Origin of the sequence: Pelosinus fermentans DSM 17108, assembly GCF_000271485.2 — a bacterium.
Classification (GTDB): Bacteria; Bacillota; Negativicutes; order DSM-13327; family DSM-13327; genus Pelosinus; species Pelosinus fermentans.
On record NZ_AKVN02000001.1, the window covers coordinates 2,661,201 to 2,776,543 of the forward strand.

Here is a 115,343-nt window from a genome sequence, read left to right on the forward strand (position 1 = left end):
TCATAAACACCAATCCCTGTAAAAAACGCTCCTAGAAAGACTAATACAGCTGTCGCACAGGCAGAAGCCTCTTTTTTTTGTAAACTTAGCCCCAAGAAATAATCTGTAATTAATTGTCCTAAAGTACAGATTAGTCCACCAACGACAAAGGCCCAGCAAATATTCTTAAGTAACGGGGGTTTGGGTGTAACATTATCTACCTTACTTTGATATTTTTGTTGCTGCATTTTTTCTTTAATCTCTTGTTGTTTCTTATTTATTTCATTAGACATATTGTCACACCCTTTGCAAAATTATAATTATTACTTGAACAATACATACCTTAGCCTTTTCTTATTTTGACCACTCAAATCTGAAATATGCATTTTTCAAAAAGAAAACTTTATTTATAAAAAAGAGCACCACAAAGGGTACTCTTTCTTTTCTGATCATACTTAATGATTCACTTTAAATGCAACTTTTACATCCGCTTTGTATTCTGCAATATGTCCATTGTCAATATTAGCAGTAAAGTTAGTTACTTCGACGCCTAGTATATCATCAATCGATCTAGAAGCTTCCATTACCGCGTTGTCTACTGCATCTGTCCAGTTATGGCTAGATGTGCCAACTAACTCAATTACTTTTACAACCATGCCATTACCTCCTTGATTAATTATAGGATTCTCCAATAGTTTGCACATAACGATTGGTATTATACATTGTGTAGCAGCTACTTGATCTTTTTAGATAGAATCTTTAGCAACATGTTAAAGATATTTATTCTACCTTATTTAAATAGAAAACCTGCTTTGCTCCCATTGGTGAGCGCTGGGGAAAATTACTATAAAGAAATAGCCAAGTAAATATGCTGCTACTTAAAGCGACAATCACAGCCCAAATAATATATTTTCTTTTGCCAGACATAAATTCCACCTCTTTATTCTTATTATGCCTATTTTATAAAAAAATAAGACCTCTGTTTATGAGGTCTGCATAAATTCTTTCATGAGTTTTAAAGCTTGTTTTTCAATTCTAGATATTTGTACTTGGGATAATCCTATTATTTGGGCTACTTCTGCTTGGGTTTTATCAGCAAAGAAACGTAAATGAATTACAAGGCGTTCTTTTTCTGGTAGACGTAATACAATTTCTTTTAATGCTAATTTTTCAAAGTAAGCGCTGTCTTCTTCCTCACAATACTTCATTTGATCCAACAACAGTATTGGATCACCATCATCATGAAAGACATTAGCATATAAGGATGTCGGTGTCTGAATTGCTTCTAGAGCAGCCACGACTTCTTGCGGTGCCAGGCTCAGCTCCTTTGCAATTTCCGTTATGGTTGGATCTCGTCCGAGTATTCCTTGCAATCTTTCTTGAGTACGGTGTACCTTATATGCCAATTCTTTTACTGGGCGGCTAACTTTCACTGGATTATCATCTCGGATAAATCGTCGGATTTCTCCAATAATCATTGGCACTGCATAAGTTGAAAACTTAACACTAAATTTTGTGTCAAAACGTTCAATTGCTTTGACCAAACCGATACAGCCTAATTGAAATAAATCATCCCATTCATAGCCGCGGTTTGTAAAGCGATGCACCACACTTCGTACCAAATTGATATTATTTTCTAAAATATATTCCTTAGCAATTTGATCACCAGCTTGTGCTTTATGTAGTAATTTTTTGATTTCTTCATCTTCAAGCATGGTATCCCACCTAATGCTCTGTCTTAAGCAAAGTTTTTTTCACCATTCTCACCAGTGTTCCCTTATTAACTTCCGACTCAATATAAAGTTCATCCATGAAAGACTCCATAAAAGCAAAGCCTAAGCCCATACGTTCTGGATCACTAGAATAGGACGGCTGACGTGCTAATGCAATATCAGCAATACCTTTGCCATGATCTACAATAATATATTCTAATTGATCCTCATATAAAGTCATCTTAATTTCAATTTCTCCATCTTGGTACTCATATCCATGTATGACAGCGTTGGAAACTGCTTCTGATACAGCAACCTTTATTTCCTCGATTTCATTTAAAGTAAAATCCACTTGAGCTGCAAAAGCAGCAGTACTCACCCTGGCAATACCAACGTTTTCGCTAAGACTTCGAATACTCATAGTAATCTGATTTTTTATTGCCATGATGCCCTCCTCATAAGCATTCTAGTGCTTCTTTTTCAGAATGGTATAGTTTAATAATCTTTAAGAGTCCAGATAATTCAAAAATCTGTAATACTTGTGGCTGAATCTGAGTGGCAGACATAATACCACCTAAACCACTAATTTTTTTGTAACGTCCTAATAAAACCCCTAAACCAGAACTATCAATAAACTTTACCGCTTCTAAATTAAACAACACGTGTTTTACCCCGCTTAATTCTAATGCATGATCTACGGTTTCTCTAAATTCATTAGCAACATGCATATCTAACTCTCCTTCGACTCGTACTAATAAAACACCTCGTTTCAGTGAAGTGACTATATTCAATATATTTTCCTCCTCTTTTTGACTCTGCTACTAATATTCTTCAATAGGAAAATTTTTCCTGCCTAAAAATAAAAAAAGCGGAATATTTTCCGCTTTTTTATTATAAATCTGTTACGTTGAATTATGTTATAGAAAATAAATTAGTAAACATATTTTGCAATGTCTTCATCAAACTTGCTTTTTCAATATTTTTTTCTGCCACTAAATCGACTTTGCCGATTTCTTTACCATCTCGCAATACTAACAATTCTCCACATTTTTGACCTTGCACAATTGGAGCTGTTATAGTTGAATCAGCAACTACTTGTTTTTGTAAATTCTTATTTTCTCCCTTACTTAATAATAATGTTAAATCTTCAGAAGCTACTAATTGAAGTTCCTTTTCCATTCCTTTACTTACTTTTACTCTTTCTACTACTGCACCTGAATTGATAATAGGCATTGCTGCAAAATTAGCAAATCCCCAGTCAAGCAGCTTCATACTCTCCCTTAAATGTGATCTTGGATCAGGTGTAGCAAAAACTACAGAAATCAATCGTAATCCATCACGTTTCGCTGTACCAGCAAAGCAATATTGAGCTTCTTGCGTCCAACCTGTCTTTAATCCGTCTGCACCTTTATACCACCATAATAATTTGTTCGTATTTACCAGCCAATTCTTCCCATCCCGTAACCAATATTCTTTAATGCTACATAGTTCCATATAGAAAGGATGTTTCACTGCCTCTTTAGCAATCAATGCTGTATCAAAGGCACTCATATAATGATCTGGAGTTGGCAAACCATTTACATTTGCAAAATGAGTATCGTTAAGTCCTAAAGCAGCACTGCGCTCATTCATAGCATCTACAGCAGCTGCTTGACTGCCATAGATGTGTTCCATAACAGCAACTGCAGCATCGTTTGCACTAACTACTGCCATGGCAATCATTAATTCATGCAAAGTCATCTGTTCGCCAGGTTCTAGCCATATCTGTGAGCCACCTTGATGCCAGGCATTCTCGGTAATTGTTACTCGGTCTGTTAAACTCACCCGTCCTTGCTCAACAGCTTCTACTGCTAATAGCAACGTCATTGATTTTGTTACACTTGCTGGAGGTAAACGTTTATGTGAATCTTTTTCGAATAAAACAGTCCCATTCCCATCCATTAAAACAGCCGACTGGGCAATTGTTTCTAATCCTGCGCCTGATACTTTCTTGTTTTCAGCTGCTTGTAAGATGGGATTACAAGTACTCAATAACACCAGTAGGCACGTAAGAATCATTACGATTTTAGGTTGGATGAATCGAAACATATTTAAAACACTCCTTTCATCTTTTTTTTAGCTTCTCCAAGATAAAAAACAATTACACTGGAAATTAACAATAAAAAAAAGACTAGTTAAACCAGTCTTTTTGAAATATTTATCAATTTACGTATTCTTAAAGCCATAATGATCAACTACGCCTAAAATTAGGTTTGTTTTGGGTACTTGCTTAGTATCAATTTTTATTGCATCTACCAGTAATGATTGTACTTCTTTTATTTTTGCTTCATTATTGGCATAAATTGTACAAAGAGTTTGACCTTTTTCAATATGATCGCCTACACGTTTCTCTAGTATGATACCAGCAGATAAATCAATTTCTTGTCCTTTATATTCACGACCTGCTCCTAGTCTCATAGCACAATAACCAAGTTTCGCAGCATCAATTTTTTGTATGTAGCCTTCCTCAGAGCAGATCACCTTAGTTTCAATTTTTGCTTGTGGCAATGCTTTTGGATTATCGACAACATCCACATTTCCACCTTGGGCATTTATGAATTCTTTGAATTTATGTAGTGCCGCTTTATTCTTTATTAGCGTATTTAAGTTTTCATAACCAACTTTCACATCTGATTCAAGGCCTGCCATATTCAGCATTTGAGCTCCTAGAAATAGACATACATGCCTTAACGCTTGCTCACCACGCCCATCTAATATTGCAATAGCCTCTTCAACTTCCAAACTATTACCAATGGCTTGTCCTAAAGGTTCATCCATACTACTTAGCACTGCTCTAGTTTCCCGACCCACCAATTGACCAATATGTACCATCGTTTCAGCTAACATTACGGCATCTTCCATACTTTTCATAAAAGCACCATTACCGACTTTTACATCCAGTAAAATTTTATCAGCACCAGCAGCAATTTTTTTACTCATGATTGAAGATGCAATAAGAGGTATGCTCTCAATTGTTGCAGTAACATCCCGCAGTGCATATATTTTACCATCAGCTGGTGCAATATCAGCACTTTGTCCAATTATAGCCACATTATGTCTTTGCAAATTATGAATAAATTCATCCGGCTTTAAGGCTGTTTTAAATCCAGCAATAGCATCTAATTTATCAATGGTTCCACCTGTAAAACCTAATCCCCGTCCAGACATTTTTGCAACAGGGACTCCAGCTGCAGCCACCAGAGGCGCTAAAACTAAGGTTGTAGTATCGGCAACACCGCCTGTACTATGCTTATCTACTTTAATGCCGGATACAGCACTCAAATCAATCATATTACCTGATGTAGCCATAGCCATAGTTAAGGATGCCGTTTCTTCCACAGTCATCCCTTTAAAAAAGACTGCCATTAGCCATGCCGCCATCTGATAGTCAGGTATTTCATCATTGGTATAGGCATGGATCAAATATTTAATTTCCAAATCTGTAAGCACAAGGCCATCACGCTTTTTTGTAATGACATCTAATACTCTCATTTAATTTCTCCTCTACTTTCATAAAAACAGCGTATAACAGCTACAATAATTTCTATGAAAATGTACAAATAGTAATTTTGGAGCATGTGTCCTGTGTAATACATAAAAGCTTTATTTCATCAGAATAAACAGGAAGAGGGATAGCTAGAATCCTTTCATTGTAAAAAAGCATTTATTTAAGAATAAATGGATCGATCCCTAATCCTATTTTTCCATACAGATGAAAGAACTTTTTTGCGTCCAGTAATTGTTACTGGTGTATCTATATCAAAATTCCTATAGTACGTTGCATTAGACAAGGCACCAACTCCTACTGTCAATTGCTATAGCAATCATGTATTGAACATGATCAAATCGTTTGGTTGCCAACTATTATGCTCGGGGATGCGTTTTATCATACACTTCTTTTAAACGGTTTTTAGTAACATGAGTATAAATCTGTGTAGTAGAAATATCGGCATGACCAAGCATTTCTTGTACCGATCGTAAATCAGCACCATTTTCTAATAAATGTGTTGCAAAAGAATGACGTAACGTATGAGGAGTGATTGCCTTATTAATATCAGCTTCTTGTGCATATTTCTTAATGATTTTCCAAAATCCTTGTCTCGTAAGCCTATTTCCATGATGATTGACAAAGAGAGCTGCCTCTTCATATGTACGTATTAATTTGGAACGTCCCTTACCGATATAATCTTGCACACATTTAGCGGCTATGGATCCTAAGGGTACGATTCGCTCTTTTGCGCCTTTACCATAACATTTTATATATCCCATATCTAAATTAACATCCGAAATATTTAAAGAAATTAACTCCGATACTCGAATTCCTGTTGCATATAAAAGTTCTAACATTGCTTTATCCCTTAGTCCTGTAGGTAAAAAACCACTCGGTTGCTTTAGAAGTTCTTCAACCTCTGTAATACTAAGGACTTTTGGCAACTTCTTCTCAAGTTTAGGTGACTCAAGATTAGCAGCAGGGTCCTTTTCTAAATAACGCTCACGTACCAAATATTGATAAAAAGATTTTATGGCAGCAAGGTTACGTGAGATCGTGGAGACTGCCCGACCTTTCGATTGAAGACTACTTAAATAACTGAGGATGGTAGTGCGATTTGAGTCCTTCAGAATTTCCATGTTGCCGTTTTGTAAATACATTTGGAATTGATGTAAATCACGTCCATATGATTCTAGCGTATTTTGCGCTAAACCTCGTTCAACTGCAAGATAGTTAATAAACTCATTAACATAACCTTCCATTTTTACCACCCTTTTTTTACTTTTGCGATACTACTCACGAAAATCTTTTTCTTTCTAATTGCTTTATTCCACATAATATTTACTTTTCCTGTCTAATATTAACAAAATCCATCTATTGGAATATATTTTTTTGTCAACTCCTGCTACATTGATTTTATAAAGTCCTCACTTACCCTCATTGGCTTCTCAATCAGATGCTCTTGGCGTATTTTCTCTTCTGGAGGACTTAGATACCATAAAATACTTAATAACTTAGGTAAAATATAGAAAACTATAATTAACAGAATTATGATTTTAGTATATAATTTACATTTTTTTATTATGTTGTGTCCTGAGAAGTTAATTACCATTTTCTTACCACCTCCTAATTAGCTTAACTTAATATTATGCTTATTCACTATCTATCTGGTTTATTCAACTATAAATAAAATGAGGACTGTAAATTTTACAATCCTCATCATTATTGAAACTAAAATGCTGATTTAATAACGAGTTTGCTTCTATGGCTCAGTTGTTATTGTTTTGTTAAGAAAGTTGCAGCTAATTTCATAAATACTGGTGAAATATATACTTCTAGTAAAGCTGCAACCAACATGACAGCCAATACAATTATGCACACCATAGAATATCGCACCGCTTCATACCATATATTAATTTTATCGTAGGTTTTGCGGCGCACTAACATGAGTGAGAATGTTGTGGCAGATACCCCTAATACCAGCATGGCTGGAACTGCGAGAAGATTATGGGGTAATATCGAAGCAAAAGCAAATAACAATCCTCTCATGACATATTCATTTACTAGAAATCCCACGGTAAATCCAATAATAAAACCTCGCGTAAATAAAATGAATAGTACAAAGGGGACACCAATGATAGTAAATCCTAATATCCACATTAAAACAACTGTTTTGACATTATTAAACATAACCATGCCTATCATATTATTGGAGGAAGCATCATTATTTCCTTGTGATAATCCGGTGAAGAACATATGAAGATAACTAATAAGCTCGCCCTTCTGGTCATCAGGAAGTATTTTTACAGCTAATGCGCCTATTACTATCCCAATAACCAATATAAGAATCATAAAGAAATACGCAACGATATTTGCTTTTAAATAAACACTAAAGTTTTGACGAAAATAAGCTAGCATACAACCGGCCTCCCTGTTTGTTCTGTTATGATATATGATAAGGCAGCAAACTTTATACCATATTTGTCCACATTCCCTCTTCTACAATATTGATGCGTCAAGTTTATTGAATAAGATTATATTCTTTCTTCCTTATCACAAAAAAGACTAAAATTCAGTTAAGTTTAAAAACCAACTGAATTTTAGTCTAAAAAAATGTAAAGCAAATTTTGATTATATTCCTGCTAATAATAATGCCAGCATACTTTTTGCATCATTGATTCTTCCATCGGCAATCATCTCTTTTATTTCTTCTTTGGTATAAAGTTCTACATCTAAGAACTCATCTTCATCTGGAGATGGCTTAGATAATATCAAATTTTCAGCACGATAAAGATGTATTATTTCGTCAGTAAAACCGGGAGTTGTATAAATGGATGCGATCTTCTTTATATTCTTAGCCACATAACCCGTTTCTTCTTCCAGCTCTCGCAATGCACATTCATCAGGTTGTTCACCCTTATCTAATTTCCCAGCAGGTACTTCCAATAGCAACTTCCCAATCGGATAGCGATATTGTCTAACTAATACAATCTTTCCTTCTTGTGTAATTGGCACAACTGCAACTGCTCCTGGGTGTTTAATATATTCTCGTGATGCTTTTTTACCATTTGGTAATTCTACTTGATCAGAGAATACATTAAGCAAATTACCTTTAAAAACTTCTTTTGAAACTAAGGATTTTTCTATTAAGTTACTCATAATCATTCCCCCATTAAATTGACATAGTTTAGTGCTGATTACATATATTGTACTAAGCAGAATAGTGTCGTATGCTCAAATGCAAACATCAGAGATCTTAACAATATTTATTTCAGTTTACTTTGCAAAAGTCCTGCATTTTTATAAACAACAGTTGCATTCCTTTACTAAAAAAGCTCTATAAAACTAGTTTAACCAGTTTTATAGAGCTTTACAGTTAAAAAAATGTAAAAATTAAATTTTCAGATATCTTGAAGAACTTATACTCGCATCTCCATTCTCAATTTATCAGCAATCATCGCCATAAATTCAGAATTTGTAGGTTTTCCTTTTTCAAGTTTTACAGTATAGCCAAACAAACGGTTAATCATGTCCATATTACCACGGCTCCACGCTACTTCAATGGCATGCCTAATAGCTCTTTCCACCCGGCTAGGTGTAGTAGCATATTTCTCTGCAATCATAGGATAGAGTACTTTGGTTACAGCTCCCAATAAATCAATTTCTGTTATTATCATCATGATTGCATCACGTAAATATTGATAGCCTTTAATATGGGCGGGTATACCAATCTCACGAATGATATTAGTGACCTCTACGTCTATCGGCCGAGCTTTTATAGCTTGAGCTACCACTGGACGCTGAGCCGTAATCGTAGTAGCTAATTGTCTAATTCTACTGGCCAGTACATCCATGTTAAATGGCTTTAATATATAATAATCAGCGCCCAGCTCTACTACACGCTGAGTGATACTTTCCTGACCAAATGCAGTAAGCATAATTATTTTAGGACGTTTAGCTGATAGTGTATTAAGACGTTCTAACACACCGATACCATCAAGATGCGGCATTATAATATCTAAAATTACCACATCAGGACTTTTCTCCTCAATTATTGATAAGATCTGTTCTCCATTATATGCTATGCCAACCAATTGAAAATCCACCTGTTGAGTAAGATATTCCTGAACAATTCCAACAAACTCTCGGTTGTCATCAGCAATAGCTACTTTAATTGTTTCTTTAATCACGTTATAATCCTCTCCCTGCTATTTTCTATAATAATAACTGTTCGACAAAGCTATATAAATCCCTTCCTCTTTTGGAAAAAAAATACATTTATATTTTATTATTTATTGATAGTAATTTACATTTTTTTATGAATTTTTACAGAAAAAATCATTAAATAACAAAATTCTGTTAAAAATCGAAAAAAATTCTTTTAATTCTATAAAAAAAGAAAGACATAGAAAGAAGTATTAGTCCTTTTACGCATCAAAATTCGTTCAGTTGCGATCAGAATTACGAACAAGCATATTTCAAAAGTGCGTCAGTAGTACTGGATCTGCTGCAGAAAGAAAGCCAGCAACGTATTCAGTGCGTTACTGACTTTTTTCTTTTACTTCTAAACCATTCTTAACCCAAATTTACTCTACATCTTCCTGTCTGCCTCAACGCCCTCAAGATGCGTTTCGGTATATTTAACGGGGTTTTCAACTTGTCCGGAACGTTTCAATTCTTGATACAATATTTGCTTTTTGTCATCGGGTATCTTGGTGACGATTTGGTTTGACCCTTCTTCGATACGTTTCTTAGTCATATAGCACCTCCTTCTTTAGTACTTATATTTATTATGTCCAAAAGATATATGAAAAAAGTCTTCAAAAACTTTTCTTCATATAATACTTAGCTCCATAACGATTTGAGCACAGGAGGTACTTCAACTCCTACAGAAAAAGAAAAACCAGAAAACGTAAAAAGTTTTCTGGCAGATTGCTTTCCTGCTTTAGGCACGATTCCACTTTCAATTAACATCCATTCAATAAAACATCCATATCCTCTAGTTGGATCATGGACGAATACATGAGTCACTGCACCTACTAACTTACCATTTTGTATAATTGGACTGCCACTCATTCCTTGTACGATTCCACCTGTTTTTTCTAATAATTCAGGATCCGTGACTTTAATAACGAGTCCTTTACCTTCTGGAGCTTCTTGTAAGTTTACTTTCTGGATGTCAATACTAAAACGTTTAATGGTTTGTCCATCTACCACGGTTAATATTTCTGCATAACCTGTTTGAATTTGATTCATAGAAGCCACTGGTATTGCTTCAGAATAAAGCTCATTTGGAACTTCGTCAACTAATTTTCCGTATATTCCAAATTTTGTGTTTTTATCAATATTACCTAACAAATGATCTTCATTTATAAAAATACCGATCTTTTCTCCTGGCTGACCACGTTTACTATGCTGTATTCCCGATACTGATGCAGATACGATTTTCCCTTGTTCACAGTCAATGGGCTGATTCGTATCACTATCTGTAATGATATGTCCTAAAGCACCATAAGCACGGGATTTAGGGTCATAAAATGATAATGTACCAACTCCAGCTGCACTATCACGTACAAATAAGCCAATTCTATATCTTTTGGTATCATTACATAATATTGGTGCTAAGTTAATATGAATTTGTTCTTCTCCACGTTTTAATAAAATATTGAGTTGTTCGTTTTGTTTACCACTACTATCAATAATTTCGGCTACTTGACTATCACTTTGAACAGAAATGCCATTAATACTCATAATAACATCACCAATATTAATACCTGCATCCTTAGCTGGAGTTACATATTCTTCATTACCAATTGGAACTGGAGAATGTCCAACAATAATGACTCCGCGAGAATGCAACACAACACCGATAGAATGCCCTCCAGGTACTAATTCAATGGGCGGCAGTACATCCACTTGTACCGTTCGTATGGGTATTATACCTAAAAGCTTAAACTCAACCGTAGATTTTCCTAGCTTTAAACTTTCTAAAAAGACTGACCTTGACAATGCATACTTTGAAGGAGATTCTTCTTTGATATTTTTTTCTAAATCTGGATGAATCGTGAGAGTTAAGGGAAAATTAACATTAAATAACGCGACTTCTCCTTCAATAATGCGCATATGAGGCGGTAAACCATAAACAGTACGAAATTGTGGTGAAAAACTAAATGCAATAATTAACGCTGCAATACATATTCCCATGAAGGAACGACACTTACTATTCCTCATGTTTTTGCATTCCCCCTTTTCATCTAGTGCTAAATTTATACATAAGAAATTCAGTCATCTTTCGGGTTACGCATTTTGAAAAGGTCTGGAATTTACAGCAAATTATCAAATTATCACTTATCACGTTCTCTTCTAACTTTAAACATTCCCGTTTTTTAAAGCGATTATTCTCAATTAACAGCGTATAATCTCTTGAAATTTGATTTTCAGCTAATTCAGCGAAAAATAAAGCCCAAGCTTATGCTTGCGCTTTATTTTTCCATTTTTCTTTTTTTATCAGTGCGGTTTTAAATATTTGTTTCGCATTCTCCAATGCAATTGGTGTAATCTCATTGCCCGAAATCATTCGCGTTAATTCTAATAATTGCTCCTCTTTTGTAAGTACCGTAATGATTGTATTTGTCCTCTCACCCTCAATTTGTTTCTTTATATAAATATGGCGATCAGCCATACAAGCAATCTGAGGCAAATGAGTAATGCACAAGACTTGTCTGGCACAAGCTACTTTAGCTACCTTTTCGGCTACCATATGCCCAGCCTGTCCGCCAATTCCTGCATCAATTTCATCAAAGACCATAATACCAACAGCATCACGATAGGCACAAACTGTTTTTATTGCTAGAGCAATACGGGAAAGTTCTCCACCAGACGCAATTTTATATAGCGGTTTAGTCTGCTCACCAAGGTTGGCGGAAAACAAGAAACTTACTTCATCAGCACCATGAAAAGTAAAATCTGGACGAGGTATAACTCGAATATCAAATGTCGCATTTGTCATTCCTAAATCCGCTAAATGTTTACTAATCTGCTCTGATAATATTTTAGATGATTGTTCTCTTAGAGCATGAAGCTTTTCGCAGTAAGAATGTAACATTTCTTCTAAAGTCTTTTGTTGTTGATTTAAGTTAGCGATTGTCTGATCATAATTATGTATATCTTCCAGCTCAGCAAGAGATTTTTCGTAATATTGCAATATTTCTATAATAGTTGTTCCATATTTTTTCTTTAATTTATAAATTACATCCATACGTTCTTGTAATGTAACTAATTTATGGGGATCAAAATCAATTTCATCACCATATACGCGTAAATCGGTGCAGCTTTCTTCTAATTGATATAACGCATCACTTACAGCAGTTAATTGTTCCTGTATGCGATTATCATAACGGGCAATCACTTCCAATTCATGCTTTACTTCAGCCAAAGCTGGTAAAATACCTTGTACTCCAGCAGTACCTTGTTCCAATAAAATATAGGATCGATTGACTGCAGTTGTAATTTTCTCAACATTCGCCAATACGGGAATTTGCCGCTCAATCTCCTCATCTTCACCGGGTTTTAATTGGGCTAACGCTATTTCTTTGGTTTGCCAACTTAACATATCAATGCGTTGAGCTCTTTCTCGAGAGTTTTGTGCAAGTTCTGCCTGCTGTTTGATTACTTCAAGCCACCTTTGATAGATTTGACGATACTGTTCCAATTCTACTTTAATTTTATCATCAAAAGCATCTAGTAGGAATAAATAAGATTCTGGACGTAATAAGGCTTGATTTTCATGTTGACCATGCATATCAACAAGTTTTTCACCAATTTGCCGCAATGTATTTACAGTAATATGACAGCCGTTAATTAAAATGCTATTTTTACCCTGTTTAGAGAAACGACGGCTAATAATTACTACTGCATCATCTTCAATAGTAATGCCTTGCTCATCGATTATTTTATAAATAGAAGTTAATTTAGAAATATCAAATACTGCCTCAACTCTAAAAAAATCGCAGCCTGTTCGAATCGAATCAACAGAAGCTCGATTTCCTAAAATGATACTTAAAGCATCAATTAGAATTGATTTCCCTGCACCTGTTTCTCCAGTTAGTATATTTAACCCTTCATCAAACTCTACCACGGCTTGTTCAATTAATGCAAAATTAGTAACAGTCAATGATTTTAACACATTAATTCGCTCCTAACACTACTGTGATAATGTCTGCAATTTTGCAATTACCTTAGGTACAGCATCAGTCGGTTTAACAACAACCAAAATATTATCATCACCGGCTACTGTACCAATAATATCAGGCCATTTTGTATTATCAATGGCCGCAGCAACTGCTTGAGCAGTTCCAGGCAAGGTTTTTATAACAATAATATTTTCACTATAGTCGATATCAACAACAGAGTCCTGAAAAATACGTTCCATACGAGGTTGCAAAAATGCAGCATTTTGTTCTACAGGAAAAGCATAGCGATAGCGTCCATCACCTGCAGGCACCTTAATAAGCATTAATTCTTTAATATCCCTCGACACCGTAGCCTGAGTGACTTCAATTTCTTGTTTACGTAATGCGACAGCTAATTCTTCTTGAGTTTCAATCACATTATCTTCAATAATCTCTTTAATCTTACTGTGGCGCCGCACTTTCATATGCTTCCCCCCTCATTTTTTCAACTATATATAATATTGGCGGGTTATTATTATGATTTATCATTGACCAACAGCCAACCGTAAAGATATTTGAAGGCAATGTTGTGAGTAATTCCTCTACTGCTTTGCTTTCCAGATATCCTTCCTGATGACCAGAGTAAGCTATAATAGAAATTACCCCTTCTATAGAGAGTAAGCCTAGTATCTTTTGTAAAGCTGTTATTGTAGATTGACATTGCGTTGTAATCTTGTGCTGGGCATTAGGTAAATACCCTAAATTAAACATAGCTACATCAATTTTTCCATTAATATGCTGATCTATATTTGCATGACTGTCTGTTATCAATTTTACTTTATCATCTAAACTATATTTCGACAATAATTCTTTTGTTTTTAAAATTGCTGTCTGTTGAATATCAAAACTCCAAACCATCGCATCTATAGGTGAGTTCTGTGCTAGGAATAAAGAATCTTTTCCATTACCAGCTGTAGTATCTACTAAAAATTTAGACATAATTACTTTATCAATTAATAATTGTTGTGCCAATTTTATAGCATTAAAGGTTTGCATTTTTTTCACTCCGCCACAATTTTATCCGTAAGGTCTCGTAATAACTTCTATTATTCAAACGTATAAATTGAGCACTAAAAGGAGATCGTGTTATTAGTACTGTATCATTTGCGATTAAACTATATACCGTTTGCCCATCAATAGTTAGAACGACATCTTCCTGGCTCCCTGTCATCTCAACTTTAATTTCTTCTTTTTCAGAAACAACTAATGGTCTAACATGCAATGTATGAGAACAAATAGGTGTTAACACCATAACTTTTAATAATGGATTAATGATCGGACCGCCAGCGGATAAAGAATATCCTGTAGAGCCAGTAGCTGTAGCAATAATTAAACCATCAGCAGCATAATTTGCTGTTAATACATTATCTAAAGATACGTTAAACTTAATCATGCGTGAGACACCACTTTTACTTATAACAACATCATTAAGAGCAGACGATACATGAATGAGTCTATTATGTCGAAGAATCATTGCATCTAACATTAAATGTTCTTCAATTTGATACTCTCCTTTAATAAGCTTATCTAAAGACGCATCCAAATCAGGAAGTTCTATCTCTGTTAAGAATCCAAGCCTGCCCATATTAACTCCACAAAGAGGTATACCCATAGCAGAAATTTCTCTTGCAGTATTTAATAATGTCCCATCTCCACCTATCGTTAAGCCTACAGTTATTTTATTTATCATGTCTTGCTGGCTGCAGCCTAGTTCTGGATAGCCGATTTTCTCCGCAACATCTTTTAGTAATACTATTTGCACATTATGTTTCTGCAAATACTGTATCACCTGGATCAGTACGGTGACAACACTTTGTTTATTAATATTAGGAAATAGACCTACTGTTAACACAAGCAATCCCCCATTAATTAAGTACACCACAGGCAGGTGATATAAAATCGCCTGCCCTAATGTATATCTATATAGAATTCACCTATAAATGGTCAATTCCTCTGTTACATTCTTTATTTTTATACTGCATTAGCATGAGCTTCTTTTACAACCTCTTCAATTGTCTCAATCGTAACGTTTATCTCTGCTGGAAAATTTGCTAAGTAAACAAGATATTCTATGTTTCCTTCAGGTCCTTTTACAGGTGAATAGGTAAGGCCAAGAGGTATAAAACCAATATTACATGCATGCTCAATAATATTAAAAATAACTTCCTTATGCACTAACGGGTCTTTAACGACTCCTTTTTTTCCAACTTTTTCACGTCCAGCTTCAAATTGTGGTTTAATCAAAGCAACGACGGCACCAGCTGAAGACAATAACGTTTTGATAATCGGCAGCACTTTATTTAAAGATATAAATGCTACATCAATGGAAACAAAGTCTAAGGTTTCTCCTAACTGCTCTAAAGTAACATTTCGAATATTAGTACGCTCCATGTTAATGACTCGACTATCCGTTCGGAGAGACCATGCTAATTGTCCATATCCAACATCAACAGCATACACTTTCTGAATCCCATTCTTCAATGCACAGTCTGTAAATCCGCCAGTTGAAGCACCAATATCAGCCATAATCTTGTCTTTAAGATTTATATTGAAATACTCCAAAGCTTTAGCAAGCTTCAAACCACCTCGGCTAACATAGCCAATATTATCTCCTGTGATCAGTATCTTACTTTCAACGGGTACTAAAGTGCCTGCTTTATCTACCTTTTGTCCATCAACAAAAACTAAGCCTGCCATGATACAGGATTTAGCTCTTTCCCGACTGGAAACTAAACCTTTATGTAGTAATAAAACGTCTAATCGTTCTTTATTGATTTTACTCATTAGCATCGCACCTTAATTTTTTGGATATATGATTTTGCAGCAGAAGCAATGCCAGCTGCATGTAATCCATATTTTTCTAAAATTTGTTTGCGCGCACCTTGTTCAATAAATTGATCCGGAAATCCTAACCGTAAAACATTTACACCATCAATGTTTTGATCATGTATATATTCCAATACACTAGAACCAAAACCACCAGCTAAAATATTTTCTTCAACTGTAATGATGATTCCAACATTTTTACATACCTTTCGTATCATCTGCTCATCTAGCGGCTTTATAAATCTAGCATTTATCACACTTGCCAATATACCTTCTGAAGCTAAAATTTCTCTTGCTTCTATACAGGTTTCAACCATAGAACCAACTGCTAAAAAAGCCATATTTGTACCATTCTTCACTTCATCTGCAACGCCAATCGTAAGTTGCTGCAATGATTGATCAATCGGCACGCCTAACCCATTTCCTCTAGGATAACGAATTGCTACGGGTCCATTCGTATTAAGGGCAGTGAATACCATATGCCGTAATTCATTTTCATCTTTAGGTGCCATAATTGTTAGATTAGGAATATGCCGTAGATAGCTATAATCAAATAGTCCATGATGCGTCGGCCCATCCTCACCTACGATTCCAGCACGATCTAAAGCAAATAATACAGGAAGTTTTTGCAAGCAAATATCATGTAAGATTTGATCATATGCCCTTTGAGCAAAGGTAGAATACAAAGCTACGACTGGTCTCATTCCTTTGGTAGCCATACCCGCTGCCATAGTAACAGCATTTTGTTCCGCAATACCTACATCAAAGAAACGTTTGGGAAACTCAGCTGCAAATTTTTTAAGTCCTGTTCCTTCTGGCATTGCAGCTGTTATTGCAACAATCCGCTTATCCTGTTTGGCTAAATGAAGTAGTGTATCGCCAAAGATAGCAGTGTAGGTTGGCGTATTCCCATTTTTTATAACTTCGCCAGATTCAATACAATAGGGACCAACACCATGAAATTTATCAGGATTACATTCGGCAGGTTTATATCCCTTTCCTTTGCAAGTAAGAACATGAATGAGTATTGGTCCCTGCATTTTTTTAGCTTTTTCTAGTACTTCGCTCAATAGTTGAAAATTATGTCCATCGATGGGCCCAATATAATTAAATCCCAATTCTTCAAAAAGAACACCAGGGACTAATAAATAGCGTAAACTATCTTTAACACGTTCTACTGTTTTTGCTACACTTTCACCAATTGCAGGGATGCGGCGCAATAAGAATTCGATGTCTTGCTTTATTTTTGTATATTTAGGTTCTGTTCGTATTTTGGACAAATATTCTGACATAGCACCCACATTTTTAGCAATTGACATTTCATTATCATTAAGTATAACAATCATATTAGTACCTGTGTGACCAGCATGGTTCAATGCCTCATATGCCTGTCCTCCAGTTAGCGAACCATCACCGATAACAGCCAGTATATGTTCTTTATCACCTGCGATATCTCTGGCAAGCGCCATTCCCAAAGCAGCAGATATAGAAGTACTTGAATGCCCTGTGCCAAAGAAATCATGTACACTCTCACTAATTTTCGGAAAGCCACTAATACCGCCAAATTGGCGTAACGTGGCGAATCCATCTCTTCTGCCTGTTAAAACTTTATGTACATAGGACTGATGCCCAACATCCCAGACGATTTTATCAATCGGACTATTAAATACTTTATGTATTGCAAGAGTTAATTCCACGACACCTAAATTTGGCGCTAAATGTCCTCCTGTTTTTGAAACAGAGCATATTAAAAAATGGCGTATTTCCTCTGCCAGCAGCTTGATCTGTTCATGTGATAATTTTTTTAAATCTTGGGGCTTGTCAATGCCCTCAAGTATTGTCTTCAAATGTAACAACTCCCGTTCCCCATAATCCACAATCTATGAATTTACAATATTATTTTTCTTACTATTGCAGTAATTACCCTACAAAATTCTTAAAACCGTAGGCTATTGAAATTCCTAGTATCGCACCTGCTAATACTTCTAGTGGAGTGTGTCCTAATAATTCTTTTAATCGAATATCACGAATCGTATGTTCTGCTCGTAGTTCACGTACTAATTTATTTATCACTTTCGCTTGTTTTCCTGCAGCTCTGCGTACTCCAGCGGCATCATACATTACAATGCTTGCTAATACAATGGTCACGGCAAATAAGGAAGAGGTAAAACCATCATGAAGTCCTACAGCCCAGGCCAAACTCATAACCAATGCTGTATGAGAGCTAGGCATTCCGCCAGCTCCAACTAAACGTTCAAAATTTAATGCACCATGTTTCCAATAAGATGTCAAAGTCTTGAGTATCTGAGCACAAAACCAAGCAGACAAAGCAGTGGCCAATATAATATTTTGTCCAAGGATAACAACGAAATCTGCCACAATAAACACCTCAATTATCGCGTGTTAATAAAGCCCTTACCAACTCTCTTAGAACATCTGCTTCCTGGCCGAACTGCTTTAATGCTTGTAGAGCATTAGTTACAGCTTGATTTGCCATATCTTGAGCCTTACCTAAAGAATATAAGGTTACATAGGTTGCTTTGTGATTTTTAACGTCACTTCCAACAGGTTTACCAATTTTCTCCTGGGTTCCTGTGACATCCAAAATATCATCTGTAATCTGAAAAGCCAGACCATACTGTTTAGCATATTCTGTTAATGATGCAATCTGCCACTCTGCTCCACCGGCTAATTGCGCTCCGGCTCTTACAGCCGCTTGAAATAAAGCTCCCGTTTTCGCTTGGTGCATATAACTGAGAGTATCAATGTCAATCTTTTCTCCCTCGGAAGATAAATCAATTACTTGTCCTCCAATCATTCCCAAAGCACCAGCTGCATTACTGATTTCTCCAATTACTTTTATTAACACATCTGCTTGAACTCCAGGTTGAGCAAGCATAACCGTAAAGGCTGCAGTTAATAATCCATCACCTGCTAAAATTGCCATGCCCTCACCAAAAACTTTATGACTGGTCAATTTTCCTCGTCGATAATCATCATCATCCATTGCTGGTAAATCATCGTGAATTAATGAATAAGTATGAATCATCTCTAAGCCACAAGCTACATTTAGATAATCACTACCTTTTCCACCTATGGAATCTGCAGCAGCCATAAGTAGAATAGGACGCAATCGTTTGCCACCAGCAAATAAACTATAGCGCATCGCTTCAAAAATCTTTGGTGGATATACATTTTCACTAGGAACAAATGCCGCCAATGCATGATCAACAATCTTACCTTTTTCTTGACAATATTGTTTTAACATGAACCGTCCTCCTGTAATTGTAGAGGCCTTTCTATTATTTTCCCCTTTTCCTCTGATAAAATTTTATCAATTTGCTGTTCTGCAAAATTTAATTTCTGTAAACAATTTTTTGATAAATTTATACCTTCGGCAAAATGTTCTAAAGACTCATTTAAAGGCAGTTCCCCTTTTTCTAATTGTTTAACAATAGCTTCTAGCTTTTCTAAAGCTTGTTCAAAGCTACTTTCATGCTGGTCTTCTTTTTTCTTAGCTCTTACCATGATGCTCCTCCTGTATATGAATTATCTCAGCTTCTATCTTTCCTCGATTTAACACAATTTCAATCTTTTGGCCGGATTGTAATGCAGCAGTGCTTTTAACCACCTGACCATCTAATGTATGTACAATACTATAACCTCGCGCCAATACAGCCAGAGGATTAAGCATCGCTAATTTTTCTGCAGTAATTGTAAACAGATGTTTTTTATCTCGAATAATTACCTTTATTGCCTGTTCTAAGCGTTGCATACAATTGTCTAAGGCTTGCTGACGATCTACCAATACTTCATAAGGATAAGTAAAGACTCTATTCAGAGTAATTTGTTCAAGTCGTCTGAAATGATGTTGTAATACATTACGTATATTACTTTCTAACATATTGTGCAATGTTGATATATATTTATACAATTCCCTAACATCTGGTACAACAAATTCTGCTGCCTGGGATGGAGTAGCTGCTCTACGGTCAGCAGCAAAATCTGCCAAAGTATAATCTGTTTGATGACCTACCGCTGATACAATAGGAATTTTTGATGCAACAATGGCCCGTACTACTCTTTCATCATTAAATGCCCATAATTCTTCAATAGAGCCACCACCACGCCCAACAATAATAACGTCTACATTATTCAGCTCATTAAAGACTTCAATTCCATGTACAATCTGCATAGGTGCCTCTGGTCCTTGTACCTGAACAGGATAAAGTTTCAATACAATTCCTGGATGGCGCCGCTTTGCTACGATCATAATATCTTTTATTACTGCACCTGTAGCTGAGGTAAGGATGCCTACAACTTTAGGCAATACAGGCAAGTCCTTTTTTAGCGCATCAGCAAATAAGCCTTCATTTTCTAGTTTTTCTTTAAGCTGAGCAAAAGCCAAGCTTAACTCTCCAATGCCGTCGGGTACTAATTGATTCGCATATAACTGGTATTGCCCATCTCGCTCAAATACTGTTATTTGTCCCCCAACAATTATTTTCATACCATCTTTAGGTTCGAATTTTAAAAATTGGGCACGACTTTTAAACATTACAGCTTTAATTGTAGCATTGCTATCTTTTAACGTAAAATAGCAATGACCAGAGTAATGTTTCTTAAAATTTGATATTTCTCCACGTATGAATACAGAACTAACTTTAGCATCATATTCAAAAAGTTGTTTTATATATTTTGTAATTTCACTTACACTAAAAATATTCATAAATCACCTTTGTCCGAAAATGTAATTTATTGTTTAAAAATATTTTGATGAAGATAGGAACTTAAGCTTTCTTTATCATATAACAAGAGTACAAAAAAAACCAGACAAAAGTCTGGGTAGTCTCCTTCAATATCGGCGCTGATCGATATATGGACGTGCTATATATCCACTAGCTGCACCTAATATAAACCAGAAAAAGCTCCCTGGAGGAATGAGATAGCCTATCGTTGCACCAATTGCTGCTCCTAATAATATATATCCCAAAATAAAAGCCTCCCTTCACATATGATTTTTTTATGTATCATATGCAAAGGAATATGGAATGGTACCAAGAAACCATACCTTAAGGGCAAATAGAAGTTTATATGTAAGCCACTTTTCTTACTTTTTCTTTACTAAAGACCCTAAGATGCCATTAACAAAGCGGCTGGATTCCTCTGTACCAAACAATTTGGCTAATTCAACAGCTTCATTAATAACTACATTAGGCGGTAATGCTTCATTGCCGAAACGCATTTCGTAAATAGCGATTCTAGCAATATTTCGGTCAATTCCAGGCATACGATCAATTTTCCATTCATTTGATATTTCACCAATAAGAGTATCAATTTCTGTTATATGTGCTTGCGTACCGCTAACGAGATTTTCTGCATATTCTTTGGTATTTTCAGCTATATTACTATATTCACTTAGCACAATTTCTAACGCTTCATCTTTACCCTTACTATTATAATCTAATTGAAATAAAGTCTGAAGTGCCATTTCCCGGGCTTTTCTACGACTCATAAATTACCTCTTTTCTAATGCTTCACTCTAAAGTATTGCTTATTATATGATTCGACATTTCTATCCATACACTCTATTGTCGATGATATCCAGGAGGCAATAACCTACCTAATATATCCATAATATCCTCTTTCTCATCAATTCGCTTACCGACAATATAACCTGCCATCATACATATCATTACAAACATAGTATTGAAAAAACCAAATACAAGAATAAATACACCAACCAATAGTCCTATAGACATTCCTGTGATCTTACCGCTGTGATGCTGCCATATTTCTGCTAGTAATTCGGTTTTCATATTCCTGCTCCTTTCTTTACTAGAACACGGTTATATTGTGTTATTCCACACGCTGTTTACTCTTAAAATCATTAGATATATTTTCAACTATTATTTGAACATCAACCAGTTGAACTCCAACTGTATTTTTTATATATTCATGTACTTTCTTTTGCAACTCTTCTGAAACATTTGGTACATTATTTTCTGGACTAATTACAGCTTTTAAGACAACCTTTAATCCTTGCCCATCATGGTGGTTAACACGAACTTTCACTCCACGTACACCACGCGTGTGTCTCGCAGTTTTCTCTACTAAATTTTTTATGGCCTCAAGAGATATATGTACATCACCCATATCTGTATGATGTACAATCGTATCTTTTATACGGCGAGTACGAATTCCTGCCAATAATAATCGAAGACTCACCAAGAAAAACACCATCCCTAGCAAACCGGCTTCCCATCGGCCGTTAATATGTAAAATGCCTGTCCAAACCCATTCCAAAGAAATAAGGCGTACAGATAGCAACACTACGCCCAATGATAAAAGTGCCAATAACAATGTGTAAATAGACAAGATGATACGATCAAAAATTCCCATACCCTACTCCTTTCTAGGCGGCTGCTACAACATATCTTTTAACGCACACGAAGATCTTCTTCTTTACCGTCTTGACCAAATCCAACACCTTGAACATGAACGTTTACTTCTACGACATCTAATCCTGTCATAGATTCAATACCACGTTTTACATTTTCCTGCACTCTTAATGCTATATCAGGTATACGTACACCATATTCTACAATTATGTATAAATCCACTGCGGCTTCACGCTCGCCAACCTCTACTTTAACACCTTTTGCTAAGTTTTTTTTACCAAGCATTTCTGCAATGCCGCCTACTAAACCAGCGCTCATTCCAGCTACACCGGAAACTTCAGTAGCTGCCATGCCAGCAATAATACCTACAACTTCATCAGCAATTCGAATTGACCCAACATCATTGTTTTCAAACTTTTCATTGCCTTCTCGTTTATCCACTAACAACCCCCCATTCCAAAAATTATAATACTATATGACAAGGTAATAACTTTTCTATAACTATATTATTATAACAAATATTTTCCTTCTTTACAATTTAGGACTAAATAAATTTCAAACTTATGTTAAGGTTTAGCACTAATTGATATATTTTCGGCTTTTACACCTGATATCCTTGTAATGACATCAGCTATTTGAATAACTTCTTCTTGAGAAAGTGAAGTGGTTTTTATAACTGCGCTTACAGAATTTTCTCTTACGAATACTAAAGCATCTGCAAAGCCACGGGATTTGATTAGACTCTCCATTTCCGCTTCCTTTTGTTTTTCTGCAATCATTTTCAAGACAGTATCTTGTGCTTGGTTTCTGCTATCATCCGTTTTGGCATTTTTAATACTTTCTCGTAATAAATCCGAGCGTTCACTACGAATTTTATCTCTTTCTAATCGATATTCGATAAAAAAATCGGGGCTGCTAGCTGGTATAAGAGGATCTGCAACGCTCATAGTCGCAACTTGCATAGCATTAGAATGATTGACCTTTGCTTGCAGCATTGATTCAATATTGGCTATGACCATCATTATAACTATACTAACCATTAATACGGCAGCAAATACAACATATCTATTTTTTTTGTGGAAGGTAAATATTTTCATAATATGTTCCTCACTTTTTTTGAGCTAATACGGTAATTTTGTAAGAAGGAATACCGAGGCCAGCTTCAACTGCCTTTGTTAAAATCGCCTTTATATTAGAATCATATGCACCATCAGCAATAACCAGCACTCCTTTTATCATTGGCTTAATTTCTCTAACAAGAACTGGACGATCCATATTATTTTCTTTACTGACTAGAATTTGTGTACTTTCTTTTGTTTCAGTCGTACTGCGCACTCCTCCAGTAGTATCTTTTTCTTGAATGATTTTGCTTTCCTTGGTTATATTTCTGGCATGTTCCTGAGTGGTACTATTTTCCCAAGTTATATTAACAACAACAGTTCCAGCCCCCTTTACTTGAGACAACGTATGTGTTAGCTTTCCCTCTACGGCTTCTTCATAACTAAGATTAACTGCTGCAGGTACTTTTAACGGTTCATTGCTAACCTTCGGATTAGGATTAACAGTTTGACGATCAATCACTCCTCCCATCACCAATAAGATCACACCTAGAAGCCCTAGCCAAATTAAACGCGTATTTATAACCCCATCTTTTAATAATTGTTTAGGCCATATTTTTTTAGTATAAGTGAGAAAGCTTTCCATACCACTCATATTCAACACTCCTTTATGAATACAACATTTTTATTTCTACCTTTTCTTTTGGAATCTGATAGAGTTCCATGATCATGTCTGTAATTCTTTGTTTTAAATCTGTGTATGTTTCTTCTGTTTTATTAAATTCTTTATCAATCTTAACCTTTGCTATACTTACTATTTTTTCGCTTTTAGCAGAGATACCAGGTTTAACATATACGATAATACTGCTAACCCCCATTGACAACGTACTCGCATTGCCCTTCTTAATCTCTATCACTACATTCGCATCAGCCACGCCATCCATCGCCATAACTAAAATTCTGATTTGTTGGCTTAATTCTTTTTTATATAGTTCAAGTGATAAAGCGTTACGATCATTAGTAACATGGTTTACTTCACTTGCTATGACATTTAAGTCTCCAGAATTTGCAGCAAAAGTAGGGATTTGATCTTTAGAGGTTAAGTGCTGCACTGCACCAATGATTGGATTCAATATTGCCAACATTATAAATAACCCCATAATTACTCTTACAAAGCGTTGCATGCTACTGCTTGGTAACAGTAATTCGAGAAATGAAGCAAATAATACAACAAAAATAATATTTTTAACCCAATCCGTTAACATTGTAAGCAATAAAACACACCTACCTTAGCATCATAGCTGCGCTACCTGCAGCAATAATCATAGTAATAGCTAAAAAGAACATTAGTGCGACTGTTAATACTGCACCAAAAACCAATAATAAATTATTTCCCATTGCATCAAGACATTTTGCCATTTTTTCGTCGCCTAAAGGTTGTACTAATGCACCAGAAATTTTTATAACTAAGATTAAAGATAATAATTTAATAATAGGGAAGACACAAATCATAAATACTACGATAACGCCAAAAATTCCGACAGCATTTTTTAATAATAAAGAGGCTCCCATAACGAGTTCCACAGTATCAGCAAACATCTTTCCCACAACCGGAATAAAGGTTGCCGTTGCAAATTTGGCAGTCCGAAGAGCAAGGCCATCAGCAATGCTTCCTGCTGCACCTTGAATGGTAATAATACCAATAAAGATTACCATTGAAAAGCCAAGAACAATCATGCTTAACTGCTTTAAAACGCCGGATAGATTACTAAGACGATATGTATCTGATAAATAATTTAGGCATTCAAGGGCAGCAGTTAGGAATAACAATGGTAAAACGATGTCTTTTACAATCACACTCATGCTGCTTATGACAAATAACATTAACGGTGTAAATAAACTCGCAGAAGTTAAAGCTCCTACGCCCGCCAATAGGGAAATAAGAAGAGGTAATAAAGATTCCATAAATCCAACCATATATTCTACTGTTTGGCTAGCTAATTTTAAAGCATTATAAAATGCAGTAAGTGCAATCGATGACATAAAAATAAAGCAAACACTATACGATAAGATAGATATACTTGATTGCTCAAATGAATTTTGTAAATTTCTCAAAACGGCACACAATACAGCCAAAAATAATAGTTTTCCCATTAAATGAGTGTTCAACGTAACTTCACGAAAGAAATTATGAACCAGTGCTTGCCACACATTTTGCCAACTGACATGTATGCCATTTGCAGCTATTGTATGAATAGTGTCACTTGTTAATAAAGGTATATCGCCATTGAGCTCCTGATTTACTTTACTAATAAATTGATTCACATGATCAGTGGAGATGGTTTCTAGTAATTGTTGCTCAATTTCAGAACTACTTAGTGGTACAGCCATAACAGTTATGGTATTGACCAGCAACAAGATTATAATTAATACAAAGATTTTCATTTATATACCACCTTATGGAATCAATCTCACAATAGTATCCATTACTAAAGCGATAATAGGAATGGCCATTACCATCACCATTACTTTACCAGCAAATTCAATCTTACCTGCTACGGCTCCTTCGCCCGCATCTCGACAAACCTGAGCACCGAATTCTGTAATATAAGCAATACCAATAATCTTTAAAATAGTATTTAAATACATTTGACTAATATTAGCCTTCTCCGCCATATCACGAAATAGATTTAACACTACTGTTATTTTAGTAAGTATTAGCAGAAAAATAATACTTGCTAAAGTTAAACTTAACTGCACAGCAATTTCAGGTTTCTCTCGCTTAATGATTAAAATAAGTAGAGTTACAATAAACCCCAACCCAACTATTTGAATAATTTCCACACCCTGCACCCCTTAAAATAGCTTAAAAACGTCCTGTACAGTGTTGAATAACTTGCCCAATAATTGTACAACCCAAAGTAAGACTACAGTAAATCCAGCCAAAGTACATAAATGTGCCATATCTTCTTTACCTGCCTGCTTTAGTGCTGTATGAAAAACAGAAACTAGAATTCCAACACCAGCAATTTTAAATAATATATCCAGGCCCATTTTTCTCCCCCTTCACACTCACTTATATGTAATTTTTTTAATGAAAATATTTATATCAAACCAGAATAATTATAATCGCTAATCCTCCACATATACCCAAATATCTATACATTTTTGTATTGAGGTCCCGTAATCGTGTTGCCTCATTTTCAAATCGTTCTAATTGCTCAATGACTAAGGAAAGATATTTTTCTTGTTCCTTACAGTTCATAACGCCTAAATTTCCCCCTAGCACATAGAGTACTTCAATTTCTGGCCTTTTTAAAATCAAACTTCCTTCCATCTCCCTTAACACTTTTTTGATAATTTCTTGAGGTGTAAGGGAAGCATTCTTTTCTAATAAATTAGCAACCTGTTGAAAAAATTCTGCTACTGGTCCGTATATACCATTCGTAGAATTTGCAATAGCTTCATGTAAAGGTAAACAAGAATAAATTATATGGGATCTTAATGATCCAACACAAGTTATGATCTGTCTGAGCTGGCGAGGCCTTTCTTGACAACGGGATGCCATTTTAAATCCAATATATGAACTTACGAGCAAAACTAAAAGGCTGCCTATCAATTTCAACATATTTTTGCTCCTTCCCATAAGATTTTATTATTGCTGCTATCTATAATTTTCTTGATTGTACCAACGCGAGGGTAATCACTTAGCAGAATATATCGATGAAAATACTTATTTTCTAGCAGCTCTCCGATGTAAGGCCTATGTAATAATTCGTTAAGGTCTTTACCGTGAACTGTTGTTACTACACTTACACCAGCATTCAGAGCTTCACGTACAGCATGTATGTCCTCGGCTCTTCCTAATTCATCAGTAGCTACAACCGCAGGTGACATGGAACGAATTAACATAAGCATGCCCATTGCTTTGGGACAATTGTCAAGTACATCTGTTCTGATGCCCAAATCAACTGTACTAATACCACTTTTGCAGGCTGCTATTTCTGAGCGCTCGTCAACAACCCCCACCGGTAAACCTTTATATATTTTAGATCCCATACTAATTTGCCGAATTAAATCTCGCAAAATAGTTGTTTTGCCGCAACGAGGCGGCGAAATAATTAAAGTATTTAAAACCTGTCCTTCTTTTGTAATAATATAGGGTATAATTTGATCAGCACAGCCTTTTACTTCTCTTGCTAAACGAATATTAAGACCATTGATATTTTTTAGTGTTTTAACCTCCCCAGCATCGATAATTGCTTGTCCTGTCAATCCAATTCTATGTCCACCATCAATTGTTAAGAAGCCCATTCTTAGTTGATGCTCAAAAGCATATAATGAATTCTTACTCATAAGCTGTAATGTTCGTTGAATATCATCTTGATTACATAAGTATGCTTCATTAGAATTCACAACAACTTCTCCCATGGGATTTACCGTAATATCCTGATTTCCTAAAACAAGTAATAAGGGTTGATTAATACGTAAACGGATTTCTGTCAAATCCTTCAGGTACTTTAGAGATACGGCACTAATCATGGCAATTAACTGTTCAGGTAAAACTGGATAAATTGATTGCTCTAAAATCTTTTTGATCAAAATATTTTTATTATCAGTCATATCTGCTACTTCCTTTCTTTACATAGATATGGTGCAAAAAGAAAATTATACCAACAATAAAAAAAATCTCAGATATTGAGATTTTTTATTGTTGGTATAATTAAAAATTAAAAAGCAAGAAGGTTTGTCCTTCTTGCTACATCGCCGAAAACTATGTGTACGTTTTAATATCAAATTCCTGGATGAATGCCATATCTAAAATCAGAATTGACTTGTCCATTATCCATATCGCTGACTTCAATTTCTAAAGTGCTATCATATACGATGTCACCACAATGGGGACATGAAACTTCCAGATCATCATCAGATTCTAATAAGCTAGATTCAAAGCTAACTGTTTCATGGCAGGAGGGACATTGAACTTCCACTAATTCTTGGTTATCAATGTCTTCATAAACTTCATCTTCTAAATCTGTTAAATCATCATCCATACTTTCTATATATGTTTCTAAATCCTCTTGTACCATTTGAATATTATTAAATTCTTCTGCCATATCATCAAGTACATCTATAATATTTATTAACAACTTCCCTTCAGCCGAACGCTCATTGACATTAAGCCCTTGTGTTAATCCTTGTAAATAAGCTACTCGTTCTTTAATATTTCCCATAGACATAAAGCCCCCTCTAAAGTATAGTTATTACGATATTGTCATTATACCCATTTTTTAAATAGTTCATTCTTGCTGTTTTAAACTATCATCTTGCTTCTTTAAATTATTTTTATACAACTATTTATTCTCTTGAATAAAAAAAGAAACTGCATTCTTCACTTAAGAAAGAGTACAGTTTCTTTTTTAATTCAATGAACGAAACCTTAATGGTTTTCCCGCTTTATGCTCTTTCTAGATACTCTCCTGTGCGAGTATCTACTCTCAAAACGTCACCAATGTTAATAAATAACGGTACACGCACTACACAGCCAGATTCCATTTTTGCTGGTTTAGTACCACCAGTAGCTGTATCTCCACGAATACCAGGATCTGTTTCAACAACTGTTAGCTCAACTGCAACAGGTAACTCAACACCAATTACCGTTCCTTGAAAAAACATGATGCTAATATTCATATTTTCTTTAAGATATTTTACTGCATCACCTAACTGATCAGATGTTAATTCACTCTGTTCATAATTTTCATTATCCATGAAATTATAATTTCCATCGCTCTCATACAAATATTGCATTTCACGACGATCCACATGAGCCTTGGGAAATTTTTCTCCCGGATTAAAGGTACGCTCAACCACTGCACCAGTACGTACGTTTTTCATTTTCGTACGTACAAAAGCAGCACCTTTACCTGGTTTTACATGCTGAAAATCCACTATTTGCCAAACATTATTATCAATTTCAATTGTTGCTCCTGTACGAAAATCACTACTTGATATCATTTTATTACCTCCACAATCCCATTTAATAAAAGTAAAGAATTTAATATAACTCTATTAACTGCTTATTACTAGCCGTCAATATTTGACACCCTTCATCACTAACTAAAACAGTGTCTTCAATGCGCACTCCGCCCCAATCAGGCAGGTAAATTCCTGGTTCAACTGTTACTACCATATTTCTCAATAAAACAGTATGTATATTAGCAGGAGAAAGCCTCGGATCTTCATGGATATTAAGACCTAGCCCATGCCCTAATCCATGTCCGAAGAATTCACCAAAACCAGCATCTATAATGATATTTCTGGATACGGTATCAACATCTTTGCCAATTCTTCCTGGGGCAACAGCCTGCACCCCAGCTAATTGGGCAGCCAAAACAATTTCATAAATTTCTTTTTGTTTAGCTGTAGCTTTTCCCATGCAAATAGTGCGAGTAATATCAGAATGGTATCCATGATATACCGCACCAAAATCCATCGTTACAAAATCACCAAGTTCAATTATTTTTTCAGAGGCTCTCCCATGAGGCAGTGCTCCACGCTTACCAGAGGCCATAATAGTATCAAAGGCTGGTTTTTCTGCTCCAAACTTTCGCATATAATACTCTAATTCTAAAGCTACTTCCTGTTCAGTCATACCCGGCTTTATAAAAGATACAATTCTAGAAAAAGCATTATCAGCAATTTTCACGGCTTTTTTTATCAATGCAATTTCACTTTCATCCTTTACCATACGCAAAGCATCCAATTGAACAGGAACTAGATTAACAGAATGCAAGTTGTTAATTAGTTCTTGATACCCATCATAGGTAACAAAGTCACTTTCAAAACCAATTTGAGAAACTCCTAGCTTGTTGATCATTTCCGTCAAAGTCTTACCAATAGTATGGTAACGTACAATTTCATATTGCGCAGCTTGCATAGTAGCTTGCTCAATATATCGAAAATCAGTTAATAAGAGATTAGAATGATTAGAAATTAACAATATACCTGCCGAACCGCTGAATCCACTGAAATAGTGTCTATTCTCTGGCTTCTGAATCAACATGCATTCTAATTTATGTTCGTTCATAAACTTATGAAGCTTTATTAATCTTTTTTCCATATTAACTCGCGCTGCTAATTGGATCAGCAACTGCCTCCAATGCCAAAAGATAACTATGTCTTGACCATAAGCAAAAACGATTCGGTTCATAAATAGCCAAAACACAAGGCCTTTTTACTCTCATCATATCACAGCCTTAGTATAAGAATTCATTATCTTTTATATTTTATCATAAATTTAATTTATTGCCTAGTTCTTTGTATGCCAATTAACGTTATGCTACGCTATCACAACTTGGTGATCTCTTTTATAATTTCATAAAACATGGGCGCAGCGATATCACTACCTGACATACCTTCTTCAACGAAAATAACTACCGCATATTGAGGATTCTTTATTGGGGCATAACCAGCAAACCATGCGTGGTTGATGCTCTGTCCATCTGCATTTTTTCTTCCAGTTTCGGCTGATCCCGTTTTACCCGCCGATCCAATTCCTTCAACATAAGCTGCCTGACCTGTACCATAACGAGTGACAGCCATCATCATATCTTGAATTTGTACGGCAGTTTTTGAAGATAAAATTCGAATCCCTGGAGGAGAATCGTATGTTTTTATAACTACACCATCAGCATTTGTCAGTTTACTAACAACATAAGGTGCCACTTTTATACCATCATTAGCAATGGTAGCTATCATGGAAGCAATCTGTAGAGGCGTTGCCTCTAATTTTCCCTGACCGATAGCTAAATTGGCAAGTTCACCTGAATAAAGATTATCAGATGGTGGTAAATAGCCTTCTGCCTCATCATTAAAATCTATACTCGTCTTATGACCAAAGCCAAATTTTTGTGCGTAAGAAATTAAGGATTCTGCGCCTATTTTTAAGCCCACTTCAATAAAAACAGGATTACTAGAATATGCCAATGCTTCTTTAAAAGTTATTTGACCACGCCCCCCCTTATCATAATCCCATCCATTAAAGCGTAGATGATCAACTTCAATATATCCTGGATCAAAAAATATATCCTCCGGCTGTATACTTTCTTGTTCTAACGCAGCAGCTGCTGTTACCAACTTAAATACAGATCCAGGCTGATAGGGTGATATAGCTCGATTTAATAAAGGTGCGCTGCTTTGATTTAAATACTCCTCAAGATGATTTGCATTGAAATTGGGTCTTGAAGCCATAGCCAATATTTCACCTGTAGTAGGACGCAATACTACTACTGCTCCCTTGATACCATGCTTGTCTACTATATTTTCTACCGCTTTTTGAATTTGTTTATCTAAGGTTAATACTACATTACTTGGGTCGGAATGGCTTGATAATCGTAATCTCTTATAGCCAAGTCCTGGAATAATCTGTTGCCCCGCATCCACTAGTGCAGCTGCATATTCTGGCTGATTGCCTCTTAATATATCATCATACATGCCTTCGATGCCGCTAACTCCTTGATTATCTGCAAGATTAATATAACCTTTAATATGTGCAGCCAAAGGAAGATATCCATATCTAACTTTCTCTGCTACTATCACAACTCCTGGAATGAGTGCCTTATTTATTTTTTCTCCCATGGCAGCATCAATTTTATTCTTTATTTTAAATGGTCGATGATTTTCTGTAATTTGCGAAAAAAGAATCGGTTCTGCGATTCCCGTTAATTCGGATAATTGTTTGGCAGCCATTGCTGCATTTAGAATTTGTCCAGGAAAAACAGCAATTTTATAATGCTGCTCTGTATTTGTTAATGGTAAGCCATTTCGATCTACAATTTCTCCTCGCGCAACCTCAATAGGTACTTCCTGAATACGCATACTCAAACTCTGCGTTACTAAGTTATCATTTTCAATAACTTGCAAATAGAATAAACGTATAATCAATAAGCTGCCAAAGAGCATAAAGAAAATTAACAACTTATAAATGCGTAAAATTTGCAATGCCATACGATCACCTCAATGATAGTATGGCATTGCTTGGCAAAATTATTATTTTTTTATCACTAATCTATACATAATCAAAATCAATCGGAAGATTTGCTAAAATATCCTGCACCTCTTTACACGTGTCAGGCGTAACACGAATACGCAATACCCCTATCGTATCTTTTACTGTTGTCACCACCCCAAAATATTCATAACCTTCCATAATGCGATTTAGATAATTAATATGTTTTACATCAAGACGAATCAAAATTTCCTCACGCATTCTTTTGTACCTCGCGTCGTAACATTGCGTATTCTACTACTTCTTGGCACATTCGCATCTTAAAAAGTTGTTGAGGGTGAGGTGCGGTACTGATGCTCTTATCTTCGATGTCGAACATTTCAGTAATTACCTGGTTAAAATTAGGTTTTCCCGGTTGCATAATTTCTATTTCCTGTCCGACTTTTAAATTGTTACGTTGCTCAATAGTAGCCATTTTAGTTGCTGGATCATAGCTTTTAACTAAACCTATAAAATCAAAAGTTTGTTCATAAGAGGAAGTTCCATAGATCTGATCTTCTTGGGTTGCTTTGTTGAAATAGAATCCACTGGTATAAGCACGATGAGAAATTTTCTGCAATTCTTCCAGCCATTCAGCCTTAACACTGTAATGCTCTGGGTCTTTGACATAAGCATCAATAGCTTCCCGATATACCTTAATGACAGTAGCTGCATAATGTACACTTTTCATACGTCCTTCTACCTTAAAACTATCTAAACCACTATCAATTAATTCTGGAATATGAGGGAGTAAGCATAAATCTTTTGAGTTGAAGATGTATGTTCCGCGCTCATCCTCCATAACAGGATAATATTCTCCTGGACGTTTTTCTTCCACTAAGTTAAATTTCCAACGACAGGGTTGGGCACATTGACCTCGATTTGCATCACGATCTGTAAAATAATTGCTCATCAAACAACGTCCCGAATAAGAAATACACATAGCTCCGTGAATAAAGGCTTCCAGTTCAATAGTAACTTTATCACGAATTACAGTAATATCTGCTAATGACAGCTCCCTAGCTAATACTACTCGATGAACCCCCAATTCCTGCCAAAACAGTACTGATGACCAATTGGTATTATTAGCTTGGGTACTGATATGGATGGGCAGATTAGGTGCAACTTTTCGGATCATGCGATATACACCTAAATCTGCAACAATAACTGCATCGACATGACAATCAGACAAATATCGAATATAATCTGGCAATGCGGGTAAATCTTCATTATGAGGAAATATATTTACCGTTACATATGCTTTTTTTTGCAAACTATGAGCAAATTCAACTCCTTTTTTAAGTTCATCTTCTGTAAAGTTGTCACTAAATGCTCGCAATCCAAAAGACTTTCCTGCCATAAAAACTGCATCTGCACCATATAAAAGAGCCATCTTGAGTTTCTCAAGATTGCCTGCTGGTGCTAAAAGTTCGGGTTTTTTCACTTTTTATTCGCTCCTTGATAATAAGAAATAGCTACGCCGTCACCCTCATAATGAATCGTAGTAGAAAATCTCGGATCTGTATTCACAAATTGTAAATATTCTTTTAAACGCTTAACAATTGTTTTATAGCGCCGCAAGGGAGGATCTTCACTCATGACCATCCCCCGAAACAATACATTATCCGCTATCACAACGGCACCACTAGAAAGTTTATCTATGATTTTGCATAAATAATCAAGATACTGCGCTTTAGCTGCATCGATAAATACCATATCAAATGTTTCTTCAAGCTGTGATAAAATAGTACCGGCATCTCCATCTAAAAGTTGAATTTGTTCGCTCTTACCAGCTCTAGCGATATAATTATAGGCAATATCAATACGAGCAGCATCTTGTTCAATTGTAATAATTTTACCATCTTCAGGCATATAATGAGCCATAAGCAAAGCTGAATAACCAATCGCAGTGCCTATTTCTAAAATTGATTTTGGTTTATTCTTTTTTACAACATCAATTAATCTGTTACTGCTTATCTTATTAATAATTGGTATATTGTATTCAGCAGCATATTCTTCTATTTCTTTAAACAAGTCCAATATATCACCCCTATTATTTACGAACCTCTTCGATTGCTGCAAGATGCTCTTCATATGTTGTGCTAAAATGATGTGCGCCCTGTTGATCAGCCACAAAGTATACAAATTGCGTTTCTTTAGGATATAAAACAGCATTAATTGCCGCTATTCCAGGATTTGCGATAGGTCCAGGAGGCAACCCCATATGCTGATAAGTATTATAAGGTGATGGAATTTCAGTATCTTGTACTGATAGCTCTGCTTTAGGATAACCTAGAATATACTGAATCGTAGCACAAGACTGCAACGGCATTCCTAAATTCAAACGATTGATAAATACTCCAGCGATAACTGGGCGATCAGCTTCTATCTGCGCTTCTTTCTCCACCAAAGAAGCCAAAATAATAACATCCTTAATCGAAAAACCCATTTGATTTGCTCTTGATCGCATACTCTCACTAAATTCTTTATCAAATTGAGATATCATCATACTCAGTAACTGTTCCTCAGTAGTTCCTTTAGTAATTTGATAAGTATCCGGAAAAAGATAACCTTCAGCCTTATATATTACATTAGGATTCTGATTTGCCATATAAGGAAAAGGAGTAGCTTCTTGCGCTAACTGCTGAAATCTTTCTGCACTACCTAATTGTTTTTCTTGTATTAGTTTAGCAATTTGTCCGACAGTATATCCCTCTGGTATGGTAATTTGTTGATATAATCTTTGCCCCTTTGCCAACATGGCAATAATTTGCTGCACAGTCATATCCCTAGTTAAAACATATTCACCAGCCTGTAAGGAATTTGCTAAGCCTTGAGTTTTTGCAATAACATGGAATATAAAAACACTTTTTATAGCACCTTGCTCTTGTAAAAGCTCTCCAATCTCATTGGCTGCCATTCCAGGTTTAACGGAAATAACAAATGTTTCTCCTGCAGGCGAAGTAACAGGTTGTGTTAACTTATATATGATACTTCCCAAACAAAGACAAATTAACACCAATACAATATGCCATTTAAACTGCCTCAACCTATACGTCATAGGATACCTCACCTCTGCTTGTATCTATTTTATAAAAAGGAATGGCTTTATCTGATAATGAAGCCGCTCTAAAAGTCTTCTTTATTATACACAAAAAGACAAAAAAAGACTAGGCTTCTGCCAAGTCTCAGACTTAGGCAAAAGCCTTCGCTAAAAAAAACTTCAATTACCATTATATCAACTGAAAAAAGATGAAGCCTATTCGGCTTCATCTTCTACCATTAGTTCTTCATAAGCTTTACGAACTTCTTCAAACTCTTCATCGGTAGGATCGACATATATTTCCTCGCCATTTTCATCAGTATCAATGCGCGCAATATATACATCAACTTCATCTTCAGAACAACCGCATCCAGTACTACATCCGCAATCTTCTTCCTCTTCGCCATCTTCAATGGGAATCAAAATAGCATACTGCTTGTCACCAACTGGAACAATCATTTCCTCACGATAATAATATTCATTACCCTCTTCATCAGTCATAACAACTACGAGCTCTTCATCCAATTCTTCGAGGTCATCTTTTTCAATATCAGCCATTCATTTCACCTCTTCCTTTTAATGTACATGTAATTTTATCTTAGAAAAGTTATCCTGTCAAGGAAGTTATTAACAAGATAAACTATCCAGATACCCTTGTAAAATAAATACTGCTGCCATTTTATCAATCACCTTTTTACGTTTCGCACGACTTACGTCAGCAGCAATAAGTGCTTTTTGCGCCCCAACAGTAGATAAACGCTCATCCCATAAAACTACTTTCATTGTAGGGAACGTTTCAGCTACCCGATTCGCAAAGGTTTGCATTAATTCACCTCTAGGGCCAATGGAACCATTCATATTTTTAGGTAAACCAATAAGGATTGTCCCAACTTCATACTCAGTAATAATTTCATTTAAACGATTAAGATCTCTTTCCAAAGAGGTACGACGAATCACCTCAATACCTTGTGCTGTTAATAATAACAAGTCACTTGCTGCCACACCAATCGTTTTATCACCAACATCAAGAGCTAGTATGCGCATTTATCCTCCCACTATACCTAAAGCTGTTATTTATCTTTGAGATATGCTCTTACCAACTCTTCTAGAAGTTCATCCCGTTCTAATTTGCGTATTAAACCACGAGCATTATTGTAGCTGGTAATGTATGTAGGATCTCCAGATAATAGATACCCGACTAATTGATTAATTGGATTATATCCTTTGGTCTTTAACGACTGATATACAGCATTAATTACCATAGCTGCATTATTTTCTTCATTATCCACACGAAACATCATAGTATCTTCCGATATATTAGGCATTGAGCATCCTCCTCTCTTATATTATCTCCGCCTCTAACCATTATATTCTACCTTGACTAGTTATTTCCTCTAGAAAAATAAAAATACTTATATCCTTCAACTTATTAAATGTTATACTTTGCAATCATTTTTACAAATGAAAAGTGTACTTAGAATATAAAACTCTCTCTAAGTACACTTTCGTGTTATTTAACTTGATTTTTAATAACTTCTAGAGCAAACTGCAATGCATCAAAAATCTTCTCTGGCTGCTTGCCACCTGCTTGCGCCATATCAGGGCGACCGCCGCCACCGCCGCCAGTAATTTTGGAAACTTCTTTTACAATATTACCGGCATGAATCCCTTTATGAATCGCTTCTTTCGTTGCCATCGCAACAAAATTAACTTTATCAGCATGAATAGATCCAAGGGTTACAACACCGCATTGTAAGCGGTCACGCACCATATCAGCAATCGTACGCAAACCCTCTATATCATTAATACTTACCTGGCCTACAACAACTTGCACGCCATTAACCTCTTGTACCTTGGACAATAAATCCATTACTTCACTATGCGCTAATTTACTAGTAAGAGCAGCTAGTTCATTTTCTAATTCTTTAACACGATTCATAACACTTTCTACTTTTACAGCAAGTTCTTCAGGGCGTGATTTTAATTTTATCGCCGTGCTTAATAACATCCGATCTCGCCCATTAATATATTCCATAGCTCCACTACCTGTTACGGCTTCAATCCTTCGAATGCCGGAACCAATACCCGCTTCACTAACGATCTTAAACACGCATATTTCAGACGTATTCATAACATGACTGCCACCACATAATTCCTTACTAACGCTGCCAACAGAAACAACTCTAACTGTTTCACCATATTTTTCACCAAATAATGCTACCGCACCCATTTCTTTGGCTTTATCCTGCTTAGTTTCTACGATAGTAACAGAAATATTTTCTAAAATTGCATGATTTACTAATTTTTCTATTTCTAGGAGTTGTTCTGAGGTAACTTGAGAAAAGTGTGAAAAGTCAAAACGTAATCTTTCGGAGCTTACCAGAGATCCAGATTGATTTACATGGGTACCCAATACTTGTTTTAAAGCCGCATGCAACAAATGGGTAGCGGTATGATTGCGGGCAATATCACGACGTCTATTATCATCAACTTTAAGTTTGACAAGATCTCCAACTCTGAATAAACCTTCAGTAACATTCCCAACATGATAAGTAGTACCATTTACTAGTTTTTTAGTAGCCGTAATTTTCATCTTTCCTAATGAACTTTCAAGAAAACCAGTATCACCAATTTGGCCACCGCCTTCTGCATGAAAAGAAGTCACATCCAGAATAAATGCTACATCTTCACCATCATGAACTTCATCAGCTAGGATACCATTCTTCCAAGCCAGTATAATGTTTCCATTTTCAGCGTGTTCATCAACAATGAGCTTTTCTGTTTCTAGATGAGATAAATCTGGGATAATCAGCTGATCCTCATGATCCTGACGAGCAGCTCGCGCGCGCTCACGTTGTTCTTTCATGGCAGAATCAAAATTCGGTTTATCTAGCTGCATGTCATGTTCTTCTAAGATTTCTAAAGTCAGCTCCCAAGGAAAACCAAAAGTATCGTACAATTTAAATGCAGTAGCACCATCCAGTTCAGAAATATTCAATTCTTTCAACTTTTGAATGTGTCCATTTAATAATTCCATACCTTGTACTAATGTTGTTTGAAAGCGTTCTTCTTCTAATTGAATCACTTTTTTAATATAGGATTGCTTTTCTACTAAATCGGGATACGCTTCAGCAAAAATGGTATTGACGATATCAACCATTGGAACCAAGAATATTTTTTCAATTCCCAGCAAACGGGCATGACGAACTGCTCTACGCAAAATACGACGCAGTACATATCCTCTGCCTTCATTTGAAGGCAATATGCCATCACCAATCATTACCGTCATACTACGAATATGATCGGCAATTACTTTTAATGAAATATCAGTTTTACTATTTGAGCCATATTCGACATTTGCTACTTTTGCTGCATGCTCAATGAGCGGAAATAATAAATCTGTTTCAAAATTTGATCTTTTATTCTGTAAGACAGAAGCAATACGTTCAAGTCCTGCTCCTGTATCAATATTTTTCTTAGCTAAAGGAGTATAATTACCAGCTTCGTCACGATCGTATTGTGTAAATACTAAATTCCAAATTTCTAGAAAACGGTCACAATCACAACCTACTGCACAATCGGATTTATTACAGCCTCGTTCCTCACCTAAATCAAAATAAATTTCTGAACATGGGCCACATGGTCCAGGACCGATTTCCCAAAAATTATCCGCCATTCTAATGATTCGATCGGCTGGTATATGTATATCATTATGCCATATTGCAAATGCTTCATCATCTTCTGTATGAATCGTTATCCACAATTTATCTTTAGGCATTTCTAAATGCTCAGTAATGAATTCCCAAGCCCAAGCGATCGCTTCTTTTTTAAAATAATCGCCAAAAGAAAAGTTGCCTAACATCTCAAAAAAAGTGTGATGACGAGCAGTACGACCCACATTCTCGATATCACCTGTACGCACACATTTCTGACTCGTGCTGATACGCGGATGGGGCGGATTCATTTTACCAGTAAAAAAAGGTTTAAATGGCGCCATACCTGCACCAACTAATAATAATGTAGGATCATTTTCAGGAATCAATGGATAACTTTGCAAAATCAAATGATCTTTACTTTTGAAAAAATCTAAAAATTTCTTACGTAGTTCATTTCCACTTATATAATTCAAGTTTCTCAACCTCCAGATAGTTAGGCATACTCTCGTTCGACATTATACATAAATTATCGTATGATGTCAATTAATGGCTGCCTTAAAGCAACACTTTAACAATATGACGGATTAATACTTTTCCGATTGCTGCGACTGGAACACCAAGCAACATTCCAATAATTCCAGCCACTTCACCGCCAACAAAAACAACAAAAATTACACTTAACGGATGAAGCCCAATATTTTCGCCAATGATTTTAGGATGAATAATATTTCCTTCTATTTGCTGAATAATAAAAAAGAGTAAAATAACTTTTATCGTCAGCCACGGTGATTCCAAAATGGCCAGCATGACTGCCGGTGAAGCCCCTATAATAGGACCAAAATAAGGAATTATGTCGAATAAGGCTGCTAATATGCCAATAATTAAAGCAAACTTTACCTGCAGCAAATACAAGCCGATTGTTACAAACACACCAATAATGGAAGCTACTAATAATTGACCTCGAATAATCCCCCCTAAGACTTTGTCAACATCCCGAAAAAATAAAATTAACTCTGCTCGCCATCCACTTGGCAATAATGCTAAAATTTCACTTTTAATTTTATACCAGTCATGAAGAAGATAAAAAGCTAATATTGGGCTAATGGCCAAACCAATAGAATGACTAATAATTTTAATAATAAAATTTACCACTTGCCCCATAAACTCCTGCATTTCATTTTCTAATAACAATAAATTATTGTCAATTGCAATGCGCAAATAATAAGGAAGTGTAGAATTTTGATACTGTGACTGCATTTGTGTTAGTAGCTTATTAATATTTTCTATCATAAATGGTAAATCCAGGGCAAAAGACTGTAACTCTTTAATAAATAGAGCAAGCAACTTACTTCCTCCAACAATAACAACACCAAACAAAATAATATATACAGCAATAATTGCCCACAATCTTCCTACATTTTTTCTCTCTAAATAACATACTGCAGGATTTAATAAATACGCCAAAAACAAGCCAATGATAAAAGGATATAGTGCATTATGCACCATCCAAAAGAAATATAAGAAACTGATAAGAATTACAATAATAAGAGTAATTCTAACCGCTGATTTAGTTACTAACATAAAAATCACTCCATCATCATATCGTCATACATCCTGGCGGATACAAATAAAAGGGAGACCCTCAGGCCTCCACTTTATCTAAAGTAATGTATCCCGATACATTACCATTTTACTGTGCAACTGTTTCCAATGGGTCTAAATAAAGTGTTAATGTTCCATCTGGCTGAACACTGAAAATTTTAATGTCATCTCCACGAATAATAAACTCTATGCAGCAATCCCAACAATAATATTGTGCTGCTCCCACTTTACCAATTGCCCGATTACTATTACATACAGGGCAAGCTGTCATACATATACACCTCTCATCATAGAATAATAGCTTTCATTATTCTTTACTCTTCTTTATGCAGTAATTTTGCCATTTCTCCTGGAACAATTACTGTATCTTTTCCAACGATTTGTATTTTAGGCAGTGGCATTATCCTACGGCCATATAGTAAATCGCTTACTAAACTATCCGATATTTGGTACCATTTCATCTCGCCAGTACTAGTATCAAAAAAAATATCCACCAATATACCTAATCGCAAACCATCTTCTGTAATAACTTCTTTTTTAAATAATTCTTTAACATAGTAATTGCTTGTTATTTCAAAGATAGAGGCACATTGATGCATTACAGAATGATTACGTACCATAACTGCATCACGACCTATACTTAAAAGGTCCACATAAGCAATCCCCATTTCAAAAGAATTTGGTTTTTCTTCATCAATTGTAATGCCATATACCCTTGCCTCTTCAATATGTAAAACTACATCTTTTATTGGGCCAATTTGCGTGCCTGTTTCAGTTTCCAATATTGGCAGTCCAAGTAAATCTTGCAATCTGTGCATAAAAAATGGCCTCCAAATGTAGATTGTAATCTTAGTATTACCAAAATGTCTTATTTTTATAAATATACGAAGGTTCTTATCATTCTCAAAAACACCAAAGGACTTGGCATAATGCCAAGTCCTTCCATAAAGCCTGTCCTCATTATTCTCAAACCGAATTTTTGATAATACCTCCACCAATGACCATGTCTCCATCATAAAAGACCACCGATTGCCCCGGTGTAATGGCGCGCTGCGGTTCAAAGAATTTCACATGCACACTGCCTTCTGTTAAAGGAGTTACTACAGCAACTCCTTCACGAGATCCATAACGAATTTTTGCCGAAACTGTAATTGGTTTTTCTAAACGATCAATTGTAATAAAATTTAAATCTTCAGCAATGAGTTCAGAAGAAAATACATCTTCATTAGAACCAACAATAACCTGATTATTGGCAAAATCTAATTTTACTACATACAGCGGCTTTCCTGCTGCAATACCTAATCCTTTACGTTGGCCAATCGTATATAACGGCAAACCTTGATGCTGCCCTACTATTTTTCCATGTACATCAATTATATTACCTGGACGTAAGGAATCAGGCGATTTCTCTGCCAAAAATCCCTTATAATCATCATCGGGCACAAAACAGATCTCTTGACTTTCAGGTTTATTAGCAACAGATAATCCAAACTCAGCTGCTAACTCTCTTGTATTTACTTTCGTATAATCACCTAAAGGCATCAAAAAATGTTTTAGTGTATTTTGATTCAGATGATATAGAGCGTAGGATTGATCTTTAGTATGATCAATTCCTTTACTTAACGTATGTCTGCCTAATGTATCATCGTACCCGATACGGGCATAATGACCAGTAGCAACATACTCAGCGCCTAAAGCTAATGCCTTTTGCAATAAACCTTCAAATTTAACATAACGATTGCAAGCAATACAAGGATTTGGAGTCTTTCCGGCTCCATATTCAGCTACAAAATAGTCAATAACAGTGTCTTCAAACATTTCACGAAAATTTAAGACATAATAAGGTATACCTATTTTATCAGCAACTCTGCGGGCATCATCAACTGCACTTAGCGAACAGCATCCGCGATTCTCAGTATCACTTTCAGGCACATCTTTATCCCATATCTGCATAGTGGCACCAATGACATCATATCCTTGCTGCACCAAAAGGGCGGCAGTTAAAGAACTGTCCACCCCTCCGCTCATCGCTACAAGAACTCTTGGTTTCGTACTCATGAATTAAATCACTTTCCTTTTTTGCTGATATAGTCTTTAATCGCTTCATGCAATGCATCAGCTGCCAAATTAGAACAGTGCATTTTAGCGGGTGGAAGACCATCTAGAGCTTCAGCTACTGCATCATTTGAAATTTTTAAGGCTTCATCAAGGGTTTTTCCCATTACTAACTCCGTTACCATACTACTAGTAGCAATGGCGGCACCACAGCCAAAAGTTTTAAATTTCACATCTTTAATAATATTATCTTGAACGTCTAAATAAATTCTCATTATGTCTCCGCATTTGGCATTGCCAACTTCTCCAACACCATTAGCATTTTCTATTTCACCCACATTACGAGGATTTGTAAAATGATCCATTACTTTTTCAGTATACATAAAAAGCATCCCCTTTCAAATAAATTAAATTAATGATGATCGCATTGACTACAAGGATTATTAGCTGCTAATTTGGAATTGGCATTTAATGGTGACATACTCCGCAATCTCTCAAGAATTTGCGGCAATACTTCTAAGCAATAATTTATGTCAGCTTCTGTGTTGCCACGTCCTAAGGAGAGCCGAAGTGAGCCGTGTGCGACTTCATGTGTAAGACCCATAGCCAATAAGACATGAGATGGATCGAGAGATCCTGAAGTGCATGCTGAACCACTTGATGCCGCAATACCTTTCAAATCAAGATTCAAAAGAAGAGACTCCCCTTCCACATATAAGAAACTAATATTTACGTTACCAGGTAAACGAATTTCTTTATGACCGTTTAGCTTAATATCAGAAATCTTTTCTTGGATTCCTTTAATCAGTTTATCCCTTAGATTTGTAAGATGTGAAATTCTTTGATCTAATTCAATACTAGCAAGTTCGGCAGCTTTTCCTAATCCTACAATACCAGGTACATTTTCAGTTCCCGGTCTTAGTTTGCGTTCTTGAGAGCCCCCATGCTGCGTAGATTCAATTTTTACACCCTTACGTATATAAATAGCTCCAATGCCTTTTGGACCATATATCTTATGTCCAGACAAACTAAGGACATCGATATTAAGTTCATTCACATCAATATGACAGTTCCCTACAGCTTGTACTGCATCTGTATGAAAATATATTTTCTTTTCTTTTGCCAGTTGTCCAATCTCTTTAATAGGTTGGATCGTACCTACTTCATTATTAGCAAACATTACACTGATGAGTATTGTCTTATCAGTAATGGCATTTTTCACATCTTCTACGCTAACCATAGCATTTTCATCAACTGGCAAATAAGTAACTGTAAAACCTTGTTTTTCTAAGTACTCACAGGCGTGTAATATCGCATGATGTTCAATAGCTGTAGTAATAATATGATTTCCTTTTTTTCGATTAGCAAAAGCAATGCCCTTTAATGCAAGATTATCAGACTCTGTGCCGCCACTAGTAAAAAAAATCTCATTTGCAGCAGCACCAAGTAAAGCTGCTACACTATGTCTTGCTTCTTCTACTGCCTTACGAGTTTCCCGGCCAAAAGAGTGAACACTAGAAGGATTACCAAATTTTTCTGTCATATATTCTAGCATTACCTTTGCTACTTCCTTATCCACCGGTGTAGTAGCTGAATGATCAAAATAAATTCTTTCCATTATCACATACATCTCCTTGTAATTGTTCTTCTTTGCACAAGTCAGCAAGAGAAATTGAATCTAAAACAGAACTTATACTGTCGCAAACTTTAGCCCAAACACCACGGGTTACACAAATTTCAGCTCGCTCACAATAATCGTTGTCCTCTGCATCTGTTAACAAACAATCAACTAAAACAATTGGACCTTCCATGGTTCTTATAATATCACCAACTGAGATTTTTTCAGGTTCTTTGCTTAAAGAATATCCACCTTGCGCGCCACGAATACTTTTAACATATCCAGCATTGCGTAAAGTACTCATGAGTTGTTCTAAGTAATTTTCAGAAATTTTTTGCCGCTGTGCGATACTTTTTAAAGATATCGGTCCCTCTCCATAGTGCATGGCTAAATCATACATGGCCGCCACACCATAACGTCCTTTTGTAGATATTTTCACATTAGCCTCTCCTCTTTGCTATATCCTAGTATTCCTAGTAGCATAGTAGGTTTTCTTATTTATTAATATACCAAAATAATTGCAGAATGTCAAAATGAAATTGTTTATTTTTTGATATTTTCTTCTTTACCATTTTTGCTAGGTCTGTAATAGACTGTACCAACCAAAGCATCTGGCAAATATTGTTGTTTGACAATATTCCCCTCATAATTATGGGGATATAAATAATTTGCTCCATGACCTAATTTTTCAGCACCTTGATAATGTGCATCTCGTAAATGAGGAGGAACTTGCCCGCAATTTTTTTGTTTAAGATCATTGATCGCCTGATCAATAGCCATATAACATGCATTACTTTTTGGTGCTGTAGCAATATAAATCACAGCCTGTGATAAAATAATCCGCGCTTCGGGCATACCAATGAACTGAACTGCTTGAGCAGCAGCCATTGCGACAACTAAAGCCTGAGGATCTGCATTACCAACGTCTTCAGCCGCACAGATTACGATACGCCTAGCAATAAACTTAACATCTTCCCCAGCAGCAACCATACGTGCCAAGTAATGTACTGCAGCATCAGCATCCGATCCACGCATACTCTTAATAAAAGCCGAAACAATGTCATAATGATGATCTCCGGATTTATCGTAAGGCTGTATTCTTTCGCCCACTACTTCTTTAAGAATGGAAATTGTTATTTTTTTTGTATCCATTGAACTCATCATAGTGGCTGATTGCTCTAGAATATTTAATGCTACTCGTGCATCACCACCTGATAGATCAGCAATGGTTGATAGTGTTTCTTGATCATAAACAAGATTAAACTTACCTAATCCACGCTCATGGTCGGCAATGGCCTGTTCCATAATTTCTACGAGCTCTGCCACTCCAAGGGATTTTAAACGAATCACTCGCATTCTAGATAGTAAGGCAGCATTTACTTCAAAATAAGGATTTTCAGTTGTTGCACCAATTAAAATGATCCTGCCATCTTCCACATAAGGTAACAATACATCTTGCTGCCCTTTATTGAATCGATGTATTTCATCAATGAAGACAATCGTACGCTGACGATAAAATCCAAGCCTTTCTTGTGCAGCCTCTACAATCTTACGGATATCAGCAATGCCTGCTGACACAGCGTTCAATTTTTCAAAATGACTACCAGTACTATTAGCAACAATTTGCGCTAAGGTTGTCTTCCCTGTACCCGGTGGTCCAAATAAAATCATCGAAGGAAGATTATCGCCATCAATCATCCTTCGTAAAAATTTATCTTCGCCGATAATATCATTCTGTCCAATAAACTCATCCAAAATTCTTGGACGCATACGTACAGCTAAAGGAGCCGCTTGCTTATTCTCTACTTGATTGGAATATGAAAATAAATCCATTATACCACCTTCTCTTCAAAAATATATTAAGGCATATCAACTTCCATTTTATTACAATATCTTTCAATTATTATTTTTCTTTGACTTTATATACAGCTTTTATTATACTTTATATAAGTGCTTGTAGTAACTTGTATTTTTTAAAATTAATTTGAAATTTATTGATTAAAGGACGGATAATATGGAAGACATCCTTCGCCAGCTCCTTGCAGGTCAAAAACAAATTACAGAACGTTTTGATCTTATCGATCAACAACTTGATACGTTAACAGAGGGACAAGCCTCTATCAATGAGAGGCTTGATAGCTTGCAAGATGACCTCCTCAGTCTAAGCAGCGATGTCTCCAATCTTAAAGGTGATGTTTTGGCCATTCGTAAGGATACCACAACCTTGAAAAAAGATACTAGCTCCATAAAAAAAGACTTACGTTATGCTTGGGAAGATATTCAAAAATTGGACAAGCGTGTACATATTCATGAAAGTTTAATCGCCAAATAGAACGATCTGGATAAGATGGTTAGTCAACTTATCAATCAAATTAAGCCGCTCTAATTCTCACCTATAGAAGATGAGAATTTAGAGCGGCTTTTTTAACATTAAAATAAAATGATACTCCACCATGCCGTAGTGCTAGTGTTTTGAACCTGCTTAAGCAGGTGGGTGCCCTCCTGCTCACATTAGGTTTCCCTAAAGGGTATACTGCAGTAAGCAGAGATAGGCTCCCTAATACAATGTGTTGGATCAAAACATCTAACGTTTACGTACACAGTAGAGTCATTTCTTTCTTAAATTTATAGTAACAAATCCATCACTAAATAGCAAGAATGAGAGCAAGGAACATTTTACCATTCCTCGCTCTTTTAATGTATCTCTTTTTAAACTTTAACTTTAGATGAAACCGTTGTCTTAATCGACAACTCTCTTAATTGCTTAGCATCAACCTCAGATGGTGCCTGCGTCATTACATCAGTAGCACTTTGGTTTTTCGGGAAAGCAATTACATCACGGATGGAAGAACGTTTTGCCATTAACATAATAAGCCTATCTAATCCAAAGGCAATTCCACCATGAGGTGGTGTGCCAAATTCAAATGCCTCTAGCATATAACCGAATTTAGCTACTGCTTCTTCTTGAGATAATCCAATTGCTGTAAATACTCGTTCTTGTAGTTCGCGATTATAAATTCTCATGCTGCCGCCACCGATTTCAGTACCATTAAGTACCATATCATAGGCTTTGGCTTTGATGCGACCAGGATCGCTTTCTAGATATTGTATATCTTCTTCTCTTGGTGAAGTAAACGGATGATGCATAGCAACCCAACGATTTTCTTCTTCGTCATACTCGAACATTGGAAAATCTACAACCCATAAGAAAGATAACTTATCCTCGTCAATTAAGTTAAGACGACGAGCCATTTCTAAGCGTAGCTGACCTAATGCATTAGCGACAACAGATGGTTTATCTGCAACAATGAGCAACAAATCGCCAGTTTCAATTTCAGCAGCTTTAGTAATAGCTCCCATAATATCATCAGATAAGAATTTAGTAATGGCAGACTTAATACCATCAGCAGTATAACTAATCCAAGCTAATCCTTTAGCACCATAAATTGAAACATACTCAATTAAACCATCAAGTTCGCGCCTTGGAGCATGGGCATATCCTTTAACATTTATTGCTTTTACTTGCCCCCCGTTTGCTAATACAGCTTCAAATACTTTAAAGTTTGATCCCTGAACAGCATTGGAAAGATCAATAAGCTCCATATCAAAACGCACATCAGGCTTGTCAGAACCAAAACGATTCATTGCATCATCATAACTCAAACGCAAGAATGGAGTTTGCAGTTCAGCACCAATCGCTTCTTTAAATAATTGAACTGTCATCTCTTCCATCATCGGCAAAAGATCTTCACGGTCAACAAAAGACATTTCAATATCAAGCTGTGTAAATTCAGGCTGCCGATCGGCTCGTAAATCTTCATCACGGAAACAGCGTGCAATCTGGAAATAACGCTCCATCCCCGCAACCATTAGCATTTGTTTAAAAATTTGAGGAGATTGAGGTAACGCATAAAATTTTCCGGAATTTACACGACTTGGCACTAAATAATCTCGAGCGCCTTCTGGAGAACTTTTCATAAGGACAGGTGTTTCAATTTCCATAAAACCATTATTATCAAAAAAGTCCCGCATACTTTTAGTTACACGATGCCGCAGCATTAAATTTCTTTGCATCTCTGGACGGCGTAAATCCAAATAACGATACTTTAAGCGTAAATTTTCATCTACATCAATATTATCCTGAATATAAAACGGTGGAGTTTTTGCAGCATTTAAAACTCTAAGTTCTGCAGCATAAACTTCAATCTCACCTGTTGCAATGTTGGCATTTATCGTAGATGCATCTCGCAATTTTACTGTACCACGAACCGCTAATACAAATTCAGAGCGAACTGACTCTGCTTTTTTAAAGGACTCAATATCTACTTCTTGGGAAAAAACAACTTGCACAAAACCAGAACGGTCTCGCAAATCAATAAAAATAAGTCCCCCATGGTCACGACGACGTGCCACCCATCCACATAATACAACTTCTTGTCCTACATTTTCTTTGTTTAGAAAATCACACGAATGTGTTCGTTTTAAACCTACCATTGTTTCCATATTAAGCCTCCAAATCTAATTCTATCTTTTGCTGTACTTCATCCATGCTCACTAATTCTTGCACACCAGTTAGCATATTTTTTAACATGACTTTGTTTTGCGCAGCTTCCTCGTCACCAATGATAGCGACAAATTTAGCGGAATACTTATTGGCCTGCTTCATCTGCCACTTAATACCCTTTTCCATAAAATCCATTTCTGCAGTTATACGCTTTTCACGCAACTTACAAAGCAACTTAAAAGCAATTCCTTGCATATCAATTCCCATTGGTGCAACAAACACATCAATGTTATTTGAAATAACGGGCAATAAATTCTGCTTTTCCAAAGCCAGCAAGATACGCTCTATACCAATTGCAAAGCCAATACCTGGAGTTGACTGTCCTCCACATTCAGCAACCAAACCATCATACCTGCCGCCACCGCATACAGCGCTTTGTGCTCCAAGAGGTGCATATTGAATCTCAAATGCAGTTTTCGTATAATAATCCAATCCACGAACCAAACGAGGATTTAGAATAAAATCAACTTCCGCTAGAGTTAATAATGATTTTAATTGGTTGAAATGTGTACTGCATTCATCACATAAACAATCAGCAATATGAGGAGCACCTTGGGTTTGTTCGGTACACTTCTCTTTTTTGCAATCAAGCACCCGCATCGGATTACGTTCAAACCTCGATTGACAATCCGAGCATAAATGTGAAGTTTTCTCCCGTAAAAAATCCTGTAATTTTTCACGATAAATGGGTCGGCATTGTGGACATCCTACGGAATTCAAATATAACGTTAAATCATCTAACCCCAATTTTCTGAGTAACTGTACTGCTAACATAATGATTTCAGCATCAATAGCTGGTCCTTTAGAACCCAATGCTTCCACACCAAATTGATGGAATTGACGATATCTTCCAGCTTGAGGGCGGTCATATCTAAACATCGGTCCTATATAAAAAAGCTTGTTTAATAACGTATCAGCATATAATTTATTTTCTAAGTAAGAACGTACTACTGCAGCTGTATTCTCAGGCCGCAAGGTAAGGCTACGCTCACCTCTGTCAGTAAAAGTATACATTTCTTTTTCTACAATATCAGTTGTTTCGCCAATACCACGCAAAAATAATTCTGTATGCTCAAAAACCGGAGTTCGGATTTCTTTATATAAATACAAACGACAAATATCCCGGACAACTTGTTCAATATATTGCCAATTGCCGCTAGCCTCAGGCAATATATCCTTCGTTCCGCGCGGACCTGTTACCAACATAGTTTTCCTCCTTATTATCACCTTTAATATCATTCTGAACAGGCAAAAACTGACGTTGCTTCATAGCAACATCAGTTACTAACATAGCCTATTACTGTCAATTACCTAGTGATCAATTATCTAAAAACACTAATAAATTATTCGCTAATCTCACGCTTTTTCTGACATTCCTCACAATACCCATAGAACTTCACTTGGTGATCAACAATCGTAAAATTACTTTTACGGGAAATCACAGTTTCAAGAGTCTCTAGTAGATCATCTTCAAATTCTTTTACCTTATTGCAGGCTAAGCAAATCAGATGATGATGATGATGTGGTGTAGTTTTCTCGTTAATTTCATAACGACTGCGTCCATCACCAAAATCCATCTTTTGCAGAACATCTAATTCGCTAAACAACTCTAAAGTACGATATACAGTAGCTAGTCCTATTTCAGATGAATGTTGACGAACAATGGTATGCACATCTTCTGCGCTTAAATGTTCATCTTGATGATCAACGAAAGCTTCTAGAATAATTCTACGCTGAGGTGTTAACTTATATTGTTTCTCTTGAAATTTTTGTCTAATATCCACCATGTCAATTGCCATTTTATCCACCTATCTTTCATTTGTTATCCATAACTGTTTAATTAATACCCTCAAGAGAGCCGCTACTGGAACAGCCAGCATCATTCCAATAATTCCCCATAACTGACTACCAATTAACAAACTAATAATAATCGCAACAGGATGCAAATCAATAGTATGCCCCATGATATTCGGAACAACAATCTGGTTCTCAAGGAATTGCACAAGAATATAAAAGATAATCACCTTAAATGCTAACGTTGGAGAAATCAAATATGCCAGCATAATGGCTGGAACAGAACCAATAATGGGTCCAATAATGGGAATGGATTCTGTACATGCTGCAAGAAGCCCGAGCACCAAAGGATAATCTACCCCTAACAGATACATACCACTAAATACAAAGATACCAATAATGATACTTATGATTACTTGTCCTCGAATATAAGCACTAATGACTAGAGACATTTCCTCGATAATTTTACGAACTTTGCCACGAGATTCCACTGTAAATAATGATACGATCTTATCTTTTAAAATGCTCCAGTCTTTTAAAAAATAATAAGCAAGGACAGGTACAACCACAAGTTCAACAATGCTTGAGGCAAAGCCAAATACAGCCTGCAATATACGTTTAGCTAAATCAGCAGAAAAGGAAGCAGCACTAGTAATAGCTTGCTCAATAAAAGTGTTAATATTTGCCGGAAGATCTAATAATTGGGCACGCTGCTGAATTTTGATGGCAATATTTTGTATTTTTGATATTAAATTTGGTAAATCAACAATAAATTTATCAAATTCATGTATAAAGGGCAATAATACAAAAGTCCCCACAAGCAAAAGAAATAAAATAAGTATTAAAAAGGCACATATTACTGAAATACCTCGACCAATATGTCTCTTTTTTACCCCAAATCCTATACTAGTGATATAGTTTACCAGTGGGTTCAAAATAAATGCCAATATCATAGCAAGAATGATAGGAAAATAAATAGGCATAACTTTTATTATGATGTAAAATCCTAATGCTAAAATGCTGATTTTAAACCAAGTATCATATGATTTAAATGACATAGAACTCCCCCATTCATATAAGGTTATTGAATAAATGGATTATTATAACGCTCATTTTCGATGGTTGTTCCTGCCCCATGTCCAGGCAATATCTGGGTAGCATCAGATAAAATCAATAATTTTTCTTTAATACTTTTTATTAATTGCTGATGTGACCCCCCAGGAAAATCAGATCTACCTACAGATTGTTCAAATAAGGTATCGCCGCTAAATACAACCTCATTGATTTTTATACATATTCCTCCAGGAGTATGACCAGGGGTATGTATTACTTGAAGTTTCATTCCCCCAACTGGAATGATTTCACCATCCGTTAATAAACGATCTGCTGCCTTACATATAAGATTATTACCAATATACATAGATAAATTACCTTGAGCACTGGTTAACATACTGGCATCATCTTTATGAATCAGTATCGGTGCACCAGTATACTCCTTGATTTTATCATTATCACCAATATGATCTGCATGTCCATGGGTATTAATGATGGCTGCTATTTTAATATTTTCTCGTTGTATGATATTGATAATATCCTGAGCGTTGCCACCAGGATCAATTACGACGCCCTCTAGAGTTTCTTTGCCGTAAACAATATAACAATTAGCCCCCAGATTCCCTACTTCTAATTTAATAATTTTCATTATGGTTCACCTCCTAAAAAATTCGTTTGCTATCAAGTAAAATAGTGACTGGTCCATGATTATCTAAAGTCACCGTCATTTCCGCTTGAAATTTTCCAGTAGCAACGACTATGCCGAACTGCTTACAACGATCAATAAAAGCTTCATATAGTTTTAGAGCTGATTTTGGAGGAGCTGCTTCATCAAAGCTTGGGCGTCGCCCTTTCCGACAATCGCCAAACAAGGTAAACTGTGAAATAACTAGTAATTCTCCTTTTATGTCCAATAATGATAAGTTCATTTTACCACTATTATCAGAAAAAATTCGTAAATTTACAATTTTTTCTGCCAAATACGATACATCTTCTTCTGTATCTTCCAGCCCAACCCCTAATAATACTGTCAATCCTTGACCAATGGCAGCTATAACTTCATTATCAACAGATACTCTTGATTGTAATGTACGCTGAACAACTGCTCTCATCCTACACCACCTAAATTAGGCATAGCCCGATGTACACTATATACATCTTTTACACGGCGCATTTTAGTCATAATATGCTCTAATTGATTTAAATTACTAATATTTAAGGTTAATGTAATAGAGCCAATATTACTTTTTAGTACTTTAGCATTTACAGAACTGACTTTAATTTTGCTCTCAGAAGTAACCAAAAGGATATCAGATAATAATTCAGAACGATCTACACCTGTAACCTCAATAATCACTTTATATAAATTACCAGCAGTTAAATCCCAACTCACTTCAATCATACGTTCATATTCCTCTGGCTGAACTAAAATATTAGTACAATCCGCACGATGTACTGATACTCCACGTCCCCTTGTAATATAACCGATAATGGGATCTCCTGGCAATGGGTTACAACATTTGGCTAACCGCACCATTAAACCAGATTCACCTTCTACTAAAATACCATGTCCTGATTTATTAGTATTATTATGCGGTTTAAGTTTAGCTAATAATTTTGAAACATCAGAGGCCTCTTTAGTACTCCCTACTTCTTTTTTATAGGCTTCAATTAACTTAGTCATTATGCCATGAGTTGTTACACCACCATAACCTAATGCCGCCATTAAATCCTCTTCTGTCTGTATGTTAAATTTCTTCCCAACTTCAGCTAATCTTTCCCCTTTGGCTAGCTCACGCCAATCATATCCTATTTTTTTGCTCTCTTTTTCGAGCATTTCCCGGCCTTTAATAATATTTTCTTCCCGTTTTTCCTTCTTGAACCACTGACGGATTTTATTTTTAGTATCGGAAGAGCCTACTATGTTGAGCCAATCCCAACTAGGCCCATTCCCCGTTTTACTTGTAACAATTTCCACAATGTCTCCATTAGTTAATTTGGTTTCAAGTGGAATCATTTTACCATTAATACGGGCACCAACACAACGATTTCCTACACCCGTATGAATACGATAAGCAAAATCAATAGGCGTGGATCCCGCCGGCAAATCAATTACATCTCCTTTAGGGGTAAAGACAAATACTTCATCCGAGAAAATATCCATTTTAACAGTTTCCATAAACTCATGGGGATCTCGCAAATCTTGCTGCCACTCAGAGAGCTGCCGAAGCCATGTCAATTTCTCATCAAAATCTTTATTAGCCCCTTTAGACCCTTCCTTATAGCGCCAATGAGCCGCAATACCATATTCAGATGTGCGGTGCATATCCATTGTACGAATTTGAATTTCTAAAGGCTGTCCTTCAGTACTGATTACTGTTGTATGTAATGATTGATACATATTACTCTTTGGCATGGCAATATAGTCTTTAAACCGCAAGGGCAGCGGTTTCCACAACGTATGCACAACACCTAAGGCTCCATAACAATCCTTGACCGTATCTACTAATATTCGGACAGCAGACAGATCGTAAATCTCACTAAGATCTTTATTCCCCTTAAGCATTTTTTTATAAATGCTGTAAAAATGCTTGGGTCGACCCTGTATATCAGCTTTAATCTCAACATCGTCTAAACGTGCTGATAAAATTTTGATGGCCTCATTAATCAATTGTTCCCGTTCACGGCGTTTTTGTTTTACCTTTTCAACTAATTCGTAATACTTTTCAGGCTCTAAATAGCGAAATGCGAGGTCTTCTAATTCCCATTTTACACTAGATATCCCTAACCGATGAGCAAGAGGAGCAAAAATTTCGTGAGTCTCTTGAGAAATCCTGCGCTGCTTATGTTCCGGCATATGCTTAAGAGTACGCATGTTATGTAAGCGGTCAGCCAATTTTATCAATACTACGCGAATATCTTTCGCCATAGCCAAAAACATTTTACGAAAATTCTCTAACTGCTGTTCCTCTTTTGATTTATATTCAATTCGGCTTAGTTTAGTTACCCCATCTACCAACATAGCAACTTCTTTACCGAATAACTTTTCAAGTTCTTCCAAGGAAAAAGCTGTATCTTCCACAACATCATGCAATAAGGATGCGCTAATAGTCAGTGCATCAATTTGTAATTCAGATAGTATCTTAGCTACTCCTAGCGGGTGGCAAATATATTCTTCACCCGAAGCTCGTGTTTGCCCTTTATGAGCATCAACAGCAAGCTCATAAGCTTGTTGAACAATTGCGATAGGAGCATCAATCTGGTAGGATTGTATTTTTTTTATAATCTCTTTAATTGTATTCTGCCCGTCACAATCCATATGCACACCTCAATACACTATATTCTTTCTAATATTTCAACAATGACGTAATATTATAATTTGTTAGATTTTTGCGTCCCTCAAGATAAGACAATTCAATTAGAAAAACAAGACCGACAACGACTCCTCCTAAAGCTTCAACCATAGCAATCGTAGCTTGTACCGTACCTCCAGTAGCCAGCAGATCATCAACAATTAATACTTTTTGCCCTGGAATAATCGCATCTTTATGTATTTCCAAAGAGTCTTTACCATACTCTAAATTATATTCATGCTTTAGTGTTTCAGCAGGCAGTTTACCTGGTTTACGCACTGGTACAAAACCAGCTTCTAAGGCATAGGCAACAGGAGCGCCAATAACAAATCCTCGCGCTTCAGGTCCCACCACCAACTCAATACCTTGCCCTTTAAATGGCTTAGTTAAAGCATCTATCGCTTGGTGAAAACGCTTTCCATCTTTCAGCAATGTTGTAATATCTTTAAACCGAATACCCGCTTCTGGAAAATCAGCTACCACCCTAATATTTTCTTTAAAATCCATGAAATGAACCTCCTATATATTCTATACAATAATCAACTTGTATTATTAACATTTAACCGTGAATCACTATATCCTTAGTAATCTGCCTTAAACATATTACCCTTCATTTCTTGCAGCAGATCAGTACTTGATACATTCATTATTTTTTCTGCAAATTTTGCAAACTCATCTTTTAGTAATATGCCTTCTCGAAACGTTTTAGATTGCTCAATATCTAACTTTTCTTCTGGAGCAGGCAAGACCACTATTTTTCTCTTGTTCCCTGATAATTCATGAGTTACTAATTTTAAGTCTTCAAGTACATTAATAGCAATCCCAACAGATGATTCACAAATAACAGTTTGATACTTGCTTCGTACTAACTCGACAACTTGAAGATCTGTTACAAAAGTCTCTGCATGCTTCTTAAGTACCAAATAGATTTGACCGATTACGATACGTTCTAGTCTGAGTTCTTGCAATAAAGAAAGGTTGTCCTTCAAATCTTTTTGATTAAATAACAAATGAATATCATTTGCCTTATTACACCCTGTCAAATTACATTGCTGAATTAAACTTTGCATATTAAGAGGTACATTATAAACCACGATATGTTGAATATCATCTATTGCAATATATTTTTTTCCTAAAAGAGTCGTACATAATACTGTAAATTGATCTTCTTTAAACCACTCTTCAACTTTTTTTCTCCAGGTTTCATCCAATCTTGAATGATAAAAACCGATTCGTTCTTTATATTTCGACAAAGACTTTCGTATTCCTTGTGCCAGTTCGAATGCTGCCTGAGGAGTATTGACGAAAATCAAGATTTTCTCTTGCGTTTTTACTAAATTTAATATATATGTGATTTTATCATCAATATTTCGAGAATCTTTCAATACCCAATGGAGCTGCTCGCCTAAATCATTGCCAAGGCGAACCATACTTTCATCAGCGCAACAATCCTCCAAACTGAATTGCTGATCCTTTTTTCCATATGATGAATATAATCTTTCAACTTCTGTTATTTCCTTTTTTCGAATATCATAAGCACGCAATTGAATTTTTTGTTGTCCTTGCCACTCATTGATTTCAGGGAAAAATGCCATTTCTATTTTTTCTTTGATCTGTATTTTTTCCGCCAGTTCACCCATCTGCCAAGCAACAACATCATTTGTAATATTCTTTTGCTTAACTTTAAGTTTTAAATGACGAGCTTCTTGTCCAAGAGTTCGTACCTGTTCTACTTCTATATCCTCACACGCAAAGACTGGGCTGCGATTTCCCATGCCGTATGGTTCAAGGCAACCTAATTGTTCTAAAAATCCTTTATTTATTTCATTTAAGGAAAGTAATGAGTCAATTGTAAGTACAGGTATATAATCAGCTGGTGTTAGCCTAATATCTGCAATATGATTTAACCGAGCTTTTAATTCCTCAATCTTTTCAGGCAAAACACTAAAACCAGCAGCCTGACGATGACCACCAAATTGAAGCAATATATCAGAACATTGGTTCAAGGCATCATATATATCAAAGGCAGAGATACTGCGGCAGGAAGCTTTACCAATCCCGTCCCGTATACTAATCATAAAGACAGGACGATAATATTTTTCAACTAACCGTGATGCTACAATGCCGATAACCCCAGGGTGCCAGTCTTCACCAACAACAACTAATACACTAGCCATATTCAAATCCAGCGCACTTACAACACCTTCTGCAGCTGCTTGAATATCCTTCTCTACTGTTTGGCGCTGAATATTCTCACATTCCAAATAAGTTGCCAATTCTTTTGCTCTTTCTGTATTCTCAGTGATTAACAATTCAACACCATAGTCAGCTCTGCTAATACGACCAGCAGCGTTAAGGCGTGGAGCAATTGCAAAGCCAATTTTACCTGCATCAATCTTATCGGGATCCACTCTGCAGACTTCAATTAATTCTTTTAAGCCTATATTCTCAGTATGGACTATTTCACCTAAGCCTAGCTTTACTAAAATTCGATTTTCACTAGTTAAAGAAACAATATCTGCTACTGTACCAATTGCAACAATATCAAGATATTTTAAAAATTTATCATCATGTCCATAATAGTAACGCGATAACGCTTGAGATAATTTGAATGCTACGCCAACTCCAGCTAAGTTCTTTTCAGGATAAAGACAATCTTTTTGCTTGGGATTAATAATAGCATAAGCTAAGGGCAAAACTTCAGGGGGCTGATGGTGATCTGTGATAATAATATCCAATTGATGTGCAATTGCATTTACTTCTTCAACAGCATTTATACCACAATCAACTGTAATCAAAAGGTCTGTACCTGAATGAATTAAATTTGCTAGAGCAGTACTATTTAGGCCATAGCCTTCACTTTGTCTTTCAGGTATATAATACTCAATAGCTCCGCCTAATTCCTTAATTACTTTATATAATAGTGCAGTTGATGTTATGCCATCAACATCATAATCCCCATATACAATTATCTTTTGTCTATGTGTAATTGCCTCTGCAATACGGGCAACAGCTTTCTCCATGTCTTTTAACAAATAAGGATCAGCTAACTTTTCGATTCCGCCAGATAAGAAATCATTAGCAGTATCCGTATCTACTATGCCACGATTAATTAAAACTTGAGCAATTATATCTGATATTCCCAATGTATTGCTTAATTCCTGTCTTAGGTTCTTATTTTTTGGCATGACCTGCCATAACGGTTTTATTTTTGGCATACAGCCTCCATTTTATCTAGAACATACGATCCAATATGAGGATAGTATGTCAAATAATCCAAGAAATTTAATTTTAAAAATGATCTTATGTATTAAATTTCCTTCGACTTTATAATATTCTTGATATAAGTATGATAATCCTTTTAAAATTTACAAAAAAAAAGTGTAAAAAAGGTTTTTACACTTTTCTAATATATCTATTTGTTAAAAAATTTTCAACTACAGGTATTTATACTTTATATCCTTATATATACAGTAGGTATTTGCATATAATCGCAATCATGATTATCCCGCATATAAAACGTAATACTGCCACTATCATTAACCTTACTAATATTTTGCTGATACTTTCGAAGTAGGGTACTAAAGCTTTACCCACTACTAATTCCCATATTGTAAGACCTATTAAGGAACCCAATAAAGCATCCGCAACAATAATTCCCGATAAATTACATACAGTAGTATTCACACTATATGTTTTTGAAATAGTATATCCCTTTGTCAGATAACTCCTGAGCCCCCTCATCCCAATTTCTGCAATGATTACTAAAGACACTAATACAATTATGATCCATGAAGATAACGTGTTAAATCCAACTATTGACGCATAAATGCAAGCAGCAGCTAAAATAATGATTGTCCCATAAAAATTAGGAGCTAATGTACATAACTGTCCTATAAACATGATTAATAATATACTACTTTTTACTATCAATATGAATCCCTTTCTCACCTAACCATAGTTATTATCATTATTGCTGATTTTCCCTATATTTATGTACTAAATAAGCAGTATAAATAATAAATACTATCATTATGAAACCCGAATAACTCATAATCCATAATATTGTTGTAAAACGCATGCAACTTACTAAATATATAATAATTCCTGCTACTGTTAGTGCAGGTAAAAAAGATATTTGTATAATACTGCTAACTTGTCTAGCATTAACCAGCATAGCTGGAACCATAGTATTGGTAAAAGTACAAAATAAAATAATGTTAAAAGCAAATACCATAGCAGCGCCGCCTACTTGACTAACAATACCTGCTAATGCCAATGGGCCAGAAATATTTGCAACTAATACTAGATAGGCAATCAGTATGGTAAATACACCCTCAACAGACTTTGCCAATAGAATCAAACAAATGGCTAGGTAACCTTTCTGTGATAAATATGCACCCATTTCAACAACTAAGATAGACCACATTCCGCCAACATTATAGCCTAATAACCCTAAAACAAGCAGCCAATTAACACTACTGAATCTCGGCATAACAATATCGAGTTTAAAATCAAAAAGAAATAATAAAATGAGCAACAAGGGAACTAATAATAATCCAATATAATTGGATAGTATTAACAAACAACGACCATAGCCAGCCGCTAATACTGAGAATAATAGTAAGCAAATGAAACCTGCACCAAGAGGAGAAATACCTGTCAAAATATGTAGGACTTGGGCGGCATAATAGCCACCTGTTAACGCACTCGCAGGAATGCATACAGATAATACCACAAATGCCAATATTCTTTTACCTTGCAATCCATATAATTCTTTCATAACAACGACTAATTCTTCCCCAGTCTTAACACCGATCCAAACCAGTATAGTAGAAAATAGCAAACCAAATATAATAAAGATATATAATGTACTAACGTATACTTCTTTATTGCCTAATATACTTGCCAAATCGGGTATGACAGCAACATGATCCCCTGCAATATGTAATATCGCTAAACAGCATATTGGTAATATCATCCACATAGATTCACCACCTCTGTGCTTATATGATATTAGATTGCTTTATCAAGGGTGAATAAAAAAAGGTTATTGCCAAGATCTTCTCCTGGCAATAACCTTTAAATATGACTCTATTCTATTTTGAACCACCAGTTTTTAACACAGCTCTTTTGCGTTCATCATACTCTTTCCAAGTAACCCAAATTGGGCTGGCATTGAAAATAGCTGAATAGGCACCACTGAGAAAACCGATTAACATTGCGAGTGAGAAATTCTTTGTTGACTCGCCGCCAAAGAAATGTAATGATCCACAAGCAAATAACACTGTCAGTAAAGTATAAAGAGTACGTGTAAATGTTTGTCCTATGCTGCGGTTAACTAGATCTTGAAATGATTCTGTCTTACGATGTGTTTTTAAATTTTCTCTGATCCGATCAAAAACAACAATCGCCTCATTCATTGAATATCCAATGACGGTTAAAATCGCTGCAACAAAAGATGAATCCATCTCGATGTGGAATAAGGAGAAAATACCTAAGACAATCATTACATCATGCAATATAGCTAAAATAGCTGAAACTGCGATCTTATACTCAAAACGATAAGAGATATAAGCAATTAATAAAGCACACACTACTGCCAAATTAAGCAGTGCTTGCTGGGTTAGCTCAGATCCCATAACAGCACCCACTTTTTCACTACGCAGAACCTCAAATGCTCCTAAACGTTTCTCCATATCTGTAAATAATATTTGACTTTCATCATTAGACAAAACATGGGTTCTAATAAATAAGTTATTTGATGTCTCCGCCTGATCCGTTGAAACTAACTGTATTACACTATTTTCTAGACGATGATCGACCAGAACTTCACGAACTTGAGCAACTGTCACTGAAGAAGCAAATTTCAAATCCAAAATCGTTCCGCCAGTAAAATCAATTCCTAAATTAAATCCCTGTAATGCCATGGAGATTAAGCCAGGAATTAGGACAATTAAAGATAATGCAAACCACCAATACCGTTTTCCAATAATATCAAATTTCATTTTTAATCACCCCTTACGCACCAAAGTATTTGCCATTTTTAGTCACATTGGCCTGCATTAACATCCTCAGTAAATAACGACTTACTGTAATTGCCGTAAACATACTGAGAATTACTCCAAGTCCAAGTGTTATAGCAAAGCCTTTGATTGGGCCAGTTCCCAGGACAAATAATACTGAAGCTGTAATCATAATGGACACATTTGAATCTAAGATTGTATTGAAAGCTCTTGAAAAGCCAGCATCAAGAGCAGCTCTTAATGTTTTACCACTGCGATATTCTTCCTTAAATCTTTCAAAAATTAATACATTTGCATCCACAGCAACCCCCATGGACAAAATAATACCAGCAATACCTGGCAATGTCATAGTTGCTTGGAGCATTTTTAAAGAGCCCACCAAAAGTAACACATAAACCAAAAGTGCAATTGTAGCAACAAAACCTGACAAACGATAAAACCCTAGCATAAATATTACGATTAAAGCAATACCAATGCTAAATGCTTTCTCACTCTTTTCCTTAGAATCTTGACCGAGTGTCGGTCCTACTGTTCTCATTTCCATAACATCTACTTTCACTGGAAGTGAACCTGACCTTAATAAAATAGCTAAATTCTGTGCTTCTTCAATTGAACGGCTGCCTGTAATAACGGCTTTTCCATTGGGGATCGGCTCATTTACTACGGGACTCGTAAGTACTTGCTTATCAAGTAAAATACTAATATGTTTACCAACATTCTTAGTAGTTAAATCAGCAAAAAGCTTACCACCTTGATCAGAAAATTCCAGAGCAACTACACTGTTTTTATTTTGTCCCATTTCAGCTTTAGCATCTTTTAGATCTTTACCTGTCATAACTGTAGTGCCGCTTTCATCCTGAAATTCCAGCAATGCTGTTTTACCTAACATCTCAATTGCTTTTTCTGGTTCTTTAATACCAGGCAGCTCTACAATGATTCTCCTATCGCCTTGTCGTTGAATAATCGGCTCAGTTAAACCAATTTCATTTACACGTTTTTCAATAATCTTAACGACCCGTCGAACAGCATCTTCATCTACTTTTGCTTCTGGAGTATCAACAGCTTCTAATACTACATGTGTACCGCCTTGCAAATCCAGACCTTGCTTAATTGAAGTAGTTAAAGGTGAAATAAAATAACTAAAACCTATTATAATCACAGCAACTACACTCAAAAACTTGGCCACATTCCCCACTCTCAAAAACGTCTCCCCCATTCTCTTCTTTAAATAAGCACAATTACAAAGCTTTTCATTTTAGCTAAAAGCCTAGTAAAAGTCAAGTTTTTCCACAGGTTTAATTATATCTGCTATGTCATAAAAATGTCAACGTAATGCCAGCACATCATTATAGCAGCTGGTTGTTGTTAATGACTAAGCTAAATTGGCAATTTAAAAAATCTGCCGCCCTCCGACACATAATCATTCGAGCTAAAAAAATTTCAAAATATTCCATGACTGGACAAATATTAGTATCAATGACGATTTCCAAAGCAATTCTGCGCAAATGTTTGTCAACTACCAATTTACTACTATTAGCAGCATAATTTACTCTATCATGTATTTCAAATGTAGCGAAATCCTTATTCGTCACTCTGCTGCGGTGTACATCTGACTTATCTGCCAATATTAATGCAGCGGCCACTGGATTAATTGCATTGCCTCTTTCTTCTTCATGATTTCCAATTGCTGAAATAACTAAAGCAATTTCTTCTGGCGGCATTCCTAATCGTGAGATTACATTATAAGCCATGACAGCACCTGTACCACCATGATTGTAGCGATTAATCATATTTCCAATATCATGTATATATCCGGCTACTGCTGCCAATTGACATTCTCGTTTTTCATAGCCCAAATCCTCTAACACATGATAAGCCCGATCGGATATGATTGATGCATGACGCTTACCATGCTCTGTAAAGCCTAGACGACCAAGATACTCTGTACTGCAAGCAAGATATACAGATATTTCATGATCTTTCTTTAGGTCTTCCACAGTTATTATTGACATGAGAATTTCCCCCCAGTATACTCTAGCATTCATCAAACAGCATTTTCATTACGTAAGTCACTTTCGAGGTTTGCCATTCATACATAACATGCTACAACATACTTACTCTGTCTGTACCCTAAAGTGCGTTATATTGTTGATCTATTCAAACTACAGTATTAGATCCTTAGGGTATAACTTGGTATTCATTTTTTATATTATGCACTTTTTCACTTTCAGATATGCCCTTTACTAGATATATGATAAATTCCTTTTTTCGTCGTTTACAAATAAACAAGCATAATCTCTGACTGCACAAAATATAACAGTGGCAGAAATACCACTATGTGGTCCTTCTGCCACTGTTATATTTCTTATCTCGTCTGAAATGCCATTATTGATAACTGTATCGTTACACTATCCATTAATTGTATCACATTTTATAATTTCATCTTCATTCAACAAAAAATGTACAGGCATATCATAATCCTTATGCGGAATACTTTCTATAATGTGTGAAGACCATATAGCACCAATCAATATGGCCTGAGGAGCCTGAGGAATAAAGCGGTCATAGTATCCAGCACCCATTCCTAATCGATTACCAGAACGATCAAATCCTACTCCTGGAACAATTATTAAATCAATTAACTCTGGATTCATTATCGTTAGATTTTCAGGATCAGGCACTAACAAATTAAAACGCCCTTTGACTAATGTATTCCAATTATCAATTACAGCAGCATCCATCACACCGAATTCTTTTCTCATATGTGGCACACAAACCGTTTTTCCCTGTGACCAAGAGCCCTCAATTATTTTTACCATCTGTGGTTCATCAAACATAGACAAAAACGACATTATAACCTTCGCTTGTTGATAATATGGCCACGCAAATAAATGTTTAGCCATATTATCACTTTGAGCAGCAATCATGTCTTTATCTAGTGTACGTCTTCTTAATAATAATTCTGTTCGTAAATTAGTCTTGTTATGACTATTATGTTTCATATTACTACCTTACCTTATTATCCAGCAAACGCAGAAAAAGCCATAACTTCTATCCGTTCTTAGGATCATTTTGGTATGATTGGATTGCCGAGCGTAAAAAATCGATTTCAACTTTTTCTGAAACTTTTAAAGTCACTTTTTTAGCATCTAAAGCTATAATCGTACCATACATACCACCTGCAGCAATTACACGATCACCTTTTTTTAAGTTATTTAACATTTCTGCACGCTGTTGCTGTTGTTTCTTTTGAGGACGATACAATATAAAATAAAAAACTAGCGCCATCAAAACAATTGGCCCATAAGCCGCTAGTGTCTGCATCATCTCTTGCGATAATTCTGGCATATAATTCACCCCCTTATTTTTATATTACTAGTATTATATTCCACATCAAGTATTTAAATCCTCTTTATCGATTATATTGTGCCAAGAACTCTTGCCTGAAATCTAGAAAACGCTCTTCTATAATAGCTGTACGCATCTTACTCATAAAGTTTAATAAAAAGTGTAAATTATGAATGGTTGTAAGTCTTAAGCCAAAGATTTCATCGGTTTTAAATAAATGCCGAATGTAAGCTCTTGAGAAATTCCGACAAGCGTAACAACTGCATTTGTCATCAAGGGGCCTGAAATCCCTTGCATATTCAGCATTCTTAACAACAAGTCGTCCCCAATTGGTCATAACGGTACCATTGCGAGCTACTCGAGTAGGAAACACACAATCAAACATGTCAATACCATGCATAACCCCTTCTACCAAGCAGTCGGGCGTTCCAACCCCCATTAAATAACGAGGCTTTCTTTCAGGTAATAACGGTACTGTATGCTCTAGCATTTCATACATTAACGTTTTAGGTTCACCAACACTTAAACCACCAACAGCATAGCCAGGAAAATCCAGGGAAACCAAATCGTTAGCACTCATAGTTCTTAGATCCTTGTACATACCACCTTGTACAATACCAAATAAGGCTTGGTCGGCTCTAGTGTGAGTCTGTCTACACCGCTCAGCCCAGCGTGTAGTTCGTTCCGTAGATTTTCGGGCATAATCATGCTCGGCGGGAAATGGCACGCATTCATCAAAAGCCATAATAATATCAGATCCTAATGCCATTTGCACCTTGGTGGCCTTCTCTGGAGATAAAAAATGTTTGGATCCATCAATATGAGAACGAAAAGTGACACCTTCTTCAGTAATTTTACGTAATGCCCCTAAACTAAAGACTTGAAATCCACCACTATCTGTTAAGATTCCTCGATCCCAATTCATAAATTTATGTAAACCACCCGCTTCTGCCACTAATTCATGCCCAGGTCTTAGATATAAGTGATAGGTATTACTTAGAATGATTCCGGCTCCCATATCCTTTAATTCATCAGGTGACATTGCCTTTACAGTCGCTTGCGTACCAACAGGCATAAAAATAGGTGTGTCAAAGGTGCCGTGAGGTGTATGCAAGCGTCCTGCTCGCGCTCCTGTTTTTGAACATTTTTTAACTAATTCGTACGTTACTGACATTTTAATCCCCCTAGATTCCATTAAAAATGATTCTTATCCTAACCAAAAAAATAGTTTACTAAAATCCGCAAAAATACAATGCCACTTTCGTGGCAAAGGTAAAACAAGTTTATTTTATATAATTAACATGGCATCGCCAAAACTAAAGAATTTATACCCTTGCTCAACGGCTTCCTTATACGCAGCAAAAACATTTTGCTGTCCAGCTAAGGCACTAATTAACATTAGCAAAGTAGACTTTGGTAAATGAAAGTTAGTCACAGCAGCATCAACTATTTTAAATGTATAACCTGGATAAATAAAAATTTCAGTCCAGCCGCTTTTAGCTTCCAATATGCCATTTATCGTAGCTGTCTCCAATGTTCGTATTGCTGTAGTACCGACTGCTATAATTCTACCACCCTCCTGCTTTGTTCTATTAATCAGTTCTGCCGTCTCAGGCAATACTGAATAATATTCCCGGTGCATTACATGATCGGTAATATTATCGGTATTCACCGGGCGAAAAGTGCCTAAACCAACATGTAGGGTCACAAATGCCAGATGAATTCCCTTTTCTTCTATGCGTTTCATTAAATCCATCGTAAAATGCAAACCTGCCGTTGGCGCAGCTGCCGATCCCCGTTCACGAGCATATACGGTTTGATATCGTTCTTTATCGGCTAATTGCTCTGTGATATAAGGAGGTAAGGGCGTTTCTCCCAGCTCGTCCAATATTTCTTCAAAAATACCTTCATACCTAAAGCGCACAATACGACCGCCAAAATCCGTCGATTCGAGTATTTCACAAGACAACCGATCACTAAAGACAATGATCGCACCAGGCCTAGCCTTCTTACCCGGTTTCACCAATGCCTCCCAATCACTTTCTGATTTACGATTTAATAAGAAAACTTCTACTTTACCACCGGTCTCGGACTTAGCACCAATTAACCTAGCTGGAATTACTCTAGTATCATTAAAAACAAGAGTATCACCTGCATTTAGGTATTGTAGCAAATCAAAAAAATAGTGGTGTGAAATAGCACCTGTATTTTTATCCAGCATTAATAAGCGAGAATGATCACGAGGCTCACAAGGATGTTGAGCAATTAACTCTTCTGGTAAAAAATAATCAAATTCAGATAACAACATACTAACTAGACTCCTTTAGGTAACTTTTTAACCTCAACACCTTGATAATAGTGTTTCAATATCTCTTTAAAATATGTAGGGTCATCCTGAGGACCTTTCTCTGCCATAGCCTTGGCTCCCCATTGAGATAAACCAATGCCGTGCCCCCAGCCAAACCCTGAAATTGAAATGATTTCATTTGGTCGACCGCTAATACGATGTATATCTTCCTTATCTGTAAAATATCCTTTTTCACTTGTTGACGGCAAATTTATTTCAACTTTCTTATTGCCCACATTACCTATACCATCAGAAATTTCGAATTCAATACTTCTTTGTACCGGCAGCATGATATGAACATCAAACAAGGAACTCTTTAAAGACAATATTGTACGCAGCTTTTCACCAGTCAACTGAACAGTTCCATTCGTGCCAATAAAGCGTATATTCTTCACTCTTCCGGAAACGCCTCGGTCAGTAGTATCTATCGGCTGAGCAGCAAGGGGCGAAATGCCAATTGCTTTTATAGTCCCAATATTATATCCAGCTTTAGATAATAATTCTCTTAATTCATTAGGTGTGAGCTGTTTTTCCCAATTATAATGAGGTGAACCTTGATCATAATCGACTACACCGCGTAAATATGGCAGATAGGTCCCCCATATATTTTCACTATTTTCTGTGTAACCACCAGAACTGCTATGAAAATAAGCAGGAATAAGCTTGCCTTTATACAAGATCACTTGGTCTACAGTATCATCTACTGCCTTTATACCCCGAAGGACTTCTCCTTCACGACCGCCATAAACTTGACAATCCGTTGTAGCACAAACATCATAGCCATCACTCTGATGTTTATTTCTGCTATAAAAAGCATATGTACGAGCTGCTACAGCTTGAGCCTTAACGGCTTCCAAAGACCAAATTGGAGAAATTTCTTTTGCGATGACACCATATAAATATTTTTCAACCGATAGTATATTAACAACTGTCATTCCACTCTTTCCATTGGTAATATGAATGTTAATATCACCTCGATATTTTTTATTATTAACCTCAATAGAATATGCATCATCATTTTTTAATTTTAAGAGACTTAGCTTAGCAGCATCTATTTTTTTCCCATTTAAGATAAATTCATTTCCATTATAAGCAATTGTCGCTTTTTCATTAGCAGAGAACCGCCCCAATGTTTGATTTTTATCAACATTGACTATTTTATAATCAACATCTGCCGATACTAGAATATTACGCTGATTTGACCAAATACCAACTCGAATAGTGTTTTCCGGAGCCTGTGCATACACAGTGCCTACCAAAAAGAGCATACAAGATAAGAATCCTAATAAAATTGTAGCAAATTTGCAATTCAAAATAGCACTCCTTTCAGCTTATAATAAATTACCTTGTTCATCTGCCTTATATACTATGCCTAAATGCTCATATGCTTTCTGTGTAGCAACTCTCCCTCGAGGAGTTCGCTGCAAAAAACCCATTTGTAACAAAAAAGGTTCATAGACATCTTCAATAGTATCATTTTCCTCACTAATAATAGCAGCTAACGTATCAAGACCGACTGGACCACCTTTAAAATTCTGTATGATTGCTGACAGCATATTACGGTCTGTTTTATCAAGTCCACATTTATCAACTTCTAACATTGCCAATGCTTTATCAGCTGTAACGTCAGTAATGATTCCATTTCCAGCAACTTGAGCATAATCTCTTACCCTTTTTAGTAAACGATTTGCAATTCGTGGTGTTCCTCTAGACCGCTTTGCAATTTCATAAGCTCCACCAGTTTCAATTTCTACATTTAGTACTTCTGCAGTACGATTCACAATACAAGCTAATTCTTCAGGTCGATAATATTCCAGCCTTGAAATTACGCCAAACCGATCACGCAAAGGAGCAGCTAACGCTCCCGCACGAGTCGTTGCGCCAATCAGTGTAAAAGGTGCCAAATCCAAACGAATGGATCTAGCGCTAGGTCCTTTGCCAATAATAATATCTAAAGCATAGTCTTCCATAGCAGAATATAAGACTTCTTCAACATGTCTTGATAAACGATGGATTTCATCAATAAATAAAACATCTTTTTCCCCTAAGTTTGTAAGCAATGCTGCCAGATCTCCTGCCCGTTCAATCGCCGGACCAGATGTTACACGAAAATTTACACCTAACTCATTAGCTATAATAGCTGCTAACGTAGTTTTTCCTAAGCCAGGCGGTCCATATAATAAAACATGATCTAATGCTTCCTCTCGGGAAAGAGCAGCCTGTACAAATATAGAAAGATTATTTTTCACTTTATCTTGACCTATGTATTCATTTAAACGACGTGGTCTAAGACTATATTCCCACGTATCAGCATCCTGTTCATTACCAGCGATAATTCGTTCTTCCACGATTATCTATTCCCTCCCACAAATTCCCTGAGTGCTAACTTTAACAGTTCTTCCACCGAATGGCCATTTTTTTCGATTTTTTTAAGAACAGGCATTATTTCATTTTGATTATATCCTAACGCCAACAACGCTTGTAATGCTTCCTCAATCACATCGCCGGTTGATACTGATATACCAGAAATATGATCTCCATTTAAATCGTCCTCAGTAATTAATCCGATCTTATCTTTCAACTCAAGAATAACTCTTTCGGCAGTTTTTTTACCAACTCCTGGCAACTTAGTTAAAATTCCTATATTTTTTTGGCTTATCGCTATACGAAATTGCTGTGGATCAATTGCCGATAAAATTCCCATGGCTACTTTAGGGCCAATGCCTGAAATGGATGTCAATTGCAGAAATAAATCATACTCATCTTGAGTATAAAAACCATATAACATCAACGCATCTTCACGCACATACATATAAGTAAATAAAGACACTACTGCAGCGATTGTAATTTTTTGACGAGTAGATTGTGCTATAAAAACTCGATATCCAATACCTTGAACATCAATAAAACAATGATCTACTGCTAAATGTGATACAGTTCCACGTACATAACCAATCATACTTTATTTCCCCACACTTTATTTTCTGAATTGCATTTTATACCTAGGCGTTTTTTTAAAGAAGCACGATTATTAGTTTTATTTGAGTCTACTAGGCTATTACAAACTAGCTCTGGCCTCATAGTACTACAATGGGTAGTACAAATCGCAATTGCTAAAGCATCTGCTACATCATCAGGATGTGGCTTAGAAGGTAAATTCAGCAAACGCTGTGTCATATAAATGACTTGCTCTTTAGTGGCCTTACCATATCCTACGACTGCCTGTTTTACCTGTAAGGGTGTAAATTCTGCTAATTTAGTGGAATTTTGAGCTACTGCTAGTAATAGAACGCCCCTAGCTTGCGATACTGTTATAGCAGTTCGTACATTCTTATTAAAGAATAGCATTTCTACCCCCACTACATCGGGTTTATACTTCCTTATAAGTACATCAATTTCATGATGAATAATTACTAAACGTTCTTCTGTATTCATTTTGGGACTAGTTTGAATAGCACCATAATCTAACGCACGAAGCGTACTTCCTTCTAAACTTACAATTCCATATCCACAAATTGCTGTACCTGGATCAATGCCTAATGCTAACATAAATATAGCCTCCCTTGCCAACTATAATAAATTCGACAAGTTCATGCTTGATTCCTTTCTAAGAGAACAATAAAAAAGATAAGGGGAGGAGATTCCCCTTATCTTGACTGCATTCCTTCTAACGTTCGTAGTAACTCTTCCTTCGATTGTACCACCATCCCTTTTTCCAATTCTTCAATATCATGCGGCATGAGTTTATTAACCTGGATGGCAGTTATCTCCTTCACAATTGGTTTATAGCCTGGTCTTCCATAAAAAACAGCAACATGGTTGTCTTTTACTCCGATGAAGATATTATTAGCATGTTCACGGCAAAAACCATCAACTTTTAATCTCATAACAGCTTCATTGGTATCAAATTTCTCAAATTCCCATCCTTCATAGATTTTCTGCATTTGATAAATACTTAGTCCTACTAAGTTTTCGGTAGGTTTCGTTTTTAAAACTTCTTCTTCATTGCACTTCAAGTATAGAATTTTTTGTACGATATCTGTGTCATTCGTTATTTTAATTTTACTATCTTGTTTAGCAACCTCAGTTTCTTGAAGAAGAATTGGGTTCTCTCCACCAGAAAAAGATCGATAAACCATATAATATGCTGAAAGACCCATCACCAATAATAAAGCTACACAAAGTAAAGCATACTTTTTATTAATCTTTGCAAATGGTAACAATAGAAGCAACTCCTCATTTCCATATTGCCAACATTATTACCCGATTCTTAGAAAAATATACAAAAAAAGTGTGATAATATCACACTTTTTTTGTATTTACATTAAATCTTCTGGAATATCAAAATTTGCATATACTTCTTGTATATCATCATGTTCTTCTAATGCATCCATCAACTTCATCATTCGAGCAGCGTCATCTCCAGCTAATGCTACGGTAGTTTGCGGTATCATAGTAATTTCAGCTACAGAAGTTTTAATACCATTTTTCTCAAGAACTTCTTGAAAAGAATAAAAGTGGTCTGGCTCAACAGTAATTTCAAATTCATTATCCTCTACTTTAAAATCATCTGCTCCAGCCTCAAGTGATAACATCATTAACTCTTCTTCATCAATTGTTGCCATCTTTTCAATGATAAATAACCCCTTTTTATCAAACATCCAAGACACACAACCTGATTCGCCTAAGTTACCACTATATTTTGAGAATAGATGACGCACATCTGCCGCTGTACGATTACGATTATCAGTCATAACCTCTACCATAACAGCAACGCCAGCAGGACCATAGCCTTCATAAACTAACTCTTCATAATTACTGCCATCTAAAGAACCTAAACCTTTTTGAATGGCACGTTGAATATTATCCTTAGGAATATTATTTTCTTTGGCTTTTTGTAACGCTAGTTTTAACCGCATATTCCCTGTAGGATCAGCTCCACCCATTCGAGCTGCAACAGTGAGTTCTCTACCAATCTTAGTAGTAACTTTACCACGCAATGCGTCCATTTTACCTTTTTTATGCTTAATATTAGCCCATTTTGAATGTCCTGACATAAATATTTCTCCCCTCAACCAATATGAATCAGGAATAATTTTAGCATAATTATACTTGTTTCGTAAAGTATCTATCAACTTTATGGTTTCTATTTTGAGTAGAATCAAAGCCAGCGAGCTTGATGCACTACTTATTATGCCAATGTAAATTCTTTTTACTTTTATCAATCGCCTCTTGATTTTCTAATGCTGTAATCATACTTGATGAATCAGCAAATTTATCAACCATCTTACTACTAATACGTGTATCAATCAAAATACCAGGTCCTCCAACACATCCACCACTACAAGCCATACCTTCAAAGAAATTAGCATCAATCTTTCCAGCCTTCATTTGAAGTAATGCAGCTTTACAATTTTGTAATCCATCTGCGCGGTGTGGTCTCACTACCACATCCGGAGCAATTGTTCCTGCTGCATCAATAACTGCCTGTACTACACCGCCAGCTCTGGCAAATGCGTTACCATCACGGGAAGCTGTTGAGGTGAATTCTATTTCAGGAATATCTGCAGGTATAATACCAGCACCTGAAAATAATCCATCCATTTCTTCAAAGGTAAGCACATAATCAATAAGATCAGGATATTTACGCGCTTCGACTTTCTTTGCAAGACATGGACCTATAAAAACAATCACGCCTTCAGGATCAGCATCTTTAATTACCTTAGCACTCGCCACCATGGGTGATACAGTAGTAGATACATGCTCCTTCAATTCTGGTAAATGTTTATCCACCATTCCTACAAAAGCTGGACAACAGGATGTTGTCATGAAGGAATGTTTTTCAGGAACTGTCCCAGTGAATTCTTTTGCTTCTTCTAAGGTTACAATATCTGCACCAAAAGAAACCTCTTGAACATCATAAAAACCAACTTCTTTAATTGCAGCGATTACTTGGCTTGGTTTTACTTTCATTCCAAATTGACTAATAAATGCTGGAGCTAAAATACCATATACGCGCTTACCAGCTTTTATCTGTTGAATAATGTGTACTATAAAGCTTTGTTCCGTGATTGCACCAAAAGGACATGCTACTTTACACCCACCACATTGCACACACTTTTCATAATTAATAACGGCTCGTCGTTCCTTATCAGCTTTTATCGCACCAATATCACAGGCTCTTTCACAGGGACGTGTGATTTCAACAATAGCTCCATACATACAAGATTTTTTACATAAACCACATTCTACACATCTGGTTTTATCAATATAAGCCTGATTTTGAACAACACTAATAGCCTTTTTAGGACAACTTGCAATACAATTGTGAGCAACACAATTACGGCACGCATTGGTTATAAAAAAGGTATCAATGGGACACTGATCACATGCTTCAGGCATAATATTAATAATAGGCATATCGGCAATTTCTCCATTTAAAGCCTGCTGAGCTGCTTCTGCTATCCCCATATTCAAAGGCTGTGACATAATAAATCTAACTCTGTCTTTCAAAACTGCACGCTCTTTATGCACACAACATCGATATCTTGGACCATCTTCCGTAACAATATTATCTAAAATATCAACAATATTATCTTTATCGAGTTCACCATCAAAGGTAAGTTTAGCGATTTTCGATAAAACTTGGCGTCTAATCTTTACTACTTCTGTTAATTGTAACATTTAACCCTCCTATTGGTATTACATTATTGTATAGTATAAAGAAACACTATAGAAATGTCTATACGTTCTACATAATATATCCGACTTTTTATAATTATTTAATTTCATTAAAATAAAATAACTATAATACTTTTGTATCCTGATAAGGTAAAACACCATTCACTTGCGTGAATGGTGTTTTCATGAAACTGGCTCCTTGAGTAGGACTCGAACCTACGACCGATCGGTTAACAGCCGATTGCTCTACCAACTGAGCTATCAAGGAATAAACTGGCAGCTATCTATCCTCCCAGGCCGTTTCCAGCCAAGTACTTTCGACGTATAAGGGCTTAACTGCTGTGTTCGGTATGGGAACAGGTGGAACCCCTTAGCTATCGCCACCAGATATTATAGAGGTAAACATCTCAAAGAGTATGCTCCCTCAAAACTTCACAGAAGCAGCGCACCAAATCTTTGTTAAAAGATTTGTGTAAGTCGCTTCGTCAGCATCGAAATGCTAACATCATTACGACTTTACAATGTCGCTATAAGCAAACGCAGTTAGGATTAGTCGTTAGCAGCATGCTGCTAACTAAATTTAAGTCAAGCCCTCGTCCTATTAGTACCAGTCAGCTGAATCCATTGCTGGACTTACACACCTGGCCTATCAACCTTGTCATCTACAAGGGGACTTACTAGCTTACGCTATGAGAGATCTCATCTTAAGGCTGGTTTCACGCTTAGATGCTTTCAGCGTTTATCCTTTCCGAACGTAGCTACCCAGCTGTACTCCTGGCGGAATAACTGGTACACCATTGGTTCGTCCACTCCGGTCCTCTCGTACTAGGAGCAGCTCCCTTCAAATCTCTTGCGCCCGCGATGGATAGGGACCGAACTGTCTCACGACGTTCTGAACCCAGCTCACGTACCACTTTAATGGGCGAACAGCCCAACCCTTGGGACCTACTACAGCCCCAGGATGTGATGAGCCGACATCGAGGTGCCAAACCTCCCCGTCGATATGGACTCTTGGGAGAGATTAGCCTGTTATCCCCAGGGTAGCTTTTATCCGTTGAGCGATGGCCCTTCCACGCGGTACCACCGGATCACTAAGTCCGACTTTCGTCCCTGCTCGACCTGTACGTCTCGCAGTCAAGCTCCCTTCTGCCTTTGCACTCTGCGCGCGATTTCCAACCGCGCTGAGGGAACCTTTGAGCGCCTCCGTTACATTTTCGGAGGCGACCGCCCCAGTCAAACTGCCCACCTGACACTGTCCTTAGTATCGTTACTACTAAAGTTAGAATTCCAGTAAATAAAGGGTGGTATCCCAACAACGACTCCACACATACTAGCGTACATGTCTCGCAGTCTCCCACCTATCCTGTACATCATTTACCAAAATTCAATGTCAGGCTACAGTAAAGCTCCATGGGGTCTTTCTGTCCAGTCGCGGGTAACCTGCATCTTCACAGGTATTTCAATTTCACCGGGTCCCTCGTTGAGACAGTGCCCAAGTCGTTACACCTTTCGTGCGGGTCGGAACTTACCCGACAAGGAATTTCGCTACCTTAGGACCGTTATAGTTACGGCCGCCGTTTACTGGGGCTTCAGTTCACACCTTCGAATTGCTTCTAAGCACTCCCCTTAACCTTCCAGCACCGGGCAGGTGTCAGCACCTATACGTCAGCTTTCGCTTTAGCAGGCACCTGTGTTTGTGGTAAACAGTCGCTTGGGCCTCTTTTCTGCGACCTCCTTTAGCTCATACCGCTAGGGTAATCACCTAAAGAGGCTCCCCTTCTCCCGAAGTTACGGGGACATTTTGCCGAGTTCCTTAACGAGGGTTTTCCCGCGCACCTTAGGATTCTCTCCCCGCCTACCTGTGTCGGTTTGCGGTACGGGCACCCACAGCCTCGCTAGAAGCTTTTCTTGACAGCATGGGATCAGTAAGTTCATCAACCTTACGGTCAACTCCCCGTCACTCCTCAGGCTTAACGTTTAGCGGATTTGCCTGCTAAACACCCTACAAGCTTAGACGCATTTCTTCCATTCATGCGATTACTTACCCTTCTGTGTCACTCCATCACTCAAACGGATGTGGGTGGTACTGGAATGTTTGCCAGTTGTCCATCGCCTACGCATTTACGCCTCGGCTTAGGCCCCGACTTACCCTGAGACGACGAGCGTTGCTCAGGAAACCTTAGGCTTTCGGTGGACAAGATTCTCACTTGTCTTTTCGCTACTCATACCGGCATTCTCACTTCTATATACTCCACAGCTCCTTACGGTACTGCTTCGATGCGTATAGAACGCTCCCCTACCACTTGTATCCTAAGATACAAATCCATAGCTTCGGTTCCGTACTTTAGCCCCGGACATCTTCGGCGCAAAACCTCTCGACCAGTGAGCTATTACGCACTCTTTAAATGGTGGCTGCTTCTAAGCCAACATCCTGGTTGTTTCTGAAGTTCCACATCCTTTGCCACTTAGTACGGCATTGGGGACCTTAGCTGATGGTCTGGGCTGTTTCCCTCTTGACTACGGATCTTATCATTCGCAGTCTGACTCCCAAGGTCCGAGTACAGCCATTCGCAGTTTGACAGAGTTCGGTAACCTATAAGGCCCCTAGCCCAATCAGAGCTCTACCGTCTGTACTTATTTCTTGAGGCTAGCCCTAAAGCTATTTCGGGGAGAACCAGCTATCTCCGCGTTCGATTGGCATTTCACCCCTATCCACAACTCATCCCAAAACTTTTCAACGTTCACGGGTTCGGTCCTCCACGCAATTTTACCTGCGCTTCAACCTGGCCATGGATAGATCACTGCGGTTTCGGGTCTACAACAACTAACTAATCGCCCTATTAAGACTCGCTTTCGCTGCGGCTCCACATCTTCTGCTTAACCTCGCTAGTTACTGTAACTCGCCGGTTCATTCTTCAATAGGCACGCCGTCGACCACATAAGGGTCTTCGACTGCTTGTAGACATACGGTTTCAGGTTCTTTTTCACTCCCCTCCCGGGGTGCTTTTCACCTTTCCCTCACGGTACTATACGCTATCGGTCGCCAAGGAGTATTTTGCCTTGGAGGGTGGTCCCCCCTGCTTCCCACAAGGTTTCACGTGTCTCGTGGTACTCTGGATCTCAGCCATCTTGCTCTGCTTTTCGTCTACGGGACTGTTACCCCCTATGGTCTACCTTTCCAGGTAGTTCGACTAAGCCTGACTTGAATTATGCTGGTCCTCAACCCCGAATCAGTAAACTGAATCGGTTTGGGCTCTTCCCCGTTCGCTCGCCGCTACTTAGGGAATCTCGCTTGATTACTTTTCCTCTGGGTACTTAGATGTTTCAGTTCCCCAGGTGCCCTCCTCATGGTCTCAGCCATGGGTAACAATGCATTACCATTGTTGGGTTTCCCCATTCGGATATTCACGGATCAATACCTGCTTGCGATTCCCCGTGACTTTTCGGAGCTTACCCCGTCCTTCTTCGGCTCTTGGCGCCAAGGCATCCACCGTATGCCCTTCATAACTTGACTTATTGTCTCGTTACTCGGTTGTCAATAACCTATCATCTGCGTTGTTGTCGCTGTGGGCATTCGTTCGACGTACAGAAGTACGACTCACTCTTGTCCTCGCTCCGCCTAGCATCTGACAGCTTCTTGCCAACCTTTAGTTGGTGGTATATTCGAGTACTAAAACAAGAATATACATGTTTCAAAAAATCCTAACATGCTCGGTAATCACCCTAATATTGCTATTAGAATTAATTACGTTGCTTTCTTCTGTGCAGTTTTCAAAGAACATTTAATAAATGGTGGAGGATAACGGGATCGAACCGTTGACCCCCTGCGTGCAAGGCAGGTGCTCTCCCAGCTGAGCTAATCCCCCGTATTCTATATGTTAGTATAAAATACTAACATCTTTTCATTTACCCGACTAAAAAAATTCGAGTTATTAAAACCTCGAATCCAAGTGGACGAATAAATGGTGGGCCTAAATGGACTCGAACCATTGACCTCACGCTTATCAGGCGTGCGCTCTAACCAGCTGAGCTATAGGCCCGTAGAGGTATTCCCTCAAAACTAAGCAATGTAAGCAAAAGTGAACAACCAGATGTGTCGACCTTGGATATGAAAGAGTATTTCATCCTTCAAATCTCCATAGAAAGGAGGTGATCCAGCCGCACCTTCCGATACGGCTACCTTGTTACGACTTCACCCCAATCACTGATCTCACCTTCGACGGCTGGTTCCATTGCTGGTTACCTCACCGGCTTCGGGTGCTCTCAACTTTCGTGGTGTGACGGGCGGTGTGTACAAGGCCCGGGAACGTATTCACCGCAGCATGCTGATCTGCGATTACTAGCGATTCCGACTTCATGCAGGCGAGTTGCAGCCTGCAATCCGAACTGAGAGCTTGTTTTTGGGTTTGGCTTCACCTCGCGGCTTCGCTACCCTCTATTTAAGCCCATTGTAGTACGTGTGTAGCCCAAGACATAAGGGGCATGATGACTTGACGTCATCCCCACCTTCCTCCGTGTTATCCACGGCAGTCTCCCATGAGTTCCCACCTTTACGTGCTGGCAACATAGGATAAGGGTTGCGCTCGTTGCGGGACTTAACCCAACATCTCACGACACGAGCTGACGACAGCCATGCACCACCTGTCTATCTGTCTTCCGAAGAAGAACTTCCTATCTCTAGGATCATCAGACGATGTCAAGCCTTGGTAAGGTTCTTCGCGTTGCGTCGAATTAAACCACATACTCCACCGCTTGTGCGGGCCCCCGTCAATTCCTTTGAGTTTCAACCTTGCGGCCGTACTCCCCAGGCGGGGTACTTATTGCGTTAACTCCGGCACTGGAGGGGTCGATACCCCCAACACCTAGTACCCATCGTTTACGGCCAGGATTACCGGGGTATCTAATCCCGTTCACTACCCTGGCTTTCGCGCCTCAGTGTCAGACACAGTCCAGAAAGTCGCCTTCGCCACTGGTGTTCCTCCTAATATCTACGCATTTCACCGCTACACTAGGAATTCCACTTTCCTCTCCTGCACTCAAGAATAACAGTATCCAATGCTTCACGGGGTTAAGCCCCGAACTTTAACATCAGACTGATTATCCCACCTGCGCGCGCTTTACGCCCAATAATTCCGGACAACGCTTGCCACCTACGTATTACCGCGGCTGCTGGCACGTAGTTAGCCGTGGCTTTCTTGTCAGGTACCGTCATTATGAACCATTATTTACAATCCACACATTCGTCCCTGAAAACAGAGTTTTACGATCCGAAAACCTTCTTCACTCACGCGGCGTTGCTCCGTCAGACTTTCGTCCATTGCGGAAGATTCCCCACTGCTGCCTCCCGTAGGAGTCTGGGCCGTGTCTCAGTCCCAGTGTGGCCGTTCATCCTCTCAGACCGGCTACTGATCGTCGCCTTGGTGAGCCATTACCTCACCAACTAGCTAATCAGACGCAGACCCATCTTCTAGTGATAGCTTATAAATAGAGGCCACCTTTAGTATTTTAAGTATGCACTCAAAATACAACATTCGGTATTAGCACCACTTTCGCAGTGTTGTCCCCAGCTAGAAGGTAGGTTGTCTACGCGTTACTCACCCGTTCGCCACTATCTGATATTCAACACTCAATCCTTAGCTTTTGTGTTGGCACTTGTTAAATGCGTGAAGCGCTCTCTTCTTTCGCGCTTGACGCTTGGCTACACTGCTAAATATTCAGTGTTGAATACCAGACCGTTCGACTTGCATGTGTTAGGCACGCCGCCAGCGTTCGTCCTGAGCCAGGATCAAACTCTCCATAAAAGTTATATTATGAAGAACCTTGATGGCTCTTTAAAAAACTTGTTTGTGTTGTTCTCGCTTTCGCAGAACAACTTTGTTTCGCACTCGAAAACGAGTACCGCACATCTGGCTTATTTTAACCTTACTTACATTGTTTAGTTTTCAAGGAACACATTCGATAAAGATCTTAAAAAATAATAATTATGCCGCTTCAAACGACCTCATTGATTTTAACATCTTTACATAAGTATGTCAACTTTTTTATTGCAAATTGGTGACTTGTCTATATTATCATATCTCAAAAAGGTCTGTCAATGCTCTATCTTCTTTTTCATTTAATTATCTTCTTATTCATGTTTTTCATTTTCACTTAGATTATTGGGAAATGGAAACGGGAATTGTACATATGTATTTGGGACATCCCCGACAACAACATATTCGGCAATTGGCATTTGCGTATCTACACTTATACTTTTACTAACTAGAGGTACTACAATTCTAATTTGTGTAGTAGCAATAAGATATATCATATGCCTAGTTTGATTAATACCTGCTTGTTCAAATTTGTCAATTACTTTTACCTGAACAGTACCTACAGGAATTATAGTAACAGTAATATTAGGCCCCATACTAGCTAATAATTGACTTCCGAAAATCTGTCCTATTGGTATATTAATTTTCTCTTCACTAATCTCCTTTAATTTATCTTGCACCTTGATAGTAGTATCAGCAGCTATTTTATTGAACTCCATGGTATTAGGCTGTATAAGTACTACACGTCCCCGACTATCTAATGTAACATTCATTAATGTTTGCGGATCAATATTTAAGTTCACCCTGTCACTAATCACCTGGTTAATGGATTGTGTCGCAATGAAAGTTGCTTTTGTTTCGGCTATAGCCAATAAAGTAGGTTTTAAATGTGTTTCCATCATCCAGAAGGTGCCTATTATAATGGTGCATAGTAGAATAGACACTAGCACAATGAATGGCATTCTTCGTCTCTTCCCTACGGAAAATCTCATGATTACCCTCCTAGTTCAGGATATACCTCAGTATATGGCCTCTCCTCTTATGATGTACCACCCTTTAGCATATTTTTTCTACCTCATTCTTGATAACTATCTATTATATATGCTAAATCCCTGATTAAGCTTCACTTACATAGCTGCAAACCATGGATCACATTGACATTTGTGGCGTATCCTGCTATATTACAGTTAGTATTTGACATGAAAATAAACAAGCTGTTTTAGCTAGCAACTTGAATGGTACCGCGGGTTGTACCCGTCCTTAACCAGGGCGGTTTTTATTTTTACCTGTTGATAATTTTGGAAACATGAGGAGGCTTCTCAAACTAATGACTGTACTTGATATCCTCAAAGAGCGAGGCTTTATTCAACAACTTACCCATGAAGATGAAATAATCGAGCTTTTCGAAAAAGAAAAAATCACCTTTTATATTGGTTTTGATCCAACCGCTGACAGCTTACATGTCGGTCATTTTCTTGGAATGATGGTAATGGCACACATGCAAAAAGCCGGACATCGTCCAGTCTGCTTAATTGGCGGAGGAACGACGATGGTAGGTGATCCTTCTGGTAAGACTGATATGCGCAAAATGATGACCCAAGAAGATATTGTCTATAACGGCGAACGGTTTAAAAAACAAATGCAGCGCTTCATTGATTTCTCGGAAGACAAAGCATTACTGGTCAATAATGCAGATTGGCTTCTTAAACTGAACTATATCGAATTTTTAAGAGATATTGGCGCACACTTTTCAGTCAATCGTATGCTGACTGCTGAATGTTTTAAACAAAGGCTAGATAAGGGATTATCCTTTCTAGAATTTAATTATATGTTGATGCAGGCCTATGATTTCTTAGAGCTCAACCGTCAGTATAACTGCATTATGCAAATGGGCGGAGATGATCAGTGGTCCAATATCCTGGCTGGAGCGGATCTCATAAGACGTAAAGAAAGCAAACCAGCATACGGATTAACCTTCACCTTGTTAACCACTAGTGATGGGCGGAAAATGGGTAAAACGGAAAAAGGTGCTTTATGGCTGGATGCTGAAAAGACCTCACCTTACACATTTTATCAATACTGGCGTAATATAGATGATGCGGATGTAGAAAAATGTCTAGCACTTCTAACCTTTATGCCAATGGATGAGGTTCGAAAGTTGGGTGCCCTTAAAGATAAAGAAATTAATATTGCAAAAAAAGTACTGGCCTTTGAAGTGACAAAACTCATTCACGGTGCAGAGGAAGCTGAAAAAGCTCAGCAAGCAGCAGAAGCATTATTCAATGGAGCTGGCGCACTAGATAATGTTCCAACCGTATCAATTACTTCTAATATGATGGGCATGAAAGTCCTTGACGTTCTTGCAGCTACTAAAATAGTGCCTTCTAAAAGCGAAGGAAGAAGGTTGATACAGCAAGGTGGTCTTTATATTGGCGACACGAAAGTAACCGACCTGGACTTAACACTCACTGATGATCTATTTGAAAATAAAAGTTTATTAGTTCGTAAAGGTAAAAAAAATTATCACCGCATTATTGTAACCCTTTAAAGCGTTTAGCTACTTCTCTATTATTTTACTGATTTAGTAATATAAAAATGACACCAGCTATTGGTGTCATTTTAGCTTATAGACAAAAATGATATTATTTATGTTATAATAATTAGCGTACTCAATACTAAGGAGGTTGCCAATGAACAAGGAGCGAAGCGATAGCCCTAAAGATGGCCGTCGTTCTTCTAAAAATGGTAATTCAAAACTAACGGTTATAATTCTAATTGTATTTATTGTAATGATCACAGGTGCTGGACTTGGCTTTTTAACAGCAAGCATTCACACCATGCCAAGTCTGAAAGACGAGATTAGACCTGCTGCATCTTCACAAATTTATGATGTAAATGGGAAATTAATTAATACAGTCCATTCTGTAGAAAATCGCGTTCCCGTTTCTATTAATAAGATCCCTAAAAATTTACAAAACGCCTTCGTAGCTGCTGAAGATGCACGTTTTTATCAACACATAGGTATTGATCCTCGTGGTATTTTAAGGGCAGTCTGGTCAAATATAAGCGATCGAGGCGTTTCTGAAGGCGGCAGTACCATTACGCAGCAATTAGCCAAAAATGCGTTACTGTCCCAAGAACGCACATTAAAACGTAAAATACAAGAAGCAATCCTAGCTCTGCAAATTGAACGTCAATACAGTAAAAATGAAATATTAGAGCTCTATTTAAACCAAATATATTTTGGACAAGGAGCTTACGGAGTGCAATCTGCATCCATTGTTTATTTCAATAAAAATGTTGAAGATTTAACATTAGCAGAATGTGCAATGTTAGCAGGAATCCCCAAAAGTCCAAATTATTATTCACCTTTTAATAACTTAAAAGCTGCAACAGAACGACAAGCTACAGTACTTGACCAAATGGTTAAATATGAATTTATTGATTCGTCAACTGCTGTACAAGCTAAGAATGCCAAACTTCGCTTGGCAATCCGCTCATCCCAAACAGATACTGCAGATCAGACAGCAAGCTATTTTATTGATTATGTTACGCAATATCTGATTGACAGATACGGTGCTGATGCGGTGTATAAAGATGGACTTAAAGTTTATACCACATTAGATCTCGATATGCAGGAAGCGGCGGAAGAAGCCATGAAAAAACTTCCTAGCATACGTACTGATAGTAATGGTTTGCAACAACCACAAGGAGCCCTCGTTGCGATTGAACCGCGTACAGGTTATATCAAAGCAATGGTTGGCGGTCGAGGCAATGACCAATTTAATCGTGCGGTTTTAGCTGAACGTCAGCCTGGTTCAGCATTCAAGCCTTTCATTTACTTAGCTGCTCTAGAAGGAGGAATGACTCCTTCATCTATGATTGACGATAGTAAAATCAGCTTTGGCAATTGGTCTCCGATGAATTATGATGAGAAGTTCCATGGATCGGTTTCCCTGCGTACAGCACTTGAACAATCTCTTAATGTACCAACTGTAAAGATTGCTAATCAGACAGGTGTTGATAAACCATTATATTATGCTCAGCAAATGGGGATTTCCACGCTAGTCTTACAGGGTTCTGTTAATGATCGTAATTTAGCAATGTCTCTCGGAGGTCTTACACGAGGTGTTACACCGCTAGAAATTGCCAGTGCATATGGAGTCTTGGCTAACCAAGGTGTACATGTAGATCCTATAACAGTCATTAAAGTTATTGATCGCAATGGTAAGACGCTAGAGCAAGTCACTCCTAAGGAAAAAGCAGTTTTAAATGAACGTTCAGCATATATTCTTACTGATATGTTACGCGGCGTTATTAATAACGGTACTGGTGCAGCAGCAAACATCGGACGCCCCGCCGCTGGGAAAACAGGTACAACCAGTGATTATAAAGATGCATGGTTTGTTGGTTTTACACCTGATTTGGTAGCTTCAGTATGGATTGGTTATGACGCTGATGGATATTTAAACGGTATAACCGGAGGAGGTCTCCCCGCTACCATTTGGAAATCTTTTATGCAAAAATCTTTAGTAAAAATACCCTCTCGGGATTTCATTCGCCCTAACGGCATCGTAATTGAACCTAACCCAACTCCTGTACTTACGGAACAGCCTGCCGATGGTAAGCAACCTGCAAATCCATTAACACCCGATGGTAAAAATCCGAAAACACCAACTCAACAAGATGATGACTCGCGACCAGTTGATAAAACCCTTCCCCCTCCACCTGTCAAATCTGATAAAAACACTGCCCCACCTCCACCACCGAAAAAAACAACGGAGACAGATAAAAAAAATAATCCTTAAATATAAAAAACACGCGTAAATTACGCGTGTTTTTTATATTTCTGCATATACATTAATATAAACTATAAACAAGTAGACGAGTCATCATTATTATTACAAAGCAACAAGATAATAATGATAATAATCCACATACTGCCAACTCCGCCACCAAATCCACCAAATTGACGTCCGCATACCATAGGATTTCTCCTCTTGCTATTTATAAAAGAAGTATTATCAATTTTAAATAGATACTTTATTACTATATGGATATGAATACAATTACAAGGAGTTACCTCGGTTTGAAAAATTCAGGAACACGCTAATACGTCTTCCTCCTGGAATAAGTAAGATATAATTATATATTATGAGAAACTACAATCATCATTGTTAAAGCAAAAGAGTAAAAGGATGATAATGATAATCCACCAAGATTGACCTCCACCAAAACCATAACCTCTTGCCATTACGTATTACCTCCTTAAATATAACATTTAAAGAGCAACTACCTAAATATCTGTCCTTATTATTTAAGTATTGCCCCCCTTCTAGTTCAATATATGGAGGTACCTTTAAAAGTGTTACTCAACCTACTTAGTTTTTTAATTAAATTTTATTCTAATATCCGTCGAATGCTTTTAGGAAATTCGGAAACCATCTTCATTGACTGCATACCACTATTAACTAACTCAGTAATGTTACGCACCTTGTCAATGGTTGTCGACATTCCATCTATCCTTCTATCCATTTGCATGTCTTCGGAAGTTAAACTTAATAAAATAACCATGAGCTGCAAATTAAAATTAGGGTTCTTTAAGATCTGGCCAAATCCACTCATAGGATTGACTGGTCTGGCTTTCTTTACTTTCTTATCTTCTCGTTCCTCATCTTGCATTTTGATTTGCTTTGTATCTTTCACTTTTTCAACGATTTTCTCCTCAGTCATCATCATTTCAACATCCTTACTTTCTTGCGCAACTGACCTCTTGTAGTTTTTATAATGTCTCCGAAAGCGCATCACTCTCACCCCTTATTCAATCAATAAGTGATATTTAATCTAATATATGATGCAATCTTACAATTGGCTATTATTGATACACACAAATTTATATTTTTGCATAAATTATAATGCTATAATTGACTTCGTTTTTTTGCTGAATTGATTTTATAATAAAATGAGTGACCATTCATTGGATAAAAAAAGAGCGGAGGCGATTTTCTATGTGGGAAAATTTAGGCAACATGATGGAAATGGTAAAAAAAATTCAACAAAATGTTGATAATGCACAAGATCAGTTAAAAGCACAACGTGTAGAGGTTTCAAGTGGTGATGTAATAAAATTAACCCTTAATGGACAACAAGAATTATTATCAATAGAAATCAATCCAAAATATTTATCTGTTGATAATGCAACATTATTACAAGACTTATTAGTTGCAACCATAAACAACGGACTTACCAAGTCCCGCGAACTGCATCAAACTGCAATGTGCAAATTAACTGGCGATCTCAATCTTCCCAAAATTCCTGGACTATTTTAAGGAGGACACTTTATGCCGAACGAAAATCCTAATACGCTGTTACAATCCATAGCACACATGATTGATAACGTAGCGAATGAGGGTACCGGCTATGATAACCTCATTCATATTTTGTCACTGCTTTGTATTCTACATATACTAAACCGTACACAACCTCTGACGACAGCACCTGTTATTCAAAATTCATCTGCAATTACTACTAATAATACTACTAATCCATTACATAAACTTTTAGGAGAGCTTACAAAGGGCGGTGGCGGTGGTGATGGAGGAGGAGGCCCTTCTCCTGATATGCTCATGACTTTATTACCTCTACTAAATAACCCACAAATTAAGTCAAAACTCAACCCCGCTAACATCTCATCTATTTTAGGTGTTTTAGGTAATTTGGGAGGTGGAGGAAATAACGATAAACAAGAAGGAAGTAAAACGGAAAAATCAGAAAAAAAAGATCCACCAGCGGCGGCTGTCACTTCTTCCTTAGCGAATTCCTCAATTGCATCCCCCCTTTAGATCCATATGTCTCTGACAAAAAAGATTTAGGTCGCTCTTTAAACTGGAAAACTACATTTGAAAATGAGAAAGAGGTGTGAGAATTCAACTCACACCTCTTTACTGTTGCTATTAAATAGTTAAAAGATCGATCTTTTTTCTATAACTGCACCACAGTAACTCCATCGCCACCTTCATTTAATTCACCAATGCTAATATCTCTGACATAATGATGATTTTTCAAATATGTTCTTACTCCTTTTCTCAGAGCTCCAGTTCCTTTTCCATGAATAACCAATACTGTACTTAACCCTGCTACTATCGCATCATCAATATACTTTCCTAAGGCATATTCTGCTTCTTCTACCATCATACCTCGTATATCAATTTGCCTGGCGACATCTTGAATTTTCATAAAATTTTTGTCACGATTTTTATCTTTAGAAATCTTTTTAATAGGAACGCTGTCGCTGACCAAGCGGCAGTCAGTAATTGCAACATTCATTTTCATAATGCCCAATTGAACAATTACTTCATTTATACCAATCGATACTACAGTCCCCTTTTGCTTCAGTGTAGTTATGTATACTTGCATTCCTGGTGTTAAGACACTGGCAGTAACAATAGGCAGCGAATTATCATCTTCTTCATTTTCATTTAGATTTTCTAGATTATCCCGCAGACGTTTTCTACTTTTGTCAAAAATACCTTGTCTTGTCGAGCTGTTACTCTTTGCTGTAAACTGCGCTTTTAGTTCCGTTATAATTTCTTCTGTTTCTCGCCGAGTCTTTCGCAGTAGGGATTCAGCTTCTTCTTGCGCTTTGGCTAAAATTTTATGTTTTTTCGCAGCCAATACATTTTCCTCAGTCGCAAGCTTTTCTCTTAAAATATGCAATGTTTGTTCTTGCTGAATAACCTCTTCATGGAGTTTATCATAAGCGATCTTCTGCTCTTCCAAAGCATTTAAAACAGTTTCAAATTCTGCATGATCTTTATCAATAAATTGGCTAGCTTGGTCAATAATACGATCTGATAATCCCAAACGTTTACTAATTGCAAAGGCATTACTGCTTCCGGGAACACCAATCAAAAGGCGATATGTGGGTCTTAATGTTTGTATATCAAATTCCACACTGGCATTTTCGATTCCTTGTCTTGAATATGCGAAGGTTTTTAATTCACTATAATGAGTTGTAGCAATTGTTTTAGCACCAATATTCAGTAAATGTTCTAATATTGACATAGCTAAAGCAGCTCCCTCATCCGGGTCAGTACCTGCACCAATTTCATCAATTAATACTAAATCTTCGGATGTTATTTGGTTTAAAATTCTCACTAAATTCGTCATATGGGCCGAAAAAGTACTCAGACTCTGCTCAATACTTTGCTCATCACCAATATCGGCAAAAATATTATTGAATACAGCGATTTCAGAGCCATTTTGTACAGGAATATAGAGTCCAGCCTGTGTCATAAGAGCGAATAACCCTAACGTCTTTAACGTTACGGTCTTTCCCCCTGTATTTGGACCTGTAATGAGCAATGTATTAAAATCCTTGCCGATAAAAATATCAATCGGAACTACAACATCAGCCTCAATAAGAGGATGTCTAGCCTGACGCAGATTAACATATCCTTTATTATTAATAATAGGCATGGTCGCCTGCATAGTCAAACTAAGTTTTGCCTTCGCAAAAGCAAAATCAATGTTTGCTAACATATCACAATTCATATAAATAGTCTCTGAGACATTCGCAATTTGTTCCGTAGCGGATCTTAAAATTCGCTCAATTTCATTTTTTTCGGCAGACGTAAGTTGTTTAATTTCATTATTTAAAATTACTACTGCCATCGGTTCAACAAATACTGTAGCACCACTAGCTGATTGATCATGAATGATTCCAGGAAAATGATTGCGATATTCTTGTTTAATTGGTATAACATATCGCTCATTGCGCACAGTCACTAATGCATCCTGAAAATATTTTTGATATTCACTAGAGCGCAGTATACCATCTAATTTATCTTTAATACGACTTTGAGATAATCGTATTTCCCTGCGTACATGCAAAAGCTCAACACTTGCATCATCACGTATCTGTCCTTGTTCATTCACAATGTTTTCAATAAAATTTTCAATATTACGCAATACATTGATTTTTTCAGCATAACCAAGCAAAATGGTTAATGCTACAGGCATATCCATAAAAAAATTTTTCATTCTTCGAGATGCGTATAACGTACTTGCTACAGCTACCAATTCATCAGGAGCAAGTACAGAACCTATTTCTGCACGTTTTAACAACGTGCGAATATCACGAATACCACCAAGAGGTATACTAGACATTGCATCCAAAATTCCTCTGGCTTCCTCTGTTTCTGCTATTTTTTCTTTCACTTCAGCTAATTTACTTGACGGTATCAATTCCTCTGCAAGTTCACGCCCCATAATAGAACTACATTTATCTGCGAGCATAGCACGTATTTTGTGATATTCTAATGTTTTTAATACTGATATATCCATTCCTTTCCCCCTAGAAATAAAGAAATATATAATTGTATTTCTTTATAATACACCACGGAAATAATGCCCTCGGGTGATATCTTCATGTTCAGCAGTTTTCATTTTATCCTGCGCAAGCAAGGGATGATCTTCTCCTTGATCCAATAGTTCTCTGTATAGTTTGCTGATTCTACCCAAGTGATTAACCGTACTCTTCTTTCCCTCAATTCGGATACGTTTAATTCCTATTAAACCAAATCGAGGTACATGAGGTAACATACTTAATTCTTTTGCATTTAGTATATGCATACGACAATATTGATCCGTCACCACTGGAAATCTTTCATTTTTACGATCATTTAACCAATAGTCACGGCGTAAACAAGCCTGATTACATTTTCCTGTACCTAATTTGCCAAGATAGCTTCCTATCGCACAATACTCCGATACCATTAATGTTACATAGCCATGAACTAAACATTCTAAAGCCACCTTTTGATCGCTAGCCAGCTCTTCAATCTGGGAAAAATTTAATTCCGGTGATAAGGTCATACTGGAAATACCTTGTGCAGCTAAAAAATCTATTGATACATCATTGTATATATTTAATGAATAATCACCGTGGAGTGGCAGGTTTGTTATCTTTTTGGCAATATGCAATGTCCCCAAATTGCCTATTGCAACAGCATCTGGCTGTAATTCCTCAAATAAAGCCAATTCCCTCTTCACTTCGTCCATCTGCCATTTTTTTATAATACGAGGAGTATTTAAAATAATTTGCTTACCATATTCGCGTACCATCGCTACAGCTCGTCCATATATCTCAGGAGTGATGATTTTATGATCAAAGGTTTCTCCGCCAAACATAATGCAATCTGCACCGGATTCTAAAGACACTTTAATTTTATCAATCGTATCTGCATTTACCACCAATAAAGGCTGCTGTACGCCAGCTTTATCCCGAATTATATTCGATGATAGAAAATCTCGTGCAACATATTTTTTTCTAGGTAAATCTTCACGTTGAAAAGGCATTAAGCGAGCTTGTTCTAATTCTTCAATTGCTCTGCGCCTAACATCATTGATCTCGCTAATTGGCACCATCACTTCACCAACTATATTGCATTCCAAGGTATTTACGCTAAAGATCGTAGATCCCAGCCGTTCGACCTGCTTGGCAATTACTTCTGAAGTCAAGGGCCTTTTAATAGCTCTTTGAGCAATAAAAGAAGTCCTAGCCCGACTACAGAAACCATCTCTATCTTGTATACTAATTTCCAAAGGTTGACCTTCCTGTACAGTTACTTTAATATCAACTGCTACACGTTTCACTGCATTGGGTTCAGTAAAAAAAGCTCGTGCTCGTTCCATCAAACCCGCATCGAAGACTTTAAAGACTCGATCATTTATGCGCACAGGAGCATGCACATGAATTGCTACTTCTGCCCCAGCAGGAGCGTTAGTCACTTTCTGACCATTTACCACCATAGATGATACGGTTACACTAACCCTGCCACCAACCTTTACCCAAAAATCAACAATATCATTGATATATAAAGGTTCATCTAATTTTATAGTTGCAACTCGTTCCTGATGCTGATAATCGCTAACCCGGCCAATACGCACCCCCCGGTTGTTCGGACGACGATCACTCATCATCTTACGTCCCTGATGGTTCTTTAAGTAAGCTGTAGTGAATTCACGATTAAAAATTTGTGCTAGTTCTTTTTGCTCCTGCTCTGCAATAACATAGGCATCTGGATTCACCAAACAGGCATCAATCGCTCGCCTATACGTATCAACTACCACTGCTACATATTCTGGCCTCTTCATGCGTCCCTCAATTTTAAAAGAGGTTACACCTGCTTGAATAAGCTCAGGTATCAAATCCAATGTGTTTAAATCTTTAGGACTTAAAAGATATTCACCGGCATCCGCTTCTAGAAGTAAATCATTTCCTTTTTCATCTACAAGGGTATATGGCAAACGACAAGGCTGGGCGCAACGTCCCCGATTACCACTTCGCCCACCAATCATACTACTCATTAGACATTGACCAGAATATGAAATGCACAATGCACCATGGACAAAAGCCTCAATTTCTGTAGCTGCATTCTTACAAATATGTCGAATATCATCCATTGATAACTCTCGTGATACTACTACCCGCTGAAAGCCAAGCTCCGTCAAAAGCTCTACGCCTTCTAAATTATGTACTGTCATTTGTGTACTAGCATGTATTGGCATCTCAGGGATAATATGCTTTGCTATTTTAAAAACGCCAATATCTTGAACAATAATCGCATCTACACCAATTCTATACAAATACTGTAAATAAAGCGATAATGCAGGTATTTCACTATTATCAACAAGGGTATTTACAGTCACATAAACCTTCACACTACGCAGATGAGCCAAATTTACAGCTTCTACTAATTCCTCATCAGTAAAATTAGGCGCGCTAGCTCGAGCACCAAACATTTTTCCTGCTAAATATACGGCATCGGCACCACCTTCTACGGCTGCAATTAAAGCTTCTCGACTACCAACAGGAGCTAATAACTCTATCATTTAAATTCATTCCTTTCAAAAGCCTTGCCCTATAATATAAAAACATCTCCACATAAAGACGCAAAGTACACAAAGATGGCACACGCCCTCTTTGTGTGTACTTTGTGTACCTTGATACAGGCATAGTATTTATCTACTTAATCTTTTCTTGTCTTTTTATATACTCTGCTACATCATGTACATCTGATATAAATTGTTCGAATCTCGCCCATTTCTGACCTAACGGACTTAAGGGGTTCTCAAAAATACTTTTATAATACAACTCAAGTTCATATTTTGTTAAAGGCTCTTTGTCTGGAGTTCTTATAACAGTAAAAACTCCACAACTTTCCAATCGTGCCAATTTGATATCTGACAAATTAGTCATATCCATCCCTTGCTTATGAAGCTCTTGCCGTAAATCATCGTAATTGAAATGATTTTTGATAAAGTTTTCTCGTAAAATTTTTCCATCCTGAACAAGTGTAATTGGCGTACCCTCTACCCACTTCCGTAAAGTAAGGTTTTTTAAGGATACATAAGCAATCAATTGCTGCAATGCCAAAAGAGCAACTAATCCTTCTATGCCGCTGAGTATAGTCTGTGCTTTGTCCATAGATGCAGTAACAATGATGTCACCAATGCCTACCATAATAACAAAATCAAAAGGCGACAACTGCCCTACTGTACGATTTCCCATTAAACGAACAACGATAAGAGCTATAGTAAATAACACCACTATATGTAATAAAATCTGACCAACATCGGCAGTTTCAAACACCATATCACTCCTTTTAATTGTAGTATTAACAATCAAAAAGCCTGTTATACTGCACGATAGCGTCAGTTATTTTTCTTCTTCTACCATTCGAATCAATTGTTTATAATTTTGTTCTAAATCTAAATATGCCTCTGCAATATTGAGTGCCGCTAGCACAGCCACTTTACCTGGAGATAATCGCAAATTCTTCTGTGCAATTGTCTTCATACGAGAATCGACTTCTGCAGCAATGGCAATTACTTTTTCAAGTTTGACATCACTTTTTAAACAATAGGTTTCACCAAAGATTTCAACTGTTACTTTATGTTTTTTTTCATTCATAACGTCACCTATAATACCTATTTTACTAATTCTACATTCGACCTGACAAATATGATTTCCTGCATATGTAGCAAAGAAAACATATTTGTCTTTATTAATACAAAAAAGGCAGCTATGAGATAAGTCATAAACTGCCTTTTTTGTATTATCTTATGCCTTCTCACTTTTATTAAGTAAGCTATGGTTTTTACCATATGAAAAATATACTAGAAAACCAATTCCACTCCATACAAAAAACCGCACCCATGTTTCGTAAGGCAAATTATACATTAAATAACCACAGGAAATAACAGCCAAAGGAGCGATTACATTAACTGCAGGACATCGAAATGGTCGTCTTAATTCCGGCTTAGTGTGCCGCAGCACTAAAACTCCTACAGAAGCTACTGCAAAAGCAAATAATGTTCCAATATTGGTAAGTTCAGCAATAATTCCAATAGGAGTAAATCCAGCGACCAAGGCTACTGCAATTCCACCAACAATTGTAATAATATGGGGTGTTCCATATTGAGGATGGACTTTAGAAATACTAGCCGGGATCAAGCCATCACGAGACATTGCAAAGAAAATACGAGATTGACCATACATTAATACTAGTAATACGGTCGTAATACCACATATAGCACCTGTACCAACTAATGCAGATCCCATATTATATCCTATCGCCCTCAATGCATAGGCCACAGGCTCTGCATTATTTAATTCACTATAAGGTACGACACCTGTTAATACAGCAGCAACGATAATATACAAGATAGTACAGACTAACAAAGAGCCAATAATACCAATTGGCAAATCACGATTCGGATTATGACATTCTTCTGCTGCTGTTGCTACCGCATCAAAGCCAATGTATGCGAAAAATATAATAGCAGCGCCAGCAGCTACTCCCGAAAAGCCAAAAGGCATAAATGGATCCCAATTTGCAACATTCACTTTTGGACCTGCCAAAACTAAGAAAATAAAAACCGCAGCCAACTTTATCAATACTAAAATTTTATTAAGTGTTGCACTTTCCTTGGTGCCGCGCACCAAAAGCAAACTTAAAAAGAAAGAAATTAACATCGCTGGCACATTTGCAATACCGCCATCAGCTGGTACCGCAGTGTAGGCCTTTGACACCTCAATACCACCTGATTTTAAAAGACCTACCATATAGCCAGCCCATCCAGCTGCAACAGCACTAGAACCTACAGAATATTCCAAAATTAGATTCCAGCCTACAATCCAGGCAACAATTTCTCCCAATGCAGCGTATGTATACGTATAAGCACTACCAGAAATGGGAACCATTGCGGCTAACTCAGCATAGGCTAAGGCGGCAAAGGCGCAAGCCAATCCTGAAAGAACAAAGGAAAGTACTAATGCAGGGCCAGCATATTTAGCTGCAGCTACTCCAGTTAAAACAAAAATACCAGTACCAATAATACAACCAATTCCAAGAAGTGTTAAATCCATTGCACCTAACGATTTCTTTAAGCCTTTTTTCTCAGCCCCTTGTAAAAGTTCGCTGATACTTTTGGTACGAAAAATCCCCATTAAGCTTCACCTTTCTTTTTTATAAATCACAAAAAATCTCAAAAAAATAGACCTGCCCACAAGGACAGATCTATCAAAATCTAAACGTTTATAAACGCCTAAATAGCTATCCCGTTAACAGGATAACACAAGTAAAGTCATAGGTAAAGATTTTTTCGTGTTTTCAGAGGAGACATTTTGTACTAACTACGAATTCTAGCCGCCAATGAATTCTCTATGTGATCAATTGTCTTCTTGTAGTACACATCTATTTCTTCATCTGTAAGAGTCCGCATCTTATCCCTATAAATTAATGAAAATGCTAGACTTTTCGAACCATCAGCTACTTGTTCACCAACGTACACGTCAAACAAGCGAACATCACTAAGCAATGGACCCCCGCTGGTAATGATAGCTTCTCTTACTTGATCAGCAGAAATAGTTAAAGGCAAGACTACTGCTACATCTCTTTGAATAGCCGGGAATTTAGGTAATGGTTCATACTTGGCAAGTAAATTTACACAATCCACTACAGCTTCGACGTCAACCTCAAATATATATACTTTACGATGTATATCAAATTCATCTGCCACTTTCGGATGTAGTTCACCAACAGTTGCCAATATCTTACTATTTCTGGTGAATACTGCCGTCTTTCCTGGATGCAGAGACATATGTTCACCTGTTGTTACATGATAATCACTGATTCCTAAACCAGCCAGTAATACCTCTGCAATACCCTTGGCATCATAAAAATCAACATTGTCCTTGCCTTGGCTCCAAGACAGTTCACTGCGTTTACCTACTAATGCGCCACAGAGCATCAAAGGCTCTTTAGGCAACGAATCTAGAGGAAGTTCTTCGGGCAAATATACTGCCCCAAGTTCATAAATTTTTATATCATCATTTTTTCTAGAAAGATTACGGACAATGGTTTCCAATACACCACCTAATAAAGTAGTCCTTAATATGGGAAAATCATCCGTGATAGGATTCAGCACGCGAATGGCACGATGTAGGACATGATCATCTGCAATATTTAATTTATCCAATACTTGCGGATGAGTAAAACTCAAAGAAATAATTTCATCCAAACCCGCTCCTGTTAAAATTGTTTTTATTACATCAACAATCGACTGGGCATATTCTTGCCCACCACGTAAAATATTACCATCAGGAGTTGTTGTAGGGATTTTATTATAACCATAAATTCGAGCAATTTCTTCACATATGTCAGGCTGATACTGTACATCGTTGCGCCATGTAGGCACATTCACAATTACTTTATCACTTTCAGAATGTGTATCAATTGCAAATTCCAAACTTCGTAAAATATTCAGCATTTCACTTTTACTAATATCTGTACCTAGATAAGCATTTACCTTCTGGGGGATAAAGCTAACCTGGCGCGGCAGTACCATGGTAGGATAGCTGTCCACAAGTCCTGGACATACCTTACATGCTCCCATATCTTCTAATAACTTAGCTGCTCTATCTAGAGCACGAATGCTATTAACCGTATCTACACCTCTTTCAAATCTTCCTGATGCTTCTGAACGCAAACCAAGAGCCTTTGAAGTACGGCGTATACTTACTCCGTTAAAAGAAGCTGCTTCTAATATTACATTTTGAGTATTATTAGTGACTTCTGTAGCTAACCCTCCCATTACACCTGCGATCCCTACAGCTTGTACTTGATCCGCAATTACCAACATATCAGAAGTGAGTTCACGCTTAATTCCATCTAACGTTGTAATCTTTTCACCAGATTGTGCTTTTCGCACTGTCAAGCTATGTTTTGAAACCAAATTATAATCATAAGCATGCATTGGCTGTCCCATTTCCAACATAACGTAGTTGGTTACATCAACTATGTTATTAATGGATCGCATTCCCACAGCCTGCAAACGGTGTTTTAGCCATTTTGGTGATGGGCCAACCTTAACATTTTGCAACACCCTTGCAGCAAACCGAGAACATAACGAAGGCTCTTCAATAGCAACCTTTACTAAACTAGCAGACTTTTCCGCTGCGGTCTCATGTAAGTGAATCATTGGTTTTTTTAACGTACTGCCTGTCAAAACTGCAACTTCTCGGGCTAAACCAATTACACTAAAACAATCTGCCCGATTTGCCGTTAATTCAAATTCTAGAACTACATCATCCATCCCCAACGCTTTTTTGATATCAACACCAACAGCTGTGTCTTCAGATAAGATATAAATACCTTCTTTTTCCTTTGCAGACAACAACTTACTGTCAATATTCAATTCTGCCGTAGAACACAACATGCCATACGACATTACACCGCGCAATTCACTTGCTTTAATTTCCAGCCCACTTGGTAACTTAGCACCAACTAAAGCTACCGGAACAATATTTCCCACTGCAATGTTGTTTGCTCCAGTGACAATAACCAGAACTTCAGTTCCAACATCTAGTTTACAGATGGACAATTTCGTAGCATTAGGATGCTTTTCTACTTCAAGAATCTTACCAGTTACAATCTTTTCAATATCTTTACCTAAGTAGCTAATTCCTTCCACCGGAATACCAGCCATTGTTAGCATCTCTGCTAATACTTCGGGTGTTTGTGAAAATTCAACATACTCTTTTAGCCATTTTATTGGTGCTTGCATACCCATCCCCCTTTAAGATTGTATATCATTATTTTCTTACTAAAACTGTTTTAAGAAACGTAAATCATTCTCATAAAATAACCGTAAATCATCAATACCATATAGTAGCATTGCAATTCGTTCTACGCCCATACCAAAAGCAAAACCACTCACTTGTTCTGGATCAAATTTACTCATCTCAAGTACGCGAGGATGTACCATTCCCGCACCTAATATTTCTAGCCAGCCAGTGCCAGAGCAAACTCGACATCCTCCACCACTACACATAACACAAGAAATATCTACTTCTGCACTAGGCTCAGTGAAAGGAAAGAAACTAGGACGAAAACGCACGCCAACATCTTTGCCAAAAATTTCATGAATAAACAATTCTAGAGTTCCTTTTAAATCAGCAAAGCTAATATTTTTGTCAATTACTAGCCCTTCTACTTGGTGGAACATCGGAGAATGAGTTGCATCATAATCACGACGATATACTTTTCCAGGTGCTATGATACGAATAGGTTGATTTGGTACTGCTGCCTGCATAGTACGAACTTGTACAGGTGAAGTATGAGTACGCATTAAAAACTCTTCTGTAATATAGAAAGAATCTTGCATATCCCGTGCAGGGTGATCTTTAGGTAAATTAAGTGCTTCAAAATTATAATAATCCTGTTCTACTTCTGGGCCTTCTGCTATGGCAAAACCCATTCTCATGAATATTTCCTTTATGCGTACAAGGGTTACAGTTAAAGGATGCTGATGCCCTACATTTACCTTTCTCCCAGGCAACGTAACATCAATCTTCTCAGAAGCCAACTTTCTTTCTAGATCAGCTTGCTTAAAGCCTTCACTTTTCGTTTGAATAATATTTTCTAATTCAGACCTAATATCATTTACAATTTGTCCAATTCTCGGACGCTCTTCGGCGCTCAACGCTCCCATTCCCTTTAAGGCACTAGTTAAGCTCCCTTTTTTCCCTAAATATTTAACCCTAAGCTCGTTTAATGCATCCATATTATCTGCCTGTGATAACTCTAGCAAAGCCAATTGCTTTAAGGATTGTAATTCTTGTTCCATGTGTACCTCCTAAAACATCATTATAGATAAAAATAAAAAGACTTCACCCCTGCAAGGGGCGAAAGCCTTACTCCCGCGGTACCACCCTAATTAGTACTCAACTTTCTTTAACGCAGAAAGGAACGTCTGGCTTACACAAAAATCATTTCTTCAGCACAGATTACTCCAGAGCGAACTTCTGTTAACCGTTTTGGAACTGTTCTCAATCTACGACAGCATCCTCCCTGTATAAACTGGCACTAACATACTCTTCTCTATCATTGTAGTTACCTTAATATAGCAACTTTATCTCACTATATATCTTCAATTCTACAGAGCAGTTAAACAATATAACACTAACAGCTCCTTATCAGCAAAATTATAGCACATTATATCCCATATTACAATAAAAGACTACTGACGCTGACGCACCGCTTCATATAAAATAACAGCTGCCGAAGCTGCAACATTTAAGGATTCTACATTCCCCAGTAAAGGAATATGTAACCTCTCTATTGCAACCTCGAGTAACTTTCTACTGACACCATTGCCCTCGTTGCCAAATACGACAGCCACAGATTGATTAAAATCAGTCCGAAAGTAAATGGTAGAATCCTCCAAAGATGTTACTAAAATACGAATATCATACTTATCCAAAGAATTTATTACTTCGTCTTGGCTGAGCCCCTCGAATATCGGTACATAGAACAAAGATCCCATACTAGCCCTTACTGCCTTAGCAGCGAAAACATCAGAACAGCCTTTTGTCAATATTACTCCTGTACAACCAGCGGCAACAGCCGTACGAATTATAGTCCCCACATTCCCAGGGTCCTGAACTTCATCAAGCACCACCAAAAGCGGTTTTTCTACATTAGCAAGACAATCAATTAACCGATACTCACGTTTTTTCATAATTGCCATGATACCTTGAGGTTGTTTTACTTCCGTTATTTTTCCATATATAGCTGCTGAAACTTCAATCATACGACAGTTCTTTGACTGCAATAATAACAACACATCGTGCACCCTTTGATCTTCTTCTGCTCCTGTTATATAAACGCACGCCTCCACTGACCAATTTGCCTGGGCAGCCTCTTCTACTAATCGAACACCCTCAATACTAAATAAACCTAACTCATCACGAAATTTCTTTTCTTTAAGTGAAGCAGCCAGTTTTATAAATCGATTCTGACTGCTAGTAATTATTTCCTTCATGCTAGTTCCTCCAAGCGTTGTATCCCTTTCATCCCTCCCACAACAACTAAAATATCACGTTCAGTAAACTTTTCACTTGGTAAGGGTGGCACAATTACTACTTCTTCTCTTTTAATAGCAACAACATTAATTTCAAATTTTGCCCGTAAATCTGTTTCAGCCAGTGTTTTGCCTACTAAAGCCTTGGGAACACGAACTTCCACAATTCCTAATTCCGGTGAAAGTTCAATATAATCCATTACATTACTCGATACTAAATTATGAGCTACACGTTGCCCCATATCCCGTTCCGGGTATACAACTCTATCAGCACCCATTTTCTCCAGCATTTTACCATGTAATGTATTTTTTGCCTTTGTAACAATATAGGGAACCCCTAATTCTTTAAGTTGTAATGTGGTTAAAATATTAGCCTGAATATCTTCCCCAATCGCAACAACAACCACATCAAAATTTCTAATACCTAGGGCTGATAATGTATCTTCATCCGTTGTGTCTGCTTGTACAACATGCGTTACTTCATCACTAAATTCTTGAACTCGTTCTTCTCTTGAGTCAATTGCTAATACTTCATAACCCATTTTATGTAAAGTAATCGCAACACTAGTACCAAAACGCCCCAATCCGATAACAGCATACTGTTTTTTGTTCTTCATAAAAATCTGCTCCTCAACCAATATTAATCTTACCCTCAGGATAATGTATTGCCCCTTTTCTACTACGTAAAGCCAAAGCTAAAACGAATGTCACAGGACCTATCCGACCTGCAAACATAGTAATAATAAGCCACAGTTTACCATGTACAGTTAATGAACTAGTGATACCTGTAGACAACCCCACCGTTCCAAACGCCGATACCACTTCAAATAATATCCTTAAAAAGGAGAATTCTTCGCTAATACTCATCATCATTGTTACAATAATAACTAATGTTGCAGCAATAAAAAACACGGTAAAGGCTTTATAGATGATATTCTGGTTAATGCGGCGTCGAAATATCTCAGCATCATGCTTACCTGTAATTAAAGCCCATATTGCCGCAATCATTACTCCAAGAGTTGTTGTCTTTACGCCACCACCTGTTGAAGCAGGAGATGCACCAATAAACATCAAGATAATCGTAAAAAACAAGGTAGCATCCTGCATTTTACCGATATCAACTGTATTATACCCTGCAGTTCTTGGTGCTACAGATTGGAAATAACTAGCAAGAATCTTACCTTTCCAGGATAGTTCGCCTAGAATATTTGGATTATTCATTTCTAACAATAAAATAACTACGGTACCAAAAATAAGTAGCACAAAAGTAGTAATAAGTACCAACTTAGTATGTAATGAAAGCTTCTTCCATCGTCGATTATTCCAAACATCAAAAATTACAGTAAAGCCAAGACCGCCTAAAATAATCAAAGAGGTAACCGTAAGATTTACAGTAACATCATCGACATAGCTTGTTAAACTACTGCCAAACAAGTCAAATCCAGCATTACAGAAAGCAGATACTGCATGCCAATAACCATAATAAATACCTGTGCTACCTAAATCAGAATACCAATGAATTGCTAAGATTGTTCCACCAATAAATTCAAGCAAAAATGTAGCGAAAATGATATATTGGGTTAGTCGAACAACACCTGATACTGTCATATGATTCAAAGCTTCCTGCATAATCAGGCGCTCACGCAATTGAATCTTACGACGCATAATCAGCGCCATTAATGTAGCCATTGTCATAATTCCTAGAGCTCCGGCCTGAATAAGAACAATAATTACCATTTGCCCAAATATAGAAAAATAAGTCCCCGTATCAACAACTACCAAACCAGTTACACATACCGCTGAGGTCGCTGTAAATAAGGCATCAATAAAAGATAAACCTTGACCAGTTGTCGAGGCCACAGGTGTCATCAATAACAAGGCTCCAGCTACGATTAACCCCGCAAAACCCAAAGCTAAAATTTGATAAGGCGTTAGCTTCCACTGCGAAATGTCAAATAAATTTGCAAATCTAGTATGAACGATCAAAATACTTCACTCCAAATTTCAAATAGCATTTATAAGTGCCATATCCAACGATACCAACATATTTTACCACTACTAGTAAGAAAAAACACACATTTTCTTTTGAAAATGTGTGTTTTGTATAAATATTTAATTTATATAGCTTTAGAAATACAATTAAAGTGGAACATATATTTACTAACTGATTCCTTCACGCCTTTTTTAACTGCAGACATCAAAAATATATAATTAGCTCCCGGATTGTCACGCAGCTCATTTTTAAGTTTTTCACTTGCAGCCATAGACGTATCAATAGGAATATTAATCTTACTAATGCCACATTTTATAGAATTAGAGTAATCGTCACTACTCAATTTCGATCCTCCATGCATAACTAATGGCACGCTAACAACAGTATTCAACTGACCTAATCTGGTAATATTTAGTTTTGTCGTACCACGATATGCTCCATGCTTATTACCTACTGAAACAGCCAAAGCATCAATCTTAGTTTTATCCACAAAATCAGCGGCCACATCACATGTCACAATATTGTCTTCATTAATATCCTCTACATGCTCGCAACAACCAACATAGCCCAATTCACCTTCGACAGAAACGCCGAGGGAATGGGCTATACGTGTAACTTCTCTAGTACGTTTCAAATTTTCGCTAACAGGCAAAGCAGATCCATCAAACATAACAGAAGTGAATCCCCAACGAATTGCTTTAATAATCCCTTCGTAAGTATGACCATGATCCAAATGGAGAGCTATCGGTACTGATGATTTTTGTGCAGCACGAACCATAGCCGCGCTTAAGGTATCTACATCAACAAACTTGAAAAACCGTTCCGTAATTCCAAGTACTAATGGTGTTTTCAATTCTTCTGCCACTTCTACAACCGCACATAATGTTTCTAAATTAAATACATTAAAACCGCCAACTGCATACTTTCGATTACGGGCATCGCCAAGTAAATGATTCATCGTTACTAACGCCAAAATAAAATCCCTCCTTACGGTTAAATTTTACTTTAAGTTTGATTCTATTATATTCGCGAAACTTTTTTTAAAAACCTGCATATATTTTGAATATTAAAAAATTTTATTCCTCATCTATTAAAGTTACTCAACGAACAATGATCCCATTCGTGTAAAATAAAAAATCCTAGACCAAAGTCTAGGATTTTGATATCTATTTAAGTTGCTCTTTAGCAATTTCAACAAGTTTAGCAAAAGCAGCTGTATCATTAACTGCAAAATCAGCCATAATCTTACGATTTACTTCTACACCGGCTTTACTCAAACCGCTGATCAATTTGCTGTAAGAAAGACCATTTAAACGAGCCGCAGCATTAATACGGGAAATCCACAATCTACGGAATTCACCTTTTTTCGCACGACGATCGCGACGAGCATAATATAGAGCTTTCATTACTGTTTCATTTGCTTTTTTAAACAGCTTGCTCTTAGAACCCTTATAACCTTTAGCTAACTTAAGAATTTTTTTATGACGTTTATGTGCTGTCACGCCTGTTTTAACTCTTGGCATGTTGCTGTACCCCCTATTTAATATATGTCAATTTTAGGCGTAAGGAAGCATTTTCGATACGCGTTCATGATCAGATTTGCTAACCAAACCAGCTTTACGTAAATTACGTTTACGAGCTGGACCTTTTTTCTCAAGGATGTGGCGTTTAAAAGCTTTAGAACGTTTGAACTCACCGCTACCAGTAACTTTAAAGCGTTTAGCAGCAGCTCTACGTGTTTTCATTTTTGGCATAATTGGTCTCCCTTCTTAATTCTGTGGCTTAGGTGCCAGAATCATTATCATATTTTTTCCTTCAAGCCTAGCCGCGCGCTCAATATTGGCAATGTCTTTAATTTGGCTGGCCATTTTATCCAAAACTTTCTTCCCTAGTTCAGGATGGGACAACTCCCGTCCACGAAACATGATGGTTACTTTTACTTTGTCACCATCTTCGAGAAAGCGTTGAGCGTTTTTAAATTTAACATCAAAGTCGTGATCCTCAATGTTTGGACGTAGTTTTACTTCTTTGACAGTGACAACCTTTTGTTTTTTCTTGGCTTCTTTCTCCCGTTTCTGCTGCTCATATTTGAATTTACCAAAATCCATAATACGACATACAGGCGGCTTAGCCGTTGGTGCTACCTCTACTAAATCAAGATGTTGTTCTGCTGCCATCTGCAGCGCATCTCTTAGTTGGACAATACCTAATGGTTCATTAGTTGCACTAGTCAAACGAACTTCTCTAGCCCTGATTTCCTCGTTAATTCTTAATGTGTCTTTGCTAATTGTCGCTCACCCCCTGATAAATTTGGCTACATATAAATAAAAACGGATGGTATAAATACCACCCGCAACAAAAGCATAATCATACATGCTGTCATAACCTTACGAACTGCTAATGCGTTGCAAGGTGAGAAGCGGATGGCTTCTACTTAGACTCAATATTCTTGAGTACTTGATAATATTAACATTAGGAATATCGAAAGTCAAGCACTATTTTTCAAGCTTTTTCCTTTATTTCTTTTAAAAGATCGGAAATAAACTCACTAGCAGGTTTTCCACCAATATCACCTTGACCACGCTTACGCACAGCGACACTACCTGACTCAACTTCTTTATCCCCAACAACTAGTGTATATGGGATTTTTTGCATTTGTGCCTCACGAATCTTATAACCAATTTTTTCACTGCGGTCATCTACCTCAACCCGGATCTCTTGCTCAAACATAGTAGCTGCCAACTTATGAGCATATGCTGCCTGCCGATCAGTAATTGGTAATATCTTAACCTGTACTGGTGCCAGCCAAGCAGGAAAGGCTCCAGCATAATGTTCAATTAAAATCCCAATAAACCTCTCTATGCTGCCGAAGGCTACACGGTGAATCATAACAGGACGATGCTTTTGCCCATCTTCTCCCACATAATTAAGATCAAATTTCTCCGGCATCTGCATATCCAATTGAATCGTACCGCACTGCCAAGTACGTCCAATAGAATCTCTTAAATGAAAGTCAATTTTAGGACCATAAAACGCACCATCACCTTCATTTATGCGATACTCCATGCCTCTTTCTTCCAAAGCATCTTTAAGAGCATTAGTCGTTAGGTTCCACACCTCATCAGATCCCATAGCTTTTTCAGGTTTTGTACTTAACTCTGCATGATATGATAAACCAAAAGTACTGTATACAGCATCAAATAAATCAATTACACCCTGTATTTCTGTTTTGATTTGAGAAGGCAGCATAAAGATATGAGCATCATCCTGAGTAAAGCTCCGAACTCGCATTAAGCCATGCAGCGCTCCTGAAATCTCATGACGATGTACCAACCCTAATTCCGCTGTTCTAAGGGGAAGCTCCCGGTAGCTATGATGCTGAGTACGATAAACTAATATTCCTCCTGGACAGTTCATAGGCTTTACAGCATAGCCTTCATTATCAATAGTAGTAAAATACATATTTTCCCTATAATGATCCCAATGACCTGATTGCTGCCATAATTTTTGATTCAGAATAATAGGGGTTTTAATTTCTTGATATCGATATTTAAAATGCAATTTGCGCCAGAAGTTTTCAAGTTCATTTCTCAGCACCATACCTTTTGGATGAAAGAACGGAAAGCCAGGACCTTCTTCTTGTATACTAAATAAATCAAGTTCTCGCCCTAATTTACGATGATCACGCTTTGCAGCCTCTTCCAACATCGTCAGATATGCATCTAAATCAGCCTTCTTCTCAAAAGAAGTACCATAAATACGCTGTAACATTTTACGTTTTTCATCACCGCGCCAATAGGCACCAGCCACACTTTGCAACTTAATGGCTTTAACCTTGCCAGTAGAAGCAAGATGTGGGCCTGCGCACAAATCAATAAATTCTCCTTGTTTATACATGGAAATCGCTACATCAATTGGTAAATCACGTATTAGTTCTACTTTATAATCTTCACCTAACTCTTCAAAGATACGGATCGCCTCGTCACGACTAACTTCCATTCTTTCAATAGGGAAATCTTCCTTAACGATTTTTTCCATTTCAGCTTGAATTTTTTCTAAATCTTCAGGAGTAAAAGCCTCATTTACATCAAAATCATAATAAAATCCATTTGCAATAGCAGGACCAATTGCAATTTTGACATTCGTAAATAAACGTTTTACTGCCTGAGCTAATATATGTGATGAAGTATGACGAAAAGCGTCACGTCCTTCAGCATCTTCAAATGTAACAAACTCAACCTTTGCATCGTTATTTAATTGAATTGGTAAATCAGTCACATGCCCATCCACTTTTGCAGCTACGGCACTTTTAGCCAAGCTGCGGCTAATGGATGCTGCAAATTCAGCTAATGTAGTTCCTTGTTCAACCTCACGTATGCTTCCATCTTTCAATGTCACTTGTATCTTTTTCATAGATGATCCTCCTTAGAAATTTCCTAAATAAAAAAATAAACCCTCATCCCTATAGGGACGAGAGTTGTAACCCGCGATTCCACCCTGATTGGCAAAAGCCCATCTTGATCATTGATAACGGGAATTACCCGGCACAGCTTACCGTTTTATAGCTATTACTTCTTATAGCAAAAAAACATTCAGCATAGCAGTTTAAAGGTGGTAACAATAATGGTGTACGTAAAGATGCTTACAGCCGGTGACATCTTTTCTCTGAAACAACAGTAACACTATTGTCTTGTCCTTTGCATTACTTTTACTAGTATTAGTCTAATAATAGCTATTTTCAGGATGAATGTCAATATCTACATTAGCGGTTAATGGGTAGGCATAAAATCTTCTTTATAGGCATTTATACAAAAGTCACATCCGTTGCATATCATAAACCTATCATCAAAGATGTTCTTTATAATATCTACCAAACTCTTAGTCGCAGCACGATTATGATCCTCTACGTGAACCATAACACTATATGGTGCTATCGTAATAAGGGCTGTAATAAGCAAGTCTTCATGATTGATTGAATCATCATTTTCCAGCACAAAATTTTCTAATTTTTGATTACTAATTAAATTTCCCTGTTCATCTAAAATTTTGTACGTACCAGAATTAATGATTACTACGTGTACTTCCTCTACCTGTGGCTCCTGAATCGTAACAAAATATCGCAAAACGCGAATAAACTCTTGATATTCTAATTCCATCATAAAGTCATCCACAGCTGTATCTACTACTCTAGCCAGTTTCTCCCGATATTCTTTCAATCTAAAATTGATAAATCCTTCTAATACAAGCTCATGATGAGCGTTAAGATATTCAGCAATTTTTTCCACTATATTCTTGCTGCGCGTACCAAAACCAAAATCCGCAACCACACCATAATTATCATTTAATAACTGCAATGTATTATCGTAAATAATCTTACGCTCTTCTACAGAAAAATAATAATAATTATCTTCAACAATTTTATAAACAATTTTCTTTTCTTCTCTTGAAATAATTAATTCAGCCAGCATATTAGCAACATGATGTTTTACTGCATTTTTAATCCGTTCATAATTACGAAAAGACAATTCTCCTTCCATGACATTGCAGCCAATAAACGTATAATGTCCTTTATTGGTCTCATCAATCGCTATTTTATATCCATCTTTAATTAATGTTTTACAATCCAATTGCAATCTTTCTCGGATATCATGGGTTGTTCCGCTTAAACCAACCGAAAGCAATTTCACCACCCTCACTCCCTTCCTATTATATTATATGTATCACATTATATTTGCATACAAGTCAAAAATATAATAAGAAGACCTTGACTCATCCTAAACGATAATAGAACCGTCAAAATGCAGAGAACACAAAGAAGAAACAGATACGATTACTAGCCTTTTCATCTTTAATATTTATAATTCCTATAAAAAATAAAAAAAGGCTTGGCAAATGCCAAGCCCTATACTTCATTTCTACTTACGAACTGCTTTATATTTATCAAATATTTTTCCGTGTTCCATCTGTTTTGCTACGATGTTTATTTTCAAAAGCTTCTCGTATTTATGAACTAAAGCGACTTCCTGCTTGGTAATAATCGATATGGCGATACCACTTTCTCCCGCTCGCCCAGTTCTTCCTACACGATGTAAATAGACTTGAGGGTCTTCAGGCAAATCTAAATTAAATACATAATCAATACCGACTATATCCAGTCCGCGAGCTGCTACATCAGAAGCAACTAATAATTGAACGTTCCCCTTGCGAAAATCTTCTAATGATTTCTTACGATCTCCTTTTACAGAGCTTCCATGTATGCTTGCAGCTTTTAGTCCATGATATATAAGCTTTTCAGTAGTTTCTTCGATATCATCACTTTTATTTATAAAAACTAATGCACGTTTAGCATTAATAAGTCGTACCATTTTACGTATGACTTCAATTTTATCTCTCTGCTCTGCCACAAAATACATATGTGAAATATCAGGTCTATCGTTACTTTCTTCAGCAATTGTAATGATCTCTGGGTCACGCATGATCCCTTTAGCAATTGCCAACGTATTTGAAGTTATCGTAGCCGAAAATAATAGAATCTGCCGATCTTTAAGCGTAGTCTTTAGAACGGCTTTTACACTATCCACATTTTTGTCATCTAATAAACGATCGGCTTCATCAATAATAATTGTTTTGATTGTCTGAGACATTATCTTCTTTTTTTGTATCAATTCCAATATCCGCCCACTAGATCCCACTATAATATGTGGCTTCTCTTTTAATTTGTCTATTTGCCTAGCTATATTTACATTCCCAATAATAGGAGTAGACGTTACAGCAATTTCTGAGTTCTTCGCTAATAGTTCAATTTGCCGCTGTATTTGAATAGCAAGTTCATGGGTAGGGGCAAGAATCATAACCTGCATCTCTCGTTTGCTCACATCAATCTTTTGAAATAGAGGCAATAAATAAGCTAGTGTTTTACCTGTACCCGTTGCCGATTGACCTATTATATCCCTGCCTGCTAAAGACAAAGGAATTACTTTCGTCTGTATTGCCGTCGGGACAACAATTTTCGCCTTCCCTAAACCTGCTGCCAATTGGGCAGAAATGCCGATCTTCTCAAATAATTCGCTCATTATTTTCCCCTCTTCATACATGTATTGCCACATTTTCCTATAAGACTAGTATACTCGATTTATCCTTACTCTATCTACAAATAACGCTTTCCAAACATTCTATTAACGAATATAGCTAACATTTCCACTTTTACGTTCCGGACCTTTTCCATTTGCTCTTCCCTTGTAACCCAGGCAAACAGCATATAGCGGTTTGACACCTTCTGGCAACAGCAGTTTTTTGACTTCTTCCTCTTGAGCAAAAAAGAAGCGAATTAATCCAATCCAACAAGAACCAATATCCAGCGATTCTGCAGCTAAGAGCATATTTTGAATAGCAGCAGAACAATCAACAGCTGAATTCAGCATAACCTCATCTTCTTGTTTACCTGACACAATAAGTACAGTCGGTGCATTATAAAAGAGGTTACGTCCGCTCTTTCCCATACGAGCAACCCATTCAAGCGGAGACTGTGCCATTTCTTTAGTGGCTATGTTACTCATATGCAATAGAAGATCTTTATCTTGAATAACAGTAATATGCCATGGCTGCATGTTATGACCGCTAGGAGCCCACAAACCAGCTTCCACTATAACCTGTAACTCTTCCTCTGTAATTTGCTCTTCTCGATATATACGTACACTACGTCTATTTTTAATGGTACGAATCACTTCATTCATAAAAAACACTCCCTCATATAATATAATGGTTTCGCCAGCATGCATCAAGTGCCGCCTCAATGTGAGGCGGCACTTTAGACTACGTTTACCCTCTTAACGTTTGGATTAAAGCATAATTAATCGCTGACATTTCATGAGGTACGGCTGCCATACCAACTTTACTGGCGGCCATATATCTCGCACATGTTTTGTGCCTTTCGCGATAAAGCTCTGGCGGACAAAACATAGAACAGTCACCTTTAAATGGACACACTAGTGATTCCTCCACTTCTGATAATAATACTTCATATATTAATATTATCGTATAAATTACATAATATATCAATATTTTTTCTCAAGACTCATCATTTTATTCCTATAATGACTAAAAAGTCCCTCATCAAAGATGAGAGACTTTTTAGCTACATGAGTATTTTAACTAAGAAATAGCCTGTAAGACATCCAACCCCTACACCAATCAGACCAGGAGCAATAAAACTATGATTGATAATATATTTACCAATTCGAGTAGTACCCGACCGATCAAATCCAATGCACGCTAAATCACTAGGGTAGGTTGGTAAAACAAAATATCCATAGGATGCGGAGAAAAAGGCTACCATCATTTTGGGGTCGACTCCCAAACTAAGACCTAAAGGAGCAATTGCAGCAACAGCAGCCCCTTGACTATTCACTAATTTTGAAACTAGGAACAATACAATAGCATACATCCAAGGCTGACTAGCAACAACACCCGCCAATGTACTCTTCAATAAGGCGAAATGTGCATGAAAGAAAGTCTCACTCATCCATGCTACACCAAATACAGAAACAATTGCAACCATACCGGCTTTAAAAACAGGACCATTGGATATCTCCCGTTGATTCACCTTACAAACAATCAGAATAATAGCACCTGCAATCAGCATCAACATCTGGATAACCAGATTCATTGATAATGGCTTCAATTTTCCAACAGGACCAAAAGAAGGAAGTAAATTAGGGAATGCACCAAATAGAACAACAACACCAATGGCAGCAAAGAATATCCAAGTTGCCCAATAGGATTCTTTTGGGAATACCTTGTCTAATAGAGTATCGGAAGTTCCATAAATGTATTCCTTTTGCTCTGGATCTTGAATTTTTGCTTGAAAATCTTCATCCTTGTCCAGATCTTTACCACGGTTCATACTCCAAAGAGCAGCAACAATAACTCCCAACAATGTAGACGGAATAGAAACAGACAACAAATCAAGAAGACCAATCGCACTACCTACACCATGGGATTGAGCTAGAATCGAAACCATCGACACAACTGAAACGGATACAGGAGATGCGCCGATTCCCATTTGAGATGCAACGGAAGCAACAGCCATTGGTCTTTCAGGGCGAATTCCTTTTTTAACCGCAATGTCATAGATAATAGGAAACATTGTATAAACGACATGACCAGTACCGCATAAAAACGTCAATGTCCAAGTAGTGAGTGGGGCTAAAATCGTGATGTAAGAAGGGTGACGGCGTAATATACGCTCCGCAACCTTCATCATCACATTTAAACCTCCAGCAGTTTGCAATACAGAAGCACAAGCAATTACTGCTAAAATCGTCAGCATAACATCGACGGGTGGTTGACCAGGTTGCAGATTAAAACCAAAAGTAAGAATAAAAAGACCGATACCACTAATTAACCCTAATCCCATTCCACCATAACGAGTGCCTAAGATCAAACAGCCTAAGACCACTAAAAACTCCAAACCAATCATATTATTTACAATTCCCCTTTCTTTTAAGAGTCTAACAAGGTCGCAAAAGCAAATATTTCCACTTTTGCGTTATACTTTGCCTTCCTCTTTTTCACCTTATACATGTTTGCCATTAATATGGCGAAATCCTGCGAAATATCTCGATTTCGCAGGATTTCGCCGGTTTTTTTAGTTATTTAATTTGAATTTAGTTATTTAATTCAAATCATCTCATTTTCATTATATTTTTTCAGTAACAGCAGTCTTTTTACGCAAAAAAGGCTGTGATTTTATTACATCACAACCTAAGGTCTAACACTCTTATTACATCTTCTAAATATAAATTCATTTAGAAGATATTCGCACATTAATAACCCTGCCGCATCCTAAACATTTTCCCATACCAAAATTATTAAAATGTACTGTACCTCCGCATTGTATATGAATTAACAAATATAGCGCCTCCTTATAAGCTATTATAAAGAGTATTTTATGAGATATTACTGGAATTTATGATCTTATTTATTTTCATAAAAATAGTAATATCTACAATTCAAGTTTGTACTGCATGACGCATTTTTTTTAGCTTGTCAGACTCCGCTGCAACAATCTGTTTAAAAAGTGGTACTAAATTAGGATCAAATTGTGTCCCTGCACAACGTTCAATCTCTGCAATAGCCTCTTCATGCTTCATGGCTTTACGATAAGGACGATCATTCGTCATCGCATCAAAAGCATCGGCGATAGATAAGATCCGACACGCTAAAGGTATTCCCTCATTCTTGATTCCTAGCGGATATCCTTGCCCATTCCACCATTCTTGATGTTTTAATATCCAATCTGCAATTGGTAATAACTCACCGGAAGACTGCGCCATTCGATAACCGATTTCACAATGACGTCTCATAATTATAAACTCTTCATCTGATAAGCGGCTCGATTTAAAAAGGATGTGATCAGGTATACCTACTTTACCAATATCATGAAAACGGCCTAAAAGACGTAAGTCAGGTAATCTACTCGACTCTATCCCTATCGCTTCTGCCAACTTTACGACTAAGATCTCCAATCGATCAATATGCCCATCATCAACAAAGTCCCGAATCTCCAAGGCTTTACTAAGAGTCTTAACGATGGAACTCCGAATACTTTGGCTGCTATGTAATTTTTCCCGATACATATTATCATCAGCAACTTTAAATATATCCGATACACTTTGCTTAGGATAAGCTTTGACACTAAATCCAATGGAAATACTAAGGGGAATTTTAGTATTAGCCTCACGAAATTCGCTAACCCGCCGACGAATACACTGGCAAATCTCTTCAATATCTGTACTGCTTGAATTATGCAATATTACTGCAAACTCATCACCACCTACCCTTGCTACTTCAGCAATTCCTGAAAAGCACTCTTTAATGATCATAGCAGCACTAATGAGAAGCTCATCACCAGCCTGATGTCCAAAAGTATCATTTACTAATTTAAGACCATCAATATCACATATCACAATTCCAATAGAACTCTGGCAATTTCTTTCCAGCTCCTGCAGCTTCTCTTCAAAATACACTCGATTATATAATCCGGTCATTCTGTCATGCAAAGCATAATATTGAAGTTTTCCCTCCATATCTTTTCGATGGGTAATATCCCTGACAATGGCAATGATTTCATTAGCATTAATCGCTATAATTCGTACTTCCTGATATCTGATCATTTTCATTTCTTGATATTGATATTCAAAGAATTGAATCTTTTCCGTTAAAAGCGCTTGTTGAATCTTCTCCGCCAAAATTTGCGGATTCTCCATCATTAAGAACTCTTCTAATTTTTTCCCAATTTTCTCTTCCTGATTAACTTTTGAAGTAAACTCCTTACCGTTTTTATAAGAAAGTACGATGCCAGAGCAATCCAAAAGGTATATCGAATCTGGCAGCGCATCAATTAACCTTTGATTCCGTCGTTGACTTTTTTGTAACGCTTCATATAATAGAAAATTTCCTAAGGAAATCGATGTGAGCTCGGCAAAACTTTCTAACATTTGTAATTCTTCTTTATCAAAAACATGCTTTACTGTATAGTTCATGCTAAAGACACCAATAACTTTTCCCTCGGCTTTCAAAGGAATACCAATACCTGCTTTTAAAAGATTATAAACCGGGTCGCGTAATCGGTCTTCCCACTCATGATATCTTGGAACAATAACGATATCTCCGCTTTCCCATACTTTACCGATAATACCTTCACCTTTTTTTACACGTTCCTGAATCTGATCTAGCGCAAATCCTTCTATCACTTTTGATATCATAGAATTGTCATTTTCACTAAGTAAGTAGATATATCCAAATTGAGCTCCACTTATCTCCATCATTTTTCTAACCACAATCTTCAAAAGATCATCTACCATAAAACCTTGCATAAGAGTGATGGAGGCTTCATGTAAAGCATACAAACATTCATTTCGCCGATTTATTTTTTCCTCTCTATATAATAACTCATCAAATTGCTGTTTTAATGCTTCTTCAGAAGCAAGCAACTCTTCATATGTTGTCATAATCTCTTCATTTTTCTTCTGCAATTGCTCTTCAGATTCTCTAAGGAGCCCAGAACTACGGGAAATGAGTTGATATAACACTAAGGCTGTAATCGCTACAAAAAACCATCCTTTTGCAACCTCTATTTTAATTACCATCCCTGGATCTGAAACGAGACTGTTTACCAAATAATCAGAAAATAATATCCACAGGACACTGATAATTATATACATTACCGTGATTTTGAAGCCAATAGAATATTTATTTTGAAACATAATATCAACTCCTTACTTCTATAACTCAGAAAATCGTATATTTTTTAATTCGACAATATTTTCCTTTTTCCTGCGAAAATTCAAACAAATAACCGTCTGTTGTACGACAGACGGTTATTTCCATTAGCCATCAATATTAATTTTGCTTATAAAATGATTCGCCTCACAACTTATTTGATCCTGCAAATCGATACACCAAATTATTTAATTCAACAGTAAACGAATTCAATAAAAACGAAAGAAGGATTCTAATAATAAAATCCTTCTTTCGCTAATGAAATAAGTAAACCCATGATATCGTTTCTTTTATATGTCCAAACCTGCCGCTAGCAGGTGGGCATCACAGATTGGCTTTTGCCATCCACTCAAAGGAGGTCCGACAGCTACCAGATCATTAGATTCCCTATTTATAAAAGTAGGTTGGACATATATAAGATAACATATATCACAGGTAGATCATTTTCTAATAGTTAAACAGCTGTTGATTTTGGAATGTTCTTGGCATTAAACCTTCTTTCAACATTAAATATATAATACCATATCAATTATTAAGATGCAAAGCCATTTGCATAGAATATAAAGTCAATCCACCTTGTATACTAGTTTGCCATCAAAAAAGGTCATGAGGATTTTCGTCTTATCTATATCAATAGGATTCACCACAAATAAATTTTGATCAATAACCACTAGATCAGCAATCTTCCCCACTTTAATAGAACCAATTTCATGTTCCATAAATAAAGTATAGGCACCATTTATAGTAAAACTTTTGATCATTTGCTCTACAGTGGCTCGTTCGCCTTTATTTAAAAGATACCTTTCATCATCCATATCTGTAATATCCTCTACGCCATGTAAGGCACCGTTATCAATATTACGTGTGACACCAACATCCATCGCTAAGAAAGGATTGGGCACAGCTGTGGCAGGATAATCGGAAGAAGACGCTACAGTGATCCCTTCGCGAAAAAAAGTACCTAAAGGAAATTCCAGATTAGCACGTTCACCCATGAACTGATAATCAACATTATACCACCATTTAGGACCTTTAAATTGCCAGTATGGCTGTACGCTAGCAACTACATTCAGTTCTTTAAAGCGCAATATATCCTTTTGATCTACAAGCTGTAAGTGGGTAATGGTATTACGATAGTCTCCTGCTGCCATTTTATTATTAGCGTATTCTAAAGCATCCAATACCTTTCTAGTCGAACCATCGCCCGTCGAGTGAACATGAATTTGCATACCGCACTGATTCACTGTATAAAAAGCATTCTTTAGATTTTCCATTTCCCACAGAAAATCACCATAATAGTTCTCACCTCTTCCAGCTTTTATACTATAAGGCTCTAATAAATAACTAGTACAGCCTTCAATTACCCCATCCGTAAAAAACTTTGCAGTAATGACTTGGAGCAAAGGAGTCTGATACTGTCTCCTCAACTCTTTAATATGCATAAGTTGGCTAAGCAGATTCTCTCTGGTATTAACCGTCATAGCGCCACGAACACGCAGCTGCAGTTGTTTCGCTTTTTGCATTTCATCACAAGCTTTAAAAATGACATCAAAAGGCACGCTTGCCATACAAAGAATACTCGTAATACCAAAACGATGCATCTTCTTCTGGAAGGCAGTCATCGCAGTAATATATTGATCCAAACTATATTCAGGCAAGGCAATCAGCCACATAGCCCATTCTTTTAGAGTTCCCCACAACTCACCATTACTCTGATCCGTTTCTATAACGCCGCCCTGAGGTACTTCGGTTTCCGAAGTTATACCATTTATTTCTAAAGCTTTGGAATTTACCCATAGGGTGTGACCATCATGTGCGCGTAAAACGATAGGAATCTCACTCGTAACAGCATCGAGATATTCTTTGCGAGGTCCTTTAATCAACTCTTCACCTGCTAATATA

At 37.0% G+C, this 115,343-nt stretch carries 111 protein-coding genes, 3 tRNA genes, 3 rRNA genes, 2 other RNA genes and 1 other annotated feature (2 of these 120 cut by a window edge); of the genes, 5 read left to right on the forward strand and 114 right to left on the reverse strand.

Going from position 1 to position 115,343, the window contains the following annotated elements; all coding sequences use genetic code 11:
* The 57 genes from spoVAC to FR7_RS12570 all read right to left on the reverse strand — a co-directional run.
* Positions 1-272 carry the 5' portion of a stage V sporulation protein AC gene (gene spoVAC, locus FR7_RS12300; RefSeq protein ID WP_007934093.1) on the reverse strand. It extends 205 nt beyond the left edge of the window, so the window shows 272 of its 477 coding nt (coding positions 1-272); it begins with the start codon at positions 270-272; the stop codon falls past the left edge of the window.
* A 162-nt stretch (positions 273-434) separates the two neighbouring features.
* Entirely contained in the window at positions 435-683 is a 249-nt protein-coding gene (locus FR7_RS12305; RefSeq protein WP_237715562.1) for a dodecin family protein, read from the reverse strand.
* A 76-nt stretch (positions 684-759) separates the two neighbouring features.
* Positions 760-906 carry a hypothetical protein gene (locus FR7_RS23860; RefSeq protein WP_007934089.1) on the reverse strand — a complete coding sequence of 49 codons (147 nt, stop codon included), beginning with the start codon at positions 904-906 and terminating at the stop codon, positions 760-762.
* A gap of 56 nt (positions 907-962) precedes the next feature.
* The gene (gene sigF, locus FR7_RS12310) at positions 963-1,694 is read right to left on the reverse strand and encodes an RNA polymerase sporulation sigma factor SigF (protein WP_007934087.1); all 732 of its coding nucleotides are present in this window, start codon (positions 1,692-1,694) and stop codon (positions 963-965) included.
* A gap of 10 nt (positions 1,695-1,704) precedes the next feature.
* The gene (gene spoIIAB, locus FR7_RS12315) at positions 1,705-2,136 is read right to left on the reverse strand and encodes an anti-sigma F factor (protein ID WP_007934086.1); all 432 of its coding nucleotides are present in this window, start codon (positions 2,134-2,136) and stop codon (positions 1,705-1,707) included.
* 10 nt (positions 2,137-2,146) lie between these two features.
* A complete protein-coding gene (spoIIAA, locus tag FR7_RS12320; protein ID WP_007934083.1) occupies positions 2,147-2,482 on the reverse strand; it encodes an anti-sigma F factor antagonist in 336 nt (111 codons plus the stop codon).
* Positions 2,483-2,603: 121 nt separating this feature from the next.
* Positions 2,604-3,779, reverse strand: a complete 1,176-nt coding sequence (locus FR7_RS12325) for a D-alanyl-D-alanine carboxypeptidase family protein (RefSeq protein WP_007934081.1) — start codon at positions 3,777-3,779, stop codon at positions 2,604-2,606.
* 117 nt (positions 3,780-3,896) lie between these two features.
* A complete protein-coding gene (locus FR7_RS12330; RefSeq protein WP_007934079.1) occupies positions 3,897-5,222 on the reverse strand; it encodes a pyrimidine-nucleoside phosphorylase in 1,326 nt (441 codons plus the stop codon).
* Positions 5,223-5,594: 372 nt separating this feature from the next.
* The gene (gene xerD / locus FR7_RS12335; RefSeq protein WP_007934077.1) at positions 5,595-6,482 is read right to left on the reverse strand and encodes a site-specific tyrosine recombinase XerD; all 888 of its coding nucleotides are present in this window, start codon (positions 6,480-6,482) and stop codon (positions 5,595-5,597) included.
* Between the two features lie 514 nt (positions 6,483-6,996).
* Positions 6,997-7,638 carry a stage II sporulation protein M gene (gene spoIIM / locus FR7_RS12345; RefSeq protein ID WP_007934075.1) on the reverse strand — a complete coding sequence of 214 codons (642 nt, stop codon included), beginning with the start codon at positions 7,636-7,638 and terminating at the stop codon, positions 6,997-6,999.
* A 213-nt stretch (positions 7,639-7,851) separates the two neighbouring features.
* Complete coding sequence (locus FR7_RS12350; RefSeq protein WP_007934074.1) at positions 7,852-8,379, reverse strand: NUDIX hydrolase; 528 nt, start codon at positions 8,377-8,379, stop codon at positions 7,852-7,854.
* Positions 8,380-8,639: 260 nt separating this feature from the next.
* Complete coding sequence (gene spo0A / locus FR7_RS12355; protein ID WP_007934073.1) at positions 8,640-9,410, reverse strand: sporulation transcription factor Spo0A; 771 nt, start codon at positions 9,408-9,410, stop codon at positions 8,640-8,642.
* 401 nt (positions 9,411-9,811) lie between these two features.
* The gene (locus tag FR7_RS23865) at positions 9,812-9,979 is read right to left on the reverse strand and encodes a hypothetical protein (RefSeq protein WP_007934072.1); all 168 of its coding nucleotides are present in this window, start codon (positions 9,977-9,979) and stop codon (positions 9,812-9,814) included.
* Between the two features lie 86 nt (positions 9,980-10,065).
* On the reverse strand, positions 10,066-11,451 hold the full coding sequence (gene spoIVB / locus FR7_RS12360; protein WP_007934071.1) for a SpoIVB peptidase: 1,386 nt from the start codon (positions 11,449-11,451) through the stop codon (positions 10,066-10,068).
* Between the two features lie 238 nt (positions 11,452-11,689).
* Positions 11,690-13,405, reverse strand: a complete 1,716-nt coding sequence (recN, locus tag FR7_RS12365) for a DNA repair protein RecN (protein ID WP_007934070.1) — start codon at positions 13,403-13,405, stop codon at positions 11,690-11,692.
* A gap of 18 nt (positions 13,406-13,423) precedes the next feature.
* Positions 13,424-13,876, reverse strand: a complete 453-nt coding sequence (gene argR, locus FR7_RS12370) for an arginine repressor (protein WP_007934069.1) — start codon at positions 13,874-13,876, stop codon at positions 13,424-13,426.
* Positions 13,854-14,447 (reverse strand): tRNA 5-(aminomethyl)-2-thiouridylate-methyltransferase MnmM, encoded by a 594-nt coding sequence (gene mnmM, locus FR7_RS12375; protein WP_007934067.1) that lies wholly within the window; start codon positions 14,445-14,447, stop codon positions 13,854-13,856. Before mnmM ends, argR begins: the two co-directional genes overlap by 23 nt.
* On the reverse strand, positions 14,434-15,303 hold the full coding sequence (locus tag FR7_RS12380; protein ID WP_007934065.1) for an NAD(+)/NADH kinase: 870 nt from the start codon (positions 15,301-15,303) through the stop codon (positions 14,434-14,436). Before FR7_RS12380 ends, mnmM begins: the two co-directional genes overlap by 14 nt.
* 119 nt (positions 15,304-15,422) lie before the next feature.
* A complete protein-coding gene (locus FR7_RS12385) occupies positions 15,423-16,235 on the reverse strand; it encodes a TlyA family RNA methyltransferase (RefSeq protein WP_007934063.1) in 813 nt (270 codons plus the stop codon).
* Entirely contained in the window at positions 16,235-18,124 is a 1,890-nt protein-coding gene (gene dxs / locus FR7_RS12390) for a 1-deoxy-D-xylulose-5-phosphate synthase (RefSeq protein ID WP_007934062.1), read from the reverse strand. The genes FR7_RS12385 and dxs overlap by 1 nt, the downstream gene beginning before the upstream one ends.
* Before the next feature lie 73 nt (positions 18,125-18,197).
* Complete coding sequence (locus tag FR7_RS12395; protein WP_007934061.1) at positions 18,198-18,656, reverse strand: divergent PAP2 family protein; 459 nt, start codon at positions 18,654-18,656, stop codon at positions 18,198-18,200.
* 10 nt (positions 18,657-18,666) lie between these two features.
* Positions 18,667-19,545 carry a polyprenyl synthetase family protein gene (locus tag FR7_RS12400; protein WP_007934060.1) on the reverse strand — a complete coding sequence of 293 codons (879 nt, stop codon included), beginning with the start codon at positions 19,543-19,545 and terminating at the stop codon, positions 18,667-18,669.
* Positions 19,539-19,805, reverse strand: coding sequence for an exodeoxyribonuclease VII small subunit (gene xseB, locus FR7_RS12405; protein WP_007934059.1), 267 nt, complete (start codon positions 19,803-19,805; stop codon positions 19,539-19,541). The genes FR7_RS12400 and xseB overlap by 7 nt, the downstream gene beginning before the upstream one ends.
* Complete coding sequence (gene xseA, locus FR7_RS12410) at positions 19,792-21,006, reverse strand: exodeoxyribonuclease VII large subunit (RefSeq protein ID WP_007934058.1); 1,215 nt, start codon at positions 21,004-21,006, stop codon at positions 19,792-19,794. Before xseA ends, xseB begins: the two co-directional genes overlap by 14 nt.
* Before the next feature lie 126 nt (positions 21,007-21,132).
* Positions 21,133-21,270 (reverse strand): hypothetical protein, encoded by a 138-nt coding sequence (locus FR7_RS23870; protein ID WP_007934057.1) that lies wholly within the window; start codon positions 21,268-21,270, stop codon positions 21,133-21,135.
* Positions 21,271-21,387: 117 nt separating this feature from the next.
* Positions 21,388-21,792 (reverse strand): transcription antitermination factor NusB, encoded by a 405-nt coding sequence (gene nusB, locus FR7_RS12415; RefSeq protein WP_007934056.1) that lies wholly within the window; start codon positions 21,790-21,792, stop codon positions 21,388-21,390.
* A gap of 73 nt (positions 21,793-21,865) precedes the next feature.
* Positions 21,866-22,096, reverse strand: a complete 231-nt coding sequence (locus tag FR7_RS12420; RefSeq protein ID WP_007934055.1) for a DUF2273 domain-containing protein — start codon at positions 22,094-22,096, stop codon at positions 21,866-21,868.
* Positions 22,097-22,136: 40 nt separating this feature from the next.
* A complete protein-coding gene (gene amaP / locus FR7_RS12425; protein WP_007934052.1) occupies positions 22,137-22,679 on the reverse strand; it encodes an alkaline shock response membrane anchor protein AmaP in 543 nt (180 codons plus the stop codon).
* A gap of 38 nt (positions 22,680-22,717) precedes the next feature.
* Complete coding sequence (locus FR7_RS12430) at positions 22,718-23,119, reverse strand: Asp23/Gls24 family envelope stress response protein (protein WP_007934047.1); 402 nt, start codon at positions 23,117-23,119, stop codon at positions 22,718-22,720.
* 125 nt (positions 23,120-23,244) lie between these two features.
* Complete coding sequence (locus FR7_RS12435) at positions 23,245-23,775, reverse strand: SpoIIIAH-like family protein (protein WP_007934046.1); 531 nt, start codon at positions 23,773-23,775, stop codon at positions 23,245-23,247.
* A 10-nt stretch (positions 23,776-23,785) separates the two neighbouring features.
* Positions 23,786-24,391, reverse strand: coding sequence for a hypothetical protein (locus tag FR7_RS12440; protein ID WP_007934045.1), 606 nt, complete (start codon positions 24,389-24,391; stop codon positions 23,786-23,788).
* 13 nt (positions 24,392-24,404) lie between these two features.
* A complete protein-coding gene (gene spoIIIAF / locus FR7_RS12445) occupies positions 24,405-25,001 on the reverse strand; it encodes a stage III sporulation protein AF (protein ID WP_007939282.1) in 597 nt (198 codons plus the stop codon).
* Positions 25,002-25,020: 19 nt separating this feature from the next.
* A complete protein-coding gene (gene spoIIIAE / locus FR7_RS12450) occupies positions 25,021-26,181 on the reverse strand; it encodes a stage III sporulation protein AE (RefSeq protein ID WP_007934043.1) in 1,161 nt (386 codons plus the stop codon).
* A 12-nt stretch (positions 26,182-26,193) separates the two neighbouring features.
* Positions 26,194-26,580, reverse strand: coding sequence for a stage III sporulation protein AD (gene spoIIIAD, locus FR7_RS12455; RefSeq protein ID WP_007934042.1), 387 nt, complete (start codon positions 26,578-26,580; stop codon positions 26,194-26,196).
* A gap of 12 nt (positions 26,581-26,592) precedes the next feature.
* Positions 26,593-26,790 carry a stage III sporulation protein AC gene (gene spoIIIAC, locus FR7_RS12460; RefSeq protein ID WP_007934040.1) on the reverse strand — a complete coding sequence of 66 codons (198 nt, stop codon included), beginning with the start codon at positions 26,788-26,790 and terminating at the stop codon, positions 26,593-26,595.
* 55 nt (positions 26,791-26,845) lie between these two features.
* Positions 26,846-27,364 (reverse strand): stage III sporulation protein SpoIIIAB, encoded by a 519-nt coding sequence (gene spoIIIAB, locus FR7_RS12465; protein ID WP_007934038.1) that lies wholly within the window; start codon positions 27,362-27,364, stop codon positions 26,846-26,848.
* A complete protein-coding gene (gene spoIIIAA / locus FR7_RS12470; protein ID WP_007934036.1) occupies positions 27,358-28,359 on the reverse strand; it encodes a stage III sporulation protein AA in 1,002 nt (333 codons plus the stop codon). The genes spoIIIAB and spoIIIAA overlap by 7 nt, the downstream gene beginning before the upstream one ends.
* Before the next feature lie 170 nt (positions 28,360-28,529).
* On the reverse strand, positions 28,530-28,970 hold the full coding sequence (locus tag FR7_RS12475) for a CD1247 N-terminal domain-containing protein (RefSeq protein WP_007934033.1): 441 nt from the start codon (positions 28,968-28,970) through the stop codon (positions 28,530-28,532).
* A 223-nt stretch (positions 28,971-29,193) separates the two neighbouring features.
* The gene (gene efp, locus FR7_RS12480; RefSeq protein WP_007934032.1) at positions 29,194-29,751 is read right to left on the reverse strand and encodes an elongation factor P; all 558 of its coding nucleotides are present in this window, start codon (positions 29,749-29,751) and stop codon (positions 29,194-29,196) included.
* Positions 29,752-29,791: 40 nt separating this feature from the next.
* Positions 29,792-30,856, reverse strand: a complete 1,065-nt coding sequence (locus FR7_RS12485; protein WP_337453690.1) for a M24 family metallopeptidase — start codon at positions 30,854-30,856, stop codon at positions 29,792-29,794.
* A 227-nt stretch (positions 30,857-31,083) separates the two neighbouring features.
* A complete protein-coding gene (locus FR7_RS12490) occupies positions 31,084-32,742 on the reverse strand; it encodes a peptidoglycan D,D-transpeptidase FtsI family protein (protein WP_007934030.1) in 1,659 nt (552 codons plus the stop codon).
* A gap of 61 nt (positions 32,743-32,803) precedes the next feature.
* Positions 32,804-33,004: a DUF4911 domain-containing protein gene (locus FR7_RS12495; protein WP_007934029.1), complete on the reverse strand. Its 201-nt coding sequence runs from the start codon at positions 33,002-33,004 to the stop codon at positions 32,804-32,806.
* Positions 32,997-34,226: a peptidase U32 family protein gene (locus tag FR7_RS12500; protein ID WP_007934028.1), complete on the reverse strand. Its 1,230-nt coding sequence runs from the start codon at positions 34,224-34,226 to the stop codon at positions 32,997-32,999. Before FR7_RS12500 ends, FR7_RS12495 begins: the two co-directional genes overlap by 8 nt.
* Complete coding sequence (locus FR7_RS12505; RefSeq protein ID WP_007934027.1) at positions 34,223-34,822, reverse strand: O-methyltransferase; 600 nt, start codon at positions 34,820-34,822, stop codon at positions 34,223-34,225. The genes FR7_RS12500 and FR7_RS12505 overlap by 4 nt, the downstream gene beginning before the upstream one ends.
* A 13-nt stretch (positions 34,823-34,835) precedes the next feature.
* On the reverse strand, positions 34,836-35,843 hold the full coding sequence (gene mltG / locus FR7_RS12510; protein ID WP_007934026.1) for an endolytic transglycosylase MltG: 1,008 nt from the start codon (positions 35,841-35,843) through the stop codon (positions 34,836-34,838).
* Between the two features lie 198 nt (positions 35,844-36,041).
* Positions 36,042-36,383: a DUF1292 domain-containing protein gene (locus FR7_RS12515; protein WP_007934025.1), complete on the reverse strand. Its 342-nt coding sequence runs from the start codon at positions 36,381-36,383 to the stop codon at positions 36,042-36,044.
* Positions 36,384-36,452: 69 nt separating this feature from the next.
* Complete coding sequence (gene ruvX / locus FR7_RS12520; protein ID WP_007934024.1) at positions 36,453-36,869, reverse strand: Holliday junction resolvase RuvX; 417 nt, start codon at positions 36,867-36,869, stop codon at positions 36,453-36,455.
* Between the two features lie 26 nt (positions 36,870-36,895).
* Positions 36,896-37,150, reverse strand: coding sequence for an IreB family regulatory phosphoprotein (locus tag FR7_RS12525; protein WP_007934023.1), 255 nt, complete (start codon positions 37,148-37,150; stop codon positions 36,896-36,898).
* Between the two features lie 185 nt (positions 37,151-37,335).
* Positions 37,336-39,954, reverse strand: a complete 2,619-nt coding sequence (alaS, locus tag FR7_RS12530) for an alanine--tRNA ligase (RefSeq protein ID WP_007934022.1) — start codon at positions 39,952-39,954, stop codon at positions 37,336-37,338.
* 82 nt (positions 39,955-40,036) lie between these two features.
* Entirely contained in the window at positions 40,037-41,062 is a 1,026-nt protein-coding gene (locus tag FR7_RS12535; RefSeq protein ID WP_007934021.1) for an AI-2E family transporter, read from the reverse strand.
* Between the two features lie 109 nt (positions 41,063-41,171).
* Complete coding sequence (locus tag FR7_RS12540) at positions 41,172-41,354, reverse strand: hypothetical protein (protein ID WP_007934014.1); 183 nt, start codon at positions 41,352-41,354, stop codon at positions 41,172-41,174.
* 43 nt (positions 41,355-41,397) lie between these two features.
* Complete coding sequence (locus FR7_RS12545) at positions 41,398-41,901, reverse strand: PRC-barrel domain-containing protein (protein ID WP_007934013.1); 504 nt, start codon at positions 41,899-41,901, stop codon at positions 41,398-41,400.
* A gap of 148 nt (positions 41,902-42,049) precedes the next feature.
* The gene (gene mnmA, locus FR7_RS12550; RefSeq protein WP_007934012.1) at positions 42,050-43,141 is read right to left on the reverse strand and encodes a tRNA 2-thiouridine(34) synthase MnmA; all 1,092 of its coding nucleotides are present in this window, start codon (positions 43,139-43,141) and stop codon (positions 42,050-42,052) included.
* Between the two features lie 8 nt (positions 43,142-43,149).
* A complete protein-coding gene (gene nifU / locus FR7_RS12555) occupies positions 43,150-43,521 on the reverse strand; it encodes a Fe-S cluster assembly scaffold protein NifU (protein ID WP_007934010.1) in 372 nt (123 codons plus the stop codon).
* A gap of 29 nt (positions 43,522-43,550) precedes the next feature.
* Positions 43,551-44,756 (reverse strand): cysteine desulfurase NifS, encoded by a 1,206-nt coding sequence (gene nifS, locus FR7_RS12560; protein WP_007934008.1) that lies wholly within the window; start codon positions 44,754-44,756, stop codon positions 43,551-43,553.
* On the reverse strand, positions 44,737-45,195 hold the full coding sequence (locus FR7_RS12565) for an RrF2 family transcriptional regulator (protein WP_007934006.1): 459 nt from the start codon (positions 45,193-45,195) through the stop codon (positions 44,737-44,739). The genes nifS and FR7_RS12565 overlap by 20 nt, the downstream gene beginning before the upstream one ends.
* A 104-nt stretch (positions 45,196-45,299) precedes the next feature.
* Positions 45,300-46,589: a replication-associated recombination protein A gene (locus FR7_RS12570; protein ID WP_007934004.1), complete on the reverse strand. Its 1,290-nt coding sequence runs from the start codon at positions 46,587-46,589 to the stop codon at positions 45,300-45,302.
* A 181-nt stretch (positions 46,590-46,770) separates the two neighbouring features.
* On the opposite strand from FR7_RS12570, the gene FR7_RS12575 reads away from it, so the two are divergent.
* A complete protein-coding gene (locus tag FR7_RS12575; protein ID WP_007934001.1) occupies positions 46,771-47,088 on the forward strand; it encodes a hypothetical protein in 318 nt (105 codons plus the stop codon).
* 109 nt (positions 47,089-47,197) lie between these two features.
* Here the strand turns inward: FR7_RS12575 and ssrS (FR7_RS12580) are convergent.
* From ssrS (FR7_RS12580) to yunB, 33 genes are all read right to left on the reverse strand, one after another.
* Positions 47,198-47,368, reverse strand: a non-coding RNA gene (gene ssrS / locus FR7_RS12580) — 6S RNA.
* A 97-nt stretch (positions 47,369-47,465) separates the two neighbouring features.
* Positions 47,466-49,259, reverse strand: coding sequence for an aspartate--tRNA ligase (aspS, locus tag FR7_RS12585; RefSeq protein WP_007933995.1), 1,794 nt, complete (start codon positions 49,257-49,259; stop codon positions 47,466-47,468).
* 1 nt (position 49,260) lies between these two features.
* Positions 49,261-50,526, reverse strand: coding sequence for a histidine--tRNA ligase (gene hisS, locus FR7_RS12590; RefSeq protein ID WP_007933994.1), 1,266 nt, complete (start codon positions 50,524-50,526; stop codon positions 49,261-49,263).
* Positions 50,527-50,663: 137 nt separating this feature from the next.
* Entirely contained in the window at positions 50,664-51,119 is a 456-nt protein-coding gene (locus FR7_RS12595; RefSeq protein ID WP_007933993.1) for a Fur family transcriptional regulator, read from the reverse strand.
* Positions 51,120-51,128: 9 nt separating this feature from the next.
* Positions 51,129-52,172, reverse strand: coding sequence for an AI-2E family transporter (locus tag FR7_RS12600; RefSeq protein ID WP_007933992.1), 1,044 nt, complete (start codon positions 52,170-52,172; stop codon positions 51,129-51,131).
* Between the two features lie 23 nt (positions 52,173-52,195).
* Positions 52,196-52,816 carry an MBL fold metallo-hydrolase gene (locus FR7_RS12605; RefSeq protein ID WP_007933991.1) on the reverse strand — a complete coding sequence of 207 codons (621 nt, stop codon included), beginning with the start codon at positions 52,814-52,816 and terminating at the stop codon, positions 52,196-52,198.
* Positions 52,817-52,829: 13 nt separating this feature from the next.
* The gene (gene dtd, locus FR7_RS12610; RefSeq protein WP_007933990.1) at positions 52,830-53,279 is read right to left on the reverse strand and encodes a D-aminoacyl-tRNA deacylase; all 450 of its coding nucleotides are present in this window, start codon (positions 53,277-53,279) and stop codon (positions 52,830-52,832) included.
* Positions 53,276-55,486, reverse strand: a complete 2,211-nt coding sequence (locus FR7_RS12615) for a RelA/SpoT family protein (RefSeq protein WP_007933989.1) — start codon at positions 55,484-55,486, stop codon at positions 53,276-53,278. Before FR7_RS12615 ends, dtd begins: the two co-directional genes overlap by 4 nt.
* A 28-nt stretch (positions 55,487-55,514) precedes the next feature.
* Complete coding sequence (locus tag FR7_RS12620; protein ID WP_007933988.1) at positions 55,515-56,027, reverse strand: adenine phosphoribosyltransferase; 513 nt, start codon at positions 56,025-56,027, stop codon at positions 55,515-55,517.
* A 74-nt stretch (positions 56,028-56,101) separates the two neighbouring features.
* On the reverse strand, positions 56,102-58,738 hold the full coding sequence (gene recJ, locus FR7_RS12625; RefSeq protein WP_007933987.1) for a single-stranded-DNA-specific exonuclease RecJ: 2,637 nt from the start codon (positions 58,736-58,738) through the stop codon (positions 56,102-56,104).
* A gap of 244 nt (positions 58,739-58,982) precedes the next feature.
* Positions 58,983-59,423, reverse strand: a complete 441-nt coding sequence (locus tag FR7_RS12630; RefSeq protein ID WP_007941900.1) for a DUF456 family protein — start codon at positions 59,421-59,423, stop codon at positions 58,983-58,985.
* Positions 59,424-59,490: 67 nt separating this feature from the next.
* Positions 59,491-60,507 carry a hypothetical protein gene (locus FR7_RS12635; RefSeq protein WP_007933985.1) on the reverse strand — a complete coding sequence of 339 codons (1,017 nt, stop codon included), beginning with the start codon at positions 60,505-60,507 and terminating at the stop codon, positions 59,491-59,493.
* 112 nt (positions 60,508-60,619) lie between these two features.
* Entirely contained in the window at positions 60,620-61,528 is a 909-nt protein-coding gene (secF, locus tag FR7_RS12640) for a protein translocase subunit SecF (protein ID WP_007933984.1), read from the reverse strand.
* A 13-nt stretch (positions 61,529-61,541) separates the two neighbouring features.
* The gene (gene secD / locus FR7_RS12645) at positions 61,542-62,747 is read right to left on the reverse strand and encodes a protein translocase subunit SecD (protein ID WP_007933983.1); all 1,206 of its coding nucleotides are present in this window, start codon (positions 62,745-62,747) and stop codon (positions 61,542-61,544) included.
* Between the two features lie 145 nt (positions 62,748-62,892).
* On the reverse strand, positions 62,893-63,558 hold the full coding sequence (locus FR7_RS12650) for an HD domain-containing protein (RefSeq protein ID WP_007933982.1): 666 nt from the start codon (positions 63,556-63,558) through the stop codon (positions 62,893-62,895).
* Between the two features lie 396 nt (positions 63,559-63,954).
* Positions 63,955-64,548, reverse strand: a complete 594-nt coding sequence (locus FR7_RS12655) for a 5-formyltetrahydrofolate cyclo-ligase (RefSeq protein WP_007933981.1) — start codon at positions 64,546-64,548, stop codon at positions 63,955-63,957.
* Positions 64,549-64,597: 49 nt separating this feature from the next.
* On the reverse strand, positions 64,598-64,894 hold the full coding sequence (gene yajC / locus FR7_RS12660; RefSeq protein WP_007933979.1) for a preprotein translocase subunit YajC: 297 nt from the start codon (positions 64,892-64,894) through the stop codon (positions 64,598-64,600).
* A gap of 64 nt (positions 64,895-64,958) precedes the next feature.
* Positions 64,959-66,068: a tRNA guanosine(34) transglycosylase Tgt gene (tgt, locus tag FR7_RS12665; protein WP_007933978.1), complete on the reverse strand. Its 1,110-nt coding sequence runs from the start codon at positions 66,066-66,068 to the stop codon at positions 64,959-64,961.
* 114 nt (positions 66,069-66,182) lie between these two features.
* Positions 66,183-67,202, reverse strand: coding sequence for a tRNA preQ1(34) S-adenosylmethionine ribosyltransferase-isomerase QueA (gene queA / locus FR7_RS12670; protein ID WP_007933977.1), 1,020 nt, complete (start codon positions 67,200-67,202; stop codon positions 66,183-66,185).
* 5 nt (positions 67,203-67,207) lie between these two features.
* Positions 67,208-68,554 (reverse strand): SpoIID/LytB domain-containing protein, encoded by a 1,347-nt coding sequence (locus FR7_RS12675; protein WP_007933976.1) that lies wholly within the window; start codon positions 68,552-68,554, stop codon positions 67,208-67,210.
* 18 nt (positions 68,555-68,572) lie between these two features.
* Positions 68,573-69,589: a Holliday junction branch migration DNA helicase RuvB gene (gene ruvB, locus FR7_RS12680; protein WP_007933975.1), complete on the reverse strand. Its 1,017-nt coding sequence runs from the start codon at positions 69,587-69,589 to the stop codon at positions 68,573-68,575.
* Positions 69,590-69,591: 2 nt separating this feature from the next.
* Positions 69,592-70,200 carry a Holliday junction branch migration protein RuvA gene (gene ruvA / locus FR7_RS12685; RefSeq protein ID WP_007933974.1) on the reverse strand — a complete coding sequence of 203 codons (609 nt, stop codon included), beginning with the start codon at positions 70,198-70,200 and terminating at the stop codon, positions 69,592-69,594.
* Positions 70,197-70,790: a crossover junction endodeoxyribonuclease RuvC gene (gene ruvC, locus FR7_RS12690; protein WP_007933973.1), complete on the reverse strand. Its 594-nt coding sequence runs from the start codon at positions 70,788-70,790 to the stop codon at positions 70,197-70,199. Before ruvC ends, ruvA begins: the two co-directional genes overlap by 4 nt.
* 98 nt (positions 70,791-70,888) lie before the next feature.
* A complete protein-coding gene (locus FR7_RS12695; protein ID WP_007933972.1) occupies positions 70,889-71,464 on the reverse strand; it encodes a BofC C-terminal domain-containing protein in 576 nt (191 codons plus the stop codon).
* Positions 71,465-71,560: 96 nt separating this feature from the next.
* The gene (locus FR7_RS12700; RefSeq protein ID WP_007933971.1) at positions 71,561-72,298 is read right to left on the reverse strand and encodes a YebC/PmpR family DNA-binding transcriptional regulator; all 738 of its coding nucleotides are present in this window, start codon (positions 72,296-72,298) and stop codon (positions 71,561-71,563) included.
* Positions 72,299-72,425: 127 nt separating this feature from the next.
* Positions 72,426-73,925 (reverse strand): 4Fe-4S dicluster domain-containing protein, encoded by a 1,500-nt coding sequence (locus FR7_RS12705; protein WP_007933969.1) that lies wholly within the window; start codon positions 73,923-73,925, stop codon positions 72,426-72,428.
* Positions 73,926-74,114: 189 nt separating this feature from the next.
* Positions 74,115-74,190 (reverse strand) — tRNA-Asn (locus FR7_RS12710).
* Positions 74,191-74,193: 3 nt separating this feature from the next.
* Positions 74,194-74,310: ribosomal RNA gene (gene rrf, locus FR7_RS12715) — 5S ribosomal RNA — on the reverse strand.
* Positions 74,311-74,503: 193 nt separating this feature from the next.
* Positions 74,504-77,436 (reverse strand): 23S ribosomal RNA (locus FR7_RS12720).
* A 276-nt stretch (positions 77,437-77,712) separates the two neighbouring features.
* Positions 77,713-77,788: transfer RNA gene (locus FR7_RS12725), tRNA-Ala, on the reverse strand.
* Positions 77,789-77,885: 97 nt separating this feature from the next.
* Positions 77,886-77,962 (reverse strand) — tRNA-Ile (locus tag FR7_RS12730).
* Positions 77,963-78,064: 102 nt separating this feature from the next.
* Positions 78,065-79,723 (reverse strand): 16S ribosomal RNA (locus FR7_RS12735).
* The 16S, 23S and 5S rRNA genes sit together here with 3 tRNA genes alongside, the layout of an rRNA operon.
* Before the next feature lie 326 nt (positions 79,724-80,049).
* Complete coding sequence (yunB, locus tag FR7_RS12740; protein WP_007934907.1) at positions 80,050-80,727, reverse strand: sporulation protein YunB; 678 nt, start codon at positions 80,725-80,727, stop codon at positions 80,050-80,052.
* A 335-nt stretch (positions 80,728-81,062) separates the two neighbouring features.
* Here yunB and tyrS point away from each other — a divergent pair, with 335 nt between their 5' ends.
* Both tyrS and FR7_RS12750 read left to right on the forward strand, forming a co-directional pair.
* Complete coding sequence (gene tyrS, locus FR7_RS12745; RefSeq protein WP_007934914.1) at positions 81,063-82,283, forward strand: tyrosine--tRNA ligase; 1,221 nt, start codon at positions 81,063-81,065, stop codon at positions 82,281-82,283.
* Positions 82,284-82,425: 142 nt separating this feature from the next.
* The gene (locus FR7_RS12750) at positions 82,426-84,543 is read left to right on the forward strand and encodes a transglycosylase domain-containing protein (RefSeq protein WP_007934915.1); all 2,118 of its coding nucleotides are present in this window, start codon (positions 82,426-82,428) and stop codon (positions 84,541-84,543) included.
* A 592-nt stretch (positions 84,544-85,135) separates the two neighbouring features.
* Here FR7_RS12750 and FR7_RS12755 read toward each other — a convergent pair.
* Entirely contained in the window at positions 85,136-85,540 is a 405-nt protein-coding gene (locus FR7_RS12755; protein ID WP_007934919.1) for a hypothetical protein, read from the reverse strand.
* Positions 85,541-85,743: 203 nt separating this feature from the next.
* Between FR7_RS12755 and FR7_RS12760 the strand changes: the two genes are divergently transcribed.
* Positions 85,744-86,064, forward strand: a complete 321-nt coding sequence (locus tag FR7_RS12760; RefSeq protein ID WP_007934921.1) for a YbaB/EbfC family nucleoid-associated protein — start codon at positions 85,744-85,746, stop codon at positions 86,062-86,064.
* 12 nt (positions 86,065-86,076) lie between these two features.
* Entirely contained in the window at positions 86,077-86,577 is a 501-nt protein-coding gene (locus FR7_RS12765; RefSeq protein ID WP_237769522.1) for a hypothetical protein, read from the forward strand.
* 139 nt (positions 86,578-86,716) lie between these two features.
* Here FR7_RS12765 and FR7_RS12770 read toward each other — a convergent pair whose 3' ends face one another.
* The 23 genes from FR7_RS12770 to FR7_RS12880 form a co-directional block, all read right to left on the reverse strand.
* Positions 86,717-89,080 (reverse strand): endonuclease MutS2, encoded by a 2,364-nt coding sequence (locus FR7_RS12770; RefSeq protein WP_007934926.1) that lies wholly within the window; start codon positions 89,078-89,080, stop codon positions 86,717-86,719.
* Positions 89,081-89,122: 42 nt separating this feature from the next.
* Complete coding sequence (locus tag FR7_RS12775) at positions 89,123-91,630, reverse strand: U32 family peptidase (RefSeq protein ID WP_007934927.1); 2,508 nt, start codon at positions 91,628-91,630, stop codon at positions 89,123-89,125.
* A 133-nt stretch (positions 91,631-91,763) separates the two neighbouring features.
* On the reverse strand, positions 91,764-92,390 hold the full coding sequence (locus FR7_RS12780) for a DUF421 domain-containing protein (RefSeq protein ID WP_007934928.1): 627 nt from the start codon (positions 92,388-92,390) through the stop codon (positions 91,764-91,766).
* Positions 92,391-92,456: 66 nt separating this feature from the next.
* Positions 92,457-92,711 carry a cell division protein ZapA gene (locus tag FR7_RS12785; RefSeq protein ID WP_007934931.1) on the reverse strand — a complete coding sequence of 85 codons (255 nt, stop codon included), beginning with the start codon at positions 92,709-92,711 and terminating at the stop codon, positions 92,457-92,459.
* 150 nt (positions 92,712-92,861) lie between these two features.
* A complete protein-coding gene (locus FR7_RS12790; protein ID WP_007934933.1) occupies positions 92,862-94,250 on the reverse strand; it encodes an amino acid permease in 1,389 nt (462 codons plus the stop codon).
* 182 nt (positions 94,251-94,432) lie between these two features.
* Complete coding sequence (gene pheT / locus FR7_RS12795; RefSeq protein ID WP_007934934.1) at positions 94,433-96,868, reverse strand: phenylalanine--tRNA ligase subunit beta; 2,436 nt, start codon at positions 96,866-96,868, stop codon at positions 94,433-94,435.
* A 39-nt stretch (positions 96,869-96,907) separates the two neighbouring features.
* Positions 96,908-97,930: a phenylalanine--tRNA ligase subunit alpha gene (gene pheS / locus FR7_RS12800; RefSeq protein WP_007934936.1), complete on the reverse strand. Its 1,023-nt coding sequence runs from the start codon at positions 97,928-97,930 to the stop codon at positions 96,908-96,910.
* A 393-nt stretch (positions 97,931-98,323) separates the two neighbouring features.
* Positions 98,324-99,127, reverse strand: a complete 804-nt coding sequence (locus tag FR7_RS12805) for a TrmH family RNA methyltransferase (RefSeq protein WP_007934937.1) — start codon at positions 99,125-99,127, stop codon at positions 98,324-98,326.
* Complete coding sequence (locus tag FR7_RS12810; protein WP_007934939.1) at positions 99,124-99,783, reverse strand: potassium channel family protein; 660 nt, start codon at positions 99,781-99,783, stop codon at positions 99,124-99,126. The genes FR7_RS12805 and FR7_RS12810 overlap by 4 nt, the downstream gene beginning before the upstream one ends.
* 13 nt (positions 99,784-99,796) lie before the next feature.
* Positions 99,797-101,152, reverse strand: coding sequence for a TrkH family potassium uptake protein (locus FR7_RS12815; protein ID WP_007934940.1), 1,356 nt, complete (start codon positions 101,150-101,152; stop codon positions 99,797-99,799).
* 131 nt (positions 101,153-101,283) lie between these two features.
* The gene (locus tag FR7_RS12820; protein WP_007934941.1) at positions 101,284-102,132 is read right to left on the reverse strand and encodes a class II fructose-bisphosphate aldolase; all 849 of its coding nucleotides are present in this window, start codon (positions 102,130-102,132) and stop codon (positions 101,284-101,286) included.
* 193 nt (positions 102,133-102,325) lie between these two features.
* The gene (gene rplT, locus FR7_RS12825; protein ID WP_007934942.1) at positions 102,326-102,682 is read right to left on the reverse strand and encodes a 50S ribosomal protein L20; all 357 of its coding nucleotides are present in this window, start codon (positions 102,680-102,682) and stop codon (positions 102,326-102,328) included.
* Positions 102,683-102,715: 33 nt separating this feature from the next.
* Positions 102,716-102,913 (reverse strand): 50S ribosomal protein L35, encoded by a 198-nt coding sequence (gene rpmI / locus FR7_RS12830; protein WP_007934943.1) that lies wholly within the window; start codon positions 102,911-102,913, stop codon positions 102,716-102,718.
* 15 nt (positions 102,914-102,928) lie between these two features.
* Positions 102,929-103,447: a translation initiation factor IF-3 gene (gene infC / locus FR7_RS12835; RefSeq protein WP_071524641.1), complete on the reverse strand. Its 519-nt coding sequence runs from the start codon at positions 103,445-103,447 to the stop codon at positions 102,929-102,931.
* Positions 103,448-103,475: 28 nt separating this feature from the next.
* Positions 103,476-103,601 (reverse strand) — a sequence feature (ribosomal protein L20 leader region).
* A 60-nt stretch (positions 103,602-103,661) separates the two neighbouring features.
* Entirely contained in the window at positions 103,662-105,572 is a 1,911-nt protein-coding gene (gene thrS, locus FR7_RS12840; RefSeq protein ID WP_007934945.1) for a threonine--tRNA ligase, read from the reverse strand.
* A 356-nt stretch (positions 105,573-105,928) separates the two neighbouring features.
* Complete coding sequence (ytxC, locus tag FR7_RS12845) at positions 105,929-106,846, reverse strand: putative sporulation protein YtxC (RefSeq protein ID WP_007934946.1); 918 nt, start codon at positions 106,844-106,846, stop codon at positions 105,929-105,931.
* 228 nt (positions 106,847-107,074) lie between these two features.
* Positions 107,075-108,232: a DEAD/DEAH box helicase gene (locus FR7_RS12850; protein WP_007934947.1), complete on the reverse strand. Its 1,158-nt coding sequence runs from the start codon at positions 108,230-108,232 to the stop codon at positions 107,075-107,077.
* A 102-nt stretch (positions 108,233-108,334) separates the two neighbouring features.
* Complete coding sequence (locus FR7_RS12855) at positions 108,335-108,892, reverse strand: nitroreductase family protein (RefSeq protein WP_026084506.1); 558 nt, start codon at positions 108,890-108,892, stop codon at positions 108,335-108,337.
* Between the two features lie 85 nt (positions 108,893-108,977).
* The gene (locus FR7_RS12860; RefSeq protein WP_007952603.1) at positions 108,978-109,145 is read right to left on the reverse strand and encodes a hypothetical protein; all 168 of its coding nucleotides are present in this window, start codon (positions 109,143-109,145) and stop codon (positions 108,978-108,980) included.
* Positions 109,146-109,293: 148 nt separating this feature from the next.
* The gene (locus FR7_RS12865) at positions 109,294-110,637 is read right to left on the reverse strand and encodes an anaerobic C4-dicarboxylate transporter (protein ID WP_007934950.1); all 1,344 of its coding nucleotides are present in this window, start codon (positions 110,635-110,637) and stop codon (positions 109,294-109,296) included.
* Positions 110,638-111,169: 532 nt separating this feature from the next.
* Positions 111,170-113,425, reverse strand: coding sequence for a diguanylate cyclase domain-containing protein (locus tag FR7_RS12870; RefSeq protein ID WP_007934951.1), 2,256 nt, complete (start codon positions 113,423-113,425; stop codon positions 111,170-111,172).
* A gap of 282 nt (positions 113,426-113,707) precedes the next feature.
* A non-coding RNA gene (gene ssrS / locus FR7_RS12875) (6S RNA) lies at positions 113,708-113,882 on the reverse strand.
* A 125-nt stretch (positions 113,883-114,007) separates the two neighbouring features.
* Positions 114,008-115,343 carry the 3' portion of an amidohydrolase gene (locus FR7_RS12880; protein ID WP_007940921.1) on the reverse strand. It continues 350 nt past the right edge of the window, so only the last 1,336 of its 1,686 coding nucleotides appear in the window; its start codon lies beyond the right edge, outside the window; it ends in the stop codon at positions 114,008-114,010.

Bases quoted from the DNA above. Each gene is read 5' to 3' on its own strand.
- FR7_RS12305 (WP_237715562.1), bottom strand. From the start codon at position 683: ATGTGCAAACTATTGGAGAATCCTATAATTAATCAAGGAGGTAATGGC.
- FR7_RS23860 (WP_007934089.1), bottom strand. From the start codon at position 906: ATGTCTGGCAAAAGAAAATATATTATTTGGGCTGTGATTGTCGCTTTA.
- sigF (WP_007934087.1), bottom strand. From the start codon at position 1,694: ATGCTTGAAGATGAAGAAATCAAAAAATTACTACATAAAGCACAAGCT.
- spoIIAB (WP_007934086.1), bottom strand. From the start codon at position 2,136: ATGGCAATAAAAAATCAGATTACTATGAGTATTCGAAGTCTTAGCGAA.
- FR7_RS12325 (WP_007934081.1), bottom strand. From the start codon at position 3,779: ATGTTTCGATTCATCCAACCTAAAATCGTAATGATTCTTACGTGCCTA.
- FR7_RS12330 (WP_007934079.1), bottom strand. From the start codon at position 5,222: ATGAGAGTATTAGATGTCATTACAAAAAAGCGTGATGGCCTTGTGCTT.
- xerD (WP_007934077.1), bottom strand. From the start codon at position 6,482: ATGGAAGGTTATGTTAATGAGTTTATTAACTATCTTGCAGTTGAACGA.
- spoIIM (WP_007934075.1), bottom strand. From the start codon at position 7,638: ATGCTAGCTTATTTTCGTCAAAACTTTAGTGTTTATTTAAAAGCAAAT.
- FR7_RS12350 (WP_007934074.1), bottom strand. From the start codon at position 8,379: ATGAGTAACTTAATAGAAAAATCCTTAGTTTCAAAAGAAGTTTTTAAA.
- FR7_RS23865 (WP_007934072.1), bottom strand. From the start codon at position 9,979: ATGACTAAGAAACGTATCGAAGAAGGGTCAAACCAAATCGTCACCAAG.
- spoIVB (WP_007934071.1), bottom strand. From the start codon at position 11,451: ATGAGGAATAGTAAGTGTCGTTCCTTCATGGGAATATGTATTGCAGCG.
- argR (WP_007934069.1), bottom strand. From the start codon at position 13,876: ATGAAAGTGCGGCGCCACAGTAAGATTAAAGAGATTATTGAAGATAAT.
- mnmM (WP_007934067.1), bottom strand. From the start codon at position 14,447: ATGCAAACCTTTAATGCTATAAAATTGGCACAACAATTATTAATTGAT.
- FR7_RS12385 (WP_007934063.1), bottom strand. From the start codon at position 16,235: ATGAGTAAAATCAATAAAGAACGATTAGACGTTTTATTACTACATAAA.
- FR7_RS12400 (WP_007934060.1), bottom strand. From the start codon at position 19,545: ATGTTAAAACAATATTGTCAAGAAAAAGGTAAGATTGTTGATCATGCA.
- xseB (WP_007934059.1), bottom strand. From the start codon at position 19,805: ATGGTAAGAGCTAAGAAAAAAGAAGACCAGCATGAAAGTAGCTTTGAA.
- xseA (WP_007934058.1), bottom strand. From the start codon at position 21,006: ATGAATATTTTTAGTGTAAGTGAAATTACAAAATATATAAAACAACTT.
- nusB (WP_007934056.1), bottom strand. From the start codon at position 21,792: ATGAGTCGTAGAAAAGCCCGGGAAATGGCACTTCAGACTTTATTTCAA.
- FR7_RS12420 (WP_007934055.1), bottom strand. From the start codon at position 22,096: ATGAAAACCGAATTACTAGCAGAAATATGGCAGCATCACAGCGGTAAG.
- amaP (WP_007934052.1), bottom strand. From the start codon at position 22,679: ATGGGAATTTTTGATCGTATCATCTTGTCTATTTACACATTGTTATTG.
- FR7_RS12435 (WP_007934046.1), bottom strand. From the start codon at position 23,775: ATGAAAATATTTACCTTCCACAAAAAAAATAGATATGTTGTATTTGCT.
- FR7_RS12440 (WP_007934045.1), bottom strand. From the start codon at position 24,391: ATGAGTGGTATGGAAAGCTTTCTCACTTATACTAAAAAAATATGGCCT.
- spoIIIAF (WP_007939282.1), bottom strand. From the start codon at position 25,001: ATGTTAACGGATTGGGTTAAAAATATTATTTTTGTTGTATTATTTGCT.
- spoIIIAE (WP_007934043.1), bottom strand. From the start codon at position 26,181: ATGAAAATCTTTGTATTAATTATAATCTTGTTGCTGGTCAATACCATA.
- spoIIIAC (WP_007934040.1), bottom strand. From the start codon at position 26,790: ATGGGCCTGGATATATTATTTAAAATTGCTGGTGTTGGAATTCTAGTT.
- spoIIIAB (WP_007934038.1), bottom strand. From the start codon at position 27,364: ATGTTGAAATTGATAGGCAGCCTTTTAGTTTTGCTCGTAAGTTCATAT.
- spoIIIAA (WP_007934036.1), bottom strand. From the start codon at position 28,359: ATGACTGATAATAAAAATATTTTGATCAAAAAGATTTTAGAGCAATCA.
- FR7_RS12475 (WP_007934033.1), bottom strand. From the start codon at position 28,970: ATGGGAAATATTAAAGAACGAGTAGCTTATTTACAAGGATTAACACAA.
- efp (WP_007934032.1), bottom strand. From the start codon at position 29,751: ATGATATCAAGTAGTGATTTTCGTACAGGAGCAACAATTGAAATTGAT.
- FR7_RS12485 (WP_337453690.1), bottom strand. From the start codon at position 30,856: ATGGAAAAAAGATTAATAAAGCTTCATAAGTTTATGAACGAACATAAA.
- FR7_RS12490 (WP_007934030.1), bottom strand. From the start codon at position 32,742: ATGGCATTGCAAATTTTACGCATTTATAAGTTGTTAATTTTCTTTATG.
- FR7_RS12495 (WP_007934029.1), bottom strand. From the start codon at position 33,004: ATGCGTGAGGAAATTTTGATTCGTCTTGATGTAAAACATATTAATTAT.
- mltG (WP_007934026.1), bottom strand. From the start codon at position 35,843: ATGACGTATAGGTTGAGGCAGTTTAAATGGCATATTGTATTGGTGTTA.
- FR7_RS12515 (WP_007934025.1), bottom strand. From the start codon at position 36,383: ATGGCTGATATTGAAAAAGATGACCTCGAAGAATTGGATGAAGAGCTC.
- ruvX (WP_007934024.1), bottom strand. From the start codon at position 36,869: ATGCGCATACTAGCTCTTGATGTTGGTGATAAAACGATTGGTGTGGCA.
- FR7_RS12525 (WP_007934023.1), bottom strand. From the start codon at position 37,150: ATGCCTAATATATCGGAAGATACTATGATGTTTCGTGTGGATAATGAA.
- FR7_RS12535 (WP_007934021.1), bottom strand. From the start codon at position 41,062: ATGTTAGTAACTAAATCAGCGGTTAGAATTACTCTTATTATTGTAATT.
- FR7_RS12540 (WP_007934014.1), bottom strand. From the start codon at position 41,354: ATGACAGCTTGCCCTGTATGTAATAGTAATCGGGCAATTGGTAAAGTG.
- FR7_RS12545 (WP_007934013.1), bottom strand. From the start codon at position 41,901: ATGCACAGATTGCAAGATTTACTTGGACTGCCAATATTGGAAACTGAA.
- mnmA (WP_007934012.1), bottom strand. From the start codon at position 43,141: ATGAGTACGAAACCAAGAGTTCTTGTAGCGATGAGCGGAGGGGTGGAC.
- nifU (WP_007934010.1), bottom strand. From the start codon at position 43,521: ATGTATACTGAAAAAGTAATGGATCATTTTACAAATCCTCGTAATGTG.
- nifS (WP_007934008.1), bottom strand. From the start codon at position 44,756: ATGGAAAGAATTTATTTTGATCATTCAGCTACTACACCGGTGGATAAG.
- FR7_RS12570 (WP_007934004.1), bottom strand. From the start codon at position 46,589: ATGGATTTATTTTCATATTCCAATCAAGTAGAGAATAAGCAAGCGGCT.
- FR7_RS12575 (WP_007934001.1), top strand. From the start codon at position 46,771: ATGGAAGACATCCTTCGCCAGCTCCTTGCAGGTCAAAAACAAATTACA.
- aspS (WP_007933995.1), bottom strand. From the start codon at position 49,259: ATGGAAACAATGGTAGGTTTAAAACGAACACATTCGTGTGATTTTCTA.
- hisS (WP_007933994.1), bottom strand. From the start codon at position 50,526: ATGTTGGTAACAGGTCCGCGCGGAACGAAGGATATATTGCCTGAGGCT.
- FR7_RS12595 (WP_007933993.1), bottom strand. From the start codon at position 51,119: ATGGCAATTGACATGGTGGATATTAGACAAAAATTTCAAGAGAAACAA.
- FR7_RS12600 (WP_007933992.1), bottom strand. From the start codon at position 52,172: ATGTCATTTAAATCATATGATACTTGGTTTAAAATCAGCATTTTAGCA.
- FR7_RS12605 (WP_007933991.1), bottom strand. From the start codon at position 52,816: ATGAAAATTATTAAATTAGAAGTAGGGAATCTGGGGGCTAATTGTTAT.
- dtd (WP_007933990.1), bottom strand. From the start codon at position 53,279: ATGAGAGCAGTTGTTCAGCGTACATTACAATCAAGAGTATCTGTTGAT.
- FR7_RS12615 (WP_007933989.1), bottom strand. From the start codon at position 55,486: ATGGATTGTGACGGGCAGAATACAATTAAAGAGATTATAAAAAAAATA.
- FR7_RS12620 (WP_007933988.1), bottom strand. From the start codon at position 56,027: ATGGATTTTAAAGAAAATATTAGGGTGGTAGCTGATTTTCCAGAAGCG.
- recJ (WP_007933987.1), bottom strand. From the start codon at position 58,738: ATGCCAAAAATAAAACCGTTATGGCAGGTCATGCCAAAAAATAAGAAC.
- FR7_RS12630 (WP_007941900.1), bottom strand. From the start codon at position 59,423: ATGTTTATAGGACAGTTATGTACATTAGCTCCTAATTTTTATGGGACA.
- FR7_RS12635 (WP_007933985.1), bottom strand. From the start codon at position 60,507: ATGTGGATGATATTACCAATATGCTGTTTAGCGATATTACATATTGCA.
- secF (WP_007933984.1), bottom strand. From the start codon at position 61,528: ATGAAATTTGATATTATTGGAAAACGGTATTGGTGGTTTGCATTATCT.
- FR7_RS12650 (WP_007933982.1), bottom strand. From the start codon at position 63,558: ATGTCAATAATAACTGTGGAAGACCTAAAGAAAGATCATGAAATATCT.
- FR7_RS12655 (WP_007933981.1), bottom strand. From the start codon at position 64,548: ATGAAACATAATAGTCATAACAAGACTAATTTACGAACAGAATTATTA.
- yajC (WP_007933979.1), bottom strand. From the start codon at position 64,894: ATGCCAGAATTATCGCAAGAGATGATGCAGACACTAGCGGCTTATGGG.
- tgt (WP_007933978.1), bottom strand. From the start codon at position 66,068: ATGTCAGTAACGTACGAATTAGTTAAAAAATGTTCAAAAACAGGAGCG.
- queA (WP_007933977.1), bottom strand. From the start codon at position 67,202: ATGTTGTTATCTGAATTTGATTATTTTTTACCAGAAGAGTTAATTGCT.
- ruvA (WP_007933974.1), bottom strand. From the start codon at position 70,200: ATGATTGGTTATGTACGTGGAACTGTATCACATTTAGCAGTAGATCAT.
- ruvC (WP_007933973.1), bottom strand. From the start codon at position 70,790: ATGTTAGCATTAGGCATTGATCCAGGTACAGCAATTTGTGGATATGGA.
- FR7_RS12700 (WP_007933971.1), bottom strand. From the start codon at position 72,298: ATGTCAGGACATTCAAAATGGGCTAATATTAAGCATAAAAAAGGTAAA.
- FR7_RS12705 (WP_007933969.1), bottom strand. From the start codon at position 73,925: ATGTTACAATTAACAGAAGTAGTAAAGATTAGACGCCAAGTTTTATCG.
- yunB (WP_007934907.1), bottom strand. From the start codon at position 80,727: ATGAGATTTTCCGTAGGGAAGAGACGAAGAATGCCATTCATTGTGCTA.
- tyrS (WP_007934914.1), top strand. From the start codon at position 81,063: ATGACTGTACTTGATATCCTCAAAGAGCGAGGCTTTATTCAACAACTT.
- FR7_RS12750 (WP_007934915.1), top strand. From the start codon at position 82,426: ATGAACAAGGAGCGAAGCGATAGCCCTAAAGATGGCCGTCGTTCTTCT.
- FR7_RS12755 (WP_007934919.1), bottom strand. From the start codon at position 85,540: ATGCGCTTTCGGAGACATTATAAAAACTACAAGAGGTCAGTTGCGCAA.
- FR7_RS12760 (WP_007934921.1), top strand. From the start codon at position 85,744: ATGTGGGAAAATTTAGGCAACATGATGGAAATGGTAAAAAAAATTCAA.
- FR7_RS12765 (WP_237769522.1), top strand. From the start codon at position 86,077: ATGCCGAACGAAAATCCTAATACGCTGTTACAATCCATAGCACACATG.
- FR7_RS12770 (WP_007934926.1), bottom strand. From the start codon at position 89,080: ATGGATATATCAGTATTAAAAACATTAGAATATCACAAAATACGTGCT.
- FR7_RS12775 (WP_007934927.1), bottom strand. From the start codon at position 91,630: ATGATAGAGTTATTAGCTCCTGTTGGTAGTCGAGAAGCTTTAATTGCA.
- FR7_RS12785 (WP_007934931.1), bottom strand. From the start codon at position 92,711: ATGAATGAAAAAAAACATAAAGTAACAGTTGAAATCTTTGGTGAAACC.
- FR7_RS12790 (WP_007934933.1), bottom strand. From the start codon at position 94,250: ATGGGGATTTTTCGTACCAAAAGTATCAGCGAACTTTTACAAGGGGCT.
- pheT (WP_007934934.1), bottom strand. From the start codon at position 96,868: ATGCAAGCACCAATAAAATGGCTAAAAGAGTATGTTGAATTTTCACAA.
- pheS (WP_007934936.1), bottom strand. From the start codon at position 97,930: ATGGAACAAGAATTACAATCCTTAAAGCAATTGGCTTTGCTAGAGTTA.
- FR7_RS12805 (WP_007934937.1), bottom strand. From the start codon at position 99,127: ATGAAGGAAATAATTACTAGCAGTCAGAATCGATTTATAAAACTGGCT.
- FR7_RS12810 (WP_007934939.1), bottom strand. From the start codon at position 99,783: ATGAAGAACAAAAAACAGTATGCTGTTATCGGATTGGGGCGTTTTGGT.
- rplT (WP_007934942.1), bottom strand. From the start codon at position 102,682: ATGCCAAGAGTTAAAACAGGCGTGACAGCACATAAACGTCATAAAAAA.
- rpmI (WP_007934943.1), bottom strand. From the start codon at position 102,913: ATGCCAAAAATGAAAACACGTAGAGCTGCTGCTAAACGCTTTAAAGTT.
- thrS (WP_007934945.1), bottom strand. From the start codon at position 105,572: ATGAAAAAGATACAAGTGACATTGAAAGATGGAAGCATACGTGAGGTT.
- FR7_RS12850 (WP_007934947.1), bottom strand. From the start codon at position 108,232: ATGAGCGAATTATTTGAGAAGATCGGCATTTCTGCCCAATTGGCAGCA.
- FR7_RS12855 (WP_026084506.1), bottom strand. From the start codon at position 108,892: ATGAATGAAGTGATTCGTACCATTAAAAATAGACGTAGTGTACGTATA.
- FR7_RS12865 (WP_007934950.1), bottom strand. From the start codon at position 110,637: ATGATTGGTTTGGAGTTTTTAGTGGTCTTAGGCTGTTTGATCTTAGGC.
- FR7_RS12870 (WP_007934951.1), bottom strand. From the start codon at position 113,425: ATGTTTCAAAATAAATATTCTATTGGCTTCAAAATCACGGTAATGTAT.